The 115,343-nt window shown below is 58.8% G+C and carries 104 protein-coding genes, 1 pseudogene and 1 riboswitch (1 of these 106 running past the window's edge); of the genes and pseudogenes, 51 read left to right on the forward strand and 54 right to left on the reverse strand.

Annotated elements, in window-relative coordinates; translation table 11 throughout:
- Positions 1-302 precede the first annotated feature (302 nt).
- From rlmC to ybjM, 10 genes are all read right to left on the reverse strand, one after another.
- The gene (gene rlmC / locus AACV31_RS20950; protein ID WP_165153477.1) at positions 303-1,430 is read right to left on the reverse strand and encodes a 23S rRNA (uracil(747)-C(5))-methyltransferase RlmC; all 1,128 of its coding nucleotides are present in this window, start codon (positions 1,428-1,430) and stop codon (positions 303-305) included.
- 52 nt (positions 1,431-1,482) lie between these two features.
- Positions 1,483-1,917 carry a YbjO family protein gene (locus AACV31_RS20955; protein WP_049787142.1) on the reverse strand — a complete coding sequence of 145 codons (435 nt, stop codon included), beginning with the start codon at positions 1,915-1,917 and terminating at the stop codon, positions 1,483-1,485.
- A gap of 113 nt (positions 1,918-2,030) precedes the next feature.
- Entirely contained in the window at positions 2,031-2,876 is an 846-nt protein-coding gene (gene potI / locus AACV31_RS20960) for a putrescine ABC transporter permease PotI (protein WP_007768676.1), read from the reverse strand.
- A complete protein-coding gene (potH, locus tag AACV31_RS20965; protein ID WP_165153475.1) occupies positions 2,873-3,832 on the reverse strand; it encodes a putrescine ABC transporter permease PotH in 960 nt (319 codons plus the stop codon). The genes potI and potH overlap by 4 nt, the downstream gene beginning before the upstream one ends.
- Before the next feature lie 10 nt (positions 3,833-3,842).
- A complete protein-coding gene (gene potG, locus AACV31_RS20970; protein ID WP_105581804.1) occupies positions 3,843-4,976 on the reverse strand; it encodes a putrescine ABC transporter ATP-binding subunit PotG in 1,134 nt (377 codons plus the stop codon).
- A gap of 139 nt (positions 4,977-5,115) precedes the next feature.
- Complete coding sequence (gene potF / locus AACV31_RS20975; protein ID WP_041923378.1) at positions 5,116-6,228, reverse strand: spermidine/putrescine ABC transporter substrate-binding protein PotF; 1,113 nt, start codon at positions 6,226-6,228, stop codon at positions 5,116-5,118.
- A 358-nt stretch (positions 6,229-6,586) separates the two neighbouring features.
- Complete coding sequence (locus tag AACV31_RS20980) at positions 6,587-7,066, reverse strand: YbjN domain-containing protein (protein WP_075198756.1); 480 nt, start codon at positions 7,064-7,066, stop codon at positions 6,587-6,589.
- 82 nt (positions 7,067-7,148) lie between these two features.
- Entirely contained in the window at positions 7,149-8,051 is a 903-nt protein-coding gene (gene rimK / locus AACV31_RS20985; RefSeq protein ID WP_015740669.1) for a 30S ribosomal protein S6--L-glutamate ligase, read from the reverse strand.
- 79 nt (positions 8,052-8,130) lie between these two features.
- Positions 8,131-8,853 (reverse strand): oxygen-insensitive NADPH nitroreductase, encoded by a 723-nt coding sequence (nfsA, locus tag AACV31_RS20990; protein WP_007768667.1) that lies wholly within the window; start codon positions 8,851-8,853, stop codon positions 8,131-8,133.
- Between the two features lie 131 nt (positions 8,854-8,984).
- Positions 8,985-9,362, reverse strand: coding sequence for an inner membrane protein YbjM (ybjM, locus tag AACV31_RS20995; protein ID WP_015740668.1), 378 nt, complete (start codon positions 9,360-9,362; stop codon positions 8,985-8,987).
- Positions 9,363-9,654: 292 nt separating this feature from the next.
- Here ybjM and AACV31_RS21000 point away from each other — a divergent pair, with 292 nt between their 5' ends.
- Positions 9,655-11,337, forward strand: a complete 1,683-nt coding sequence (locus AACV31_RS21000; RefSeq protein ID WP_165153473.1) for an aspartate:alanine antiporter — start codon at positions 9,655-9,657, stop codon at positions 11,335-11,337.
- 272 nt (positions 11,338-11,609) lie between these two features.
- Here AACV31_RS21000 and AACV31_RS21005 read toward each other — a convergent pair.
- Positions 11,610-11,728: pseudogene (locus tag AACV31_RS21005) on the reverse strand (ogr/Delta-like zinc finger family protein); the annotation flags it as partial.
- A 389-nt stretch (positions 11,729-12,117) separates the two neighbouring features.
- Here AACV31_RS21005 and AACV31_RS23240 point away from each other — a divergent pair.
- Positions 12,118-12,273 (forward strand): hypothetical protein, encoded by a 156-nt coding sequence (locus tag AACV31_RS23240; protein ID WP_370459579.1) that lies wholly within the window; start codon positions 12,118-12,120, stop codon positions 12,271-12,273.
- 12 nt (positions 12,274-12,285) lie between these two features.
- Positions 12,286-13,506, forward strand: a complete 1,221-nt coding sequence (locus AACV31_RS21010; protein WP_165153471.1) for a Swt1 family HEPN domain-containing protein — start codon at positions 12,286-12,288, stop codon at positions 13,504-13,506.
- Between the two features lie 158 nt (positions 13,507-13,664).
- On the opposite strand, the gene AACV31_RS21015 is transcribed toward AACV31_RS21010, so the two are convergent.
- Positions 13,665-13,994, reverse strand: a complete 330-nt coding sequence (locus AACV31_RS21015) for a DUF1493 family protein (RefSeq protein ID WP_165153469.1) — start codon at positions 13,992-13,994, stop codon at positions 13,665-13,667.
- Positions 13,995-14,139: 145 nt separating this feature from the next.
- Positions 14,140-14,685 carry a TetR/AcrR family transcriptional regulator gene (locus AACV31_RS21020; protein WP_165153467.1) on the reverse strand — a complete coding sequence of 182 codons (546 nt, stop codon included), beginning with the start codon at positions 14,683-14,685 and terminating at the stop codon, positions 14,140-14,142.
- 104 nt (positions 14,686-14,789) lie between these two features.
- On the opposite strand from AACV31_RS21020, the gene AACV31_RS21025 reads away from it, so the two are divergent.
- Positions 14,790-16,016 (forward strand): MFS transporter, encoded by a 1,227-nt coding sequence (locus AACV31_RS21025; protein ID WP_007768659.1) that lies wholly within the window; start codon positions 14,790-14,792, stop codon positions 16,014-16,016.
- Here AACV31_RS21025 and AACV31_RS21030 read toward each other — a convergent pair.
- Positions 16,009-17,460, reverse strand: coding sequence for a flagellin N-terminal helical domain-containing protein (locus AACV31_RS21030; protein ID WP_007768658.1), 1,452 nt, complete (start codon positions 17,458-17,460; stop codon positions 16,009-16,011). The two genes, AACV31_RS21025 and AACV31_RS21030, sit on opposite strands and share 8 nt — an antisense overlap.
- 180 nt (positions 17,461-17,640) lie before the next feature.
- Between AACV31_RS21030 and AACV31_RS21035 the strand changes: the two genes are divergently transcribed.
- The gene (locus AACV31_RS21035) at positions 17,641-18,453 is read left to right on the forward strand and encodes a Cof-type HAD-IIB family hydrolase (protein WP_165153465.1); all 813 of its coding nucleotides are present in this window, start codon (positions 17,641-17,643) and stop codon (positions 18,451-18,453) included.
- Positions 18,454-18,486: 33 nt separating this feature from the next.
- On the opposite strand, the gene AACV31_RS21040 is transcribed toward AACV31_RS21035, so the two are convergent.
- On the reverse strand, positions 18,487-19,719 hold the full coding sequence (locus AACV31_RS21040; protein ID WP_165153463.1) for an MFS transporter: 1,233 nt from the start codon (positions 19,717-19,719) through the stop codon (positions 18,487-18,489).
- Between the two features lie 167 nt (positions 19,720-19,886).
- On the opposite strand from AACV31_RS21040, the gene AACV31_RS21045 reads away from it, so the two are divergent.
- From AACV31_RS21045 to deoR, 3 genes are all read left to right on the forward strand, one after another.
- Entirely contained in the window at positions 19,887-20,627 is a 741-nt protein-coding gene (locus AACV31_RS21045; protein ID WP_165153461.1) for a phosphatase PAP2 family protein, read from the forward strand.
- On the forward strand, positions 20,624-21,217 hold the full coding sequence (ybjG, locus tag AACV31_RS21050) for an undecaprenyl-diphosphate phosphatase (protein ID WP_007768656.1): 594 nt from the start codon (positions 20,624-20,626) through the stop codon (positions 21,215-21,217). The genes AACV31_RS21045 and ybjG overlap by 4 nt, the downstream gene beginning before the upstream one ends.
- A 79-nt stretch (positions 21,218-21,296) precedes the next feature.
- Positions 21,297-22,061, forward strand: a complete 765-nt coding sequence (gene deoR / locus AACV31_RS21055; protein ID WP_165153459.1) for a DNA-binding transcriptional repressor DeoR — start codon at positions 21,297-21,299, stop codon at positions 22,059-22,061.
- 27 nt (positions 22,062-22,088) lie between these two features.
- On the opposite strand, the gene dacC is transcribed toward deoR, so the two are convergent.
- A complete protein-coding gene (dacC, locus tag AACV31_RS21060) occupies positions 22,089-23,300 on the reverse strand; it encodes a serine-type D-Ala-D-Ala carboxypeptidase (protein ID WP_165153457.1) in 1,212 nt (403 codons plus the stop codon).
- A 249-nt stretch (positions 23,301-23,549) separates the two neighbouring features.
- Here dacC and AACV31_RS21065 point away from each other — a divergent pair, with 249 nt between their 5' ends.
- Positions 23,550-24,176, forward strand: coding sequence for a glutathione S-transferase family protein (locus tag AACV31_RS21065; RefSeq protein ID WP_161589074.1), 627 nt, complete (start codon positions 23,550-23,552; stop codon positions 24,174-24,176).
- Here AACV31_RS21065 and AACV31_RS21070 read toward each other — a convergent pair whose 3' ends face one another.
- The gene (locus AACV31_RS21070) at positions 24,177-25,289 is read right to left on the reverse strand and encodes a PQQ-dependent sugar dehydrogenase (protein ID WP_165153455.1); all 1,113 of its coding nucleotides are present in this window, start codon (positions 25,287-25,289) and stop codon (positions 24,177-24,179) included.
- Between the two features lie 172 nt (positions 25,290-25,461).
- Between AACV31_RS21070 and rimO the strand changes: the two genes are divergently transcribed.
- On the forward strand, positions 25,462-26,787 hold the full coding sequence (rimO, locus tag AACV31_RS21075) for a 30S ribosomal protein S12 methylthiotransferase RimO (protein WP_015740651.1): 1,326 nt from the start codon (positions 25,462-25,464) through the stop codon (positions 26,785-26,787).
- 228 nt (positions 26,788-27,015) lie between these two features.
- On the opposite strand, the gene gsiD is transcribed toward rimO, so the two are convergent.
- The 4 genes from gsiD to gsiA all read right to left on the reverse strand — a co-directional run bounded on the left by gsiD (position 27,016) and on the right by gsiA (position 32,552).
- Positions 27,016-27,927: a glutathione ABC transporter permease GsiD gene (gene gsiD, locus AACV31_RS21080; protein ID WP_007768643.1), complete on the reverse strand. Its 912-nt coding sequence runs from the start codon at positions 27,925-27,927 to the stop codon at positions 27,016-27,018.
- Between the two features lie 2 nt (positions 27,928-27,929).
- Positions 27,930-28,850: a glutathione ABC transporter permease GsiC gene (gsiC, locus tag AACV31_RS21085; RefSeq protein WP_007768642.1), complete on the reverse strand. Its 921-nt coding sequence runs from the start codon at positions 28,848-28,850 to the stop codon at positions 27,930-27,932.
- 258 nt (positions 28,851-29,108) lie between these two features.
- On the reverse strand, positions 29,109-30,647 hold the full coding sequence (gene gsiB / locus AACV31_RS21090; RefSeq protein ID WP_165153453.1) for a glutathione ABC transporter substrate-binding protein GsiB: 1,539 nt from the start codon (positions 30,645-30,647) through the stop codon (positions 29,109-29,111).
- Between the two features lie 30 nt (positions 30,648-30,677).
- Positions 30,678-32,552 carry a glutathione ABC transporter ATP-binding protein GsiA gene (gene gsiA / locus AACV31_RS21095; protein WP_105537848.1) on the reverse strand — a complete coding sequence of 625 codons (1,875 nt, stop codon included), beginning with the start codon at positions 32,550-32,552 and terminating at the stop codon, positions 30,678-30,680.
- A 235-nt stretch (positions 32,553-32,787) separates the two neighbouring features.
- Here gsiA and moeA point away from each other — a divergent pair, with 235 nt between their 5' ends.
- The gene (gene moeA, locus AACV31_RS21100) at positions 32,788-34,017 is read left to right on the forward strand and encodes a molybdopterin molybdotransferase MoeA (protein ID WP_165153451.1); all 1,230 of its coding nucleotides are present in this window, start codon (positions 32,788-32,790) and stop codon (positions 34,015-34,017) included.
- Position 34,018: 1 nt separating this feature from the next.
- A complete protein-coding gene (gene moeB / locus AACV31_RS21105) occupies positions 34,019-34,777 on the forward strand; it encodes a molybdopterin-synthase adenylyltransferase MoeB (RefSeq protein ID WP_165153450.1) in 759 nt (252 codons plus the stop codon).
- Here moeB and AACV31_RS21110 read toward each other — a convergent pair.
- A complete protein-coding gene (locus AACV31_RS21110) occupies positions 34,774-35,844 on the reverse strand; it encodes a LacI family DNA-binding transcriptional regulator (RefSeq protein WP_165153449.1) in 1,071 nt (356 codons plus the stop codon). The genes moeB and AACV31_RS21110 overlap by 4 nt on opposite strands.
- 306 nt (positions 35,845-36,150) lie before the next feature.
- Between AACV31_RS21110 and AACV31_RS21115 the strand changes: the two genes are divergently transcribed.
- From AACV31_RS21115 to AACV31_RS21125, 3 genes are all read left to right on the forward strand, one after another.
- Positions 36,151-37,461 (forward strand): MFS transporter, encoded by a 1,311-nt coding sequence (locus AACV31_RS21115; RefSeq protein ID WP_165153448.1) that lies wholly within the window; start codon positions 36,151-36,153, stop codon positions 37,459-37,461.
- A gap of 10 nt (positions 37,462-37,471) precedes the next feature.
- Entirely contained in the window at positions 37,472-39,835 is a 2,364-nt protein-coding gene (locus tag AACV31_RS21120; protein WP_165153447.1) for a glycoside hydrolase family 31 protein, read from the forward strand.
- Between the two features lie 727 nt (positions 39,836-40,562).
- Positions 40,563-42,707, forward strand: coding sequence for a filamentous hemagglutinin N-terminal domain-containing protein (locus AACV31_RS21125; RefSeq protein ID WP_165153446.1), 2,145 nt, complete (start codon positions 40,563-40,565; stop codon positions 42,705-42,707).
- A gap of 82 nt (positions 42,708-42,789) precedes the next feature.
- Here AACV31_RS21125 and AACV31_RS21130 read toward each other — a convergent pair whose 3' ends face one another.
- Positions 42,790-44,382, reverse strand: a complete 1,593-nt coding sequence (locus tag AACV31_RS21130) for an ABC-F family ATPase (RefSeq protein WP_041923371.1) — start codon at positions 44,380-44,382, stop codon at positions 42,790-42,792.
- Positions 44,383-44,601: 219 nt separating this feature from the next.
- On the opposite strand from AACV31_RS21130, the gene ldtB reads away from it, so the two are divergent.
- Positions 44,602-45,522: a L,D-transpeptidase gene (gene ldtB / locus AACV31_RS21135; RefSeq protein ID WP_075199554.1), complete on the forward strand. Its 921-nt coding sequence runs from the start codon at positions 44,602-44,604 to the stop codon at positions 45,520-45,522.
- Between the two features lie 71 nt (positions 45,523-45,593).
- Here the strand turns inward: ldtB and AACV31_RS21140 are convergent, their stop codons facing one another.
- The 8 genes from AACV31_RS21140 to mntR form a co-directional block, all read right to left on the reverse strand.
- Positions 45,594-46,310, reverse strand: coding sequence for a GntR family transcriptional regulator (locus AACV31_RS21140; RefSeq protein ID WP_146377038.1), 717 nt, complete (start codon positions 46,308-46,310; stop codon positions 45,594-45,596).
- 12 nt (positions 46,311-46,322) lie between these two features.
- Entirely contained in the window at positions 46,323-47,660 is a 1,338-nt protein-coding gene (locus AACV31_RS21145; RefSeq protein ID WP_165153603.1) for a PTS sugar transporter subunit IIC, read from the reverse strand.
- Between the two features lie 35 nt (positions 47,661-47,695).
- Entirely contained in the window at positions 47,696-49,072 is a 1,377-nt protein-coding gene (locus AACV31_RS21150; RefSeq protein ID WP_165153601.1) for a glycoside hydrolase family 1 protein, read from the reverse strand.
- Between the two features lie 226 nt (positions 49,073-49,298).
- Positions 49,299-50,840, reverse strand: coding sequence for an efflux transporter outer membrane subunit (locus AACV31_RS21155; RefSeq protein ID WP_165153445.1), 1,542 nt, complete (start codon positions 50,838-50,840; stop codon positions 49,299-49,301).
- A gap of 1 nt (position 50,841) precedes the next feature.
- Positions 50,842-52,413, reverse strand: coding sequence for a DHA2 family efflux MFS transporter permease subunit (locus tag AACV31_RS21160; RefSeq protein ID WP_165153444.1), 1,572 nt, complete (start codon positions 52,411-52,413; stop codon positions 50,842-50,844).
- On the reverse strand, positions 52,410-53,567 hold the full coding sequence (locus tag AACV31_RS21165; protein ID WP_165153443.1) for an HlyD family secretion protein: 1,158 nt from the start codon (positions 53,565-53,567) through the stop codon (positions 52,410-52,412). The genes AACV31_RS21160 and AACV31_RS21165 overlap by 4 nt, the downstream gene beginning before the upstream one ends.
- A 100-nt stretch (positions 53,568-53,667) precedes the next feature.
- Complete coding sequence (locus AACV31_RS21170; protein WP_165153442.1) at positions 53,668-54,786, reverse strand: anion transporter; 1,119 nt, start codon at positions 54,784-54,786, stop codon at positions 53,668-53,670.
- A 2-nt stretch (positions 54,787-54,788) separates the two neighbouring features.
- Complete coding sequence (gene mntR, locus AACV31_RS21175; RefSeq protein ID WP_004388452.1) at positions 54,789-55,256, reverse strand: manganese-binding transcriptional regulator MntR; 468 nt, start codon at positions 55,254-55,256, stop codon at positions 54,789-54,791.
- A 182-nt stretch (positions 55,257-55,438) separates the two neighbouring features.
- Between mntR and mntS the strand changes: the two genes are divergently transcribed.
- A complete protein-coding gene (mntS, locus tag AACV31_RS21180) occupies positions 55,439-55,573 on the forward strand; it encodes a manganase accumulation protein MntS (protein ID WP_165153441.1) in 135 nt (44 codons plus the stop codon).
- Positions 55,574-55,865: 292 nt separating this feature from the next.
- Positions 55,866-57,449, forward strand: coding sequence for a phosphoethanolamine transferase (locus AACV31_RS21185; protein WP_165153439.1), 1,584 nt, complete (start codon positions 55,866-55,868; stop codon positions 57,447-57,449).
- A gap of 68 nt (positions 57,450-57,517) precedes the next feature.
- On the opposite strand, the gene ompX is transcribed toward AACV31_RS21185, so the two are convergent.
- Positions 57,518-58,030, reverse strand: a complete 513-nt coding sequence (gene ompX / locus AACV31_RS21190; RefSeq protein ID WP_007707096.1) for an outer membrane protein OmpX — start codon at positions 58,028-58,030, stop codon at positions 57,518-57,520.
- 351 nt (positions 58,031-58,381) lie between these two features.
- Between ompX and rhtA the strand changes: the two genes are divergently transcribed.
- The 6 genes from rhtA (at position 58,382) to ybiO (ending at position 65,513) form a co-directional block, all read left to right on the forward strand.
- A complete protein-coding gene (gene rhtA, locus AACV31_RS21195; protein WP_165153437.1) occupies positions 58,382-59,269 on the forward strand; it encodes a threonine/homoserine exporter RhtA in 888 nt (295 codons plus the stop codon).
- 317 nt (positions 59,270-59,586) lie between these two features.
- Positions 59,587-60,090 carry a DNA starvation/stationary phase protection protein Dps gene (dps, locus tag AACV31_RS21200; RefSeq protein WP_007768605.1) on the forward strand — a complete coding sequence of 168 codons (504 nt, stop codon included), beginning with the start codon at positions 59,587-59,589 and terminating at the stop codon, positions 60,088-60,090.
- Between the two features lie 375 nt (positions 60,091-60,465).
- A complete protein-coding gene (gene glnH, locus AACV31_RS21205) occupies positions 60,466-61,209 on the forward strand; it encodes a glutamine ABC transporter substrate-binding protein GlnH (protein WP_032804426.1) in 744 nt (247 codons plus the stop codon).
- 86 nt (positions 61,210-61,295) lie between these two features.
- A complete protein-coding gene (gene glnP, locus AACV31_RS21210; RefSeq protein WP_007707081.1) occupies positions 61,296-61,955 on the forward strand; it encodes a glutamine ABC transporter permease GlnP in 660 nt (219 codons plus the stop codon).
- Positions 61,952-62,674 (forward strand): glutamine ABC transporter ATP-binding protein GlnQ, encoded by a 723-nt coding sequence (gene glnQ / locus AACV31_RS21215; protein ID WP_075199545.1) that lies wholly within the window; start codon positions 61,952-61,954, stop codon positions 62,672-62,674. Before glnP ends, glnQ begins: the two co-directional genes overlap by 4 nt.
- A 580-nt stretch (positions 62,675-63,254) precedes the next feature.
- Positions 63,255-65,513 carry a mechanosensitive channel protein gene (ybiO, locus tag AACV31_RS21220; protein ID WP_165153435.1) on the forward strand — a complete coding sequence of 753 codons (2,259 nt, stop codon included), beginning with the start codon at positions 63,255-63,257 and terminating at the stop codon, positions 65,511-65,513.
- On the opposite strand, the gene rlmF is transcribed toward ybiO, so the two are convergent.
- Positions 65,514-66,443 (reverse strand): 23S rRNA (adenine(1618)-N(6))-methyltransferase RlmF, encoded by a 930-nt coding sequence (rlmF, locus tag AACV31_RS21225; RefSeq protein ID WP_165153433.1) that lies wholly within the window; start codon positions 66,441-66,443, stop codon positions 65,514-65,516.
- Between the two features lie 111 nt (positions 66,444-66,554).
- On the opposite strand from rlmF, the gene AACV31_RS21230 reads away from it, so the two are divergent.
- The 3 genes from AACV31_RS21230 to ybiJ all read left to right on the forward strand — a co-directional run bounded on the left by AACV31_RS21230 (position 66,555) and on the right by ybiJ (position 68,051).
- On the forward strand, positions 66,555-67,172 hold the full coding sequence (locus tag AACV31_RS21230) for a flavin reductase family protein (protein WP_165153431.1): 618 nt from the start codon (positions 66,555-66,557) through the stop codon (positions 67,170-67,172).
- A gap of 92 nt (positions 67,173-67,264) precedes the next feature.
- A complete protein-coding gene (locus AACV31_RS21235; protein WP_015740623.1) occupies positions 67,265-67,531 on the forward strand; it encodes a DksA/TraR family C4-type zinc finger protein in 267 nt (88 codons plus the stop codon).
- 259 nt (positions 67,532-67,790) lie between these two features.
- Complete coding sequence (gene ybiJ, locus AACV31_RS21240; RefSeq protein ID WP_007768578.1) at positions 67,791-68,051, forward strand: DUF1471 family protein YbiJ; 261 nt, start codon at positions 67,791-67,793, stop codon at positions 68,049-68,051.
- Between the two features lie 91 nt (positions 68,052-68,142).
- Here ybiJ and ybiB read toward each other — a convergent pair whose 3' ends face one another.
- Together ybiB and dinG are read right to left on the reverse strand one after the other, a co-directional pair.
- A complete protein-coding gene (ybiB, locus tag AACV31_RS21245; protein WP_165153429.1) occupies positions 68,143-69,111 on the reverse strand; it encodes a DNA-binding protein YbiB in 969 nt (322 codons plus the stop codon).
- 206 nt (positions 69,112-69,317) lie between these two features.
- Positions 69,318-71,498, reverse strand: coding sequence for an ATP-dependent DNA helicase DinG (dinG, locus tag AACV31_RS21250; RefSeq protein WP_165153427.1), 2,181 nt, complete (start codon positions 71,496-71,498; stop codon positions 69,318-69,320).
- A 292-nt stretch (positions 71,499-71,790) separates the two neighbouring features.
- Between dinG and licT the strand changes: the two genes are divergently transcribed.
- The 4 genes from licT (at position 71,791) to AACV31_RS21270 (ending at position 77,485) form a co-directional block, all read left to right on the forward strand.
- On the forward strand, positions 71,791-72,636 hold the full coding sequence (gene licT, locus AACV31_RS21255) for a BglG family transcription antiterminator LicT (RefSeq protein WP_165153425.1): 846 nt from the start codon (positions 71,791-71,793) through the stop codon (positions 72,634-72,636).
- Positions 72,637-72,743: 107 nt separating this feature from the next.
- Positions 72,744-74,600 (forward strand): beta-glucoside-specific PTS transporter subunit IIABC, encoded by a 1,857-nt coding sequence (locus AACV31_RS21260; RefSeq protein WP_165153423.1) that lies wholly within the window; start codon positions 72,744-72,746, stop codon positions 74,598-74,600.
- An 11-nt stretch (positions 74,601-74,611) separates the two neighbouring features.
- Positions 74,612-76,084, forward strand: a complete 1,473-nt coding sequence (locus AACV31_RS21265) for a glycoside hydrolase family 1 protein (RefSeq protein ID WP_165153421.1) — start codon at positions 74,612-74,614, stop codon at positions 76,082-76,084.
- A gap of 9 nt (positions 76,085-76,093) precedes the next feature.
- A complete protein-coding gene (locus tag AACV31_RS21270) occupies positions 76,094-77,485 on the forward strand; it encodes a glycoside hydrolase family 1 protein (protein WP_105539177.1) in 1,392 nt (463 codons plus the stop codon).
- A gap of 474 nt (positions 77,486-77,959) precedes the next feature.
- Here the strand turns inward: AACV31_RS21270 and rhlE are convergent, their stop codons facing one another.
- Positions 77,960-79,429, reverse strand: a complete 1,470-nt coding sequence (gene rhlE / locus AACV31_RS21275) for an ATP-dependent RNA helicase RhlE (protein ID WP_165153419.1) — start codon at positions 79,427-79,429, stop codon at positions 77,960-77,962.
- A gap of 225 nt (positions 79,430-79,654) precedes the next feature.
- On the opposite strand from rhlE, the gene cecR reads away from it, so the two are divergent.
- The 5 genes from cecR to AACV31_RS21300 are packed head-to-tail and all read left to right on the forward strand — an operon-like array spanning position 79,655 to position 85,298.
- Complete coding sequence (gene cecR / locus AACV31_RS21280) at positions 79,655-80,353, forward strand: transcriptional regulator CecR (protein ID WP_165153417.1); 699 nt, start codon at positions 79,655-79,657, stop codon at positions 80,351-80,353.
- On the forward strand, positions 80,346-81,347 hold the full coding sequence (gene hlyD / locus AACV31_RS21285; RefSeq protein WP_165153411.1) for a secretion protein HlyD: 1,002 nt from the start codon (positions 80,346-80,348) through the stop codon (positions 81,345-81,347). The genes cecR and hlyD overlap by 8 nt, the downstream gene beginning before the upstream one ends.
- Positions 81,334-83,064, forward strand: a complete 1,731-nt coding sequence (locus tag AACV31_RS21290; protein WP_165153409.1) for an ATP-binding cassette domain-containing protein — start codon at positions 81,334-81,336, stop codon at positions 83,062-83,064. Before hlyD ends, AACV31_RS21290 begins: the two co-directional genes overlap by 14 nt.
- Entirely contained in the window at positions 83,061-84,182 is a 1,122-nt protein-coding gene (locus AACV31_RS21295; RefSeq protein WP_038857659.1) for an ABC transporter permease, read from the forward strand. Before AACV31_RS21290 ends, AACV31_RS21295 begins: the two co-directional genes overlap by 4 nt.
- Before the next feature lie 9 nt (positions 84,183-84,191).
- Positions 84,192-85,298 (forward strand): ABC transporter permease, encoded by a 1,107-nt coding sequence (locus AACV31_RS21300; protein ID WP_165153407.1) that lies wholly within the window; start codon positions 84,192-84,194, stop codon positions 85,296-85,298.
- Here the strand turns inward: AACV31_RS21300 and AACV31_RS21305 are convergent.
- Positions 85,260-85,676 carry a YbhQ family protein gene (locus AACV31_RS21305; RefSeq protein ID WP_075199529.1) on the reverse strand — a complete coding sequence of 139 codons (417 nt, stop codon included), beginning with the start codon at positions 85,674-85,676 and terminating at the stop codon, positions 85,260-85,262. The genes AACV31_RS21300 and AACV31_RS21305 overlap by 39 nt on opposite strands.
- A gap of 135 nt (positions 85,677-85,811) precedes the next feature.
- Between AACV31_RS21305 and AACV31_RS21310 the strand changes: the two genes are divergently transcribed.
- From AACV31_RS21310 to AACV31_RS21320, 3 genes are read left to right on the forward strand one after another with little or no spacing between them, the layout of a single operon-like run.
- Positions 85,812-86,573, forward strand: coding sequence for an endonuclease/exonuclease/phosphatase family protein (locus tag AACV31_RS21310; RefSeq protein WP_007768518.1), 762 nt, complete (start codon positions 85,812-85,814; stop codon positions 86,571-86,573).
- Complete coding sequence (clsB, locus tag AACV31_RS21315; protein WP_165153405.1) at positions 86,570-87,811, forward strand: cardiolipin synthase ClsB; 1,242 nt, start codon at positions 86,570-86,572, stop codon at positions 87,809-87,811. The genes AACV31_RS21310 and clsB overlap by 4 nt, the downstream gene beginning before the upstream one ends.
- Positions 87,811-88,839 (forward strand): lysylphosphatidylglycerol synthase transmembrane domain-containing protein, encoded by a 1,029-nt coding sequence (locus AACV31_RS21320; RefSeq protein ID WP_165153599.1) that lies wholly within the window; start codon positions 87,811-87,813, stop codon positions 88,837-88,839. Before clsB ends, AACV31_RS21320 begins: the two co-directional genes overlap by 1 nt.
- A 280-nt stretch (positions 88,840-89,119) precedes the next feature.
- On the opposite strand, the gene AACV31_RS21325 is transcribed toward AACV31_RS21320, so the two are convergent.
- The 7 genes from AACV31_RS21325 to AACV31_RS21355 form a co-directional block, all read right to left on the reverse strand.
- Entirely contained in the window at positions 89,120-89,827 is a 708-nt protein-coding gene (locus AACV31_RS21325; protein ID WP_032806298.1) for a Bax inhibitor-1/YccA family protein, read from the reverse strand.
- 95 nt (positions 89,828-89,922) lie between these two features.
- Entirely contained in the window at positions 89,923-90,375 is a 453-nt protein-coding gene (gene moaE, locus AACV31_RS21330; RefSeq protein ID WP_075199526.1) for a molybdopterin synthase catalytic subunit MoaE, read from the reverse strand.
- Between the two features lies 1 nt (position 90,376).
- Positions 90,377-90,622 (reverse strand): molybdopterin synthase sulfur carrier subunit, encoded by a 246-nt coding sequence (gene moaD / locus AACV31_RS21335; RefSeq protein ID WP_075199525.1) that lies wholly within the window; start codon positions 90,620-90,622, stop codon positions 90,377-90,379.
- Positions 90,615-91,100: a cyclic pyranopterin monophosphate synthase MoaC gene (moaC, locus tag AACV31_RS21340; protein ID WP_007768498.1), complete on the reverse strand. Its 486-nt coding sequence runs from the start codon at positions 91,098-91,100 to the stop codon at positions 90,615-90,617. The genes moaD and moaC overlap by 8 nt, the downstream gene beginning before the upstream one ends.
- Before the next feature lie 3 nt (positions 91,101-91,103).
- Complete coding sequence (moaB, locus tag AACV31_RS21345; protein WP_165153403.1) at positions 91,104-91,616, reverse strand: molybdenum cofactor biosynthesis protein B; 513 nt, start codon at positions 91,614-91,616, stop codon at positions 91,104-91,106.
- A 21-nt stretch (positions 91,617-91,637) separates the two neighbouring features.
- On the reverse strand, positions 91,638-92,627 hold the full coding sequence (moaA, locus tag AACV31_RS21350) for a GTP 3',8-cyclase MoaA (protein ID WP_041923355.1): 990 nt from the start codon (positions 92,625-92,627) through the stop codon (positions 91,638-91,640).
- Positions 92,615-92,750, reverse strand: a riboswitch (molybdenum cofactor riboswitch). Its footprint overlaps the gene before it by 13 nt.
- Positions 92,745-92,897, reverse strand: coding sequence for a hypothetical protein (locus AACV31_RS21355; RefSeq protein WP_165153401.1), 153 nt, complete (start codon positions 92,895-92,897; stop codon positions 92,745-92,747). It overlaps the preceding riboswitch by 6 nt.
- A gap of 74 nt (positions 92,898-92,971) precedes the next feature.
- Here AACV31_RS21355 and yvcK point away from each other — a divergent pair, with 74 nt between their 5' ends.
- Positions 92,972-93,880 (forward strand): uridine diphosphate-N-acetylglucosamine-binding protein YvcK, encoded by a 909-nt coding sequence (gene yvcK, locus AACV31_RS21360; protein ID WP_007768493.1) that lies wholly within the window; start codon positions 92,972-92,974, stop codon positions 93,878-93,880.
- Between the two features lie 236 nt (positions 93,881-94,116).
- On the opposite strand, the gene uvrB is transcribed toward yvcK, so the two are convergent.
- Positions 94,117-96,138: an excinuclease ABC subunit UvrB gene (gene uvrB, locus AACV31_RS21365; protein WP_007768491.1), complete on the reverse strand. Its 2,022-nt coding sequence runs from the start codon at positions 96,136-96,138 to the stop codon at positions 94,117-94,119.
- An 891-nt stretch (positions 96,139-97,029) separates the two neighbouring features.
- On the opposite strand from uvrB, the gene AACV31_RS21370 reads away from it, so the two are divergent.
- On the forward strand, positions 97,030-97,737 hold the full coding sequence (locus AACV31_RS21370) for an ABC transporter ATP-binding protein (RefSeq protein ID WP_075199521.1): 708 nt from the start codon (positions 97,030-97,032) through the stop codon (positions 97,735-97,737).
- Here AACV31_RS21370 and bioD read toward each other — a convergent pair.
- Genes bioD through bioB form a run of 4 tightly spaced genes read right to left on the reverse strand, consistent with a single transcriptional unit; the run spans position 97,734 to position 101,340 of the window.
- A complete protein-coding gene (gene bioD, locus AACV31_RS21375) occupies positions 97,734-98,417 on the reverse strand; it encodes a dethiobiotin synthase (protein WP_007768482.1) in 684 nt (227 codons plus the stop codon). The genes AACV31_RS21370 and bioD overlap by 4 nt on opposite strands.
- Entirely contained in the window at positions 98,410-99,168 is a 759-nt protein-coding gene (gene bioC, locus AACV31_RS21380; RefSeq protein WP_165153399.1) for a malonyl-ACP O-methyltransferase BioC, read from the reverse strand. The genes bioD and bioC overlap by 8 nt, the downstream gene beginning before the upstream one ends.
- Positions 99,152-100,303, reverse strand: a complete 1,152-nt coding sequence (gene bioF, locus AACV31_RS21385; protein ID WP_165153397.1) for an 8-amino-7-oxononanoate synthase — start codon at positions 100,301-100,303, stop codon at positions 99,152-99,154. The genes bioC and bioF overlap by 17 nt, the downstream gene beginning before the upstream one ends.
- Entirely contained in the window at positions 100,300-101,340 is a 1,041-nt protein-coding gene (gene bioB / locus AACV31_RS21390) for a biotin synthase BioB (RefSeq protein WP_007768479.1), read from the reverse strand. Before bioB ends, bioF begins: the two co-directional genes overlap by 4 nt.
- An 81-nt stretch (positions 101,341-101,421) precedes the next feature.
- Between bioB and bioA the strand changes: the two genes are divergently transcribed.
- From bioA to AACV31_RS21410, 4 genes are all read left to right on the forward strand, one after another.
- The gene (bioA, locus tag AACV31_RS21395) at positions 101,422-102,714 is read left to right on the forward strand and encodes an adenosylmethionine--8-amino-7-oxononanoate transaminase (RefSeq protein ID WP_165153395.1); all 1,293 of its coding nucleotides are present in this window, start codon (positions 101,422-101,424) and stop codon (positions 102,712-102,714) included.
- Between the two features lie 68 nt (positions 102,715-102,782).
- The gene (locus AACV31_RS21400) at positions 102,783-103,463 is read left to right on the forward strand and encodes a type 1 glutamine amidotransferase domain-containing protein (protein WP_165153393.1); all 681 of its coding nucleotides are present in this window, start codon (positions 102,783-102,785) and stop codon (positions 103,461-103,463) included.
- A gap of 13 nt (positions 103,464-103,476) precedes the next feature.
- On the forward strand, positions 103,477-103,953 hold the full coding sequence (locus tag AACV31_RS21405; RefSeq protein WP_165153391.1) for a kinase inhibitor: 477 nt from the start codon (positions 103,477-103,479) through the stop codon (positions 103,951-103,953).
- 111 nt (positions 103,954-104,064) lie between these two features.
- Positions 104,065-105,375 carry a putative acyl-CoA thioester hydrolase gene (locus AACV31_RS21410; protein WP_075199514.1) on the forward strand — a complete coding sequence of 437 codons (1,311 nt, stop codon included), beginning with the start codon at positions 104,065-104,067 and terminating at the stop codon, positions 105,373-105,375.
- Between the two features lie 183 nt (positions 105,376-105,558).
- Here AACV31_RS21410 and pgl read toward each other — a convergent pair whose 3' ends face one another.
- Positions 105,559-106,560, reverse strand: a complete 1,002-nt coding sequence (gene pgl, locus AACV31_RS21415; protein ID WP_165153389.1) for a 6-phosphogluconolactonase — start codon at positions 106,558-106,560, stop codon at positions 105,559-105,561.
- Positions 106,561-106,711: 151 nt separating this feature from the next.
- Between pgl and AACV31_RS21420 the strand changes: the two genes are divergently transcribed.
- A complete protein-coding gene (locus AACV31_RS21420) occupies positions 106,712-107,530 on the forward strand; it encodes a pyridoxal phosphatase (protein WP_165153387.1) in 819 nt (272 codons plus the stop codon).
- Here the strand turns inward: AACV31_RS21420 and modC are convergent.
- The 4 genes from modC to AACV31_RS21440 form a co-directional block, all read right to left on the reverse strand.
- Entirely contained in the window at positions 107,527-108,585 is a 1,059-nt protein-coding gene (gene modC, locus AACV31_RS21425) for a molybdenum ABC transporter ATP-binding protein ModC (protein ID WP_041923350.1), read from the reverse strand. The genes AACV31_RS21420 and modC overlap by 4 nt on opposite strands.
- Positions 108,585-109,277: a molybdate ABC transporter permease subunit gene (gene modB, locus AACV31_RS21430; RefSeq protein ID WP_165153385.1), complete on the reverse strand. Its 693-nt coding sequence runs from the start codon at positions 109,275-109,277 to the stop codon at positions 108,585-108,587. The genes modC and modB overlap by 1 nt, the downstream gene beginning before the upstream one ends.
- Positions 109,274-110,050: a molybdate ABC transporter substrate-binding protein gene (gene modA / locus AACV31_RS21435; RefSeq protein ID WP_165153383.1), complete on the reverse strand. Its 777-nt coding sequence runs from the start codon at positions 110,048-110,050 to the stop codon at positions 109,274-109,276. Before modA ends, modB begins: the two co-directional genes overlap by 4 nt.
- A 143-nt stretch (positions 110,051-110,193) precedes the next feature.
- Positions 110,194-110,343 carry an AcrZ family multidrug efflux pump-associated protein gene (locus tag AACV31_RS21440; RefSeq protein ID WP_004386739.1) on the reverse strand — a complete coding sequence of 50 codons (150 nt, stop codon included), beginning with the start codon at positions 110,341-110,343 and terminating at the stop codon, positions 110,194-110,196.
- 128 nt (positions 110,344-110,471) lie between these two features.
- On the opposite strand from AACV31_RS21440, the gene modE reads away from it, so the two are divergent.
- The 5 genes from modE to galK form a co-directional block, all read left to right on the forward strand.
- Entirely contained in the window at positions 110,472-111,263 is a 792-nt protein-coding gene (gene modE / locus AACV31_RS21445; protein ID WP_165153381.1) for a molybdenum-dependent transcriptional regulator, read from the forward strand.
- 72 nt (positions 111,264-111,335) lie between these two features.
- Entirely contained in the window at positions 111,336-112,808 is a 1,473-nt protein-coding gene (gene modF / locus AACV31_RS21450) for a molybdate ABC transporter ATP-binding protein ModF (protein ID WP_165153379.1), read from the forward strand.
- A 230-nt stretch (positions 112,809-113,038) separates the two neighbouring features.
- Positions 113,039-114,055: a UDP-glucose 4-epimerase GalE gene (galE, locus tag AACV31_RS21455; RefSeq protein WP_165153377.1), complete on the forward strand. Its 1,017-nt coding sequence runs from the start codon at positions 113,039-113,041 to the stop codon at positions 114,053-114,055.
- A 10-nt stretch (positions 114,056-114,065) separates the two neighbouring features.
- Positions 114,066-115,112 carry a galactose-1-phosphate uridylyltransferase gene (gene galT / locus AACV31_RS21460; RefSeq protein ID WP_105538223.1) on the forward strand — a complete coding sequence of 349 codons (1,047 nt, stop codon included), beginning with the start codon at positions 114,066-114,068 and terminating at the stop codon, positions 115,110-115,112.
- 2 nt (positions 115,113-115,114) lie between these two features.
- Positions 115,115-115,343 carry the beginning of a galactokinase gene (gene galK, locus AACV31_RS21465; protein ID WP_105538224.1) on the forward strand. Its footprint extends 920 nt past the window's final position, so 229 of the gene's 1,149 nt are visible here — the first part of the coding sequence; its start codon is at positions 115,115-115,117; the stop codon falls past the right edge of the window.

The following is a 115,343-nucleotide window of genomic DNA, read 5'->3' on the forward strand; positions in this document are numbered from 1 at the left end:
TAGGGTGGGTAAGCGTCAGCGCACCCACCTTTGCGTTCTGGCGGGTGCGCTCTGCTTACCCGCCCTACGGCCCCGAATGGGCCTGATCGTCTTATGTAGGGTGGGTAAGCGCCAGCGCATCCGCCCTACGGCTCGGAATGGGCCTGATCGTCTTGTGTAGGGTGGGTAAGCGCCAGCGCACCCACCTTTGCGTTCTGGCGGGTGCGCTCTGCTTACCCGCCCTACGCCCCCGAATGGGCCTGATCATCTTATGTAGGGTGGGTAAGCGCCAGCGCACCCACCCTGGCCAAAATGCCCGGAATTTACTCCCGCACCAGCAGAGTCAGCACCTCGTAATGCGCCGTATGCGGGAACATATCGAACAGCTGCACGCGGGCGATGCGATAGCCGGGCAACTGTTTAATATCTTTCGCCATCGTCTGCGCGTTACAGCTCGAATAGACAATATAACGCGGCGCCATACGGCTCAGATACTCGCACAGAGCTTCGCCGATGCCCCGTCGCGGCGGGTTAACGAGAACCAGATCCGGCACGGCCTGCTGGCCGGTCGCGAAATCGGTCGAATCCAGCGCCTGAAAATGCACGTTGCGCAGCCCCAGCGCCTGCGCCGACGCGCGTGCGCTGGCAATCGCTTCCGGCGCGATTTCAATGCCGGTCAGCGTCATCTCAGGTGTGGCGCAGTGCAGCCCAAAGCCCCCGACGCCGCAAAACAGATCCCACATATGATTCACCGGCAGCGCGCGCACCCAGTCGCGCGCCGTGGCGTACAGGGCGCTCGCGACCGTCGGGTTGGTCTGGAAAAAGCTCTGCGGACGGATCCACAGCGGCACGCCGTTGAAATTTTCCGCGAGCGCTTGCTGCTGCGTCAGCCAGATCTCCTCGTCGCCTTCCATAATCGCCATATGCACCGGCTGAATATTGGCGGTCACTACTTTAAGCTGCGGCAGTTGCGCCAGCAGCGCAGGCAAGGCGGCGCGCAGTTGATCAAGTTTCTCCTTCGAGCGCAGCACAAAACGCAGCATTAGCCCGCCGTCGAGCGTGCTCTGCGTCAGCAGCAGGTATTTCAGCTCGCCGCGTTTACGGGCGACGTTGTATGGCGTCAGGCCCGCGCGGGCGATAAACGGTTTTATGGCGGCGAACACGGTATAAAACGACGCCGGATAGAGCGGGCATTCGGTCAGATCCACCGGCGTGCCGTCGCGATGCAGCATGCCGAGCAGCGGTTTTTCCACGCTCCCGCTCACCACCATTTTCGCTTTATTGCGAAACGCCTGCTCCGGCCCGCTCACCGGCGCGCCCCACTCGCCCACCGGCAGGTCAGCCAGAAGCGTTCGCAGGTCGGTCATTTTGGCGGCAAGTTGGGTGTCGAGGGGCTGTTCAATCCACTGACAGGAGCGGCAGCGCCCGGCGTCATAGAGTGCGCAGTGCATAGCTAAAAACCTTAAGGAAAACGCGGACCGGCGATTCTATCACGCCGCAGGATTACTGTAGTCGGAAAAAACGTCGGCTACGGGCGGGAATAAACAGCAGCGCCAGCACCAGCAGATCCGGCAGCTTTTGCATCACCAGCGAATGGAAAATTTCACGGCGCGAGCCGCCCGCGATACTGAACAGCTCAGGATATCCCCAGCCAAGCGAGGCCGCCCACAGATAACCGGTGGCGATAATCTGGGTAAGCAAAAAGCCCCAGCGGCCCCAGCCGCGGCCTTGCAGGATAACGAACGCGCAGCGGAATTCGATGCACAGTAAGACGAGGCTTGCGAAGAAAATCAGCGTCAGGCTCCAGGTCTGTACGCTGCGGTGGATAAAATCCATCACGCCGCGCACGCCCAGCAGGTTGAAAATCATCAGCAGATCCAGGCAGCGCGTAGAAATAATGCCTATCGCCGCCACCTGTACCAGCGTAGGAGCGTTCATTCGGGCGTGTGACTGTCGCGCTTTGCTGAAAATGTCCAAATCTCGCCTTCCCTGTGAAACAGCGCCGCGTCATACGCGGCGCCGGGTGCACATGATTGCAGATTTTAGGCGGTTCAGCTATGCCTTGCACGCTGGACATCGCGCAGTCGCTGCTTTTCTGCCCGCGCCATAAAAAACCAGGCGATCAGACCGATAACGCCGACCACGCCGAGGATAATCGACGCCAGCGCGTTGATCTCCGGATTGACGCCCATACGGACGCTGGAGAAGACCAGCATCGGCAGCGTCGTGGCGCCAGGGCCCGACACAAAGCTTGCGATAACGAGGTCATCGAGCGAGAGCGTAAAGGCGAGCAGCCAGCCGGAGACCACCGCCGGCATGATCATCGGCAGCGTTATCACAAAGAACACTTTCAGCGGCGCGGCGCCGAGATCCATCGCCGCCTCTTCTATCGAGCGGTCCAGCTCACGCAGGCGCGAACTGATCACCACCGACACATACGCGGTACAGAACGTGACGTGCGCCAGCCAGATGGTGAGCATGCCGCGATCGGACGGCCAGCCAATCGCATGACCGAGCGCCACAAAGAGCAGCAGCAGCGACAGCCCGGTTATCACATCCGGCATCACCAGCGGCGCGGTCAGCATAAACGCAAAGCCGTTCGAGCCGCGAAAACGCCCGAAACGCACCATCACCACCGCCGCAATGGTGCCCAGCACCACCGCCATCGTCGCCGCGCAGGCGGCAATCGTCAGGCTCAGCCCCACGGCGTTGATCATCGCCGAATCGCGGAACAGCTCGCCGTACCAGCGGGTCGACCAGCCCGCCCACACCGTGACCAGTTTTGAGCTGTTAAACGAGTAGATAACCAACATCAGCATCGGCGCGTAGAGGAACGCAAAACCGATAATCAAAATCAGAATGCGCCACGGGGAGCGCACCACAGGCAGATTATTCATGCATGGTCTCCCATCGTTTTGTTCTGGTATTTGTGGAACCACATGATGGGTACTATCAGCACCACCAGCATGGTGATCGCCACCGCCGAGGCCACCGGCCAGTCGCGGTTGTTAAAGAACTCCTGCCAGAGCACGCGGCCAATCATGATGCTGTCCGGCCCGCCGAGCAGTTCCGGGATAACGAACTCCCCCACCGCCGGGATAAATACCAGCATTGAGCCCGCGATAATCCCGCCTTTGGTGAGCGGCACAATAATGCTGAAGAACGTTTTCACCGGGCGCGCGCCCAGGTCGAGCGACGCTTCGACCAGCGAGTAGTCGATGCGCGTCAGCGCGGTGTAAATCGGCAGCACCATAAACGGCAGATAGGCATACACAATCCCGATATAGACCGCGAGATTGGTGTGCAGGATAGCGAGCGGCTGGTCGATAACGCCGAGCCACAGCAGCACATTATTCAGCACGCCGTTCTCTTTCAGGATGCCCATCCAGGCGTAAACGCGGATAAGAAACGACGTCCACGACGGCAGGATCACCAGCAGCAGCAGGATGTTGCGCGTCGACGGCTTGCTGTGCGCCACCGCCCAGGCGAGCGGATAACCGAGCAGCAGACAGAACAGCGTCGAAATCGCCGCCACCTGCAACGACTGCAAATACGCTTCGAAATAGAGCGGATCGTCGGTCAGTTGCAGGAAGTTGCCGATATTCAGCGTCACCGATAGCTGATCGTCCGCCCAGCTCATCAGATCGGTATACGGCGGGATCGCGCGCGCCATCTCCGCCAGGCTTATCTTGAAGACGATTAAAAATGGCAGCATAAACAGCAGGATCAGCCACAGGTATGGCAGCGCGACCACAAGCTTACGGCCATGCGCCATTTGCAGGCGCGCGAGCCAGCGCCGGAAACCGCCGGGCGCGGCGGACGGCGGCTCGCTTTGACGTTCAATAGTGCTCATCTGTCGCTCCTTACACCGTCAGCACAACGCAGCTGTCCGCGTCCCAGCACAGGCGAACTTCATCGCCCCAGGTGGGCGCGCCTTTGCGGTAGCGGTGCGCGTTCTGCAACTGCGCGCTGATCATCTGCCCGCTGTGCAGCCGCACATGATAGATGGAGAGATCGCCGAGATAGGCGATATGCACCACTTCACCCACGCCGAAGTTGAAGCCATCGGCAGGCGGCTCGTCGCAGAGCATGACTTTTTCCGGGCGCAGCGCCACGTGGACCGGCACGCCGTCCACCACGGAGGCGTCCGGGTCCACTTTCAGCGGATGCACCAGCCCCGGCGCGTCGATGATTAACCCGTCGTCGCGACGCTCGCGGAGCAGCCCGTCGAAGACGTTCACCGAGCCGATAAACTCCGCGCTGTAACGGGTGGTCGGGTGTTCGTAAATCTCTTCCGGCTCGCCTATCTGCACAAACTTGCCGCGGTTCATGATGGCGATGCGGCCCGCCATCGTCATGGCTTCTTCCTGATCGTGAGTCACCATCACGCAGGTCGCGCCGACGCGCTCAAGAATATCCACCACTTCGAGCTGCATACGGTCGCGCAGCTTTTTATCGAGCGCGCCCATCGGCTCGTCGAGCAGCAGCAGTTTCGGGCGTTTGGCGAGGCTGCGGGCCAGCGCCACGCGCTGACGCTGGCCGCCGGAAAGCTGGTGCGGCTTACGCTTCGCGAACTCCTGCATATGCACCAGGCCCAGCATCTCTTCGACGCGGTTGGCTATCTCCGCCTTCGGCAGTTTGTCCTGCTTCAGGCCGAAGGCGATATTCTGCTCAACCGTCATGTGCGGAAAGAGCGCGTAGGACTGGAACATCATATTGATGGGACGCTGGTAGGGCGGCACGTGGGAGAGATCCACGCCGTCCAGAACAATCTGCCCGGCGGTAGGAATTTCAAAGCCCGCGAGCATGCGCAGAAGCGTCGATTTTCCGCACCCGGAGGCGCCGAGCAGCGCGAAAATTTCGCCTTTATAGATGGTCAGGCTGACGTCATCGACGGCGTGCTGGCCGTCGAACGATTTGGTCAGGTTACGGATTTCCAGCAGCGGGGTCAGCGCCTTGCGGGGTTTCGCCTGTGGGCGGGGAATAGCGTCGTTCACTACATTGCTCTCCGGCAAAAAGCAAAAGTACCTGTGCGGCCCGGTTGCCGCACAAATGGCAGAACAGAGGCGCGTGTCCTCTGTTCTGTTGTGGGGCAGTTGCACCGCCCCGATGCATACCGTTTACGGTAAAACGGCCTTATTTACCGCTTTTCACTTTGGTCCAGGCGCGGGTTCTGACGCGATCCAGCTTCGGCTCCTGCACTTTAAGCGTAAAGAGTTTGGCCATCACGTCCGGCGGCGGATAGATGCCCGGGTTGTCACGCACTTCTTTGCTCACCAGCGGCGTGGACGCTTTATTGCCGCTCGCGTAGTAGACGTGATCGCTGATATGCGCCATGACGTCCGGACGCATCAGGTAGTTGAGGAACTGATACGCTTCGTCTTTGTTTTTGGCGTCCGCAGGCATCGCGAAGACGTCAAAGAACGCCAGCGCGCCCTCTTTCGGAATGGTGTAGGAGATGTTGACGCCGTTCTTCGCTTCTTTCGCGCGGTTCGCCGCCTGCCACACGTCGCCCGCCCAGCCGATCGCCACGCAAATGTCGCCGTTCGCCAGATCGTTAATGTACTGCGAGGAGTGGAAGTAACGGATATTCGGACGCAGCTTCAGCAGCAGATCGGTCGCCGCGCCGCTGTAGTCGTCCGCTTTGCTGCTGTTCGGATCTTTGCCGAGGTAGTTAAGCACGGTCGCGAAAATTTCTTCCGGGGCATCCAGGAAAGAGACGCCGCAGCTTTTCAGTTTTTCGAGGTTTTCCGGTTTCAGCACCAGATCCCAGCTGTTCAGCGGCACATCGGTACCAAGCGCGGCTTTCACTTTGTCCACGTTATAACCGATGCCGGTGGTCGCCCACAGGTAAGGCATCGCGTATTTGTTATCGGGATCGTGCTTCGCCACCAGCTTGAGGATTTCCGGGTCGAGGTTTTTCCAGTTCGGCAGCTTGCTCTTATCCAGCGGCTGGAACACGCCCGCGGTGAGCTGGCGCTCAAGGAAGCTTGCAGACGGCACGACGAGGTCAAAACCGGTGCTGCCCGCCATCAGTTTGCCTTCCAGCACTTCGTTGGAATCAAACACGTCATAGACGACTTTAATGCCGGTCTCTTTGGTGAAGTTGGCAATCGTGTCCGGGGCGATATAGTCGGACCAGTTATACACGTGCAGCGTTTTCTGTTCAGCCGCCAGGGTCGTCGCGCTAACGGCCATCAACGCACCGGCAACCACACCCGATAACCATTTTTTACTCTGGGTGGACATATCTGTTTTCCTTCTGAATAAAGGGTAAAAGTCCGCATCGGCGCGAACTAAATTTACGCAATTAAACATATGCAAGATTCATGCATAGATGGTCATTCTGCGCAGAAAAAAGAGCGCGGCTCTCCGGCAGACGTTGCACGCTGTATGCAGCTTCGCAAGGATAACTGTAGCCTGACCCCGAGGCTATAGCCCGGAATAAAAAACGCCTTTTAACAATTTTTTAGTCAGATTTGGTCTACGTGATAAGCCAAAATGGCAATGTGAGCGGTGATTTATGCTATCGCAACAGTTTATATACAGAATAATAAATGGAAATACGCAGTCGCCCTGGTGGCGACTGCGCTAAAAGCAGGCGGGATCAGTGAAGAAAATGGTTATTCACTTCGGGTTCCCCTTTTTCGTCCTCTTCAGGGGAATAAATCAGCTGGTGCGCGCGGGCTTCCATAATCACCATCGAGGTCTGCTGTTCGCTCTGGCGGTAAAAGGCTTCGAATTGCTCAACCGTCACGCCCACTTCCACGAGCAGCGTCTGACAGACCACCAGCTTCGGCAGGTTATCATCCTGAATATCGAGAAAGGCTTTTAAGGTCAACGAGCCGGCATTGATGGCCGAGAGATCGGCGGCGACCGTCAGCAGCGCCGAGGGCTTGATTTCCGCCATCGCGGAAAACATCACCACGTTATCCACCAGGTCTATCTTGGCGTCGAACACGCCTTCGAAATTCTGCATATGGGGGAGATGGAGCGCCTGGCAGGTATCACACTCGAAAAAGCTCACGCCGAGGTTATCGAGCCAGCGGCGCAGGGTGTCCAGCGTTGGGACGACGAGTGAATCCATAAAACCTGTAGCCTCTTGTAGTCAACAAACATGTCAATCGGATAGCTTACGCAAAAAACGGACGTTATACCATGACGCCGGATCAGCCGCCGGTTTTGAGGCAGTAGTCGGGCCGCGCGTGGCGCTCTATCCAGCTAATCATTTGCCCGGCGATATCCAGCCCGGTCGTTTTCTCGATGCCTTCCAGGCCCGGCGACGCGTTTACTTCCATCACCAGCGGGCCGCGGTCGGCGCGCAGAATGTCGACGCCCGCGACGTCAAGCCCGAGCGTTGCGGCGGCTTTGATGGCGATGTCGCGCTCGCGCTCGCTTATCTCCGCGATACGCGCCACGCCGCCGCGGTGCAGATTCGAGCGGAAATCGCCTTCTTTCGCCTGGCGCTCAATAGCCGCGACCACGCGGTCGCCCACCACCAGGCAGCGGATATCGCGCCCTCGGGCTTCTTTTATATACTCTTGCACGAGGATATGCGCGTTAAGCCCGCGAAAGGCGTCAATCACGCTTTCGGCCGCCTGACGGGTCTCCGCCAGCACCACGCCGATGCCCTGCGTACCTTCCACCAGCTTCACCACCAGCGGCGCGCCGCCCACCATATCGATAAGATCGCTGGTGTCGTCCGGCGAATGGGCGATGCCGGTGACCGGCAGATCGATGCCCTGACGCGCCAGCAGTTGCAGCGAGCGCAGCTTATCGCGCGCGCGGGTGATGGCGACCGATTCATTCAGCGGATAACTGCCGAGCATTTCAAACTGGCGCAGCGCGGCGGTGCCGTAAAAGGTAATGGCGGAGCCAATGCGCGGGATCACCGCATCGAAATGCGGCAGCTGACGGCCTTTGTAATGCACGCAGGACGCCGCGGGGTTGATGGTCATATAGCAGGAAAGCGGATCGAGAATTTCCACCTGATGGCCGCGTCGCGTCGCGGCTTCGCGCAGGCGTTTACAAGAATAGAGCGTACCGTCCCGGGACAAAATGGCGATTTTCACCCTGCACCTCTCTGAACACGTCTTGTGAAAACCGGCCTATCATACACTCCCCCGCGCGGGCGGGGGAATGCAAAAAGGCTTAGCGCGTCGCCCAGCCTTGCTTATGCAGATAGTCGAGAATAAACGGACGATTCTCTTTGATGATGGTGCGGCGGATCTGATCGCTCCAGGTATCGCGGCGGGCGTTGCTGTCGCGATGCATATAGTAGCTGGCAATCTCTTCGTCGTACTCGGCGAGCAGCTCGCGGTCGACCGGCTGATAGCGGTTTTCATGCACCATCAGGCCCGCCGGCATACGCGGTTTCACCTGCGGGTCGTCCGCCGGCCAGCCAAGACACAGGCCAAACAGCGGCAGGACATGTTTCGGCAGGCCCAGCAATTCCGTCACCGCTTCAATGCTGTTACGAATACCGCCGATGTAAACCCCGCCGAGACCGAGCGATTCGGCCGCGACCAGCGCGTTTTGTCCGAGCATCGCGGTATCCACCACGCCGAGCAGCAGCTGTTCGGCCAGCCCAAGCTGCGCGTCCGGGCAGATTTGCAGATGGCGGTTGAAATCCGCGCAGAAGACCCAGAACTCGGCCGCTTTCGCGACGTGCGGCTGGCCGCCGGTCAGCGTCACCAGCTGCTCGCGCATCGCGCGGTCGGTCACGCGGATAATGGAGCTGCACTGAAGGAAACTGGAACTGGAGGCGGACTGCGCCGCGTGGATAATCGCTTCACGCTGGGCGTCGCTGATGGGCTCATCGGTATAATGGCGAATGGAACGGTGCGAGCAAAGCAGCTCAATCGTTGGCGTCATCACGTTTTCCTTATTCCTGGTGTGTTGAAAAGCAAGCCACGGGCTCGCTCCAAAACTCATCAGTATAATCGTAATGCGCCAGATGGCGGTTAACGGAACGTTGCGTTTAGAAAGGAAAGTGAAACCGGCCGTTACAGCCGGCGTCTGCCGCTCCTGCGATGGCGTAGCGTGAGCACGAACAGCCAGCAGAGCGACCCGATAGAACACCAGAACAGCGCGCTGAAAATCCACGCCAGCTCCTGCCAGATGGAGCGCCCTTCTCCACTCCACAGATGCAGAATGACCAGACAGATCGGCGCGGCAAGCAGCGCGCCCAGCAGCGGCTTAAGCTCGCGGCCCCGTCGGGCGCAGAGACCCGCCACTGCGCCTGGCAGCATGAAATATAAAATGCCTAAATCCATCGATCCGCAGACCGGCGGCAACGTGCCTGGCACCATTTTTTGCGCCAGAAAAACGGCCAGGAACAGAATAAAACAGCAGACAGTCGCGGTCCGGCTATGACGTCGCATCAACAGATATCCCCCTGATAGTGCCTGTATCAACCTGATCTCCTCTCCGCCCGTGCGGATGTTTAGTCAGATAAAGCATGGCGGCAGTCCGTGCCTCATAATTAACTGCGGGTAATAGAATATTCTTGCTGGCCGATACTATACATAACGATTAAACTAGCGGCGGCTAAAAGCTTATGCAGACGAAATAACGGCGCCGGAAAAAGCGCACTTCCGGCAAAACATAAGCAAAATCCTAGCCCAGAAGCCTCTCCTTTTCAACAACTTACTGGTAAACAAGAAGTTAGCCTCCGTGAATATAAACGTCGCAGATTTGTTAAACGGGAATTACATCCTGTTATTATTTGTGGTGCTGGCGCTCGGCCTGTGTCTTGGTAAATTACGCCTGGGTTCTGTGCAACTGGGTAATTCCATTGGCGTTTTAGTGGTTTCATTATTATTAGGCCAGCAGCATTTTTCGATTAACACCGACGCGCTTAACCTCGGCTTTATGCTGTTTATTTTTTGCGTCGGCGTTGAAGCCGGTCCCAACTTTTTTTCTATTTTCTTTCGCGACGGTAAGAATTATCTAATGCTGGCGCTGGTGATGGTCGGCAGCGCCCTGCTTATCGCGCTCGGTCTTGGCCGCGCGTTCGGTTGGGATATCGGCCTGACCGCCGGGATGCTGGCAGGCTCGATGACCTCCACCCCCGTGCTGGTGGGCGCAGGCGATACATTGCGCCACGCGGGAATGGAAGGCACGCAACTCGCCCAGGCGCTGGATCACCTGAGCCTCGGCTATGCGCTGACATACCTTATCGGTCTGGTGAGTCTGATCTTCGGCGCGCGCTATCTGCCGAAGCTGCAGCACCAGGATCTGCAAACCAGCGCCCAGCAAATTGCGCGCGAGCGCGGTCTCGACACCGACGCCAACCGCAAAGTCTATCTGCCGGTTATCCGCGCCTATCGCGTGGGGCCGGAACTGGTCGCCTGGGCCGACGGCAAAAACCTGCGCGAGCTTGGCATTTATCGCCAGACCGGCTGTTACATTGAGCGCATCCGCCGCAACGGCATTCTCGCGAATCCGGACGGCGACGCGGTATTGCAGATGGGCGATGAGATTGCGCTGGTAGGCTACCCGGACGCGCACGCGCGTCTCGACCCGAGCTTTCGCAACGGCAAAGAAGTGTTCGACCGCGATCTGCTCGACATGCGCATCGTCACCGAAGAGATCGTGGTCAAAAACCACAATGTGGTGGGCCGCCGTCTTGGTCAGCTTAAGCTCACCGACCACGGCTGCTTCTTAAACCGCGTCATCCGCAGCCAGATTGAGATGCCGATTGACGATAACATCGTCCTTAACAAAGGCGACGTCTTACAGGTGAGCGGCGACGCCCGGCGCGTGAAAACCATCGCCGACCGCATCGGGTTTATCTCCATTCACAGCCAGGTGACGGATCTTCTCGCCTTCTGCGCTTTCTTTATTGTCGGCCTGATGATCGGGATGATCACCTTCCAGTTCAGCTCGTTCAGCTTCGGCATCGGTAACGCCGCCGGTCTGCTGTTCGCCGGGATCATGCTCGGCTTCCTGCGCGCCAACCACCCGACGTTCGGCTATATCCCGCAGGGCGCGCTGATGATGGTGAAAGAGTTTGGCCTGATGGTGTTTATGGCGGGCGTGGGCCTGAGCGCGGGCAGCGGCATCGGCCACGGCCTCGGCGCTGTAGGCGGCCAGATGCTCTGTGCGGGCTTAATCGTCAGCCTGCTGCCGGTGGTGATTTGCTTCCTGTTCGGCGCGTATGTGCTGCGCATGAACCGCGCGCTGCTGTTCGGCGCGATGATGGGCGCCCGCACCTGCGCACCGGCCATGGAGATTATCAGCGATACCGCGCGCAGCAATATCCCGGCGCTCGGCTATGCAGGCACCTATGCGATAGCCAACGTTCTGCTGACGCTCGCCGGTACGCTTATCGTCATCATCTGGCCCGGCACATAAAAAAACGAGAAATTTTGCAGATGGCGCGAACTTTTCGAAAAAGCGCCAGTCTCAATTAGTGCCACTGCTTTTCTTTGATGTCCCCATTTTGTGGAGCCCATCAACCCCGCCATCTTGGTTCAAGGTTGATGGGTTTTTTGTTGCCTGAAATTTAAAACCCATTAAATCAATCGCTTATATCCACCCTTTCCTATGCATGGCGACAAAGTGGCGACAGCGCTTTTGCTATGGCGACAGCAATCAATAAAAAACCCGCCAGCGGCGGGTCAATATCAGTAAGCTAATGGTTCCTGCATTCCTTTCGGATGTGGCGGTGCAGCGCTAATTTTTTCGGACAGCTGACAGATCGAACAAAAGTCTCATGTGTCACGAACATATGCCCACACTCAAGCTGTTTCATCCGATGGAATGAAGCCGTCAGTTATCCATAATGGCGCAGCATCGGGTCGTACAACGTATGTGTGAGGTCTAACCAGTTCTTATTTTTTGCGGTATTTAAATGACGACTCAAACAGCATCTCCGTTGTAGTGTTTGCCTTTCAGCTAAGCGTTGGTTATGTTACGTAAATGGAAGCAAGTTCGAGCATCAACCATATGCATAAATTGTAATTGATAAGAAGGTGATTACCGGATGACAGCTTAAAAATGACGGTGACATCTCTTTTGATCTGCTTTTGATTGATAGCAATCCAAAGAACTTTTTTCTCACATAATGTCAATAAAGACTATATTTTTGATAGAGGATTCAGTTTAATCAATGATGATACTTGACTTATAGCTATTGACGGAAACCATACAGTTAGAGAACTAACTAAACTACCAAACAATCGTTTGATTGTTCATGGCAGTTCTTCGTTTTTTGCATGTGCCGAAATCGAGATAAAGATCATTGCAAAAGCAACAAAATGTATCACAAATGGCTTGAGGTTCAATTGAAAGGTTCGTAATATGAATAAATGCACAGTGGAAATCCTTGACGTTATCAACAAGTCTTCTCTTGTTGGTAATTCAGCGACGTCATTTATTAAAATACTTGAGGCTTCAGAAGATATTATAATAAATGATAACAGGCTTATATTTCAAGAAACTGAATTTCAATTTCAAGCATCTGATTATGGAGTTAATTCAGAAGCTTTATATATAAAAATTGAGCTAGATGTTATTGACGAAGAAAAAATCCATTCATTTTCGAAGCTCATTAGAACATTGAGAAAAATAATAACGGAAAGTAATATTGGGAAAATGCAAATAATATGGGACGATATTAGTAAATATTATTGCATACAAGCATACCCTAAGATTTACGAAATTGAAAACATGATGAGAAAACTCATTACAAAATTCATGCTTATTAATGTGGGTGAGCTTTGGGTTAAGCACACTTTACCGGAAGATTTTTCATTCGGCAAAGGGAATGATAAAACCAAGAAAAAAGCAGATTACGATATAATGTATCAAACAGATTTTATACAACTATCTGATTTCTTATTTGATGCTTATAGAGAAATGGATGTTGCAGAATTAATAAGAAAACTAACACCTTTAGAATATGATAAGATGAATGCAGAGCAACTTCGCGATATAAAGAAAATAATTCCAAAATCGAATTGGGAAAAATATTTCACAACACATATACAGTCCGATCCTTTAATAATAAAAGAAAATTGGAAAGAACTGTATGATTTGCGCTGCAAAGTTGCACACAATAGAGATTTTTCTAAAACTGATCTTGACAGGGTTTTAAGTATCATTGACTTATTGAAACCTATTATATTGAATGCAATTACTAAAACTGAAACAATAGAAGTAGATAGAAATGATAAGAGCGAGCTAGCAACACAGTTTGAAGATAAATTAAATAATGAGTTGACGTCTGAACAAAAGAAATTTATTCATGCAATTATGAGTATGTACCATTCATTAAGAGAATCATATAAGAAATGTATAGGTAAAGAAGAATATGATATGAGCATCCAAGTATCAGAACTCGTTGGTACCGTAGTCGATTCGGGCGCATTTGGGAACATAACCAAAAATGAAATTATGGATATTCTAATTAATAGCGCAGATAAAGAAAAAGTCCGACTACTAACTACATTAGAAATGAATGATATCTCTACCAAAGCCAATGTTATAGAATTCATGGCAAACACTTTTATAAATCAATAAGCAACTAATTGTGTTATTTTTAACAAAACAGACATCAATCGCTGTTCAAATATACAGTCAAGTTTAGCCCTTAGACGTGAGGGCTTTTTTTATGGCAGTACGAAAACTCGGTACAGGAAAATGGATTTGCGAAAGGTGGTTTAAAATTTCATTCCCCGTCACGCCTGATTCCCATATAACCACCGTCCCGCCTTCACCGACTCCAAGAACATCCTTATTGTCAAAAGCGGTTTATCCTGTATCACGGGCTTGCATGAAAACCATCCCGAGGTTTTCCATGGATAGTAGGCGGCCAGATCGAAGCAGCTATGCTCTGTCCCGAAGTGGCTAAAAAGCGCCTGCGCCATCTCGGCGATATCCTCGGCTTCAAATGTTTCCTGCAAAGGGCTGTCAATATCATGCTGTTGTGTTTTAAGTGTAAAAGACGTCACCCGCGGCAATTCTTTTAAGATCATTGCCTCAATCTCTTTATCAGATACTGTCCTCATTCGCTCCCGTCCTTTTTGCGCACAAGTGTATTAAAGCGATATTCCGTTGAAGGGATTTTGCATCGTTTTAATTAGCCCCGGTTGATCAGAAGTCTCTTTCTCTGCTTCGTGCATTCGTCTCCCTGATAAATCGACATTAACTCCCTCACCCCTCCCCCACAATTCTCCCGATCATACTGCGGATAGTCTCGCGGTTTAGCGGCTCGCGGTCGACGACGTAGTGCAGCGTCATCCCCTCGACAAACGCATCGAGCGCGCGGGCGGTCGCCGGGTCGAACCAGGTTTCGAGCGTCTGCTGACTGCGGCGCATCCAGTCCTGCATGATGATTTTGAGCTGCGGCTGGCGGCTCGCATAGGCGTAGAGCTGGTACATCAGCTCCATATTTTCAGGCGTCGTCACCTGCGCGCCGCAAATCAACGCCGTTAGCGCCTCGCAGGCCTCTTCCCGGCTCTGCGCCTGCGCCATCAGCGCCTGATACTGGCACGACATGCTCTCGGCGAAACGCGTAAACGCCTCGGCCAGCAGCGCCTCCAGCGTCGTAAAATAGTAGGTGACCGAGCCCAGCGGCACGCCGGCCTCCAGGGCGATTTTGCGGTGCGTAATATGGTGAAAACCATGCGCCGCGATACAGGCCAGCGTCGCTTCCAGAATACGCTCGCGGCGTTGCGGGTCGTTTTGTCGTGTCGCCATAGGGTGTCGAATTCTCAGCCGGAAAGCATTTTCTGTATGTGTACAAATGTACACAACCTTGCTACGTTTTAAAGGTTCTTTTTCACTCTCCAGGCGAATGGGCTATGTCATCCGACGTGAATCACTCTTCCGCGCTGCGTCACCGGACGTGGGCGCTGTTTCTGTTTTTCTTTCTGCCGGGCCTGCTGATGGCCTCCTGGGCGACCCGCACGCCGTCCATCCGTGACGTGCTGGCGGTTTCCACCGCCGGAATGGGCATCGTGCTGTTCGGGCTTTCGGTCGGCTCCATGAGCGGCATTCTCTGCTCCGGCTGGCTGGTGAAGCGCCTCGGCACGCATACGGTTATCCGCAACGGCATGGCGCTTGGGGTTATCGGGATGTTACTGATGGCGCTCGCGCTGTGGTTCGCCTCGCCGCTGCTGTTTGCCAGCGGGCTGGCGGTGCTTGGCGCGGGCATGGGCTCCGCCGAAGTGGCGCTCAATGTCGAAGGCGCGACCGTCGAGCAGTTACAGAACAAGACCGTGCTGCCCATGATGCACGGCTTTTACAGCCTCGGCACGCTGATTGGCGCGGGCATCGGCCTGAGCCTGACGGCGTTTCATTTCCGCGCCGATCTGCATCTCGCGATTGCCACGCTGATCACCGTTATTCCGATTATCATCGGGCTGCGGGCTATCCCGAAAGGCGTCGGCATAGAGACGAAAGAAGCGCGCCAGCAGCGTCCTGCCGGCCATATCCCGTTCTGGAGAGACACCCAGTTGCTGCTGATTGGCCTGATTGTGCTGGCGATGGCGTTTGCCGAAGGCTCCGCCAACGACTGGCTGCCGCTCCTTATGGTGGACGGTCACGGCTTCAGCCCCACTTCCGGCTCGCTGATTTACGCCGGTTTCACGCTCGGCATGACGCTCGGCCGCTTCTTTGGCGGCTGGTTTATCGACCGCTACAGTCGCGTTAACGTGGTGCGCGCCAGCGCTATTATGGGCGCGCTCGGCATCGGGCTGATTATCTTTGTCGATAACCCGATTATCGCGAGCGTGTCGGTGCTGCTGTGGGGTCTGGGCGCGTCGCTCGGCTTCCCGCTGACGATTTCGGCGGCGAGTGATACCGGGCCGGATGCGCCAGTGCGCGTCAGCGTGGTGGCGACGGCAGGCTATATCGCCTTCCTGGTGGGCCCGCCGTTGCTCGGCTTCCTGGGGGAACATTACGGATTGCGCAGCGCAATGCTGGTGGTGTTGTCGCTGGTGGTGCTGGCGGCCGTAGTGGCTCGCGCGGTGGCGAAACCCGCTACGCCTGTGGAGTCAGCGTCCGGGCAGGCGCGTGACGTTATTTAAGCAGCGAGAGCACGCTCTCCGCCTGCTGGTTCGCCTGCGCCAGCACGGCGTTCCCGGCCTGTTGCAGGATCTGCGACCGGCTGAGGTTGCTGGCTTCCTGCGCGAAATCCGCATCCTCGATGCGGCTGCGCGCGGCGGTGGTGGCGACGGTCTTCTGCGCCAGCCCCGCCTTCGCCGAATCGAACGTATTCACGAGGCTCCCGTAGGTGCCGCGGTACGCGCTCACGGTATCCAGCGCGTGATCGATGGCGTCTATGGCCTGCGACGCGCTCTGCTGGTTATCGAGCCGCGTAACGTCAAGGCCGAGCGTTTTGGTGTCCGAGGGCGTGCCGGGGATCGTTTTATACTCCACCGCCTCGCCGTAGTCCGCGCTCATGACGATATCGGTATCGGTGCTGACCGGCCCGTTATCCGGCGGATCGGTGGGCTTCGGCAGTTTGCTCCAGGTCATATCGCCATAAAACGAGCCGTTGCCGACCACCATGATGATCACATCTTCCGTCACCTTGTCGATCGAGAGCCGTTCCAGATAGTTTCCCGGCGACACCGTCCCGTTGTTGGCCCAGCCCGTCGCGGGGGTCTCATAGCGATCGCCGTCACCGCTGTAGGTGATGGTCATGCCGTTGTACTGCTTCACCGCGCCGCCGCTCACATTGTACGTGGCGGGCCCCTGCGTCAGGTTCGCGTCGCTGTAGCTGGCCCCCGGCAGAAAGCCATTATCGGTAGAAATGATTTTGGTGTTCGCCGTCGCGGTGCTGTTCACCCCGTTATTGGTCCAGGTGAAATCGCGGGTGGGGCCGTTCACCGGCGTGCCGACAAGATGGCTGCCATCACGGCTGAACAGCTGGATATCGTCATCCATCCAGCCCGAGTTAATCGTGAGCGTAATGTTGGTCGCGCCTGCCGGAATGTAAGCCAGCGGCACCAGTCCGGACGAAAAGGTGTATTGCTGGCCAGGCACCGGAAAGCGCTGGTTGATAGACGGAATATTGCCGAGCTGCGGCGCGGGCGGCGGCGGGGATGCCGCGGGCGCCAACGGATATTTGCCGAAAATCGTCGTCCCTGTGGAAATGGCGTCAATCTGCTCTCTTATCTCGCTGTATTCGGCGGAAATCGCCGCACGATCGCTCGAATCCAGTGTGCCGGTCGCCGCCTGAACAGCCAGTTCTTTTGCGCGCGTCAGCAGATCGGTCACTTCGGAAAGCGCGCCTTCCGCCGTCTGCGAGAGACTGATCCCGTCGTTCATGCTGCGCGAGGCCACGTCATTCGCCCTGAGCGTGGCGGACATACGGTTGGCAATTGCCTGCCCGGCAGCATCATCCTTCGCGCCGTTAATGCGCATGCCGGAGGAGAGCCGCTCGATGGACTGGCTTAAGCTAGCGGCCGTTTTTTTCTGCTGCGTCAGGACATTGCCGGACATCAGGTTGTTGAAGATAGTCGCCATAGGGTTGCCGTTTCGCACGTCGGAGAGTCGTTAACAAGGCTACTATCGGCCCCGGGGCAATTTAGCTTTAGGTCTAAATTTGAATTAAGTGAAAATCCTTTTAATAACCACAGCTTATGTTAACAGGCCATTATCCGCACTTTTACCGTGTCAGGCCTGGTAAATCCTTAAGGAGCGTTTATGACAGTTAAGTTAATCGCCGTGGATATGGACGGCACGTTTTTACGCGATGACAAGACCTATCACCGCGAGCGTTTTCTTAAGCAGTACGCCGCCCTGAAAGCGCGCGGCATCCGTTTTGTCGTGGCGAGCGGCAACCAGTACTACCAGCTGACGTCGTTCTTTCCGGAGATAGCCGATGAGATAGCCTTCGTGGCGGAAAACGGCGCGTGGGTGGTGTGCGAAGGCGAAGATGTGTTTAACGGCGAGTTGAGCGATGAAGAGTATCGTCACGTCATCGACCACCTGATGACGCTCGACGATTTAGAAATTATCGCCTGCGGGAAAAACAGCGGCTATACGCTTAATCGCTACGACGAACGCTTCAAAAAGATGGCGTCGCGCTACTACCACCGGCTGGCGTTTGTCGACGACTTGCACGGTATCAACGACATTTTCTTTAAGTTCGCGCTCAACCTGCCGGATATCCAGTTGCTGAAACGAATGGACGAGCTGACCGAGGCGTTTAAAGGCATCGTGGTGCCGGTCTCCAGCGGCCACGGCTCTATCGATCTCATCATCCCTGGCCTTCACAAGGCGAACGGCATTCAGATGCTGCAACAGCGCTGGGGCATTGCGGACAGCGAGGTCGTGGCGTTTGGCGACGGCGGCAATGACGTCGAAATGCTGCGTCATGCCGGGTTTGGGTTTGCGATGGACAACGCGCCGGAGGCGATCCACAAGGTGGCGCCTTACCGGGCGCCCGCCAACAATCGGGACGGCGTGCTGGAGATTATCGACAAGGTGCTGAACGGCGACGCGCCATTCGCCTGAGGCGACGGCCCGGACGGGCCGTCGCGTAACGCGTTAGCCTTCCGGGCGGGTGCCGACGGTTTTGTCCTTCAGGAAAATCACCATCAGGCCCAGCCACAGCAGCCCGCTCGCGAAGTTAAACAGGTTAAACAGCGCGTTGCCGCCGCCAATCCAGGCGTGCTTGCTGACCTCGATGCCCACCGTGAAGATGGTCATCTGCAACATGCCCATCGCCGCGGAGACGGTGCCTTTGCTGATATCGCTGGCAAAGAGCGTCAGGCGCACCAGGCCCGCGTTGGCAATGCCGATGCCGAAGGCGTAAATACTTAAGCCCGCCGTCATCCAGAGATAGCTATGGGATGAGATAACCGTCGCGAGCGCCGCCAGCGCCAGCCCGGCCACAATCGGCCAGCCGCCCATCACAATCAGCGAACGCACGGCGCGCCGCGCGGTGAGTTTCGCCAGCACCAGGTTGCCGAGAATCAGCGCGCCGAAAATCGGCACCTGCAACAGGCCATACTCATAGGTGCTCATCTGCTCGCCGCTGATGATAATGACTGGCGACTGCGCAATCCATGCCAGTAGCGGCAGGCTGACGAAACCTATCGCCAGCGCCCCGGAGACAAACCGCAGGTTCTTCAGCACCGCTTTATAGTCGCGGCCCAGCTCGCGCAGAGACAGCTTCTCGCCAAGCCGCGTGGCCGTCTCCGGCATGGCGCGCCACAGGCCAAAGAAAGAGATAGCCGCCAGCGCCGCGAACAGCACAAACATCATCTCCCAGGGCGCGGCGTGCACCCAGGCGGCGCCCACCAGCGGCCCGAGCAGCGGCGCTATCAGCGCCACGTTCGCCATCAGCGCGGTGATTTTGATGCACACCGCCTCTTCAAACGACTCCTGAATCGCGGCATACCCTACCGCGCCGATAAAGCACAGGCTGATACCCTGCAAAAAGCGCAGCACGGTGAACTGTTCAATGGTCTGGGCCAGCAGCGTGGCGAGGCAGGTGACGATAAACCACACCACGCCCGCCAGCATCACGGGGCGTCTGCCGATACGGTCAGACAGCGGGCCGAGCAGCCACTGTAAAAACATGCCGCCCGCGAGATAAGCGGTCATGGAGGTGGGCACCCATTCGACGCCCGCCTGATACTGTTCGACGACCGCGAGCATGCCCGGCTGGATCATGTCGTTGCCGATATAAGTCGAGAATTCGTAGAGCACCAGGCAGAGCGGGAACAGCAGCGCCTGGCGTCCGAGACGTCCGGTTCGGTTTGCGTGAGTTTGCATGAGTCATCCATCTATAAAATCGCGCAAAGTGTAATGAATTGCCGCGCCGCGCGATAGTGAATTGTGTACGACAACCGGGGCGTGGCGCGCCTTTCGCCCGGTTGTTTAAGGTTTTCTTAAGTTAGCCTCTTTATGCTGGCGGTTTTCCTCTTCCCGATGGCGCCGCTATGCGTACTGTATCTCCGCTTTTCTGGCCCGCCAGGCCCCGGATAAATAAGACAATCTCCCTTTATTCCCTGCCTCTGCGCTTTTATGTTGGTCAGCTCGCGCTGTTAACGGCGCTGGGCGTGCTGTTCACCTGGCTTTCACGCACGGAAACGCTGGACCGCTGGCTGACGCAGATGTGGTTTGACGCTGCCGCAGGGGATTTTCCCTGGCAGGACAACCACTGGCTTGATCTGCTCAACCACCGGCTCGCCAAATATTGCGCGATCGCGGTCGCCGTCGGGAGCCTGCTGTATGGCGTGATTCGTCGCCATCCGCGCTGGGTTATGGTGGCGGTGCTGATGGGCCTCGGGGCCGCCGTGGTCGGCATCCTGAAGGCCATCAGCCATCACAGCTGTCCGTGGGATCTCGTAGAGTATGGCGGAAAGGCGCTCTCTTATCCGCTCTTTGGCGCGGTGCCCGACGGCAGCGGCCCTGGCCGCTGTTTCCCCGGCGGCCATGCGTCCAGCGGTTTTATGGTGATGGGCCTCTGGTTCGGCCTTAAACGCGAACATCCGGGATACGCCCGGCTGGCGCTGGCGGCGGGCATTGTACTAGGGCTCGCGATGGGCTTCGGCCAGGTGATGCGCGGCGCGCATTTCTTCACCCATAACCTGTGGGCAGGCTGGTGGGTGTGGCTCACGCAGGTGGTGACGTGGGGCGTGACCACCACATTGATGAATAAGGAACCCGCAACCCTATGATGGAAGCGTTGAATCAATTTCTGTTTTTGCACATTAACGCGACGCCCGCGTCGCCGGGCTGGCTTATCGCGCTGGCGACGTTTATCGCCCGCGATCTTATCTCGATTGTGCCGCTGCTGCCGGCGGTGCTCTGGCTCTGGCGGCCCGGCGAGCGCAGGCTGGTCGTGAAGTTCGCGCTGGCGCTGCTCATTAGTCTTGCCGTCTCCTGGCTTGCGGGCCATCTGTTTCCGCATCCGCGTCCGTTTGTGGTGGGCCTCGGCCATCAGTTCCTGCCGCACGCGCCGGACGACTCCTACCCAAGCGATCACGGCACCGTGATTTTCACCTTCGCGCTGGCGTTTCTCTTCTGGCATCGCCTCTGGTCGGGCGCGCTGTTAATGGCGGTGGCCTGCGCGATCGCCTGGTCGCGCGTCTATCTGGGCGTCCACTGGCCGCTGGATATGGCGGGCGGCTTGCTGGTGGCGATGCTTGCCTGCCTGAGCGCGCAGATCCTCTGGACGCCGCTCGGCGAGCCGCTCTACCGTACGCTGCGCCAGCTCTATCGTTTCTGTTTTGCGCTGCCCATCCGTAAAGGCTGGGTGCGTGACTAACCGCAGGCCGACAGGTAAGATTGCACGACTTTTCAGGCGCCGCGCGACGGGCGTGGCGCCGGGTTGAGCAAGAGGGATTATGGAAACGCGGCGTGACGAGCGGCTGGCGCAACTGCTACAGGCGCTAAAGCGACAGGATAAAATGCATCTTAAAGAGGCGGCGGCGCTGCTGGGCGTCTCTGAGATGACCATTCGCCGCGATCTTCAGGGCAATGACGCGCCGGTCACACTGCTTGGCGGTTACATTGTGCTGGAGCCGCGCGGGGTGGCGGTGAGCCGCTATCTGCTGAGCGACGAGCAAACCCGGCTGGTGGAAGAGAAGCGCCACGCGGCCGCGCTCGCGGCGTCGCTTGTTCGCCCGCACCAGACGCTGTTTTTTGACTGCGGTACCACCACGCCATGGATCATCGACGCACTGGACGACGCCCTGCCCTTTACCGGCATCTGCTACTCGCTCAACACCTTTCTGGCGCTCCAGGAGAAACCGCACTGCCGCGTTATTCTTTGCGGCGGCGAATTCCACGCCAGCAACGCCATTTTCAAACCGCTCAACTTCCAGGAGACGCTGCGCAATCTCTGCCCCGACATCGCGTTTTTTTCGGCGGCGGGCGTGCATCCGCAGTATGGCGCGACCTGTTTTAATCTCGACGAATTGCCGGTGAAACACTGGGCGCTGGAGATGGCCCAGCGTCACGTGATCGTGGCCGATCACAGTAAGTTTGGTCAGGTACGGCCCGCCTGCATGGGGCCGCTTGAGGCGTTTGATACCCTCGCGACCGACCGCATGCCCGATGAGGCGTTTATCGCCTGGGCGCAGGCGGCAAACGTCAGCGTCATGTGGTAAACGCTCCCGCAAACCGGGAGCGCACGGTTACGAGAACCAGCTCCCGAACCACTGATGGAATTTCATCAGCACGAAATCCCACATCCGGCTAAAGAAGCCGCCTTCATTTACCGCCTCCATCACCACCAGCGGACGCTGCTCGATATTCTTGCCGTTCAGCTGGAAATCAATGGTGCCGACCACCTGCCCCTGCTTCAGCGGCGCGGTAAGCTGCGGCGACGTGAGCGTATACGTGGCTTTCAGGTTTTTCAGCTGGCCTTTCGGGATCGTCACCGAGCCCGCCTCGCCCGCGCCGAGTTTCACTTCGCTGCGGTCGCCGAACCACACACGCTGGTTAACGAACGCGGCATCCGGTTTGATCGGCGTGACGGTTTCAAAGAAGCGGAAGCCCCAGGTCAGCAACTTTTCCGATTCGCGAAAGCGGATGCCGTCGGTTTTCGCGCCCAGCACGACGGAGATCAGGCGCATATCGCCCTGCGTCGCCGAGGCGACCAGGTTATAACCTGCGCCCGCCGTGGTGCCAGTTTTCATTCCGTCGACGTTCATGCTGCTGCTCCACAACAGCCGGTTGCGGTTCGGCTGGCGGATTTTATTGAACGTAAACTCTTTCTCTTTATGAATGGCGTACTCATCCGGCACGTCGTGGATCAGCGCCTTGCCGAGCAGCGCCATATCGCGCGCGGTGCTGAACTGCCCAGGCGCATCGAGGCCGTGGACGGTTTTAAAGGTCGTGTTAGTCAGGCCGAGGCGTTTGGCGTAGCCGTTCATCAGGCCGACAAACGCGTCCTGGCTGCCCGCCACATAATCGGCAATGGCGATGCTGGCGTCATTGCCGGACTGAATAATCACGCCTTTGTTGAGATCGGCCACCGACACCTGATCGCCGGGTTTTAAAAACATCAGCGACGAGCCGCGCAGCGCCGGGTTGCCGGTCGCCCAGGCGTCTTTGCCGACGGTCACTTTATCATCAAGATGAATTTTACCCGCTTTAAGCGCCTGGCCGACCACATAGCTGGTCATCAGTTTGGTGAGGCTCGCCGGATCGAGTTTTTCATCCGCGTTGCCTTCCGCCAGCACTTTGCCGCTGTGATAGTCCATCAGGATCCAGGCGCGGGCATCGACGTCCGGCGCGGCGGGCGCCATCGGGTCGGCCGCGTGCGCGGTGGAGAGAGACATTAAAAGAAACGCGCCTGAGAGAGCCAGCACGCGACGAGCGCCGGAGCGTGAGAATGAGGTCATAAGAGCCACCTGAATATCCATTCCAGAAACTACTACAAATCAACCGTATCGGTGAAAAGGTGAGTAATAACGCACAAACGCCCTCAATGAAACAGCACGGGGGTAAAGTTTTTAAAGTTTCACTTTCCGGTCACAAACCGTGGCGGCATTTTCAGGCAGTTGCGAAAGCGCGGGGTTTATTCCACCATGGCGATTATTCGTGGCGCGCAGTCGTCGCCGCGGCATCGTTCATCTGCAAAGGAGCAAGTCATGATAACCGTATGGGGTCGAGAGAATTCCACTAACGTGAAGAAGGTGCTGTGGTGTCTGGAAGAGCTGGAGCTGCCGTATAACCGCATTCCGGCGGGCGGTAAATATGGCGTCAACCATGATGCCGATTACCTGGCGATGAACCCGAACGGCCTGGTGCCGTGCCTGCGCGACGATGAAACCGGGCTGGTGCTGTGGGAATCGAACACCATCGTGCGTTATCTGGCGGCGCAGTATGGCCAGGGCCGCCTGTGGCAGGAAAGCCCGGTTGAGCGCGCACGCGGTGAAAAGTGGATGGACTGGGCTATCAGCACGCTGCCCGCCCCGCACCGCGGCGTGGTCTTCAGCCTGGTGCGCACGCCGCCCGAGCAGCGCGACCCGGTGCTGATTGAAGAGAGCAAAAAGCAGTGCGACGCGCTGTTCGGCATTCTTGATGCCGAACTGGCGAAAACGCCGTGGCTCTCCGGCAACACGTTCGGCATCGCCGATATGGCGCCTGCCCCGCACATCTATAATCTCTTTAACGTCGGCATCGAGTGGACGCCGCGTCCGCACCTGGCGCGCTGGTATCAGCAGCTCACCGAGCGCCCGGCGTTTCGCAATATCGTTATGATTCCGGTGAGCTAATCACGACGCCGGGCTGACTTTCAGCAGCTGACCGTCGGATTCGTCGGTCAGCACATACAGGAAGCCATCCGGCCCGACGCGCACATCGCGAATGCGCTTGTGCTCTTTCTCCAGCAGTCGGCCATCTTCCGTCACCTTATTGCCGTTCACCGACAGCTGGATCAGGTTCTGCTCCTTGAGCGCGCCGATAAACAGCTTGTTTTTCCATTGCGGAAATTTGTCGGCGTTATAGAACGCCATGCCGCTCACCGCGGGCGAGACTTTCCAGTAGAACAGCGGCTGTTCGGTGCCCGGCGCTTCACCGCCTTTTGCCTCCGGGATGGGCTCGCCGCTGTAATTGATGCCCCAGGTGGCAAGCGGCCAGCCGTAGTTTTTGCCCGCTTCGGGAATATTAATTTCATCGCCGCCTTTCGGGCCGTGCTCGTTAAGCCATATCGTCTGGCTCCACGGGTTGAGCGCCAGCCCCTGCGGGTTGCGAATGCCGTAAGACCAGATCTCCGGGCGCACGCCCTGTTTGCCGAAAAACGGATTATCCTTCGGCACGTCGCCGTTCTCCGTCAGGCGCACCACCTTGCCCTGGAGCTTATCCAGATCCTGCGCCGTCGGGCGCTGATTGTTCTCGCCAAGCGCGATAAACAGATGTCCTTTGCCGTCAAACGCCATACGTCCGCCGAAATGGTTGCCGACCGAGAGCTTCGGCTGCTGGCGGAACACGACCTTAAAATTCTCCAGCCGCTGCATATCGTCGCTAAGCCGCCCGTAGCCCACCGCGGTGCCAGCTTTACCATCGCTGCCGGCTTCGGCATAGCTCAGCCAGACGCGGCGGCTCTCGTTAAAATCGGGCGCCAGCGCCACGTCCAGCAGACCGCCCTGCCCCTGATGCCAGACCATCGGCACGCCGGAAATGGCCGCGGAAAGCCCTTTTTCCGGCTGCCAGCGTTTCAGCTCGCCGCCGCGAAGCGTTATCAGCATGCCCTGGTTATCGGGCAAAAACGCCAGCGACCACGGGTTTTCGAGATTATCGGCAAGCACATCTACCTTCGCAGGCAGCGCGGCGGCGGAAGCGCTCACAACGAGCAGCAGAGCGAGTAAATGGGGCGAGCGTAGCGGCATGGCGGTTCTCCTTATGGCAGTCCCGATTAAGGGTAGCCAGCCGCCAGAGTGCCGGACTGACTTTTACAAAATCTTTAACAAGGCGGGGAGCGTAAGATAGCAGTACAAATTTCCCACCAACCTCTGTAAAATCCCCGCCCTGATAACTCCATAAATGATGAATTTTTGACCTATGAGCAATGTAATGCAGCAGCCAAAGATCGGCTTCGTTTCGCTGGGCTGCCCAAAAAACCTGGTGGACTCTGAGCGCATCCTGACAGAGCTTCGCACCGAGGGTTATGACGTGGTGCCACGCTATGACGACGCCGATATGGTTATCGTCAACACCTGCGGGTTTATCGACAGCGCGGTGCAGGAGTCGCTGGAGGCGATCGGCGAGGCGCTGAATGAAAACGGCAAGGTGATTGTCACTGGCTGTCTCGGCGCGAAAGAAGATCAGATCCGCGAAGTGCACCCGAAAGTACTGGAGATAACCGGGCCGCACAGTTACGAGCAGGTGCTGCAACATGTTCATCATTATGTGCCGAAGCCGAAGCATAACCCGTTCCTGAGCCTGGTGCCGGAACAGGGCGTGAAGCTGACGCCGCGCCACTACGCCTACCTGAAAATTTCCGAAGGCTGCAACCATCGTTGCACCTTCTGCATTATCCCGTCGATGCGCGGCGATCTCGACAGCCGCCCGATTGGCGACGTGCTGGCCGAGGCCAAACGTCTGGTGGAAGCGGGCGTCAAAGAGCTGCTGGTGATTTCGCAGGACACTTCCGCTTACGGCGTGGATGTGAAACACCGCACCGGTTTCTGGAACGGTTCCCCGGTCAAAACCAGCATGGTAAGCCTGTGCGAACAGCTCGCGAAGCTGGGCGTCTGGGTGCGTCTGCATTACGTCTACCCGTACCCGCACGTGGACGATGTGATCCCGCTGATGGCCGAAGGCAAAATCCTGCCGTATCTGGATATTCCGTTGCAGCACGCCAGCCCGCGTATCCTGAAGCTGATGAAGCGTCCGGGTTCGGTAGACCGCCAGCTGGCGCGCATTAAGCAGTGGCGCGAGATCTGCCCCGAGCTGACCCTGCGCTCGACGTTTATCGTCGGCTTCCCTGGCGAAACCGAAGAAGATTTCCAGATGCTGCTGGATTTCCTGAAAGAGGCGCGTCTGGATCGCGTGGGCTGCTTTAAGTACAGCCCGGTCGAAGGCGCGACCGCCAACGATCTGGCGGATCAGGTGCCGGAAGAGGTGAAAGAAGAGCGCTGGAACCGCTTTATGGCGTTGCAGCAGCAGATTTCCGCCGAGCGTTTGCAGGAAAAAGTGGGCCGCGAGATCCTGGTCATCATTGATGAAGTGGACGACGAAGGCGCGATTGGCCGCAGCATGGCGGACGCCCCGGAAATCGACGGCGCGGTATACCTGAACGGGGAAACCACACTGAAGCCGGGCGACGTGGTACGCGTGAAGGTGGAAAACGCCGACGAATATGACCTGTGGGGAAGCCTGGTATAAGGTTTCTGCGCTGCGTGAAAAGGCTGCCGATGGCAGCCTTTTTTATTGCGGGTGCCGGACGGCGGTGTGTTGCAACGGCGGGTGCGCTGCGCTTACCCGCCCTACATACCACCACTCTTCCCGTAGGGCGGGTAAGCGTGCGCACCCGCCATTCACCACCAACCTATCCCATAGGGTGGGTAAGCGAAGCGCACCCACCATCCCGATGCGCACCCGCCACTTCCCGCCCTACCCTTTAATCTTCGGATCCAGCGCGTCGCGCAACCCGTCGCCCAACAGGTTAAACGCTAATACCGTCAGGAAAATCGCAAGGCTCGGGAAAATCGCCACGTGCGGGGCCATCACCATATCCGCGCGGGCCTCGTTTAACATCGCGCCCCACTCTGGCGTCGGCGGCTGCGCGCCCAGGCCGAGAAACGACAGGCTGGCGGCGGAGATAATCGACGTGCCGATACGCATGGTGAAATAGACCACAATCGACGACACCGTCCCCGGCAGGATATGGCGAAACAGAATGGTCGCATCCGACGCGCCTATGCTGCGCGCCGATTCAATAAACGTCTGATGCTTCAGCACCAGCGTATTGCCGCGCACCAGGCGGGCGAAGGCCGGGATACTGAAGATCGCCACGGCGATAATGACATTCGCCATGCCGCTGCCCATCACCGCCACCACGGCAATGGCGAGCAAGATACCCGGAAAGGCGAACAGCACGTCGCAGATGCGCATAATCACCCGGTCCCACCAGCCTTCGTAAAAGCCCGCCAGCAGGCCCAGCACGGTGCCGATCAGCGCCCCCGTCAAGACCGCAAACACCCCGGCGGCGAGCGAAATCCGCGCGCCGACAATCACCCGGCTGAAAATATCGCGCCCCAGCGAATCGACGCCAAACCAGTGCACCATCGACGGCCCTTCATTGAGGCGGTCGTAATCGAAATAGTTTTCCGCGTCGAACGGCGCGATCCACGGCGCGAACAGCGCCAGCGCTATCAGCAGCAGCACGAAGCCGCCCGCTACCAGCGCCACCGGCTGGCGTTTGAGGCGATGCCAGAATTCATGCCACGGCGTGCGCGTCGTCGATGGCCGGACGGTGGGCATGCCGTTGATAAGCGCCTGTCGGCGCCAGTTGAAAAGTCGCATCCTTACTTGTACCTGATAGCCGGGTTAATGGCGGCGTAGAGCACATCCACCACTAAGTTGATAAGAATAAATTCCAGCGAGAACAGCAGTACTTCGGCCTGAATAACCGGGTAGTCGCGCATCTCCACTGAATCCACCAGCAGACGCCCCAGCCCCGGCCAGTTAAAGACTTTTTCCACCACGATAGAGCCGCCCAGCAGAAAGCCGAACTGTAGTCCCATCATGGTGACGACCGGGATCATGGCGTTGCGCAGGCCATGTTTCAGGATAACCCACTTTTCGCTCACGCCTTTGGCGCGGGCGGTGCGCATGTAATCTTCGCTCAGCACATCGACGAACGAGGCGCGGGTAAAGCGCGCCATAACGGCCGCCACGGCGGCGCCCAGCGTCAGCGACGGCAGAATATAGTGCCGCCAGCTGTCGGCGCCCACGGTAGGCAACCAGCCGAGCTGCACCGAGAAGATATGCATCAGCAGCATACCGAGGGCGAACGCCGGGAATGAAATGCCGGAGACTGCGAGCGTCATGCTCAGGCGGTCTGGCCAGCGGTTGCGCCACACCGCCGCGACAATCCCGGCGGCGAGCCCGAAGATCATCGCCCAGCTCATGCTGGCAAGCGTCAGCCAGAAGGTCGGCATAAAGCGGCTGGCTATCTCTTCCGAGACCGGACGACGCGACACCAGCGAGGTGCCGAAATCGCCCCGCACCACGTTGCTGATGTAGTGCCAGAACTGTTGCCAGAGCGGCTGATCGAGCCCGAGCTGATGGCGCACTAGTTCAATGACCTGCGAATCCGCCTCCGGCCCGGCGACCAGGCGCGCCGGATCGCCCGGCAGCAGATGAACAAACAAAAACACCAGTACCGCCACGATGAGCAGCGTCGGGATGAGCCCCAGCAGGCGTTTTATGATGTAGCTAAACATGCGAAACCCTGTATTCCTTCATGATCTCTTCTTCTGTTATGAGTACGTGCTGGTCTGCCACTGGCGGGTGCGCTTCGCTTACCCGCCCTACGGTTTCCATCGCCAACCCTGGCTCGGCGGGTGCGCTTCGCTTACCCGCCCTACGGTTTCCATTGCCAACTCTGGCTCGGCGGGTGCGCTTCGCTTACCCGCCCTACAGCGGTTGGGTGCATAAATGTAGGGTGGGTAAGCGTAAGCGCACCCACCTTCCTGCAACGCTTACTTGATATCCGCATCCTCAAAACTAAAGCCTGTATCCGGCATCATGTAAAACCCGGTCAGCGATTTGCTGTGCGCCGACACCAGCTTCTCTACCACCAGCGGCACCCAGGGCGACTCTTTCCATAGCGTATCCTGCGCGGCTTTATACAGCGCGGCTTTACGGGCCTTATCGGTGGTTTTCAGCGCATCGGCGAGATCTTTATCCACCGACGGGTTGCTGTAAAAGGCCGTGTTAAACAGCGTCGGCGGCCAGTTTTGCGAGGCGAAAAGCGGCGAAAGCGCCCAGTCGGCCTCGCCGGTTGAGGCGGACCAGCCGGTGTAGAACATCCGCACGCCGCTCTCTTTCTGCCCTTTGCCTTCCACTTCCGAGGCGCGCTGGCCCGCGTCCATCGCCGTCACTTTCGCTTTAATCCCCACCTGCGCCAGCTGCTGCTGCGTAAACTGCAACACCTTCTGGGCGGTACTGTGGTTATGCGACGACCAGAGCGTGGTGCTAAAGCCGTTCGGGTAGCCCGCCTCTTTTAACAACTCGCGGGCTTTGGCCGGGTTGTATGGCCACGGCTGATACTGCTGCGCGAACTCAATCGTCGGCGGCACCACGCCGGTGGCGGGCGTCGCATAGCCCGCAAATGCCACCTTCACCAGCGCCTGACGGTTAATGGCGTAGTTAATCGCCTCGCGCACTTTCGGGTTATCGAACGGCTTCTGGGTCACGTTCATGCTGATATAACGCTGCATGATTGAAGGCGTAGCCACCAGATCCAGCTTGCTGTTTTTCTCAAGCAGCGCCGCCTGCTCGTAAGGGATCGGGAACGCGAACTGCGCTTCGCCGGTTTGCAGCATCGAGGCGCGCGTATTGTTATCCACCACCGGACGCCAGGTGATGGCGTCAAGCTTCGGCAGCCCCGGCTGCCAGTAGTGGGCGTTTTTCTTCACCTTCACAAAATCGGTCGGGTTCCACGTCACCAGTTCATACGGCCCGGTGCCGACCGGATGGAAGCCTATCTCATTGCCATATTTCTCCAGCGCCGCCGGGGAAATCATCGCCGTCGCCGGGTGGGCCAGAATATTAATAAACGCCGAGAATGGCTGTTTGAGGGTAATTTTGACCGTCGTCGGATCCACCGCCTCGGTGCTGGCGATGTTCTTATACAGGTTATAACGCTTCAGGTGGTTGTCCGGGTTGCTGGCGCGATCGAGGTTCACCTTTACCGCCGCGGCGTTAAAATCGGTGCCGTCCTGGAACTTCACGCCGCTGCGCAGCTTAATCGTGTAGACCAGCCCGTCGTCCGACACGCTGTAGCTTTCCGCCAGCACGTTCTGCACTTTCATCGATTTATCGAGGCCAAACAGCCCCTGATAGAACGATTTGGCGACCTGCTGGGAGAGCGTGTCGTTGGCGTCGTAAGGATCGAGCGTGGTGAAACTTGAGCCCACGGCCACGACAATCTCTTTCTGCGCAAAGGCGGGCGCGGCGGCCAGCGCAGAAGCCAGCCCTGCCGCGACCAGCCAGCGGCGTGCGATGTGTTGTGTCATAGTCTTCTCCTGAAAGCCGTACCTGAAAAATTAAAAATGGTGGTCCGTCGCCCCTACGGGGTGGCGCGCCACATAATGTCCCTGCCCCACCTGCACCAGCGGCGCGACAAACGGCGCGTCGCCTTTCGGGCGCGTGGCGCTCGGGATCTCATCGGAAAGCAGCACGGGCTGACGGCGCGGATGACCAGGATCGGCCACCGGCACCGCCGCCATCAGCTTGCGGGTGTAGGGGTGTTGTGGGTTTTCAAACACCGCGCGGCGCGGACCTATCTCAACAATCTGCCCGAGATACATCACCGCCACGCGGTGGCTGATACGCTCCACCACCGCCATATCGTGTGAAATAAACAGAAACGAAATGCCAAAATCGCGCTGCAAATCAAGCAGCAGGTTAATGATTTGCGCGCGGATAGAGACATCAAGCGCGGAGACCGACTCATCGGCGATCACCACTTTCGGGTTGAGCGCCAGCGCGCGCGCAATACAGATACGCTGGCGCTGGCCGCCGGAAAACTCATGCGGGTAACGCCAGGCGTGCTCGGGCTTCAGCCCCACGCGTTCCAGCAGCCACGCCACGCGCTTGCGCGCCGCCTCGCCGTCGAGCAACCGGTGCACCAGCAGCGGCTCCATAATGGAATAACCGACCGTCAGGCGCGGATCGAGCGAGGCGTAAGGGTCCTGAAAGATAAACTGCATATCGCGGCGCACCGCCTGCATCGCGCTGTCGGAGAGCGTATCAATGCGTTTGCCGCCAAAGGTAATCGAGCCGCCCTGCGTCTCCACAAGGCGCAGCAGCGAGCGCCCGGTGGTCGACTTACCGCAACCCGATTCGCCCACCAGCGACAGCGTCTCGCCGGGCCACAGATCAAAACTCACTTTCTCAACCGCGTGGACTTCGCGCTTCACGCGGTTAAAGATGCCGCTGCGCACCGGAAAGCGCGTCACGAGATCGCGCACCTGGAGAATAGGCTCGCTGTCCGGCACCACCGTATCCTGCTCGGCATCGGGCGGGTCCATATCAAAACGCGGCGCGTGGTTAAGCGGGAATTTACGCGGCAGATCGGTGCCGTTCATCGCGCCTAAGCGCGGCACGGCGGCCAGCAGGGAGCGGGTATAGGGGTGCGCCGGGCGGCGGAAAATCTCCTCGACGCTGCCGGTTTCCACCGCCTCGCCCTGATACATCACCAGCACCCGGTCGGCCATATTGGCAACCACGCCCATGTCGTGGGTGATAAAAATCACGCCCATCGACATCTCCTGCTGCAATACGCGAATAAGTTGCAGGATCTGCGCCTGAATGGTGACGTCCAGCGCCGTGGTCGGCTCGTCGGCGATCAGCACCGCCGGGCGGCACGAGAGCGCCATCGCAATCATCACGCGCTGGCGCATCCCGCCGGAAAGCTGATGAGGAAAGCGCGCCAGCATCGCTTCGGACTCGGGGATGCGCACTAAATCGAGCATCCGTTTGGCCTCGCGCATGGCTTTTTCGCGCCCGAAGCCCTGATGCAGACGAATCGACTCGGCTATCTGCTCGCCTACCGGAAAGACCGGGTTCAGCGAGGTCATCGGCTCCTGAAAAATCATCGCCATGTCGGCGCCGCGTACGTCGCGCATCTGTTTCTGGCTGAACGCGCGCAGATCAATCACCTGCTCGTTGCGGCGGCGCAGCAGCAGCGGGCCGCTCTCCATCTCGCCGCCCGCCTGTTCAATCAGGCGCATCAGCGACAGCGCCGTGACCGATTTCCCCGAGCCGGATTCCCCGACAATCGCCAGCGTTTCGCCGCGTTTCAGGTTAAATGAGAGCTGGCGCACCGCGTCGGTGGGGTCGCCTTCATTTTTAAAACGTACGCTCAGGCCGGAAACCGACAACACCTGTTCTTCAGGCAACACTTCAACTTTAGGCACTGCGGTTCCTCGCTGGTGATGGTTCGGCGCATAAGCATTTAGCAAAATTATTCCTGGGCGGCTGCGTTTTTTCTATAAATATCATTATTGTTGCCGCGCTTTCAGACGAATTTTGAATATAGAAAGAGGTAAATGTGATGTAAAGCCCGCCGGGCGCGGCTGAGGGCGAAACATGCATCCCTGCCGCCCTTTCTGTCATAATAGGCGTTTTGTGATTGTCGCGCTGGAGTGAAACATGGAACCGACCGCCGGACTGATGTCCCTGGAAACCGCCCTTGAGGAGATGCTTTCCCGCATCGTTCCCCTGAGTGAGACGCAAACGCTGCCGCTGCTGAAAAGCCTGGGCCGGGTGACCGCACGCGCAGTCACCTCGCCGCTGGATGTGCCGGGCTTTGATAACGCCGCGATGGATGGCTACGCCGTGCGCCTGGCTGACGTCGCGTCCGGCGAGTGGCTGCCGGTGGCGGGTAAAGCGTTCGCGGGCCAGCCGTTTAGCGGCGAATGGCCAGCGGGCACGGTTATCCGCATCATGACCGGCGCCCCGGTGCCGCCGGGCTCAGAGGCCGTCATCATGCAGGAAGAGGCGCAGACCAGCGACGCGGGCGTGCGCTTTACCGCCGACGCGCGCGCGGGCCAGCACATCCGCCGTCGCGGCGAAGATATTCGTCAGGGCGCGGTGGTGATGGAAGCAGGCCAGAAACTGAGCGCCGCCGAACTGCCGCTGCTCGCCTCGCTCGGCATTCCCGAAGTCGAGGTAGTGCGCAAGCCGCGCGTCGCGATTTTCTCCACCGGCGATGAACTCCAGCTCCCCGGCCAGCCGCTGGCGGAAGGCCAGATATATGACACCAACCGTCTCGCGGTGCACCTGATGCTTGAAGCGCTCGGCTGCGATGTGGTTAACCTCGGCATTATCCGCGACGACCCGAACGCCCTGCGTGCCGCGTTCCAGGAGGCCGATCGCGAGGCCGATCTGGTGCTGAGCTCCGGCGGCGTTTCCGTCGGCGAAGCGGACTACACCAAAACGCTACTGGAGGAGCTTGGCGAAATCGGCTTCTGGAAACTCGCTATCAAGCCTGGCAAACCGTTCGCCTTTGGCCGCCTCGCCAACAGCTGGTTCTGCGGGCTGCCGGGCAACCCGGTTTCCGCGGCCGTCACGTTCTATCAGCTGGTGCGCCCGCTGATTGCGAGGCTGAGCGGCCAGCAGGATGTCGCCACGCCGCGCCTGCGCGTACGGGCGGCGACGCGGCTGAAAAAATCGCCCGGACGGCTCGATTTCCAGCGCGGCGTGCTGCGCACCGGCGCGGACGGCCTGCCGGAAGTGGTGAGCACCGGCCATCAGGGCTCGCATATTTTCAGCTCCTTTAGCCAGGGCAACTGCTTTATCGTGCTGGAGCGCGAACGCGGCAACATCGAGCCGGGCGAATGGGTTGAGATCGAGCTGTTTAACCACCTGTTCGGAGGCTGAAATGACCGAGGCGTTAAGCGATGCCGAGATGCTGCGCTATAACCGGCAAATCATCCTGCGGGATTTCGATTTTGACGGCCAGGAGCGGCTGAAAGCCGCGCGCGTGCTGGTGGTGGGCCTCGGCGGTCTTGGCTGCGCGGCCGCGCCTTATTTAGCGGCGGCGGGCACCGGCAGGCTGACGCTGCTCGATTTCGACACGGTGGCCCTCTCCAATCTCCAGCGCCAGGTGCTGCATCGCGACGCCACCATCGGCCAGCCGAAGGTGGAATCCGCGCGTGAGGCGCTCAGCGCCATCAATCCGCACTGCGTTATCGACACCGTCAACGCGCAGCTGGATGACGCGGCGCTCGCAGCGCTCATCGCCCGCCACGATCTGGTGCTCGACTGCACCGATAACGTGGCGACGCGCAATCAGCTCAACGCGCTCTGTTTTCGTCATAAAGTGCCGCTGGTCTCCGGCGCGGCTATCCGCATGGAAGGCCAGATCAGCGTCTTTACGTGGCAGCCCGGCGAGCCGTGCTACCGCTGCCTGAGCCGCCTGTTTGGCGACAACGCGCTGACCTGCGTGGAAGCGGGCGTGATGGCGCCGCTGGTGGGCGTTATTGGATCGTTGCAGGCGATGGAAGCCATCAAAGTGCTGGCGCGCTACGGTGAGCCGTGCGCCGGAAAGCTGGTTGTCTATGACGCGCTGCGCACGCAGTTTCGCGAAATGAAACTGGCGCGCAACCCGCACTGCGAGGTCTGCGGCGACGGGCGTTAATCGTACAGCCCGTCGCGCTGTACGCTAGCGCTCCCCCGCCCCGGCCTGACGCGGCGCACCGATTCGCGCACGTCCAGCGTGCCGTTCAAAAGCAGCGTGCCGACCGCAGCCTGCGGGCGAATGAGCCGCTGTTGCAGCATAAACACCGCCTCTTCGCCCAGCGCGTCGCGCGGCACATGCACCGCCGTCAGCGGCACATCTTCAATCGCCGCCAGGTTAAAGGCGTCGATGCTCATTACGGATATATCCTGCGGCACCCGCAGTCCTGCGTTCTGTAATGCTTTCACCGCGCCCGCCGCCATAAAGTCGCCGCCCACCAGCAGCGCGCCGGGCAGTCGCGCCGCGGGCGTTTCCTCCAGAAACCGCGTGACCAGCGCCTCGCTGCCCCTGGCGCTGAAATCCGGTGCCGTCAGCAAGTGTCGTTTCTCGTCAAACGCCAGGTTTTGCGCCTCCCAGGCGTCGCGGATGCCCGCCAGACGCAGCTCCATCGTATAGCGTCGCAGACACAGCACGTTCAGCACCTCGCGGTGGCCCATCTCAAAGAGATAGCGCGCCGCGTTCTCGCCAATCGCCCGGTGATCCGGCGCGACCGCCGGCAGACGCATTTTGCGATCGCGGCAGTTGATGAGCACGCACGGCTTACCCACATCACATGCCAGATCGTGAATGTGCGGATCGTCGATACCGAGCAGGAGCGCCGCCTCGGTCTGGGGATCGTTCATACGGGCAAGAAACAGGTTGGCGTCGGCGTCGTTCTCCTCCAGCGCGCAGTAGCGCAGCCGCACTTCATGGGGCTCCAGCGCTTTGTTAATACTCTGGATCACGCGGTAGTAAAAGATGTCGGACCGCTCATCAAACGCGCGGCGCGGCGCGAACACGACCAGACTGTTGAGCAGCAGCCTGCCTGCCGCCATATCCTCCAGCACGCCCAGCGCTTTCGCGCACTCCCGCACTTTGCGGCGCGCCTTTTCACTGGTATTGGCTTTGCCCGCCAGCACGCGGGAAACGGTGCTGAGTGACAGCCCCGTTTGTTCGGCGATCCGGGCGACCTGGAGCTTTTTACTCATTTTGTGATCCATCTCCGGTTGTGAAATGAAAAATTTTTCACGTATCTTTTTTACGATATATCCCTTCCTGTAAGGCTTCTTTTAACACAGTTATGGTCTTTGATGAAAATCCTTGCATAAAAGGGGCTACTACCATTCCAGTTGCTGCTCTACTCTCAGGTTGTCGTACAGCTTTTATCTAAAACGCGTATGGCGATCCCTACAAAAATTATGTTAATTCAAATAAATAGCGGTCTCTGCTGTGGTTTCCGGCGCGTCCGGAATGCGAGTTGTTATACCCGTCAGGCTAACCGTGGAGAAGAATAAATGAGTCAGAGCATTAATCAGGATGTCGGCGCGGTGAAAACCCGTACCCGCCGCGCCATCCGTCATCTGCGCTGGTGGGTGCTGGTGCTGTTTTTGATGGGCGTGACCGTCAACTACATCACCCGTAACTCTCTGGGCATTCTTGCGCCCGAGCTGAAAGAGAGCCTGGGCATCACCACCGAACAGTACTCCTACATCGTGGGCGCGTTTCAGCTCGCCTATACCCTGTTTCAGCCGCTGTGCGGCTGGCTGATTGATGTTATTGGTTTAAAAATCGGCTTTCTGATTTGCGCCTCGCTGTGGGCGCTGATGTGTATTCTCCATGCCGGGGCCGGCAGCTGGATGCATCTGGCGATCCTGCGCTTCTTTATGGGCGCGGCGGAAGCGGCGGCGACGCCTGCCAACGCCAAAACGCTTGGCGAATGGTTCCCGAAAAAAGAGCGTCCGGTCGCCGCAGGCTGGGCGGGCGTCGGGTTCTCCATCGGCGCGATGCTGGCGCCGCCGATTATTTACTTCGCGCATATCTCCTTCGGCTGGCAAGGCGCGTTTCTGTTTACCGGCGTGCTGGCGCTGATCTGGGTCGTGCTGTGGTGGCTCTTTTACCACAACCCGGAAAACCACCCGCGCCTGAGCGAGGAAGAACTTGCGTTTATTCGCCAGGATAACGAGCCGCCGCCGGTACGCCTGCCCTTCTTTACCGCGCTGAAAACCGTTTCAAAGAACAAACGTTTTTACGGCATCGCCATTCCGGCCTTTATGGCCGAGCCCGCCTGGGCGGTGATGAGCTTCTGGGTGCCGCTGTACCTCGCCAAAGAGCACGGCATGGATCTGAAGCAGATAGCCATGTTCGCCTGGCTGCCGTTCCTGGCCGCCGATTTAGGCTCGGTGGCGAGCGGCTATCTCACGAAGCTTTATGTACGCGTGTTCGGCTGCACGCAGATCAACTCGGTGGTGGCAAGCTCCGTGACCGGCGCGTTTCTCATGGTGTCGCTGGCGATTGTCACCCTGACGCGCGACCCGTACATCACCATCATTCTTATCTCCATCGGCGGCTTCGGGCATCAGATTATCTCCTGCATGCTGAGCGCGCTGGTGGTGGAATCGTTCGATCGCGGCCAGATGGCCACCGTTAACGGAATGCGCGGCTCCTGCGCCTGGATTGCCAGCTTCCTGTTCTCACTGATTATCGGGGTAACTGCCGACAAAATCGGCTTTAACCCGCTGTTTGTCGCCATGGGGTTCTTTGACCTGATTGGCGCTGTGTTCCTGGTTGCCTTTATTGCCGAGCGCCGCAACAACCGCGCTTTATAGGGAGATGCGAATGAAAACCCTCAAACACTGGAGATTCACCCACGCCGACGACCATCGTGTCGAGCTGACCGTCGATGACGCCCATACGCTTTGCCTGTGGGTGCTGGAGCCGGGCCTGTTCCGCGTGGCGGTGAAACGCCGCGGCGCGTATGCGCTCAACCGCACGTGGAGCATCGCGCCAGGCGACGACACGCCGTGGGAAGGCCGCTCGCGCGACAGTCTCGACGGCTTCAGCCTGCCGGGCTTTACGCTCGACGAAACGCCGGAGCGCCTGGTCATCAGCAGTGAACGCCTGCGCGTGACGGTGCATCAGCCGCTGTGGCTGGAGTGGCATTACCGCGACGATGACGGCCACTGGCAGTTTCTCACGAGCGACCGCCCCACCAGCGCCTACCTGATGAACGCGCATGGCGACGGCGTGGCGCACTATCAGCGTCGCCAGAAAGACGACCGGTATTACGGGCTGGGCGAAAAAGCGGGCGACCTGGAGCGCACTGGCCGCCGCTTCGAGATGCGTAACCTTGACGCGATGGGCTATAACGCCGCCAGCACCGATCCGCTGTATAAACATATCCCGTTTACCATTACCCGCCGCGAGCAGGTCAGCTTCGGACTGTTTTACGACAACCTGAGCAGCTGCTGGCTCGATCTCGGTAATGAAATCGACAACTATCACCTGCCCTACCGCCGCTGGCAGGCCGAAGCGGGCGATATCGATTACTACCTGTTCGTCGGCCCGCGCGTGCTGGATGTCACCAAAGCGTTTGTCCGCCTGACCGGGAAAACCCTGTTCGGCCCGAAATGGAGCCTCGGCTACAGCGGTTCAACGATGCATTACACCGACGCGCCGGATGCGCAGAATCAGCTGATGCACTTTATTCGCCTGTGCGAGGAAGAGGCTATCCCGTGCGACTCCTTCCAGCTCTCGTCGGGTTACACCTCCATCAATAATAAGCGCTACGTCTTTAACTGGAACTACGACAAAGTGCCGCAGCCGAAAGCGATGAGCGCGGCGTTTCATAACGCCGGGCTGAAGCTCGCCGCGAATATCAAGCCCTGCCTGTTGCAGGATCACCCGCGCTATACGGAAGTGGCGCAGCAGGGGCTGTTTATCCGCGATTCCGAAAACGACGCGCCGGAGCGCTCCAGCTTCTGGGATGACGAAGGCTCGCACCTCGATTTCACCAACCCGGCGACCATCGCCTGGTGGCAGAACGGCGTCACCACGCAGCTGCTGGAGATGGGCATCGATTCCACCTGGAACGACAATAACGAATATGAGGTCTGGGACGGCGAAGCGCGCTGCAACGGCTTCGGCGAGCCGGTGGCGATTAAACATATCCGCCCGGTGATGCCGCTCCTGATGATGCGCGCCTCGATGGAGGCCCAGCAGACCTTCGCGCCAGAGAAACGCCCGTACCTGATTTCGCGCTCCGGCTGCGCGGGAATGCAGCGCTACGTTCAGACCTGGAGCGGCGATAACCGCACCAGCTGGCAGACGCTGCGCTACAACATTCGCATGGGGCTGGGTATGAGCCTGTCGGGGCTGTATAACGTCGGTCACGACGTCGGCGGTTTCTCCGGCGACAAACCAGACGCAGAGCTGTTCGTGCGCTGGGTACAGAACGGCGTCATGCACCCGCGCTTTACCATCCACTCGTGGAATGACGATCGGACCGTTAACGAGCCGTGGATGTACCCGGCAGTGACGCCCGCCATTCGCAGCGCCATCGAACTGCGCTACCGTCTGCTGCCTTACCTTTATACGCTGCTGTGGCAGGCGCATGACGATGACGAGCCGATGCTGCGCCCGACGTTCCTCGACCACGAACATGACGCGCAGACTTTCCAGGAGTGCGACGAGTTTATGCTGGGCCGCGATCTGCTGGTGGCAAGCGTGGTGGAGCCCGGCGCGCGTAACCGCACGCTCTGGCTGCCCGCGAATGACCACGGCTGGTACGATTTCCACACGGGACGCTGGTACGCGGGCGGTCAGCAGGTGACGTTGGATGCGCCGCTTGAGCGTCTGCCGCTGCTGGTGCGCGCAGGCGCTGGCCTGCCGCTCAGCGCGCGACTGCGTCATGTCGATGCGCAGCGCGACGACACGCGCGAGCTGAGGCTTTTCCCGGTGCCGGGCAACGGCGATACCGCAGGCCTGCTGTTTGAAGATGACGGTGAAACCTGGGGATACCGTGAGGGTAACGCCCTGTGGGTGAACTGGCAGATGCAATGCACCGCCGACGCCATTCATCTGACGTTCTCTGTGACCGGCGATTACCGTCCGGCATGGGATGCCATTGACGTTACGCTCCCTGCCGATGAGCACCGCACGCTGTATATTAACGGCAAACCGGGGCAGCGCTGGGAGCGTTAACGCCGAAACAAAACGCTGTAATCACTACGCCGCCGCCATCCTGCCGCGGCGTTTTTTTATCTGAATAATTCCATGATTACCCGGCGAATAATAAATCTATTTTTGCGGCATAATTATTCGGAAAAATAATGACGGAGAAAAAGTGTGTTATTACGTCACATTTTATTTTTATCATTAGTAACAGTGATTATTGAGCATTATATATCATCCGGAATCGTACTTTCTTGCCGGGTTCGCGTTAGTATTACACCTCTTATTATTTGTTTTTAAATCAACGCATTAACCATATAAAAGCCAGCGCAAATAATTCACACCAAAAATATTATATTGCTTCGCATTGATTGATAAGTGAAAACACTTAACCATCGCTAATCCATCGTTATTAACCATCTGACTTGATAAAACCGGTTTGTTACCGTCGCTGCCAGTGTTTTTTTAGTGCTTTTTCTGGAACATACGGCCGTTTATCGCTACCACGACCCGCATGGTTTCAATGGGAAGATAATCCGCATTCCTTAAATTATTCCTTACAGGGATGCGTAATTACCACACAAGGAGCGTGGCGCGATGCCCACCTGTAACGTTCATATTTCGCCAGCGAGTTGCGCCAGATAAATAACGCGCCGTATCGCTATTGCCCTCAGGATTTCTCTTGATGAGAAAAAACCGGTCTGCCTGCAATAAAGGCGGCAGGCTATTTTATTTTCTGCTAAATGAAGGATTATTTATGAAAATGTCAGTGTCGTCGCCGCGCTATCGTATCAGCGCCCTTTGCCTGAGTACCTGGATTGCGCTTGGGCTGGTATCGCAGGCTCACGCCGCGATTGTTGTCGATCAGCAAAAATCCCCCACCACCACGGTTAATGTGACGGGCAACGGCGCGACGGTGGTTGACGTCAGCGCGCCGTCAGATGGCGGCGTTTCGCATAATTACTACAAACAGTTCGACGTTAATAGCGCAGGCGTGGTGCTGAATAATGGCGCAGGCAGCAGTAACACCACGCTTGCCGGCAATGTCGACGGCAACGCGAATATGTCAGGCGGCAGCGCCAGCGTGATTTTAAACGAAGTGGCCTCTTCCAACCCGAGCCAGTTAAACGGCATGGTGGAAGTGGCGGGCCAGCAGGCTGCGGTTATCATCGCCAACCCTTCGGGCATTACCTGCGACGGCTGTGGTTTCATCAATACCAGCCGCTCGACGCTGGTCACCGGCAGCGTTGACATGACAGGCGGTAAAGTCAGCGGCTTTAACGTCACGGACGGCAAAATCGTGATTACCGGCAAAGGCATGGACGACCATGCGACGGACTATACCGATATTATCTCCCGCTCCGTGGTCGTGAATGCCCAGCTTACGGCGCGTGATTTGCGGATCGTCACCGGCAGCAACAAAGTGAATTATAAAACGCTGGACGCCCAGGAAATTAAACCGGAAATATTCAGCCCTCAGCCTTCTCTGGCGCTGGATGTTTCCAGTCTCGGCGGAATGTATGCGAATAAGATTGAGCTTATTGGTACAGAAGATGGCGTCGGCGTGCGCAATAACGGCATTATTTCTACGGCTGCGGAAAGCATTTCTATCACTTTGGATGGTGAGCTGGAAAACAATAATATTATTTCCGCGAATAAAGACTTGCTTATCGATACCAATCAGCACGCTGTCGATAACGATCATGGCACCCTGCAGGCCGAGCGCGATTTAGCCATCGCCAGCGGCCAGCTTGATAACAACAATAATGGGTTAATCACGGCGGAAAGAATCAACATTAATACCCATGGCGAGACGCTGGATAATAACGGTCAGGGAATTATTGCCCGCGAAGATATCAGCGTGAGCGCAGGCGATATCGATAACGGCAGTCGCCTGACCGGCGGCGGCATGATGACGATCAGCGCCGATGAACTCAGCAACCGGGGCGAAATCAGCGCCGATACGCTGTCTGTCGCCGCGCATAAGATCAATAACCAGAATGAAATACAGGCGCAAAACACGCTGACGATAACCAGCGACACGCTGGAGAATGAAAAAGACGGGCTTATCAGCAGTGCGGGCGATATGGCGCTGCAAACCCACGATATTCGCAACCGGGGCAAAATTTATGCGCAAGGCGCGCTGGACGCCTATGCCTCCCACAGTCTCGATAACGAACAAGGCGTGCTGGGGGCTGTCGGCAATGTGACGGTCGATACCAAAACCTTAACCAATACGGCAGGCGCGATTTTCAGCGCCAGGCAGCTGGATATTGTCGCCGACACCATCGATAACAGTGCGGACATGTGTGATAGCGGTGGCACCATCGCCGGTAATACTGTCAGTATGAGCAGCGGTTATTTTAATAATGATAAGGGAACGCTGAAAGGCAACACGGTTTATTTACAAGGCGATACGTTTGATGTGGGCAACGGTACGATTTTAGCGACCGGGAATATCACCGTTAACGCCGATGACGATTTCTATGTGAATAACCACGGCTCCGTAGAATCGAGAGGGGGCGATATTACCATCAACGCCGCCGACAATTTCTCCAATGACGGCACCATCAAAGGCACCGGCGCGATTACGCTTAACAGCAGCACCTTCTCCAATAAAGGCAGCATCTCGACCAGCGATGACATCGCGATTTACGCGGCGAAATCATTCGTCAATGAAAACGGGGGTTATATTAATGGCCGCGACGGTCTGTCAATCGAGGCGGTGAATACGCTGGATAACGATGGCTCGCTCTATTCTTACGATACGATAACGCTACGTTCGCATCAGGTGACCAACCATAAAGGCGCTAAAATCTCCAGCGACGATAATGAGATTTTCACCGATCGCTTTGTGAACCATGGTCGTATCGAAGGGTATTACGATCTACACGATTATTAATCGCCCCAGGCGGTTTAACGCCAGGCCATAAAAAAACGGGGAGTCAGATGACTCCCCGTTTTTATTTTCGCAAGGCGAGGAATTATTCGATGCCTTTGCTGCGCAGATAATCTTCGTAACCGCCGGAGAAATCCACCACGCGCTCCGGAGTGATTTCAATCACGCGGGTCGCGAGAGAACTGACGAACTCACGGTCGTGGGAGACGAAAATCAGCGTGCCCTGGTACATCTCCAGCGCGGCGTTCAGCGATTCGATCGATTCCATATCCAGGTGGTTGGTAGGTTCGTCCATCACCAGAACGTTCGGTTTTTCCATCATCAGCTTGCCGAACAGCATGCGGCCCTTTTCACCACCGGACAGCACTTTGGCAGGCTTTTTAATATCGTCCTGGCTGAACAGCAGACGTCCGAGAATGCTGCGAACCGCCTGCTCGTCGTCGCCTTCCTGTTTCCACTGGCTCATCCATTCGAACACGGTCAGATCGTTGGCGAATTCATATTCGTGATCCTGCGCGTAGTAGCCAATCTGCGCATTCTCAGACCATTTCACGGTGCCGTGGTCCGGTTGCAGTTCGCCGACCAGCGTTTTCAGCATGGTGGATTTACCCACGCCGTTGGCGCCCAGAATCGCCAGCTTCTCGCCCACTTCCAGCAACAGGCTGACGTTTTTAAACAGCGGGCCGTTATCGAAGCCTTTTGTCATTGCCTCCACTTCCAGCGCGTTGCGGAACAGCTTTTTATCCTGCTCGAAGCGGATAAATGGGTTCTGACGGCTGGAGGCTTTCACCTCTTCCAGTTTAATTTTATCGATCTGGCGGGCGCGGGAGGTCGCCTGACGGGATTTCGAGGCGTTGGCGCTAAAGCGGCTGACGAAGGATTGCAGGTCGGCAATCTGGGCCTTTTTCTTGGCGTTGTCCGCCAGCAGACGTTCGCGCGCCTGGGTGGCGGCGGTCATGTACTCGTCGTAGTTGCCCGGATAGACGCGCAGCTCGCCGTAGTCGAGATCGGCCATGTGGGTGCAGACCATGTTCAGGAAGTGACGGTCATGCGAGATGATGATCATGGTGCTGTCGCGATCGTTGAGCGTCTGTTCCAGCCAGCGAATGGTATCGATGTCCAGGTTGTTCGTCGGTTCATCGAGCAGCAGGATGTCCGGGTTCGAGAACAGCGCCTGCGCCAGCAGGACACGCAGCTTCCAGCCAGGAGCGACTTCGCTCATCGGGCCGTAGTGCTGCTCCAGCGGAATGCCGACGCCCAGCAGCAGCTCACCGGCGCGGGACTCTGCGCTGTAGCCGTCCATTTCGCCATATTTCACTTCGAGATCGGCCACTTTATAGCCGTCTTCTTCGCTCATCTCCGGCAGCGCGTAGATACGATCGCGTTCCTGCTTCACTTCCCACAGCTCGCCGTGGCCCATGATCACGGTGTCCAGCACGGTGTATTGTTCAAACGCGAACTGATCCTGGCGCAGCTTACCGATGCGTTCGTTAGGGTCGAGCGAGACGTTGCCCGCGCTCGGCTGTAAATCGCCGCCGAGGATCTTCATGAAAGTGGACTTGCCGCTCCCGTTGGCGCCAATCAGACCGTAACGGTTGCCGCCGCCAAACTTGACGGAAATGTTTTCAAACAGCGGCTTACTGCCGAACTGCATGGTGACGTTGCTGGTAACTAACACGCGTAATTCCTGGGTAAGATGTGTGATAAACAACGCATTATGCCATAACTCCGAATTTATTTCCCCCGTCAATGGGCTGACTACACTGACTCAGGAATGGGAAAAAAATGTGAATAAGCACACATCTCAATTCCCTGCCACGGAGAATGCACATATAATGCGCTCCCTGTATTCTTTCGTTCACTCTAACGGCCGGTCCGGCAACGATATTTGCATAACATGAAGATGAAATTACGCACGCTTTTAGTGGCAGCCTTCGCAGTCGTCGGGTTTTGTAACTCCGCCTCTGCGGTGACTTATCCTCTGCCGACCGACGGTAGCCGTCTGGTGGGTGAAAACCAGGTGGTGACGATCCCTGACGGCAATAATCTGCCGCTGGAAGATTTCGCCGCACAGTATCAAATGGGGCTTTCCAACATGCTGGAAGCCAACCCGGGCGTCGACCCGTATCTGCCGAAAGGCGGCACCATTCTGAACATTCCTCAGCAGTTGATCCTGCCGGATACGCCGCATGAAGGCATTGTGATTAACAGCGCCGAAATGCGTCTGTATTACTACCCGCAAGGCACCAACACGGTTATCGTGCTGCCGATCGGTATCGGCCAGCTCGGTAAAGACACCCCGATCAACTGGGTGACGAAAGTCGAGCGCAAGCGCGCGAACCCGACCTGGACGCCGACCGCCAAGATGCACGCGGAATACGCGGCCGCAGGCGAACCGCTGCCGCCGGTCGTACCGGCTGGCCCGGATAACCCGATGGGCCTCTACGCGCTCTATATCGGCCGCCTGTACGCTATTCACGGCACCAACGCCAACTTCGGTATCGGCCTGCGCGTCAGCCACGGCTGCGTGCGTCTGCGTAACGAAGACATTAAATTCCTGTTCGAGAACGTGCCGGTCGGTACCCGCGTGCAGTTTGTCAACGAGCCGGTGAAAGCGACCACCGAGCCGGATGGCAGCCGCTACATCGAGGTGCATAACCCGCTCTCCACCAGCGAAGATCAGATCAACAACAACGAACTGGTGCCGATTACGCTCACCAAAGCGGTGACTACTGTCACCAGCCAGAGCGATGTCGATCAGAACGTCGTTGAGCAGGCGGTGCAGAACCGTTCCGGTATGCCGGTCCGTCTGAATTAATCTGCCGCAAGGCGATAAAAAAACCCCGCAGGCAGCGATGTCCGCGGGGTTTTTTATGCGCGCTGCCGCGCCTAGCCGTGATTCACCATGATGATGCCGCCGTGATCGTAGCGGTAATGGCAGCGGGCGTATTCGAGCGGCGTACCGTCATCCAGGTAAACCACCTGCTCCACTTCCAGCACCGGGTCGGTGATGTCGCACTGTAAATAACGCTTATCCTCCTCCCCAGGCTTAAGCGCGCGCACCACGCGCCAGGAGCCCATCAGTTTCAACCCCAGCGTCTCCTGCACGTAGCCGAATACCGAGCTTTCGAGATGCGATTTGTTAAGCCCCGGCACCAGATTTACCGGCATCAGCGTGAACTCCAGCGACACCGGCTCGTTATTAACCAGACGCAGGCGCACGAAGTCATACACCGGCGCGCTGGCGTCAATGAGCAGCGACGCCTGCTCTTTTTCATCGGGGAAACGCAGCTCGAATTTAATGATTTCGCTGGTGACCGTACCCAGCCCCTGCCACGTGCGGGTGGCGCCGAAATAGTCGCTGCCGGGGCGATCCCAGCGGGATATCTGCTGGAAATTTTTCCGCACGAAGGTGCCAAGCCCTTTGCGGGTATACACCAGCCCCTCGACAATCAGCTGGCGCATCGCCTGCTGGATGGTCATCCGGCTGGTATTGAACTCTTCCGCGAGCGCAAACTGATCCGGCAGCGGCTCGCTCGCAGGATATTGCTGGCTGACGATCCGTTTTTTGATTTCCCGCGCAATTGCGATGTACTTCGCCGCCATCTGCCGCTTCCGTTATGAGTGGGGGGAGGAGTCTGCTATCTCGTTGTTTTTCATGGCTACCCGCTCAGCTATCCTGAGAAAAGGCAGGTAGAAGAATACACCAAAGACAATGATGATCAACTGAACCACCACCGCACGCCAGTCGCCTGCGGTGGCAAGCCAGGCGCTCAGCACCGGCGGCGTCGTCCAGGGGATCATCACCACGCAGCGCGACATCAGCCCCAGCGACGTACAACACCAGGCGAAAAAAATACCGATGGCAGGCAGCAACACGAACGGGATCATCAGCGGCAGGTTAAATACAATCGGCAGGCCGAAAATCACCGGCTCATTGATGTTAAACAGCCCTGGCGAAATCGCGAGCCGGGCGACCTGTTTCGACGATTTTTGCCGCGCGAAGATGAAAATCGCGATAAGCAGCGACAGCGTACTGCCGGTGCCGCCAATCATGCCGAAGGTGGGCACGAAAATATTATTGATGATATGCGGGATAGGCTGCCCGTTGGCGAACGCCAGCATATTCTCATTGGTGTTGATCAGTAAAAACGGCTCCAGCACCACGCTGTTGACCACCGACTGATGAATGCCGAGCGTGAACAGGAAATTCCCGAAGCTGTAGATAAAAAGCGTGCCCGGCAGGCTGGTATTAATAAGCCGCAGCGGCTGCTGGATCAGCGTGGTGATGAGATGAATCAAATCAGTATGCAGCACGCCCGACAGCAGCGCGGCGACAATGGCGAAACCAGAGAGCGTGAGAATCGTTGGAATCAAGGCGGAAAACGACTGGCCTACCGCAGGCGGCACATTCTCGCCAAGCGAAATATCCAGCGCGCGGATGGACGAGATGCGGATAAACACCTCGGTGGCGATAAGCCCGATCAACACGCCCGCGAAAATCCCGGTCGAGCCGATATTGGCGAAGGCCAACAGCTGCGTCACGCTGACCGCATGTTGCTCGCCTTCCGGCACCACGTTAAGGCGCAGCGGCATCATGATGATAAAACTGCACAGCGCGATAACCACGGCGGAAACCGGATTGCCAAAGTTGCGGTTGCGCGCCAGCGCCCAGGCGATCATCGGGGCAATCAACAGCGCGGCGATGTTCAGCGTACCGTTAATAATGGCCTCCCCCCAGATCTTAAAGCGCGCCAGCGTCTCGCCCTCCAGCACCCAAGGAAACACCACGTTATTGATGAGTACCGCCAGCCCGGCCAGGATAAAGACCGGCATCACCATCGCGAACGCGTCGCGAAGCGAGCGCAGATGCACCTGCCCCGCCAGACGCGCGGAGTAATCGACAAATTTCTCAACAAATGCCTGCATTTTCGGCGTTATGGTTGTTTGCGTCATCATTCAGCCTCTTCTCGTCGCCCGCCCCGCTCGCGCTACAGCGTTTCGCCGTTGCTGGCGATCGCCTGCTTCAGCCAGCCGTAGCTCTTTTTGGGAACACGTTTAAGATCTTTCAGGTCATGGTTTTCACGATTGACGTAAACCACGCCGTAGCGCTTACGCATATCGCCCTGCGAACTGAGAATGTCGATAAGCCCCCAGCCGAGATAGCCCATCACCTGCGCGCCGTCCTCCGTTATCGCCGCTTTCATCGCGTTGATATGATCCCGGTGATACGCGATGCGGTAGTCGTCCTCGATTGGGTGAACGCCATCCCACTGCTCAATGACGCCGATGCCGTTTTCAATGGGAAAGACCGGCAGCCGCCAGTCGTTGTAATAGCGGGTAATCAGGGTGCGAAAACCGAGTGGATCGATCTGCCAGTTCCATTCGGTGGCCTTCAGCCACGGGTTGGGTTTATCGCCATACCGCAGCCAGTCGTTCAACGGCGCGTCATCAGGAATGGCGTCGCTGTCGAGCGTTTTGCTGGCATAGTAGCTAAAGGCCATAAAGTCGTTTTTCATCTGTGCGAGTTGCGCCAGATCGCCTGCCCGGAAGATATCGTCGAACCCTTCGCGCGCCACTACCGCCATTACCGACGGGCTGTAGCCCTGGCCTGCGAAAGCGCGCAGCAGATTCTGGTTCAGGAATTCGTCATACTGCTGAGCGCAAAAAATATCGCGCGGCTTGCAGGTGGCAGGATAGATAAGCTGATGCGCCAGCATGCCGCCCATCAGCGCGCCGGGGCATTGCTGATGCAGGTAGTGCGTCAACTTACAATGCGCCATCATCACGTGATGCTGGATTTGATACAGCTCGCGCAGCGTTTTATCGCCCTTTAGATAGCCGCTCACCCGGAACGCTTCCGGCATGTGATAGATGTTTTGCTCGTTAAACGTCAGCCAGTATTTCACCCGATCGCCAAAACAGTCGATCATCTTCTGCCCGTAGCGTACAAAGGCGTCCATCACGCGCCGGTCCGTAAAGCCGTTATATTTCTGCGCCAGCGCCAGCGGCATATCGAAGTGATACAGACAAATCATCGGCGCGATGCCGCGCGCGAGAAGGCCGTCGATAAAACGTTCATAAAAGGCGATCCCTTGCGGGTTAAACTCCCCGTCGCCCTCCGGGCAGACGCGGCTCCAGGCTATCTGGAAGCGGTAGCAGTTCATGCCCAGATCGGCCATCAGGTCGAAATCTTCTTCATAACGGTGATAGCTGTCAGTCGCCACTTTCCAGTCAGAGGCAAATTCGCTCGCCTCGCGTATGTCATACACCGACGGGCCTTTGCCGTCTTCATTCCAGGCGCCTTCCGTCTGCATGCTGGAAACCGAATTGCCCCACAGAAAACCGTCCGGCAGCGTGTGAGTCATCATTTTTCTCCTGTCGCTTTCATGTAAAGTCATAGTTTGAATATGACTAGTCATATAGCTAACCGCCGTTCGGTGCCAACGCGCAGGTGATTAATTTGCGAACAATCTCGTAAAAAAAAGCCATCGGGAAAGGCGATGAAAAAAAATGTGCGTCAGCGCACGGCAGAAAAAAGCGGTGAGTTTTCACTCACCGCTTTGCGCAGGAGAAACAGGGAAAATCGCATGTTCAGCCGCGCGGCGCGGGGCCGAAGACGTCGTAATCAGGCAGGCGAACGTTCTGATACGGCTCCCAGCCGCCGCCGAGCGCTTTGTAGAGCGCGACGAGATCCAGGCTGCTCTGCACCCGCGCCTGCGCGCGCTGCTGCTCAGCCTGCGCCAGCTGGCGCTGGGCGTCGAGGACCTCAATGAACGTGGCGATACCTTTGCGATAGCTGTCGCTCGCCAGATCGAACGAGGTTTGCAGCGCGTCCAGCGTTTTCTCAAGCCCCGCCTCGCGCTGCTGGTCGGTGCGGTAGCTGACCAGCGCATTTTCCACGTCGCTTAACGCCGTCAGCACCGTCTGGCGATACTGTAAGGCCGCTGCCCCCTGTTCCGCGCGGGTCAGTTTCACGCTGGAGACCAGCCGCCCGCCCTGGAAAATGGGAATCGACACTTGCGGGCCGAAGCTGTAAAAGTGGCTGCTCCAGTCGGTCAGGTAGTTGGTTTCACTGTTACGCATCCCAAACTGGCCGGAGAGCGACAGGCTCGGAAAGAGCTGCGCCACCGACACGCCGATTTGGGCGGTCGCGGCATGGAGCCGCGCCTCGGCTTCACGCACATCCGGGCGACGGCGCGCCAGCGTCGACGGAATGCCTACCGGCACGATTTCCGGCAACGCCGGCAGTGGTTGCGCGGCCTGCAATTCGGCGTCGAGCGCGCCCGGCGGCTTGCCAAGCAGCACCGCCAGCCCGTTCATCGCCTGACGCTCCTGGGCCTGATACTGCGGCAGCTGCGCCTGGAGCGTGCCGAGCTGGGCGCGGGCGTTTTCCACATCCAGCTGCGGCGACAACCCGCTTTGCTGGCGGCTTTCGGTCAGCTCCAGCGTCTGCTGCGCCGAGGCAATCTGCTGATTCATGGTGGCGAGAATGCTCTGCGCGCCGCGCAGTTGCAGCCAGGCGCGCGCCACTTCGGCTTCAAGCGAGACCAGCGCATCGTTGCGCTGCTCAATCGCCGCCTTCTGCTGCGCGTCTGCGGCCTCTACCTGGCGGCGCACTTTGCCCCACAGGTCAATCTCCCACTGCGCGTCAAAGCTGCCCTGGTACAGATTAATGGGCTGCGTCAGCGGCCCGAGCGCCGAACTGATTTGCGGATCGACATCATTAAGCTGCCCATAGACATCATGCGATTTCAGCTCGCCTTCCAGCCCAAGCTGCTGGCGCGTAGCGCGCAGGTTGCCGTTGACCGCCGGGAAAAACGCGCCGCCCGCCTGGTTTATCTGCTCGCGGGCGCCCGCGATACGCAGCACGGTTTGCTGCAGCGATAAGTTACCGGCGATGGCGCGTTCAATCAGGCTGTCGAGCTGCGGCGATTTAAAGGTGCGCCACCAGCGCGGCTCCGGCGCGGTGCTGCGCGCCTTAGATGCCACATCCGGCGCGTTCTGCCGGGCCGTTTCGCCAAAGGCGCCCGGCGTGACGGGCGAAGGCGGCTGATAATCGGGGCCGACCGCGCAGCCGGCCAGCAGCAGCGCGAGCGCCGTCAGTGAAAAGGGGAAGGTCACTCTCCCGGACATATTAATGTGCTCCTGCGGAGCCTTCGCTCTTAATGGGCGAAAGCAATAAACAAAACGGAATCAACAGGATCGCCACCACGCTCAGCATCGTGAACACGTCGACATACGCGAGGATGCGCGACTGGGCAATCATGGTTTTATAAAGCTGCCCGGTGGCGATGCTGGTCGGGTCGCCAAGCTGCGCGGTGAAATTGCGCACCGCCTCGGCGCCACTGCGTATCGCCTGCTGGAACTGTTCGTCGAAGGGCGTCATGTGCGTACTCAGATGGGCGCTCTGCACCTGCGCGCGCTCGGTAATCGCGGCGGTGGAGAGCGAAATCCCTATCGAGCCCGCAACGTTGCGGAACATCGTAAACAGCGCCGCCGCATCGGCGTTCAGCCGCTGCGGAATGGTGATAAACGCAATCGTGGTAAGCGGCACAAATAAGAAGCCAAGCCCGACAGACTGCGCGCTGCGCATCAGCACCAGCGTTTCGAAATCGACGTTCGGCACCAGATTGCGCGACCAGAAAAACGACACGCCAAGGCACAGGAAGCCGAACGCGATTATCCAGCGGGTCTGCACCAGCGGCATCAGTTTCAGCACAATCGGAATGGTAAAGACGATGAGCACCGCGCCGGGCGAGAGTATCAGCCCCGACCAGGTGGCGGTATAACCGAGATCCTGCTGCGCGAGCTGAGGGATAACCACCGAGCTGCCGTAGAGGATCAATGCCATGCCCGCCATCAGCACGCTGGAAACGGCGAAGTTTTTATCCCGCACGCAGTGCAGATCCACCACCGGACGGCGGGTATAGATGAGCCAGTAAATCGCGCCGACAATCCCGATGAGCGTCAGCACCGCGAAGGTACGGATAAAATCGGACGCAAACCAGTCTTCGTCTTCACCGCGATCGAGCATCACCTGAAGGCAACCGAGACCCAGCGCAATCAGCCCGATGCCCGTCCAGTCCACCGGAATTTTCTCTTCGGACTTTTTCTCCCACGGCGGATCTTCCAGCAGCTGATACACCGCCAGCACGCAGACGATGCCGACAGGAATATTGATAAAAAAGACCCAGCGCCAGGAGTAGTTATCGGTTATCCAGCCGCCGAGCGTCGGGCCAAGCACCGGGGCGACGATAATCGCAATCGAGGAGAGCCCAAACGCCTTGCCGCGATCTTCCGGCTTAAAGTAATCCAGCAGCACCGACTGCTGGGTCGGCTGGAGGCCGCCGCCGAAAAAGCCCTGCAAAATACGAAACAGAATAATTTGCCAGAGCTCGGTGGCGATGCCGCACAGGAACGAGCAGACGGTAAACATCACGATGCAAATCAGGAAAAACTGTTTGCGCCCGAACAGTCGGCTGAAGAACGCCGACAGCGGCAGCACGATGCCGTTCGCCACCAGATACGAGGTCAGGACCCACGTGGATTCGGAATAGCTCGATGACAGCGACCCGGCGATGTGGGGCAGCGCCACGTTGACGATGGTGGTGTCGAGGATCTCCATGAACACCGCGATCGTCACCACTATCGCGACGGACCAGGGGTTGCTGGCCGGGCGCCAGCCGCTGTGGGCCTGCTCGCTCATTCCACCGTCACCTCAGGCTCGACGGACAGCCCCAGCGGCAGCGGCTGATTCCAGTGCTCAAGCCCTTTGTCGATAACGATTTTCACCGGCACGCGCTGGACAATCTTCACAAAGTTGCCGGTGGCGTTTTCCGCCGGGAACGCCGAGAAGCGGGAGCCGCTGCCCTGCTGAATGCTCTCAACATGACCCTGGAGTTCGAGATCGGGAAACGCGTCCACCGAGATTTCAACTTTATCGCCAGGGCGCATCCGCTCAAGCTGCGACTCTTTAAAGTTCGCCACCACCCAGATCTCAGGCGATACGATCGAAAAGAGCGCGCTGCCTGCCTGCACCAGCGTACCGTTCTGCACGTTACGCTTAGTGACGTAGCCATCGAACGGCGCGCGCACTTCGGTATAAGAGAGATTCAGCTCGGCCGTTTGCAGCTGCGCGCGGGCCTGCGCCACCTGGCTCTGGCGGGCTTCCACGTTGGTTTCCTGCTGACGGATTTGCAGTTGCACCTGTTCGGCGACGTCCAGTTGCGCCTGCGCGTTGGCAAGCCCCGCTTCGGCGCTGCGCAATTGCGCGCTGGCGGCGTCAATGTTTTGTTTTGAGGTGGCGCGAGGGTCAACGCCGCGCTGGCGCTGATATTCGGCGCGGGCGTTGGCAAGCTCCGCCTGCGCGCGCAGCACCTGCGCTTTGGCCTGATCACGCTGGGCCGGATACTGCACTTTGGCGAGCGCCAGTTGCGCCTGCGCCTGGTGCAGTTGCGACTCGGCAAGCGACAGCTGCGCCTGGGCCTGATCGCGCTGCGCGGTGGCGTCGCGCGGGTCGATGACGACCAGCAGATCGCCTTTTTTCACCCGCTGGTTATCTTTGACGCGCAGCTCAGTGACATAACCCGCCACTTTCGGGGCGACGGTCACGGCGTCGCCATCGATAAAGGCGTCGTCGGTGGTTTCAAGGTTGCGGGTCATAAACCACCAGATGATGGCCCCGATACCCATAATGATGACAACAATGCCGAGGATAATCAGCGGCTTTTTGCCGGGGCGTTTGCGGGTTTCTCCCTCGCCTTTCCCGCTGCCCTTGCCGTTATCCTCGTTTTTGCTGTTATCGTCTTGTGGGTCCTGACGTTTCTCTTCGTCAGCGTTGTTATTGTGATTTTCCGCCATAGTTCAGCAACAGTCCTGTAAGTTAACACCATCACAAAATACCGTTTACTAAACTTAGGAGCAGTCTATACATTTGCTAGGAAAAACTGACAAATTAGCATTATCTGAGAAAGAGCCCCCAGAGCAGCGCATAACCCACCAGCGCCGACCAGACGAGCAGCGGCAGCGAGTAGAGATGAAAGCGCCACCAGATGCGGCGGTCGGCCGCCATACGCAGCGCAATCAGGTTCGCCAGCGAGCCGGGCAGCAGCCCAAACCCGCCGATATTGACCGCCCAGGCGAGCAGCGTCGTCGGCGGCACATAATTGAGCAGCAAAATGGTGGACGGCACGTTGCTGATAAATTGCGACAGGCCGATGCCCAGCGCGTACAGCCCCACAGGTGGCAGCTGCGAAACATGATGCAGGCTGGCGGTTAGCGCAGGCAGCTTAGTCAGCAGATGCACATCGATAAACATCGCCACGAAGACCAGCAGCAGGCTCCAGTCAATGCTGATAAGCACCCGGCGCGCCACCAGCAGGAACCCGGCCGCCACCAGCGCCAGCCCCCACAGCGCGACATTCAGCTCCAGCGCGGTTAAGAACACGACATAGAACGCAAGGCAGCTCCAGACCAGACGCGGCTGCCAGTCGTGCTGTTTATCGTGCGACTGATAATGCAGCGCCTTCGCCGGGAAGCAAAACCAGCAGAGCAGCAGCAGGCTTAGCATCAGCGCCAGCGCGAGCGGCGCCATATGCAGAATAAACGTCCCGAACGCGAGGCCGGAGCGGCCCCACAGCAGAATATTTTGCGGGTTGCCGATGGGCGTCAGCAGCGAACCGGCATTCACCGCCAGCGCTTCAAAAATAATGAGGCGATTAACCGGGATGGCGCACAGTTTTTTCAGCGTCAGCGTCAGCGGCACCACGATAAACAGCGCCACGTCGTTGGTTAAAAAGGTGGAAAGGAGCGCGGCCGCGCAGACCAGAAAGAGCGCCAGGCTGCGTTCCGTCGAAAAGCGCCGCACCAGACGGCGGCCCAGGACGTCAAAATAGCCGCTGAGCTCAACGCCTTTGGTCAACATCATCAGCCCGGCAAGGGTAATGATGGTGCGCCAGTCCACCGCGTGCGGCCACTCCCGCGGCGCGAAAGGCACAAAAAAGCACAGTATCGCGCCGGTTATCAGTAAAAGCTGGAAAAACCTGTCGTGCAGAAAAGGACGCGCGAGGCGACGTAACATGATTATTCGAATCCGTTTTGCTGACTGAAACGGCGAAAGACCTCAAGCGTCTCTTCGCTGACATGGTGTTCCATCCCTTCGGCGTCGCGGCGCGCGGTATCCGGATTCACGCCCAGCGCCAGCAGGAAATTTTCAACGATCTGATGCCGCTCGCGGCTCTGCTGCGCCAGCGTTTCGCCTTCCGGCGTCAGAAACACGCCGCGCCACGGGATCTGCTCAATCAGCCCCACCGACGCGAGACGCTTAAGCATTTTCGCAACGGTCGGCTGTGATACGCCAAGACGCGCCGCCATATCGACCTGTCGCGCTTCGCCCACCTCCCGAATGAGATCGGAAATCAGCTCGACGTAATCGTCGATAAGCTCGCGGCGGTGGGCTTCACGCACCTGGCGAAACCCCTCAACATGTTCCTCGACATTGACCAGCTGCGTCACTTTCATGCTGCTCTGCTTACCTGCCCGACGGCTCATTAATGCTTCCTCATTACAGTGGCGCGATACGGTTAACGCTGTTTGCGGGCCATTGTAAACCACAGCTGTGCCAGTACAAAAAATTAACGCGTTAGCCATAGCTATATAACATAGCCTGTGCTATATCTGTATGTAATGCGAACAGTCGAGAGGTTTTCAGGCTGTGAGACGCGGAGGTGTTTATGAACGAATTTGTGAGGTGTCTGGCCGTGTTTACTCACTCCCCTTTTCAGGTGCGGCTGCGGCTGCTGAATATGCTGTGCGATATGTTTAATCCGAAACCCCAGCCGGAGCAGGACGATAACGGGCAAAAATAAGTTGCCTCTTCCCCCCGGCGTTTGCCATTTTTTCTTCATCTTTCTGCGTTATCCTGAGCCCTGGCGCTCCTCACGTTGGCTTTAATCTCCTCTTTTGGCGAAATTTGCAGCCTTTCTCGCAAACTAGTTGGTTTCACCCCGTTGCTATTCTTGCCGTGCGGCTCTATCTTCTTGCAGCCCTGCTCTTACGACGATACCGAATGCGGATCTCCCTCCCTTCTGGTCCAGCACTCTGGCGGGCGAATACCTTTGACGCCAGGGTTTGCGCATGGCGTTTCGTTGAATCCGTACTATGAATCTAACGCTAAAAAATACTCTTGCTGCACGCGGCATCGCTCTCGATCCGTGGATTGGCTTCTATTTTCTGCAATCGTTATTAATTAATTTCGCTCTGGGTTATGAATTCAGCCTGCTGTACGCCGTCGCGTTTTGCTGCGTCCTGCTGCTGCTGTGGAAAACCGCGCCGCGCGCGCAAAAAGGCCTTTTAGCCATCTGCTCTCTGGTGGCCGGGCTCTATTTCCCTTTCGGGCAGACCTACGGTGCGCCGAATTTCAACACGCTGCTGGCCATGCACGCCACCAATATGGAAGAGTCGACAGAGCTGCTGACGATTTTCCCGTGGTACAGCTATGTGGTGTCGCTGTTTATTTTTACGCTCGGCATTATCGCGGTGCGCCGCACGCCGCAGGGCTCCTCCCGCTGGCAGCCGTTTGACAGCCTCTGTCTTGCGGTCAGCGTGGTGAGTTTTTTCGTCACGCCGGTGCAAAACCAGCTTTATGGCGGCGTGTTCGCGCTGAAAGACAGCGGTTATCCGGTGTTTCGCTTCGTTAAAGATGTGGTGGTGAATAACCACGAAGTGCTGGAAGAGCAGCAACGCATGGAGGCGCTCTCTAAAATCAAAGACTCCTGGAACGTGCTGGCGGTCGCGCCGAAATATCACACCTATGTGGTGGTCATCGGCGAGAGCGTACGTCGCGACGCGGTAGGCGCGTTTGGCGGCCAGTGGGATAACAGCCCGTTTGCGAGCCGCGTTAACGGTTATCTGTTTACCGATTACATCGCCGCCAGCGGGTCGACGCAGAAATCCCTGGGGCTGACGCTCAACCGCGTCGTCGATAATAAACCGCAGTATCAGGATAATTTCGTCACGCTCGCCAACCGCGCGGGGTTCCAGACCTGGTGGTTCTCGAATCAGGGACAGATAGGCGAATATGACACCGCCATCGCCAGCATCGCGAAGCGCGCCGATGAAGTGCAGTTTTTAAAAAGCGGCGATTTCGAGGCGGATAAAAACACGCGCGATGAAGCGCTGCTGAAGATGACGGCTCAGGTGCTGGCGACCCAGCGCCCGCAGCCGCAGCTTATCGTGCTGCATCTGATGGGCTCGCACCCGCAGGCCTGCGACCGTACCCAGGGCAAATATGCGGAGTTTGTGCAGTCGAAAGAGACCTCCTGCTATCTCTACAGCATTCGCCAGACCGACGACCTCTTAAGCCAGCTTTACCAGCAGTTGCAAAACAGCGGGCAGAGTTTCTCGATGGTCTATTTTTCTGACCACGGCCTTGCCTTTAAAGAACGCGGCAAAGCGGTGCAGTACCTGGCGCATGACGATAAATTTCAGCAAAATTTTCAGGTGCCGTTTATGGTGCTCTCAAGCGACGATAAAGCGCACCGGATTATCAAAGCAAGGCGCTCGGCCAATGATTTCCTGAGCTTTTTTGCGCAGTGGACGGGAATCAAAGTGAAAGAGATAGCGCCGAAATATAAATTTATTTCCGGGCAAAAGGCGGGGCCGGTCTTTGTGACTAACTTTAAACTCAACAAGGTGAGCTATGATCACCTCGGCACGGATCTGTTTGACGCGCGCGCTCGTTAACGTACCCTGACGCGATGTGCAGATAAAAAAAATCCGCCCGTGGGCGGATTTTTTCATCACCGAAGTGATTAGAAGCGGTAACCTACGCCTGCGATCCAGGTGCCGATGTCGGTGTTACGCACACGGCTCTGCTCGTAGGAGAAGTCCAGAGCGACGTCCTGAACCGGGTTGAACTGCAGGCCTGCGCCGTAGGAGAAGCCGTAGTCGCTGGTGTCTGCTTTATCAACGCCGTTGGTAGCCTGTGCTTTATCGTAACCCACACCCACTACGCCGTAGATGCTCGCCCAGTCGTTCAGACGGTAAGCCGGACCAGCAGTGATGCCGTAGTATTGGTTTTTGCCATATACGCCATCTTCAGTGCGATCTTTTTCGGTGTAGGTGAAGGAACCGATCACGCCCAGCGGGTTGGTGTCGTCGAACTCATAACGGTATTTCAGGTTGAAACCGTTCATTTTGTTCATCACGCCCTGCGCGTCGCTCTGCGCGTAGCCACCGGTAACGGTAGCGGTGCCAGCAACAGCAGAACCTGCGGAAACGGCCAGAACACAAGCCAGTGCTGAAAGACATGCAATTTTTTTCATAACCACCTCAAATGTGCTTCAAGTAAGTCCTAAGATTTAAATATATCAAAACCCAGCAGGAAACTCTTTGTTGTTCGCGTTGTCTAATGCGCTCTTTCCTGTAACAGAACGTTTCCGCCCGCGTCTATCCTGCTAAAAACACTGGATTTTACCAGGCGGCAATCATTATCGTCTCAGGCCAGGTCATACCGCATCCGGATTATTCCTAAACGCGATTGCGCATTTTTTGCGCTAACGCGAGTATGATAACGGTTAATCCCGGCGCGTTTATCAATGATTGCTCAACCACAATGCAGTTAAATACAGTAAGCTATCGCGTTTACTTATCTTTAACTTTTGCAGGTGCGCAGGATGCCGACGTTACCCCGTAAAACCCCCATCTGGCTGCCCGTTGTGGTGCTCATCGTTGCGATGGCGTCGATTCAAAGCGGCGCTTCGCTTGCCAAATCCTTGTTCCCGGTGGTGGGCGCGCCCGGCGTCACCGCGCTGCGTCTGGCGCTCGGCACGCTGATTCTGGCCGTGGTGTTTAAACCCTGGCGGCTGCGCTTTACCCGCCGTCAGCGGATGCCGCTGCTGGTATATGGCCTGGCGCTGGGCGCCATGAATTACCTTTTTTATCTGTCGATCCGCACCGTCCCGCTGGGTATCGCCGTCGCGCTGGAGTTTACCGGCCCGCTGGCGGTGGCGCTGTTCGGCTCGCGCCGTCCGGTGGATTTTCTCTGGGTCGCGCTGGCGGTGCTTGGTCTGTGGTTTTTGCTGCCGCTGGGCCAGGACGTGACGCACGTCGATCCGCTCGGGGCCGCCTGCGCGTTAGGCGCGGGCGTTTGCTGGGCGATTTACATTATTGCCGGGCAAAAGGCCGGCGCGGAGCATGGCCCGGCGACCGTCGCCATCGGGTCGCTGATTGCGGCGGTGGTGTTTGTGCCCATTGGCGCGGTGGCGGCAGGCGAAGCGCTCTGGCACTGGTCGGTGCTGCCCGTCGGGCTTGGGATCGCCATCCTTTCAACGGCCCTGCCCTACTCGCTGGAGATGACCGCGCTGACGCGTCTGCCCACGCGTACATTCGGTACGCTAATGAGTATGGAGCCTGCGCTGGCGGCGTTTACCGGCATGATCTTTCTTGGCGAGACGCTGACGCTGGTGCAATGGCTGGCGCTGCTGTCGATAATTATCGCCTCGGTCGGCTCGACCCTGACGCTCAGACGTGAAACGCAGATAAAAAGCCTCGACATTGATTAAAAAGAATAACTATTTTCCGGCACGGTTTATGCTGTGTCGGAATATCCTTTTTGTGACAGTTTTAAGATATTTCCGCGTTGCGACTCATTCTCTTTTAAAATATTAACGCGCACGCTTTGCTTTTAATCCCCTGCTGCTATTACCACTATAAAAATACTTACAAAATTACCCAACACATTGTTCTTAAAGAAAAATTTATAGCAAGCACCCCCTCACTATTTATCTGATAGGTACAGCCTCGCCTGCAAACTCAAAACACAGTGCTATACTTAATTCCGTAATTTCCTGGGACACAATCATCAAGAGGATATGAAATTATGGGTACCGCTAAACTGGTTAAAACAAAGGCTTCCGACCTGCTCTACACACGTAATGATGTAGCAGACAGCGACAAAAAGGCCACCATCGAGCTGCTGAACCGCCAGGTGGTTAATTTCATTGACTTGTCGCTGATTACCAAACAGGCGCACTGGAATATGCGCGGCGCGAACTTCATTGGCGTGCATGAAATGCTGGACGGCTTCCGTACCGCACTAACCGGCCATATGGATACCATTGCTGAACGTGCTGTACAGCTGGGCGGCGTGGCGCTGGGCACCACGCAGGTGATCAACAGCAAAACCCCGCTGAAAAGCTATCCGCTGGACATCCACAGCGTTCAGGATCACCTGAAAGAGCTGGCCGATCGTTACGCAATCGTCGCGAATGACGTCCGTAAAGCCATCAGCGAAGCACAGGACGAAGACACTGCGGATATCTTTACCGCCGCGTCCCGCGATCTGGATAAATTCCTGTGGTTTATCGAATCGAACATCGAATAAAACACTCACGCTTCAGACGCTTTACTTATCAGGCCCTCTCCCCCGCGGAGGGGGCTTTGCACTAAAAGAGGGCATTAACTGCCCGACTCCCGCCGCAAACGTTATCTATTTGTAATAATCCTCTCACACAATCGTTAATGAAAGATTGTTTTATCACCGCTTTTCAGGCTAAAAAGGCGACTGGCCCGACTGTCCGCCGCAACGCACTATTTTGGTGCGCCATCGTGGTGCAAAGCAGCGAGAAAAGCGCGCAAATCGTGCAAACGGACTTTTGTCTTGCCTTTCAAAACAGCGGGTTGTAAAACTGGCATGATTTTTTCATGCAGCGCTACGTTCTTATCGGGGATCGCCCCGCGGATAAATAAAGGAAATGCTATGAAGTCTGTTTTTAAAGTTTCCCTGGCAGCCCTGACTCTGGCCTTTGCGGTATCTTCTCAGGCGGCGGATAAGCTGGTTGTAGCAACCGACACCGCGTTTGTTCCCTTCGAATTTAAACAAGGCGATAAATATGTCGGCTTCGACGTCGACCTGTGGGCCGCTATCGCTAAAGAGCTGAAGCTCGATTACACCTTAAAACCGATGGATTTCAGCGGCATTATTCCTGCGCTGCAAACCAAAAACGTCGATGTGGCGCTGGCCGGCATCACCATCACGGATGAACGTAAAAAAGCGATCGACTTCTCCGACGGCTACTACACAAGCGGCCTGCTGGTGATGGTGAAAGCAAATAACAACGACGTGAAAAGCGTGAAAGACCTCGACGGTAAAGTGTTGGCAGTTAAGAGCGGCACCGGTTCCGTGGACTACGCGAAGGCGAACATCAAAACCAAAGATCTGCGCCAGTTCCCGAACATCGACAACGCGTACATGGAGCTTGGCACTAACCGTGCTGACGCCGTGCTGCACGACACGCCAAACATCCTCTACTTCATCAAAACCGCTGGCAACGGCCAGTTCAAAGCGGTAGGCGAGTCTCTGGCGGGCCAGCAGTATGGCATCGCGTTCCCGAAAGGCAGCGACGAGCTGCGCACCAAAGTCAACGGCGCGCTGAAAAACCTGAAAGAGAACGGCACTTACAACGAAATCTACAAAAAATGGTTCGGTACTGAGCCTAAATAATTATTTTTATTGCGTCTCACCCTTCTCAGGGGCGACCTTTCGCCCCTGTTATTTTTGAACCACGGTAACAGTAACAGGAACACATTATGGAGTTTGACTGGAGCGTCATCTGGCCCGCTATTCCCATTCTGCTGGACGGCGCCAAAATGACTCTGTGGATTTCGATCCTCGGCCTGGCGGGCGGTATCGTCATCGGTCTGCTGGCAGGCCTCGCCCGTAGCTACGGCGGCTGGATCTCAAACCACATCGCCCTTGTTTTCATCGAAGTCATCCGCGGAACGCCGATTGTCGTTCAGGTGATGTATATCTACTTCGCCCTGCCGATGGCCTTCCCGGATATCCGCATCGACACCTTCACCGCCGCCGTGATCACTATCATGATCAACTCAGGGGCGTATATTGCGGAAATCACCCGCGGGTCGGTGCTGTCAATCCATAAAGGCTTTAGCGAAGCGGGGCTGGCGCTCGGCCTGTCGCGCCGTGAAACGATTCGCCACGTGATCATGCCGCTGGCGCTGCGTCGCATGCTGCCGGCGCTCGGTAACCAGCTAATCATCAGTATCAAGGATACCTCGCTGTTCATCGTCATCGGCGCCGCCGAGCTGACGCGCAGCGGCCAGGAAATCATCGCCGGCAACTTCCGCGCGCTGGAAATCTGGACCGCCGTCGGGGTTATCTATCTGATAATCACCCAGGTTCTGAACATCGTGCTCCGTATTCTTGAAAGAAGGATGAAAATCCTGTGATCGAATTTAAAAACGTCTCCAAGCATTTTGGCCCGACCCAGGTGCTGCATAACATTGACCTGAACGTGAAGCAGGGTGAAGTCGTGGTGATTATCGGGCCGTCCGGCTCCGGGAAATCCACCCTGCTGCGCTGCATCAATAAGCTGGAAGAGATTACCAGCGGCGATCTGATCGTCGACGGGCTGAAGGTCAACGACCCGAAAGTGGACGAGCGCCTGATCCGTCAGGAAGCTGGCATGGTGTTCCAGCAGTTCTATCTGTTCCCGCACCTGACGGCGCTGGAAAACGTGATGTTCGGCCCGACCCGCGTGCGCGGCGCCAGCAAGGAAGAAGCAGAAACGCTGGCGAAATCACTGCTGGCGAAAGTGGGGCTCGCCGAGCGCGCGCACCACTATCCGTCCGAGCTCTCCGGCGGCCAGCAGCAGCGCGTGGCAATTGCCCGCGCGCTGGCGGTGAAACCGAAAATGATGCTGTTCGATGAGCCTACCTCCGCGCTCGACCCGGAGCTGCGCCACGAAGTGCTGAAAGTCATGCAGGATCTAGCTGAAGAAGGCATGACGATGGTGATCGTGACCCACGAAATCGGCTTTGCCGAGAAAGTGGCGTCGCGCCTGATCTTTATTGATAAAGGCCGCATCGCCGAAGACGGGAATCCGCAGGATCTGATCAAGAACCCGCCAAGCCCGCGCTTGCAGGAGTTTCTGCAGCACGTGTCGTAAGGTTTCCGCCTTCATGAACCCTCTCCCCGGAGAGGGTTTTTTTATGGGCGTCGCGGCAGGTATGCCGCCGTTAAGGCGGGTGCGCTGCGCTTGCCAACCCTACGATCCCTCAAGGCTGACTGGTCTGTTGTAGGGTGATAAAGGTAAGCATAAGCGCACCCACCTTCATCGCCCTGCGGGTGCGCTGCGCTTACCCGCCCTACGATCCTTCAAGGCTGACTGGTCTGTTGTAGGGTGTGTAAGCGTAAGCGCACCCACCTTCATCACCCGGCGGGTGCGCTGCGCTTACCCGCCCGACGATCCCTCAAGGCTGACTGGTCTGTTGTAGGGTGATAAAGGTAAGCATAAGCGCACCCACCTTCATCACCCGGCGGGTGCGCTGTGCTTACCCGCCCTACGATCCCTCAAGGCTGACTGGTCTGTTGTAGGGTGGGTAAGCATAAGCGCACCCACCTTTATCGCCCGGCTCTGTATCCAACCGTTACATTAAACCCACTGCGGAATACTCCTCTTTTCCGGGCTTCGCTTATCCCGGCACTATACTTACCTCTTTGTGTCACTTTCTCAGCCGGAGGAGAGCGTGCCGTGGATTTTGCTGCTGCTTGTCAGCCTGTTTAGCGTCTCAGCCAATGCCGTAAGCCTGCCCGCCGCGGCCGTGGCGGCGTCAACCACGCAGAAAAGCGAGACGCCGTCCGCTGAGCCCGACGCGGATAAAAAGAAAGCCGCTTACGCGGCGCTGGCGGACGTGCTCGAAAACGACGCCTCCCGCAAAGCGCTGATTGAGCAGTTGCGCCAGGCGGCGGCCACGCCCGCCGACCAGCCAACGCCGGTCATTAAACCGCCGGTTAGTGATGAAGAAGATAAAACGGTGCTGGAGAACGTCACCGAAGTTACCCGCCACTACGGCGGCGAGCTTGCCGGACGCTTCGCGCAGCTGCACCGCAATATCACCAACGCGCCGCACAAGGTGTTCAACGAGAAAACCTTCTTCAACGCGCTCACCCATTTCAGCCTGCTCGCGGTCTCGGTCTTTCTTTTTTACTTCGCCGTGCGCGCCTGCGCTATTCCGCTGTACCGCAAAATGGGCCAGTGGGGGCGGCGCCAAAACATCAACCGGGCGAGCTGGGTTCAGCTGCCGCTGATGATTATCCTCGCGTTTATCATCGATCTCGCGCTGCTGGCGCTGACGCTGTTCGTAGGCCAGCTCGCCATTGAGATGATGAACGCGGGCAGCCGCACCATCGCCCGCCAGCAGGGATTGTTTCTCAACGCTTTCGCGCTGATTGAATTCTTTAAGGCAATCCTGCGCCTTATTTTCTGCCCGCGCTTTCCGTCGCTGCGCCCGTTTGTTATCAGCGATGCGAGCGCACGTTACTGGCACCTGCGCTTAAGCGGGCTTAGCAGCCTGATTGGCTACGGCCTGCTGGTGGCGGTGCCGATTATCTCGGCCCAGGTCAACGTGCAAATCGGCGCGCTGGCGAATGTCATTATCATGCTGACCATGACCGCCTGGGCGCTCTATCTTATCTTTCACAATAAGCGCGCCATCACCGCCGGACTGACGCGCGTTGCAGACCGTTCGCTTGCCTTCTTCAGCCTGTTTATCCGCGCGTTCGCACTGGTCTGGCACTGGCTGGCGAGCGCCTATTTCATCGTGCTCTTTTTCTTTTCGCTCTTCGATCCGGGCAACAGCCTGAAAACGATGATGGGCGCCTCGCTGAAAACGCTGGTCATTGTCAGCGTCGCGGCGTTTATCTGCGGCGTGTTCACCCGCTGGCTCAGCAAAACCATCACGCTCTCGCCGCCGGTGCAGCGCAACTACCCGGAGCTGCAAAAACGCCTCAACGGCTGGCTGTCGGTCTCGCTGAAGCTCGCGCGCTTTTTCACCGTCTGCGTGGCGGTGATGCTGCTGCTCAACGCCTGGGGACTGTTTGACTTCTGGACGTGGCTTACCGTGGGCGCCGGCGAGAAAGCCGTCGATATCTTAATCCGCATCTCGCTGATTGTGTTTTTCTCCGCTGTCGGCTGGACGCTGCTGGCGAGCCTCATTGAGAGCCGCCTCGCCTCTGATATTCACGGCCGCCCGATGCCCAGCGCGCGCACCCGCACGCTGCTGACGCTGTTTCGCAACGCGCTGGCGGTGGTCATCAGCACCATTACCATCATGATTGTGCTCTCGGAGATTGGCGTGAACATCGCGCCGCTGCTGGCTGGCGCGGGCGCGCTGGGCCTGGCGGTGTCGTTCGGCTCCCAGACGCTGGTGAAAGATATTATTACCGGCATCTTTATTCAGTTTGAAAATGGCATGAATACCGGCGATCTGGTCACGATTGGGCCGTTAACAGGCACGGTGGAGCGCATGTCGATCCGCTCGGTGGGCGTGCGTCAGGATACCGGCGCGTACCACATCATTCCGTGGTCATCGATCACCACCTTCGCGAACTTCGTACGCGGCATCGGCTCGTTTGTCGCGAACTATGATGTCGACAGGTTTGAAGATACCGATAAGGCCAATCGCGCCCTGCGTGCCGCAGTGGACGAACTGATGGAGCAGGAAGATATCCGCATGCTGGTGATAGGCGAGCCGAATGTGGTGGGCATCGTGGGGCTGACCAACACCGCGTTTACGATCCGCGTGACCTTCACCACCCAGCCGCTCAAGCAGTGGACGGTGCGTTTCGCACTCGACGGGATGGTGAAAAAGCACTTTGATCTGGCAGGCATTCGCCCGCCAGTGCAGACGGTACAGGTGATGCAGCCGATGCCGGATGCCGCGGCGGCGGCCGAAGCACAAGCCGCGGCAGGCGGCGCGCTGCCACCTGCCAACCCGACGGTATGATTACCGCAGGCGGTTCTGAGCCCAGCGTTCGCGCTGGGCCGTATCGAGAAAACTCCAGGCGATAAAGCGGCTCTGCTTCTGCCCCTGGGCCATCTCTTTTTTAACGACCTTCACCGCGCCCGCCTGCTCCAGCGCGCGGTAGAGCAGCGGCAGGTTATCGCCTTTCGAGACCAGCGTGGTAAACCACAGCACCTGGCGGGCGAACGGCTTGCTCTCGGCAATCATCTGCGTGATAAACCCGACCTCGCCGCCTTCGCACCACAGCTCCTGCTGCTGGCCGCCGAAATTAAGCCCGCTATCGGCCGCAAGCCCCAGATTGCGGCGCTTGCGCGCGTTCCCCGCCTCTGCCGCGTCGGCGGAGTCATGGAACGGTGGATTGCACAGCGTGGCATCGTAGCTCTCATTCTTGTGAATGATGCCGTTGAAAATCGCGCCGGGGGTTTTCTGGCGGCGCAGACGGATCGCGCGGTTAAGCCCCGGATTAGCGTCAACGATGGCGCTCGCGCTGCGGATCGCCTCGTCGCTGGTGTCGGTGCCGGTAAAACGCCAGCCATACTCATGCTGGCCTATCAGCGGATAAATGCAGTTGGCGCCGACGCCGATATCCAGCACGCTCGCCTGCGCGGCCAGCGCGCCGCCGTTGCTTTCGGCAAGCAGATCGGCGAGATGGTGAATATAATCCGCACGCCCCGGTACCGGCGGGCAGAGAAAACCGTCAGGAATGTTCCACTCCCGCACGCCGTAAAAGTGCGCCAGCAGCGCCTGGTTAAGGGTTTTCACCGCCTGCGGATCGGCGAAATCGACGGTCGGCTCGCCCGTGGGCGACGGGCGTACAAAAGCGCCAAGCGCCGGACAACTTTGTGTCAGCGCATCGAAATCATAGCGGCTGTGGTGGCGGTTACGTGGGTGCAGGCCCGGTTTGCGGTTCATCGGCTTCCTCCTGTGTGGGCGCGTACAATACCCGCTGACCCGCCCCTGGTAAATAAGCGCGGCAAAATTTAGCGGGGCGGCTATGATAGTTTTTTTGCCCAGGGAAATGCTATGAGCTATTACTACGAACCGGCACGCGGCCACGGTTTGCCGCACGATCCGCTGAACGCCATCATCGGCCCGCGCCCGATTGGCTGGATAGCCTCGCAGGACGCCGCAGGCCATCGCAATCTCGCGCCCTACAGTTTTTTTAACTGCTTTAACTATCGCCCGCCGATTATTGGCTTCTCCAGCAACGGCTGGAAAGACAGCGTGAAAAATATTGTCGATACCAAAGAGTTCGTCTGGAATCTGGCGACGCGCTCGCTGGCGGTGGCGATGAACGAGACGTCCGCTTCTCTGCCCCACGGCGAAGATGAGTTTGTGCGTGCCGGCCTGACCGCCGCGCCTTCGCGACGGGTGAGCGCGCCGCGCGTCGCCGAAAGTCCGGTGAATTTCGAGTGCCGCCTGAGCCAGTGTATTCAGCTCACCTCCGCGACCGGCGAGCCCATCGACACCTGGCTGGTGCTGGGCGAAGTAGTGGCGGTGCACATCGCCGACACGCTGCTCGAAGATGGCATCTACCAGACGTCAAAAGCGCAGCCGATCCTGCGCGCAGGCGGGCCGAGCGCTTACTACGGCATTGATGATGCCCAGCGCTTCGATCTCGTGCGCCCCGACGCCCGCTAACGCTTTACGCTGCCCGCTACGGCGGGCCCTTCCCGGCAGAGCGCCCCCTTTTTGCTATAATAAGTACTGTGTTTAACCACAGAGGAGGTCTTATGGCTTCAGGTTGGGCAAATGATGGCGCGGTGCAGGATCAAATCGACAGCACCGTTGAAGACGCCGTGGCGCGCGCGCGACGCGACCTGCCGACAGGCGAAAGCCTGGCGTTTTGCGAGATGTGCGATGAGCCGATCCCCGAGGCGCGGCGCAAGGCGATCCCTGGCGTGCATTTGTGCGTCAATTGCCAGCAAAAACAGGACGAACACCGTCAGCGTTACGCTCTCTATAACCGCCGCGGCTCGAAAGACAGCCAGCTCCGTTAAGCCCTCTCGGCGCTCCACTACACGCTTTTACCGTTTCGATGTGTCCATTTGTGCCCTTAAACACCGGGACGGTAAGGGCCTGTAAAGAAGCGTGGGCGTAGCGGGTTATTGATAATAAATTCAGCTGGTTATATTACGTTCAAATTTTTAGAATAAGGCTGTCAATTCTCTTCGGTTTTATATTCTGCTCGTGAATGTGACAATCATCACATCAACGGAACACACCGTGTTTAACAGAACAAACTGCGAGAGAACCCCTATGAAAGCCATCAAATATGCTGTAGCCGCACTGACCCTTTCCGCCTTTACCTTTGCTGCCGGTGCCGCAGAGCAGGTAAGCCCGGCGCAGGCGCAGAACCTGAACAAAATCGGCGTCGTTTCTGCTCAGGGCGCACGCACCCTTGACGAACTGAACGACACCCTGGCGGCGAAAGCGCAAGCAGCCGGCGCGAAGGCTTACAGCATTACGTCTGCCCGCACTAACGATCTGGCGAGCGGCACCGCCGTTATCTATAACTGATTGCCACGCGCCGACTGACAGATACCTTCATTACCCTTAATTGACCTTTGTTACTTTTTTGCCCGCGGCAGATGCTGCGGGCTTTTTTTTGTCAAAACGTCTGTGCGATACGGGCCAGCGCCGACGGAATATCGTGCGCCTCGCCGCTTGCCACCAGCACGCACGCCATCTGGGTTTTGAGCGATTCCGGCACCGGCTCCAGACCGGATAAGCAGCGCTCGGTCCAGCGGGCGGTCACCTCCGGATCTTTCGCCTCCGGCAGCGCCACGGCGCTTACGAGCGCCTCGCTCTGGCGCTCCACCAGAATGCGCATGTTCCGATCTTCAATAAGCGCGATTTGCGGACAGCGCTGCGGGTTAGCGTAGACCTCGCCTTCGGTGCCGTGCATCAGCAAACCGCGTCCGCCGATATCGATAAAGAACTGCCCCACCCGGCTCACATATTCCGGGTGCGAGACGCTGGACAGACGCAGCGCGTCAGATTCGCCAAACGGCGTGGCGAGCTTTGCCAGCGTATGGGCGCTGTTGCGCACCCCAAGCCGCCAGCGCATACCCAGCTGCTTTTCGAGCGGCGGGCAGAGCGCGCCGACCGGGATATAAACCGGGTCGCGCCCGTCCAGTTTCGCCTGCGCCTGGCCTGCGTGCAGCGTCGGCGCGATGCCCATTAGCGTGAAGATAGTTTCGGTCAGCACGCGCGTGGGATCGTCGCTTACGCCATGCACCAGCACCGGAAAGCCGAGACGGCTCAGCAGCAGCGCCAGCAGCGGCGTCAGGTTGGCCTGTTTACGCGCGCCGTTATAGCTTGGTATGACGACAGGCATCGGCCTTGCCACCGGCGGCGTCAGGCGCAGGGTATGCTGCTGCATCGCGTCGTAAAAACCGCGCATCTCCGGCTCGCCCTCGCCTTTAATACGCAGCGCGATCAGAATAGCGCCCATCTCCAGATCCGGTACATCGCCATCCAGCATGTGAGTATAGAGAGACCGTGCGGTATCCCGGTCCAGATCACGCGCATGGTTTTTTCCCCGGCCTACTTCTTTAACGATCGCACGATAATCCATGTTTTCCTCCTTGCAGATACCCTTAATCATAGCCCCGATGCATCATTCTCTGCGATGCGTTACCGCTTTCCCGCCGCAGACGACGCCCCGCCTCTACGCACAATACAAGTTAAGCGTCTGATATGACAAGCGTCTGCGGGCAGAGAGCACCTGTGAGTGCCTCTGCGCAGAGAAAAGACGTGGTGAAAGCAAAAAGAGAAGCGGGATTACCGGTAAGTGTTGCGTCGTCGCGCGGGCGCGCCCTTGCGGCCTGTTGCAGCGCGCTTCGCGGGCGCCGGTTTGATTAACGCCTCCGGCGCCTCGGGCTGTTCAATCGCAAACACCGGCAGCGCGTCCAGCAGCCGTTTGCCATAGGATTTGGTGAGCAGGCGGCGGTCATAAATGACGATTTCGCCCCAGCAGCTGTGGCTGCGGATAAGTCGCCCCACCTGCTGAATGAGATTGAACGAGGCCGCGGGCAGGCTTTGCACTTCAAACGGATAACGCTTGAGGCTTTTCAGCCACTCGCCCTCGGTCACCACCACCGGGCTGTCCACCGGCGGGAAGGCGATTTTATGAATATGCACCTGGCTCAACAGCTCGCCTTTGAGATCAAGCCCCTCGGCAAACGACTGCAGCCCCACCAGCACGCTCGCCTCGCCCTGCTCCACTTTTTTACGGTGCAGCTCCACCAGCCGGTAGCGCGGCTGATCGCCCTGCACCAGCAGGCCGAGCCGCAGATCGGGCACAAAGGATAAAAAAGTCTGCATCGCGCGGTTACTGGCGAACAGCACCAGCATCCCTTTATGCTCGCCCTTTTTATATTCCGCGCGGAAATAGGCCGCCATCTCGGCGAGGTGCGCCTCTTCATGCTCCATCATCGGCTCATGGCGCAGGCGCGGGATCACGAGTTTGCCCTGCTCGAAATGATTAAACGGCGAATCGAGCGTCACGAAGCGGTCGCCTGCTTTATCGCGCAGGCCGCTCATCTCCTGAAGCCGCGCAAAGCTGTTAAGCGAGCGCAGCGTGGCGGAGGTCACCACCACGTGCGGCACCTGCCGCCAGATGAGTTTTTCCAGCTGATCGCTGACGCGAATGCCCACGCAGTGGAAGAAAATATGCGGCTGCCTCTCGCGGGTCTCGCGCGTCACCCATTTGGAAACCGGCGCGCCGGAGGCGTGCGCCAGCGAGGCGAGCCGCCAGAGCTTGCTCTGCGCTTCAAAGTGGCCGAGCGCGCGGTTCATCTGCAACAGCACCCGGTGCAGGCGCACGATGTCGTGGCTGCCGGTTTTTTCGCTGAGATCGTTTAAGAACAGCTCCGCCAGCCCGCGCAGGTTTTCAGTGAGCTTCGCCAGCCGCTCGCAGATTTCCATCACCTCCTGCGGCAGTTCGCCCATCGGGAAGCGAAACTCGCTCTCATCACCCGGCGGCAGCAACAGCCCGACGATTCGGTTCATGGTGGCGACAAGCTCATACACTTCTTCGCAATGATTATTGAGACGCTCAGGCGTGGAAAGCGGCGGCACGGTTTTTGGCCGGAACTGCTCAAGGCAGGTGGCGACCAGTTTGCTGAAGAGGTCGAGCTGCAGTCGCGTCCAGGGCGCGCTGATATCGGCGCTCATCTCCAGCGCGTCGCGGGCGACGTCCGGCAGATGGTGGCCTTCATCAAGCACCAGCAGCAGATGCTTCGGCTCCGGCAGGACCGATTCGCTCTCCAGCGCCGCCATCACCAGCGCATGGTTGGCGACCACCACTTCCGCCTCCTGAATTTCACGGCGCGCCACGAAGAACGGGCATTCCCGGTAATAGTGGCAGTTGCGATTCAGGCAGCTCGCTTTATCGGTGCTGAGCCGCGACCAGAGGCTATCTTCAATCGCCTGGTCGGTGTGATCGCGAAGGCCGTCCCACTTGTAGCTGTCGAGATCCGCTTTGAGTTTCGCGCAGCGCTGCTGCTCCTCTTTGCTGTTCGGCGTCAGCTCGTCGTCAAGAAACGCCAGCAAATCGCCCTGCGAGGCGCTGTCGGTGGAGAGCGCCGCGAGGTTGCGCGGGCAGACGTAACGCCCGCGACCGAAGGCGGCGGTAAAGCGCAGTTCAGGGATGATTTTACGCAGCAACGGGAGATCTTTGCTGAAGATCTGATCCTGCAACGCCACGTTGGCGGTGCTCACCACCAGCGTTTTTTGCTCTTCGCGGGCGATGGCGATACCGGGGATCAGGTAAGAGAGGGTTTTGCCGACGCCGGTCGGCGCCTCGATAGCCAGATGCCGCCCTTCATCGCCGCCGAGGGTTTTCGCCACTTCCGCAATCATCTGCCGCTGCGGGGCGCGGGGAATGAAGTCCGGTATCTGCTGCTGAAGCGCCTTATACCAGGCGGCGATTTGCGATTTCTGCGCGGCGGTTAATGCCATCTGAAGCCCTGAAATACTGTATAAACAGCCACTATTGTGGCACTTTTCCACCGCCAGCTGAACCTTTTTTTACCCGCGCGGCGCGGGCCGATTCGCAAGGCGGATCACAATTTGTCGTCACGCTAATCATAAATCACGGGTCATTCATTGACCGAATACCAGGCGGGTGTTAGGTTTTTTAACATTGCATTGTGCTTGTTACCGTTCGGCGGGCAAAACCTGAATGCAGCCCCGGGGAATTCCCTGGCGCCTGTATTTATGTTTTGCCCGTTTTTGCTTTCAGGAGTCGGCGATGATCATTAAGCAAATCCTTAATAATAATGTCGTCAGCGCCGTCGACGAACGCGGCCAGGAAGTGATTGTCACCGGCCGGGGGCTCGGTTTTAACGCACGCGTGGGCGAAACGGTAAATAGCCGTCACATCGAGAAAACGTTTCGTCTGCATGACGATACGGTTTCGGCGCGCTTTAAAATTTTGCTGGATGAAATACCGGTGGAGATAGTACAGCTCACCGACGATATTGTGGCGCTTGCGCGCCAGACGCCGGGCATAAAATTAAGCGAAGGCATTTATGTGACACTTGCCGATCATCTTTTTTATGCCATTGAGCGCCGCCAGAAAGGCGTGGAAATCGCCAATCCGTTGCAGTGGGAAGTGCGCCATTTTTATCAGGATGAATACGCCATCGGACGTCAGGCGCTGGCGCTGATTGCCGCGCGTACCGGCGTGCTGATGCCCGATAGCGAGGCGTGCAGCATCGCGCTGCATATTGTGAACGCCGGGCTTAACGATCCGAAAGGCAAAATTAACGACATTACCCGGCTGATTTATCAGATCCAGAATATTGTGAAGTACTGGTTCGCCGTCGGCCCCGATGAACAGTCGCTCAATTACCAGCGTTTTATTACCCACGTAAAATTTTTCGCCCAGCGGGTAATAGAGGGCCAGCGGCTTGAAAACGACGACAGCGAATTATTCGCGATGGTGCAGCAGCGGTATAAAAATACCGTGGCGTGCGTGGAAGCCATTAGCGATTTTGTGGAAAAGAATTATCGCCACGCGATGACGCATTCGGAAAAACTCTATTTAACGGTGCATATCGATAACGTCGTTCACCGTTTAGTGCATTCCCTTTAGGCTTGTTACTGTTCATTCAGGCAAACCCCAGAGGCAGCAACGCGCCGGTAATCATCCCGGCGACTGTTTAATGAAACCGCAGGGTTTCATTCTGGAGAGGAATAGCCATGAACCACCCGCAAACCGCCCGCCAGATAATCACCCATCTTGGCGGCGAGGCGAATATTCTTTCGCTCTACCACTGCATTACCCGGCTGCGATTCACGCTGGTCTCGCTCGATAAGGTCGACCGCGCGGCGCTTGAAAATCTCGACGGCGTCATGGGCGTTAATCTGTCGGGCGATCAGTTCCAGGTCATCATCGGCAGCGAGGTCGCGCCGCTCTGCCAGGCTGTCCTCGCGCAACTGCCAGGGCTTGATGCCCGCAAAATGGCCGCGCCAACGAAGCGCCGCAACCCGGTCTCCGTAGTGCTGGAGGGGCTGGCCGGGATCTTCTCGCCGATTATTCCGGCTATCGCCGGCGCGGGTATTCTTAAGGGCGTGCTGTCGCTCTGTCTCGCGCTGGGCTGGGTGCAGGCCAGCAACCAGACGTATCAGATCCTGATGGCGATAAGCGACGGCGTCTTTTTCTTTATGCCGCTGGTGCTCGCCTTCAGCGCCGGGAACAAATTCGGCGCGAACCCCTATGTGGCGGTAGCGCTCGCTGCGACGCTGTTTCACCCCACGCTCACCACGCTTCTGAAATCCGGCGCGCCGGTGGCGTTTCTGGGTATACCGGTATCCAGCGTCTCTTACGCCTCGTCGGTCATTCCCATTCTGCTGGCGGTGCTGCTGCTCAGTTACGTCGAGCGGTTTATCGACCGTCTGATGCCCGCCGTACTGAAAACCATGTTTGTGCCGCTGTTAAGTCTGGTGATTGTCGCGCCGGTTACGCTTATCGCCATTGGTCCGGCCGGGATCCTGCTTGGCAACGCGCTCTCCGGCGGCATCCTCTGGCTGGTGGCGAACATGGGCTGGCTGGCGGGTGTGATTGTCGGCGGCACGCTGTCGCTGATGATCATTACCGGTATGCACTACGTGCTGGTGCCGATTGTTATCAATAACATCAGCAAGCTCGGCTACGACCCGTTCAAAATTCTTTTTTACGTCGCCAATATGGGCCAGGCGGGCGCGGCGTTCGGCGTGTTCCTGCGCGCCCGTAATAAGAAAATCAAGACGCTGGCGCTCTCCACCAGCTTCAGCGCCGCGATGGGCATTACCGAGCCCGCGATGTACGGCATTAACATCCGCTTTAAACGCCCTTTCGCCGCGGCGCTCATCGGCGGCGCCTGCGGCGGCGCGTTCGCGATGGCGCTCGGCGTGAAAACGTACGCCTTCGCCTTAAGCGGCATTCCTGGCATCCCGGCGCTGGTCGGCCCCACTTTCCTGTGGGCGCTGGCGAGCCTGGCTATCGCGTTCTGCTCGGCGGCGCTCATCACCGTCCTGCTGGGCTTTGAGGAGCCCGCCGAAGCCCCGGCAGAGCCGGAGGTCGTGGCAGGCTTAAGCCCCGTGGCGCAGGCCCGCGAGGAGCAACTTTTCGCACCGGTCAGTGGCCGCCTGACCCCGCTCTCCGCCCTCAGCGACCCGGTTTTCGCCGATGAAATCTTCGGCAAAGGCATCGCCATCATGCCCGAGAGCGGCGAGCTGCTCTCGCCGGTAAACGGGCGCATCGAAGCGGTTTTCGACAGCAACCATGCGCTCACGCTCAGGAGCGACTGCGGCGCTGAAGTCTTGATTCACATTGGCATCGACACCGTGAAGCTTGGCGGCCAGCACTTTACCCGCCACGTGGAGAACGGTCAGTTCGTCGAGGCCGGACAGCCGCTGATTAGCTTTGATCTTGCGGCGCTCAACGCGCTCAACATCGACCCGAGCGTCATTGTCATTGTCACCAATACCGACTGCTACGGTGAAATTCGCCCGCTGAAACAGGGCGACGTGGCACCCCGTGAAGCCTTTCTGAAACTGACCGCCGCGGCGGCTTAAGGGAGAACAGCATGGCCTTTTCCAGAGCATTTCCTGAGGATTTTTTATGGGGCGGCGCAACCGCCGCCAACCAGCTTGAAGGCGCGTGGAACGTCGACGGCAAGGGGCTGTCGGTCTCTGATGTCTACACCTTTGACGTCAGCACGCCCAAAGAACGCTGGCTCGATCAGTGGCTCGGCATGACCCACCGCCAGGTGGCGGAAGCGCAGGATCCTGAGAGCACGAAGTATTACCCCAAGCGCAAGGGCAACGATTTCTATCACCGCTATGAAGAAGACATCGCGCTGTTTGCCGAAATGGGCTTCAGATGCTTTCGCATGTCGATCGCCTGGACGCGCATCTTCCCACGCGGCGACGAAACAGCGCCGAACGAGGCGGGCCTCGCCTTTTACGATCGCGTCTTCGACACGCTGTTAAAACATAATATTGAGCCGATTGTCTCGCTCTCACATTACGAGATGCCGCTTGCGCTGGTGACCGATTACGGCGGCTGGCCTAACCGCCAGCTGGTAGATTTTTACGTGCGCTTCGCCACCACCGTCTTCACCCGCTACCGCAAAAAGGTCAAATACTGGATGACCTTTAATGAGATCAATTGCGTGAAGCACCACCCGTACGTCAGCGTTGGGGTAATTGAAGAGGATCACCCGCATCTGGAGCAGGCGAAGTATCAGGGCGCGCACCACCAGTTTGTGGCCAGCGCCCTCGCGACCAAAGCGTGTCACGAGATAATCCCCGGCTCGCAGGTGGGCTGCATGATTAGCTACCAGATGCTCTACCCGCACACCTGCCACCCGGACGATTTGCAGGCGTGCGAAGAGGAGCAGCGCGTCTCGCTGTTCTTCAGCGATGTCCAGGCGCGCGGCTACTACCCGGCCTGGACCGAGCGAATGTTCGCTGAGAAAAACGTCCGGCTTGAAAAAGCGACAGGCGACGACGAGATCCTGCGCCTTTACCCGGTCGATTACGTCTCGTTCAGCTATTACATGTCGAGCACCGTCAGCGCGCACCCGGCGCAGCTCGAAGGCGTGACCGGCAATCTCATCACCGGCGGCATTCGCAATCCGTATCTGCCGCAGAGCGACTGGGGCTGGCAGATAGACCCGCAAGGGCTGCGCCTGGCGCTGAACCAGCTTTATGACCGCTACCAGAAGCCGCTGTTTATCGCCGAAAACGGTCTCGGCGCCGTAGATAAGCCCGCCCCCGACGGCACCATTAACGATGACTACCGCATTGAGTATCTGCGCCAGCATATCGGCCAGATGCAGGAGGCGATTGCCGACGGCGTGAAGCTCTTTGGTTACACCTGGTGGGGGCCGATTGACGTGGTGAGCGCCGGTACCGCGCAGATCTCTAAACGCTACGGTTTTATCTATGTCGATCAGGATGACATGGGCAACGGCAGCCAGGCGCGCTCGCGCAAGAAAAGCTTCCACTGGTACAAAAAAGTCATCGCCTCGAACGGCGCGGATCTCAGCGATTAAGGAGCAGACATGGCGATTTTCCCGGATAACTTTTTATGGGGCGGCGCGATTGCCGCCAATCAGGCCGAAGGCGCGTGGAATGAGGACGGCAAAGGGCCTTGCATCGCCGACGTGGTACGCGGCGGCATCGCCTCAGGCAAACATGACGCGACGATTGACCCGGCCCTTTATTACGCGAGCCACGAGGCCATCGATTTTTATCATCACTACAAAGAGGATGTGGCGCTGTTCGCCGAAATGGGTTTTAAATGTTTTCGCACGTCGATTGCCTGGTCGCGCATTTTCCCGCGCGGCGACGAGTCGACGCCGAACGAAGCGGGCCTCGCCTTTTACGACGCGCTGTTTGACGAGTTGCTGAAATATGGCATTGAGCCGGTGATTACGCTTTCCCACTACGAAACGCCGCTGGCGCTGTTTGAGGAATACGGCGGCTGGCAGAACCGGCAGTTGATCGATTTCTTTACGCGTTACTGCGAGACGGTGTTCCGCCGCTATCAGCATAAGGTCAAATACTGGATGACCTTTAACGAGCTGAACAACATGAACCGGATGCCGTTCGCCACCGGCGCGGTGGAAGCAGGCGCGACGCCGCAGGCGATTTACCAGGCCAATCATCATCAGTTTGTCGCCAACGCGCTCGCCAATAAGCTGTGCCACGAGATTATCCCACAGGCGAAAATCGGCTGTATGTTGTCGTTAAGCACCGTCTACCCGGCCACCTGCAACCCGGATGATGTGTTCGCCACCTACCAGCTGCGCCGCCGCTCGCTGTTTTACGCCGACGTGATGATGCGCGGCCACTATCCGGCGTACGCGCAGCGGCTGTTTCGCGATAACGACATTCATCTGGATATTCACCCCGGCGATACCGCGCTGCTGGCGCAATACCCTTCAGATTATCTCGGCTTTAGTTATTATCGCAGCGTGCTGCATAAAGCGGGCGCGCAGTTACGTGTGGACACCGGCGGTGCGATGGGCGAGGACAATCCGTACCTTGAGAAAACCGCCTGGGGCTGGCCGATTGATCCGGTCGGGCTGCGGCTGGTGTGTAATGAGCTGGCCGACCGCTACGAGAAACCGCTGTTTATCGTGGAGAACGGCTACGGCGGCGAGGATATCGCCGATGAAAACGGCGAGTTTAATGACGAGGCGCGCATTCAGTATGGCCGCCAGCATATTCAGGAGATGGCCGAAGCCGTGGCGGACGGCTGCGACATCATGGGATATACGTGGTGGGGGCCGATTGACATCGTGAGCGCCGGCACCGGCGAGATGAAAAAGCGCTACGGGTTTATTTATGTCGATAAAGACAACGAGGGCAACGGCACCCTGGCGCGGCGCAGGAAGCGCAGTTTCAGGTGGTATCAGCAGGTGATAGCAAGCAACGGCGAGCGGATTTAGGACGTTGTGCAGGGTTTCGTAGTTTTGTAGGGCGGGTAAGCGCAGCGCACCCGCCGTCAGCATCGCCGTCAAATGAAATCCATTACCTGTTCAACACTGGCGAACCGCTGAACCCACGGATATGCACGCCCGGCTACCTGTTCCGTTCGCTACGACGCTCATTCTCTCTGTCACGTTTTTTCACGCGAACGTGTTAAGGGGGCTCGCCGCCGCCCCCTTAACAATCCCGGCTCGCGGCCAAAGGGCAGCCGCAAGGGAAAACATCCGGCATCGGCGTTGGTTTTGTGGTTTCGTAGGGCGGGTAAGCGTAAGCGCACCCGCCGTTAAATTAAAGGGTGGGTGCGCTTCGCTTACCCACCCTACCTGTGAGATTAACCGCCTGGTTCCACCGCTTACCCATAAAAAAGGCGGGTACGCTTTCGCATACCCGCCTTTTCACCGGCCTTATCAGGCGCCGCTTACCACATCCGTGGATTATTCCCCGGACGCTTTACGCGGCGCGCGACGGGCGCGCGGTTTGGCGCTCGCCGGACGGTTGCCTTCACCTGCCGGACGACGCGAACGCTCGCCTGACGGACGGTTGCCCTCGCCTGCCGGACGACGCGAACGCTCGCCTGACGGACGATTGCCTTCGCCATCCTGACGACGTGAACGCTCACCCGACGGACGATTGCGTTCACCGGAGGAACGGCTACCTTCGCCGTCCTGACGACGCGGCTGGCCCTGACCACGACCGCCGCCGCCCTGACCACCGCGTCCGCCGCGGCCCTGGCGACCGTTAACGATAGGCTCCGCCGGGATAGACGGATCCGGCTCGTAGCCCGCAATCGCCATGCGCGGGATCTCGCGCTTGAGCACGCGTTCGATATCGCGCAGCAGTTTATGTTCATCGACGCACACCAGCGACAGCGCTTCGCCGGTCGCGGCGGCGCGCCCGGTGCGGCCGATACGGTGAACGTAATCTTCCGGCACGTTCGGCAGCTCGTAGTTCACCACGTGCGGCAGCTCTTCGATATCCAGACCGCGCGCGGCGATATCGGTCGCCACCAGCACGCGAATGCCGCCGGTTTTGAAGTCTGCCAGCGCGCGGGTACGGGCGCCCTGGCTCTTGTTACCGTGGATAGCCGCAGCGGTGATACCGTCTTTATTCAGCTGCTCCGCCAGGTGGTTGGCGCCGTGTTTGGTACGGGTAAACACCAGCACCTGCTGCCAGTTGCCGTCGCCAATGAGGTAAGAAAGCAGTTCCCGCTTGCGCTTTTTATCCACGAAATGCACATGCTGCGTGACCTGCTCGGAGGCCGTGTTGCGGCGCGCCACTTCCACTTCTTCCGGGTTACGCAGCAGTTTTTCCGCCAGCGTTTTGATGTCGTCGGAGAAGGTGGCGGAGAACAGCAGGTTCTGACGCTTCGGCGGCAGTTTCGCCAGCACGCGGCGGATGTCGTGAATAAAGCCCATGTCCAGCATACGGTCGGCTTCGTCCAGCACCAGCACTTCCACCTGGTCGAGCTTCACCGCGTTCTGGTGTTCCAGATCGAGCAGACGGCCAGGAGTTGCGATCAGCACGTCCACGCCGCTGCGCAGTTTCATCATCTGCGGGTTAATGCTCACGCCGCCGAAGACCACCAGCGAGCGGATATCAAGATATTTGCTGTACTCGCGCACGTTCTCGCCCACCTGGGCCGCCAGTTCGCGCGTCGGGGTCAGGATCAGCGCGCGCACCGGGCGACGGCCTTGCGCGTGCGGCGCTTTCGCCGTCAGACGCTGTAACAGCGGCAGCGTGAAGCCTGCGGTTTTGCCGGTGCCGGTCTGGGCGCTGGCCATCAAATCTTTACCTGAAAGCACCACCGGAATGGCCTGGCGCTGGATCGGAGTCGGTTCGTTGTAACCCTGCTCGGCAATGGCGCGCAGGATCTCAGGGCTTAAGCCCAGTGAATCAAAAGACATAGTTATTCCTGACTCGTCCCGACCGCAAAGGGTGTAGTTTCAGGGAGTCTAATGGCCGTCTGGCCGGAGAAGGGACATAAACCACAATGTCGCAGAGGAGCGGAGTGTAACAGTTTTTGTGAGCTACCGCATAAATTCTCGCGCCTGTTTGTGATCCGCTGCTTTTTTCATCTCGACAAGGGCGTTTTTTAGTCATAAAGTTAATCAATCGATTGATTAACTTTTATGGACCGCATCGATATGTCGCTCTCCATTACGCCGCCTACCTCTCGCGGCGAGCAGGCCAAAGAGAAGCTCATTAGCGCCGCCATTAACCAGTTCGGCGAATATGGCCTGCACGCCACCACGCGGGATATCGCCGCCGCGGCCGGGCAGAATATTGCCGCCATTCCTTACTACTTTGGCTCGAAAGAAGATCTTTATATGGCGTCGGCGCAGTGGATAGCCGATTTTATCCGCGTTCATTTTCAGCCCCACGCCGACGCCGCCGAAGCGCTGCTCAGCCAGCCGGCGCCAGGCCAGGCTGCGATGCGCGCGCTGATTGACGACGCCTGCCGCCAGATGATCCAGTTGATGACCGCCGACGAGACGCTGAGCGTGAGCAAATTCATCTCCCGCGAGCAGCTCTCCCCGTCGCCGGCGTATCAACTGATTCACGATCAGGTCATCGCGCCGCTGCACCATCATTTTACCCGGCTCATCGCACGCCTGACCGGCGCCGATCCGGACGCCACCGAAACGGTGCTGCATACCCACGCGCTGATTGGCGAAATCCTCGCGTTTCGTCTCGGACGCGAAACCATTCTGCTGCGCGCCGGCTGGCGGCAGTTTGACGACGACAAAGCCGCGCAGATCCACCGGGTGGTGACGCTGCATATCGACTGGATCCTCGCGGGTCTTTCAGGGAGCCTTCGTGATGAATAAAAAACGCGTCGCGCTGCTGGCGCTGGTGGTAGTCATTATCGTCGCGGCGATTGCCGGGTGGCGCTGGTATGCCGCGCGCCACACGCCGCTGACGCTCTACGGCAACGTTGATATTCGCACCGTGAATTTAAGCTTTCGCGTCAGCGGCCGTCTGGCGTCGCTTGCCGTCGATGAAGGCGACGCGGTACGCGCCGGACAGCCGCTCGGCGATCTCGACCCGGCGCCGCAGCAAAACGCGCTGCGCCAGGCGCAAGCGAACGTCGCCGCCGCGCGGGCGAAATACGATCTCACCGTCGCGGGCTTTCGTGATGAAGAGATAGCCCAGGCCGCCGCCGCGGTGCACCAGGCGCAGGCCGCCTATGATTACGCGCAGAATTTTTATCAGCGTCAGCAGGGCCTGTGGCGCACCAAAGTTATCTCCGCCAACGATCTGGAAAACGCCCGTTCGGCGCGGGATCAGGCGCAGGCGCAGCTGAAAGCCGCGCAGGATAAACTCAGCCAGTATCGCGCCGGCAACCGCCCGCAGGAGATCGCGCAGGCACAGGCGAATCTCGAACAGGCGCAGGCGGAGCTCGCCCAGGCGCAGCTTAACGCGGAAGACACGCGCCTGGTTTCCCCGTCTGACGGCACCATACTGACGCGCGCCGTAGAGCCCGGCTCGATACTGAACGCGGGCAGTACGGTATTCACGCTTTCGCTGACCCGCCCGGTCTGGATACGCGCTTACATTGATGAGGGGAATCTGGGCCGCGCCGTACCAGGGAGCAAGATCCTGATTTACACCGATGGCCGCCCCGACAAGCCGTACCATGGTCAAATCGGGTTCGTCTCGCCAACCGCGGAGTTCACGCCGAAAACGGTCGAAACCGAAGATCTGCGCACCGATCTGGTCTACCGCCTGCGCATTGTCGTCAACGACGCCGACGATGCGCTGCGCCAGGGGATGCCGGTCACGCTGCGTTTCCAGGATGAGGCGGCGGATGGAAACCGCTAACGACAGCATCGTGCTCGACGGGCTGGTCAAACGCTTTCCGGGCCTTGATAAACCCGCCGTCGCGCCGCTCAGCGTGACGATCCGCGCGGGCAGCGTCACGGGGCTGGTGGGGCCGGACGGCGCGGGCAAAACCACACTGATGCGCATCCTGGCGGGGCTGATGCGCCAGGACGAAGGCCGCGTGCAGGTGCTCGGGCTTGACCCCATCGCCCAGGAGAACGCGCTGCATGCGGTGCTCGGGTATATGCCGCAGAAATTCGGCCTGTATGAAGATCTCACCGTGCAGGAGAACCTCAATCTCTACGCGGATCTGCGCAGCGTCACTGGCGCGGCGCGTCAGGAGACGTTCGCCCGGCTGCTGGAATTTACCGCGCTTGGCCCGTTCACCGGGCGGCTCGCGGGCAAACTCTCCGGCGGGATGAAGCAAAAGCTGGGGCTTGCCTGCACGCTGGTAGGCCAGCCGAAGGTGCTGCTGCTCGATGAGCCGGGCGTCGGGGTTGACCCTATTTCCCGCCGCGAGCTCTGGGAGATGGTGCATGCGCTGGCGGGCGACGGGATGTTAATTCTCTGGAGCACCTCGTATCTCGACGAAGCCGAGCAGTGCCGCGACGTGCTATTGATGAACGAAGGCGAGCTGCTGTATCAGGGCGCGCCGCAGGCGCTGACCGAGAAAATGGCGGGCCGCAGTCTGCTGCTGCGCCCCGATAATGGCGACAACCGCGCGCTGCTGCGCGAGGTGATGCAACGTCCGGACGTCGGCGACGCCACCATTCAGGGCGCGGCGGTGCGGGTGATTTTAAAAGAGGGCTCCGACGCAGACGCCCTGCGCGCCCTGCCCGGCGCCACGCTTCGGGAGACCGCGCCGCGCTTTGAAGACGCCTTTATCGATCTGGCGGGCGGCGCCGCGCTTCGCGAATCGCCGCTCGGCGCCATTCTGCATGACATTCCTGGCAGCCGCGACGATGTGGTCATCGAGGCGCGCGAACTGACCAAAACCTTCGGCGATTTTACGGCGACCGATCATGTGAATTTCACCGTACAGCGCGGGGAGATTTTCGGCCTGCTCGGGCCTAACGGCGCGGGCAAATCCACCACGTTCAAAATGATGTGCGGCCTGCTGAAGCCGAGCGACGGCCAGGCGCTGGTGCTGGGCCTCGATTTAAAAACCGACTCCGGCAAGGCGCGCCAGCGGCTCGGCTATATGGCGCAGAAATTCTCGCTGTACGGCAACCTGACCGTCGAGCAGAACTTACGGTTTTTCTCCGGCGTCTATGGCCTGCGCGGCCGGGCGCAGCAGGAGAAAATGGCGCGCATGAGCGAGGCGTTCGGGCTGAAAAGCATCGCCAGTCAGCCGACGGACGCGCTGCCGCTCGGTTTTAAGCAGCGCCTGGCGCTGGCCTGCGCGCTAATGCACGAGCCGGATATTCTGTTTCTCGACGAGCCGACGTCCGGCGTCGACCCGCTGACCCGCCGCGAATTCTGGCGGCACATCAACAGCATGCCGGAGAAAGGCGTGACGGTAATGGTGACGACTCACTTTATGGACGAGGCGGAATATTGCGACCGCATCGGGCTGGTTTACCACGGCAAGCTTATCGCCAGCGGCACGCCGGATGATTTAAAGCGTCAGGCGGCGCGCGATGCTGAAGACGAGCCGACGATGGAAGAAGCCTTCATCCGCCTTATCAAGGCCTGGGATAAGGAGCACAGCCAATGATGAAGCTACGGCGCGTGCGCGCGTTGTGCGTAAAAGAGACGCGACAGATCCTGCGCGACCCAAGCAGCTGGCTTATCGCGGTCGCCATTCCCCTGCTGTTACTGTTTATCTTCGGTTACGGCATTAACCTCGACTCCAGCCGCCTGCACGTCGGCGTGCTGCTGGAGCAGCGCAGCGAAGAGGCGCTCGACTTCACCCATACCATTACCGCCTCGCCGTTTATCGCGCCGACCATCAGCGACAATCGCCAGCATCTGATTTCGCTGATGCAGGCCGGGAAAATCCGCGGGCTGGTAGTCATTCCGGTGGATTTCGCCGCACGGATGGCGCGCCCTGGCGACAGCGCGCCGATTCAGGTGATCACCGACGGCAGCGAGCCGAACACCGCCAATTTCGTGCGCGGCTATATGGAAGGCATCTGGCAGCTCTGGCAGGCCGAGCGCGCGGAGGATCGCGGCGAGACGTTCGAGCCGCTGATTGATGTCCAGCTCCGCTACTGGTTTAACCCGGCGGCGATAAGCCAGCACTTTATTATTCCCGGCGCCGTGACGATCATCATGACGGTTATCGGCGCGATACTGACCTCGCTGGTGGTGGCCCGCGAGTGGGAACGCGGCACCATGGAGGCGCTGCTCTCAACCGAAGTAACGCGCGGCGAGCTGCTGCTGTGCAAGCTTATCCCCTACTATTTTCTCGGCATGCTGGCGATGCTGCTCTGTATGCTGGTATCGGTGTTTATTCTCGGCGTGCCGTATCGCGGCTCGCTGCTGGCGCTGTTTTTCATCTCCAGCCTGTTTTTACTGAGCACGCTCGGCATGGGGCTGCTTATCTCAACGCTCACTCGCAACCAGTTTAACGCCGCCCAGGTGGCGCTGAATGCGGCGTTCCTGCCTTCGGTCATGCTCTCGGGGTTTATTTTCCAGATAGACAGTATGCCCGCCGTGATTCGCGCGGTGACGTATATCATCCCGGCGCGCTATTTCGTCAGTACGCTGCAAAGCCTGTTCCTCGCGGGCACGCTGCCGGGCGTACTGCTGGTCAACGTGCTGTTTCTGCTGGCTTCCGCCGTGATGTTTATCGGGCTTACCTGGGTGAACACCCGACGCCGCCTCGATTAAGGAGACGCTATGTGGCACCGTTTATGGACGCTTATCCGCAAAGAGTTGCAGTCGCTGCTGCGCGAGCCGCAGACCCGCGCCATTCTGATCCTGCCTGTAGTGTTGCAGGTGCTGCTGTTCCCGTTCGCGGCGACGCTTGAGGTGACTAACGCCACCATCGCCATCTATAACCAGGATAACGGCGCGCACGCGGTGGAACTGACCCAGCGTTTCGCCCGCGCCAGCGCGTTCAGCCACGTGACGCTACTCAATAGCGAGCAGGCGATCCGCCCGACGATCGATGCCCAGAAGGCGCTGCTGGCCATTCACTTTCCGGCGGATTTTTCCCGCAAGCTGGTGCGCGGCGAACCCGCCCCCCTGCAAATCCTGCTCGACGGACGCAACTCCAACAGCGCGCAGATTGCCGCCAATTACCTTCAGCAGATCGTCAAAGATTATCAGCAGGAGCTGCTGGCAGGCCGCGCGAAGCCTAACAACAGCGAGCTGATTGTGCGTAACTGGTATAACCCGAACCTCGACTACAAATGGTTTGTGGTGCCGTCGCTGATAGCGATGATTACCACCATCGGGGTGATGATTGTGACGTCGCTGTCGGTGGCGCGCGAGCGCGAACAGGGCACGCTTGATCAGCTATTAGTATCGCCGCTCGCCACCTGGCAGATTTTCATCGGTAAAGCGGTGCCGGCGCTGATTGTCGCCACCTTTCAGGCCACGATTGTGCTGGGCATCGGCATATGGGGGTATCAGATTCCCTTTGCCGGATCGCTTACGCTGTTTTATTTCACGATGGTGATTTTCGGGCTGTCGCTGGTGGGGTTCGGGCTTTTGATTTCGGCGCTCTGCTCTACCCAGCAGCAGGCGTTTATCGGGGTGTTTGTCTTTATGATGCCCGCGATTTTGCTCTCGGGGTATGTCTCGCCGGTGGAGAATATGCCGGTCTGGCTGCAAAACCTGACGTGGATTAACCCGATCCGGCACTTTACCGATATTACGAAAGCGATTTATCTCAAAGACGCCAGTCTCGACATCATCTGGCGTAGCGTGTGGCCGCTGCTGGTGATTGCGGCCACGACAGGGTTAGCGGCGTATGCCATGTTTCGACGCAAAATTGGCTGAATCGCGCTTGCGCTCTTTTACCAGCAGTGAAAGCAACGCAGGCCCTGCCAGAATCACCACGCCCGCCAGCGCCAGCAGCAGGTTATTGTGTAAAACGCGGGAGAGCAGCCAGAGCGCAATCAGCGCCGTGCCAAAATACCAGGTGGTGGTCAGCTCTTCCAGAAAGTCGCCGACCTCGCGCCAGAGGCCGTCGTGGTGGCGCTGGAACGCCAGCATCAGCACAACCGTCAGCGCGTAAAGCGCGCATAATACGAGGCCGACCTTCACCAGCGACCCGCTCATCCAGCCCGCCACCAGCATAACCACGACCGCCAGATGCAGCATAATCTGCCAGCAGCTGAGGCCCGTCGCCACGCGAATATATTGTTGCCACTTCATGGCCGCACTCCTGTGGGATTTTTCACTCATTCTTCAGAGTACCGCAGTTTACGGAAAATTCCGTATCCCCGCCGCTTTTTGTGACTGGGACTACACTTTAACGACATCAGGAGAATAAGAAGTGGCTGGGGAAACATGGCAGATACTACACAGCGATTTTCATTGAACGTTTTAACAATTAATACCCATAAAGGTTTCACCGCGTTTAACCGACGCTTTATTTTACCGGAACTGCGCGATGCGGTTCGCACGGTGTCGGCGGATATTGTCTGTCTCCAGGAAGTCATGGGCGCGCACGAAGTGCATCCTTTGCATGTCGAGAACTGGCCGGACACGACCCATTACGAATTTCTGGCCGACACCATGTGGAGCGATTACGCCTACGGGCGCAACGCCGTGTACCCGGAAGGCCATCACGGCAACGCCGTACTGTCGCGCTATCCGATTGAGCATTATGAAAACCGCGACGTCTCGGTGCCCGGCACCGAAAAGCGCGGCGTGCTGCACTGCCGTATTACCCCGCCCGGCTTTCCAAAAGCGATTCATGTGATTTGCGTTCATCTGGGGCTAAAAGAGGCGCACCGCCAGGCGCAGCTTATGATGCTGGCCGAGCTGGTCAACAGCCTGCCGGAAGGCGAGCCGGTGGTGGTCGCGGGCGATTTTAACGACTGGCGCCAGCAGGCGAACCGGATTCTGCGTAAAGAGGCCGGGCTTGATGAAGTCTTTACCCGCGCCCACGGACGCCCGGCGCGCACGTTTCCGGTGAGTTTTCCGCTGCTGCGTCTTGACCGGATCTATGTGAAAAACGCCTCGGCGAGCGCGCCGACCGCGCTGCCGCTGCGTAACTGGCGCCATCTTTCCGACCATGCCCCGCTGGCTGTGGAGATCCATCTATGAAAACGACCTGGCGTGACGGCAACCATATTGAGCTGTTAGAGAACGGCGACCAGTTTTATCCCGCCGTGTTTGACGCCATCGACAAGGCGCGCAGTAAAGTCATTCTCGAAACCTTTATCTGGTTCGACGATAACGTCGGCCGCCAGCTGCATGAGGTTATCCTGAACGCCGCGCAGCGCGGCGTCAGCGTCGAAGTCCTGCTGGACGGCTACGGCTCACCGGATCTCAGCGACGAGTTTGTCGGCACGCTCACCTCGGCGGGCGTGATGTTCCGCTATTACGATCCGCGCCCGCGCACGATGGGCATGCGCACCAACGTGTTCCGCCGTATGCACCGCAAAATCGTGGTGATTGACGGCGAGGTGGCGTTTGTCGGCGGCATTAACTACTCCGCCGAGCATATGAGCGATTACGGCCCGGAGGCGAAACAGGATTACGCGGTGCGCGTCGAAGGGCCGGTGGTGCAGGATATCTACCATTTTGTGCTCAGCAATCTCGGCGAAGAGCGCGTCAGCCGCTGGTGGCAGCGCCACTATCAGCAGGCGGTGGAGAACACCGCGCCGGGCGAGGCGCAGGCGCTGTTTGTCTGGCGCGACAATAACGACCATCGCGACGATATCGAACGTCATTATCTCAAGATGCTGGCGAACGCCAAAAAAGAGGTGATCATCGCCAACGCCTATTTCTTCCCCGGTTACCGCCTGCTGCATGCGATGCGCAACGCCGCCCGCCGCGGCGTGAAAGTGAAGCTGATTGTGCAGGGTGAGCCGGATATGCCTATCGTTAAGGTAGGCGCGCGCCTGCTTTATAACTATCTGGTGAAAGGCGGCGTCGAAGTCTATGAATATCTGCGCCGCCCGCTGCATGGCAAAGTGGCGCTGATGGACGATCACTGGGCGACGGTGGGCTCCAGCAACCTCGACCCGCTGAGCCTGTCGCTTAACCTTGAGGCGAATCTGATCATTCACGATACGCAGTTTAACCAGACCCTGCGCGACAACCTGACGCGGCTGATTCGTGAAGACTGTAAACAGGTGGATGAGAGCATGATGCCGAAACGCACCTGGTGGAATCTCGGCAAGAGCGTCATCGTGTTCCACTTCCTGCGCCACTTCCCGGCGATGGTGGGCTGGCTGCCCGCGCATACCCCGAAGCTCGCGCAGGTACCGCCCCCGGTACAACCTGAAATCGAAACCCAGGACCGGGTGGAGACTGAAAATCCTGGAGTGAAACCGTGATGGCGAAATCGCATCCGAAGTGGCGTCTGACAAAGAAAATCCTGACGTGGCTGTTTTTTATCGCCGTCGTCGTGCTGATTGTGATGTATGCGCAAAAAGTCGACTGGGAAGAGGTGTGGAAGGTCATTAAGAACTATGACCGCTCCGCCCTGCTTATCTCGGTCGCGCTGGTTATCGTGAGTTATCTGCTGTATGGCTGTTACGATCTGCTGGGCCGCGCCTACTGCGGCCACAAGCTCGCCAAACGCCAGGTAATGCTGGTCTCTTTCGTGTGCTACGCCTTTAACCTGACGCTCAGTACGTGGGTGGGCGGCGTCGGGATGCGCTACCGGCTTTACTCCCGCCTGGGACTGCCGGGGAGCACCATCACGCGCATTTTCTCGCTAAGTATCACGACTAACTGGCTCGGTTATATCCTGCTCGGCGGCGTCATTTTCACCTTTGGTGTGGTGAAGCTGCCGGCGCACTGGTATATCGACGAGATGACGCTGCGCATTATCGGTATTGTGCTGCTCGCGGTGATCGCGGTGTATATGTGGTTCTGCGCGTTCGCTAAACGCCGCCATATGACGATTAAGGGCCAGAAGCTGGTGCTGCCGTCGTGGAAATTCGCGATAGCGCAGATGGTGATTTCCAGCGCGAACTGGATGGCGATGGGCGCGATTATCTGGCTGCTGTTGGGCCAGGAGATTAACTATTTCTTCGTGCTGGGCGTCTTGCTGGTGAGCAGTATCGCCGGGGTGATTATCCATATCCCGGCGGGTATCGGGGTGCTGGAGGCGGTGTTTATCGCGCTCCTCGGCGGCGAGCACGTGAGCCACGGCGCGATTATCGCGGCGCTGCTTGCCTACCGTATGCTCTATTTCTTCGCCCCGCTGCTGCTGGCTATCGTTATCTATCTGGTGCTTGAGAGCCGCGCGAAGAAACTGCGCGCCAAAAACGAGCAGAAGCTCGCTAAGGCGCAGGGCTCTGAGAGCGTGCGCGAGGAGAACGATGAGCCGTCGCTGAGCCTCGCGAAGGAGAAGTGATGGGTTTATGGGTGACTGGTGGGTGCGCTGCGCTTACCCACCCTACAAAACCAACCTCAACGTTATCTTTGTGTCCGCTGGTGGGTGCGCTGCGCTTACCCACCCTACAAAAACCACTCTCAACGTTATCTTTGTGTTCGCTGGTGGGTGCGCTGCGCTTACCCACCCTACAACATACACATCGCGTCATCGTCATCTTGTAGGGCGGGCAAGCGCAGCGCACCCGCCGCCCCGCCCATAAAAAAACCCTCCGCAGAGGGTTTTGTCTATTCTCAGCCGGTTAACGACGGTTGCCGAAAATCCGCAACAGCATCAGGAACAGGTTGATGAAATCGAGGTACAGCGTCAGCGCGCCGAGAATCGAATATTTGCGCAGATTCCCATGGTCGTTCACGTCAATCTGCTCGCCCAGACTCTTCAGCTTCTGGGTGTCATAGGCCGTTAGCCCCACAAACACGATAACGCCGATATAGGTCACCGCCCACATCAGCGCCGGACTCTTCAGCCAGAAGTTCACGAGCGAGGCGATGATCAGCCCAATCAGCGCCATAAACAGGATATTGCCCCAGCCGCTGAGATCGCGTTTGGTCGTATAGCCATAAAGGCTCATCACGCCAAACATCCCCGCCGTCACCACAAACGTGCTGGCGATAGACGCATAGGTATAGACCAGAAATATAGACGAGAGCGTAAGCCCCGTGAGCGCCGAATAGAGCATAAACAGCGCGGTGGCGACCGCCGGGCTGAGCTTATGCACCAGTCCGGAGAGAACAAACACCAGGGCAAGCTGGGCGATGATAAGCCCGAAGAATACAAACCGGCTGGAGAAGATATACATCATCAGGTTTTCGTTGTTGGCCGAATACCAGGCGACAAAGGCGGTCAGTAACAGACCGCAGGTCATCCAGCCATACACCTGAGCCATAAACGTTTGCAGCCCGGCACGCGGCTGCACAATACTTTCATTTGAGCGTGGGAATCGATCCATGACGCTGCCTCATTCATTCAGTTAACTCGTGTCGAGACGCGCGCAACGCGCGCCTCCCCACCGTTAAGACTAGAACAAATGGCCGGTCACGCCATTCACCAGCGCTTCGCTGCCGCCTGATCGCTGTCGCGCGCCTCTACCCAGCGATCGCCTTCCGGCGTGGCTTCACGCTTCCAGAACGGCGCGCGCGTTTTAAGGTAATCCATAATAAACTGCGCCGCTTCAAACGCCTGGCTGCGGTGCGCGCCGGTCACGCCGACAAAAACGATTTCATCACCCGGCCACAGCTCGCCCACGCGGTGGATAACCGATACGCGCTGTAATGGCCAGCGCTCACGCGCCTCGGTGACGATCTCCGCCAGCGCTTTCTCGGTCATGCCTGGGTAATGCTCAAGCGTCAGCGCGCTTACGCTGTCGCCGAGATTGTGGTTGCGCACTTTGCCGGTAAAGGTCACGACCGCGCCGTCTTCATCGCACTGCGCCAGCCACTGGTATTCCTCGCCGACGCTGAAATTCTCATGGCCGACGCGGATGCGGGTGTCGTTCATCTCAGCCTCCGGTCACTGGCGGGAAAAAGGCCACTTCATCGCCATCGGCGAGCGGATGGTCAAACGGCACCAGCGTCTGGTTGACCGCCGCCAGCAGCTTGCCAGGCTCCAGCGCCAGCGCGAAACGCCCGCCGCGCGCCGCGAGATGTTCGCGCAGCGCTTCAACGGTCGCGAATTCCGCCGTCACGCGCTCGGCATCCACGCCGGTAAGCTCGCGCACCTGCGCGAAGAAAAGCACGTTAATCATGAGCATCTACCTGAAAATCGCCCGATTTGCCGCCGCTTTTCGCCAGCAGCCGCACCGGGCCAATCACCATATCTTTCTGCACCGCTTTGCACATGTCGTAAATTGTGAGCGCCGCCACCGACGCGGCGGTGAGCGCTTCCATCTCGACGCCGGTTTTGCCAGTCAGACGGCAGAGCGATTCAATACGCACGCGGCTGTGCGCTTCGTCGGCGAAAAGCTGTACCTCGACTTTGCTCAGCAGCAGCGGATGACAGAGCGGGATCAGCTCCCAGGTCCGTTTGGCAGCCTGAATACCGGCGATGCGCGCCGTGGCGAACACGTCGCCTTTGTGATGGCTGCCATTGACGATCATCGACAGCGTCTCCGGGCGCATTTCAACAAACGCTTCGGCGCGCGCTTCACGCACCGTTTCCGCTTTGCCGGAGACATCCACCATATGGGCTTCGCCCGCAGCGTTGATGTGGGTTAGTTGCGACATAACTTACTTCTTCAGATGAGGGTGAAAATTACAGGGGCGCGTACGGGCATCGAGCTGCGGCGCGATGATATTTTCCCAGGCAGTGCGACAGGCGCGCGTCGAGCCCGGCATCGCAAAAATCAGGGTATCGTTGGCGATGCCCGCCACCGCGCGCGACTGCATCATCGCGGTGCCAATTTCTTCAAACGAGAGCATACGGAACATTTCGCCGAAACCCACGATTTCGCGATCGAACAGCGGCTGCAGCGCCTCCGGCGCCTGATCGCCTGCGGTAAAGCCCGTGCCGCCGTTAATCAACACGACCTGAACATCGTCGCTGGCAATCCAGCGGGAGACTTCAGCGCGAATGGCGTACCGGTTCTCTTTGACGATGGCTTTATCCACCACCTGATGGCCCGCCTCGTGAGCGGCCTCCTGCAAAAAATGGCCGGAGGTGTCGTCCTCTTCGCCGCGGCGGCTGGAAACCGTAAGAATGGCGACGCGCGCCGGCACAAACTCTGCGCTAACCTGACTCATAGTGACTCCTTGTACGCGGCGTCAGCCGCCGATATAGGACAGATTCTGGGTGATGCCGGTGTCGCCCTGATGCAGGAAGTGGGTCTGCTTTTTGCCGAGCAACGCCGTTTCAATGCGCGCCATCAACGCCGCCTGCTGCCCCTCTTCGGCCAGCAGATCGCGCAGCTCCACGCCGCCGTCGCCGAACAGGCACAGGTGCAGCTTGCCGACCGACGACACGCGCAGGCGGTTGCAGCTGGCGCAGAAATCTTTCTCATACGGCATGATAAGGCCGATCTCGCCCTGATAGTCCGGGTGGCAGAAGACCTGCGCCGGGCCGTCGGCGCGGCTGCGCAACTGATGGATCCAGCCGCGCTTAAGCAGTTCGTCGCGGATCGTCGCGCCAGAAATATGGTGCTTGCGGAAGAGATCGCTCCCCTCGCCGGTTTCCATCAGCTCAATAAAGCGTAGCTGGATGGGGCGGGATTTGATCCAGTTGAGGAAGGTGTCGAGCTGGTGGTGGTTGACGTCGCGCATCAGCACGGTGTTGACCTTCACCTTTTCAAAGCCTGCGTCGAAGGCGGCATCAATACCGGCCATCACCTGACGGAATTTATCCTGGCCGGTGATGGCGTGAAACTGACGGGCATCAAGGCTGTCGACGCTGACATTCACCGCCGTCAGCCCGGCCTCGCGCCACTGTGCGACGTCGCGCGCCAGACGATAGCCGTTGGTCGTCACCGCAATCTGGCGAATGGAGGGGTTTTCACGCACGGCAGCGATGATGTCGCAAAAATCGCGGCGCAGCGACGGTTCGCCGCCGGTCAGACGCACTTTTTCAGTGCCGAGATTCGCGAACGCGCGCGTCACGCGACGAATTTCGTCGAGCGAGAGGAAGCCTTTGTTGGTGACGCCTGCGGGCTTGTAGCCATCCGGCAGACAGTAGGTGCAACGAAAGTTGCAAACGTCAGTCACAGACAGGCGTAAGTAATAGAACTTACGCGCAAACGCATCGGTAAGTTGAGAAATCATGTACACCTTTCCAAATCGGGAGATGCAGTCATTTCTTCCTGCACCCTGGTGGCGTTTCGCCACGGCCAGAGCGCCATATTTTTTAAAAACGTAGGCGCAAAGGCTTGAGTGTCTTTTTCAGGTTTTTAAACCTGCCAGCGGCGATAGTAGCGTGTTATCGCGGGTTTCGCCACGCGCGATTTCGCTATATAAATTGATATATAACGGCATTATTGGCGTAACGTGCACCAGAATACGTAAAAACCACGGTTTCACTTTGATGTGTGTCATTTTCAGCGCCAGCAGATCGTTTTTCTCGCGCTTTTCAGCTAACGTAGGCGAGTTTTGAATAATAAGGATTAGGTATGCGCAATCGCACGTTTGCGGATCTCGACCGGGTGGTGGCGCTCGGCGGCGGTCACGGTTTAGGACGCGTTATGTCCTCGCTCTCTTCTCTGGGCTCGCGCCTCACAGGCATTGTCACGACGACGGATAACGGCGGCTCGACGGGCCGCATTCGCCGCTCGGAAGGCGGGATCGCCTGGGGCGATATGCGCAACTGTCTCAACCAGTTAATTACCGAACCGAGCGTCGCGTCGGCGATGTTTGAGTACCGTTTTGGAGGTAATGGGGAACTTTCGGGGCATAACCTCGGAAATCTCATGTTAAAGGCGCTCGATCACCTGAGCGTGCGGCCTCTTGAGGCGATCAATCTTATCCGCAACCTGCTTAAAGTGGACGCGTTCCTGATCCCGATGTCTGAGCAACCGGTCGATCTGATGGCAATCGATCGTGAAGACAACGAAGTGTACGGCGAAGTAAATATCGACTTGCTGAGCCACCCGCCGAAGGAGTTGATGCTCTATCCAAATGTGCAGGCGACGCGCGAGGCCGTTGAGGCGATTGCCGAAGCCGATTTGATTATTATTGGTCCTGGCAGTTTTTACACCAGCCTGATACCGCTGCTGCTGCTTGACGATCTCGCCAAAGCGCTGCGCCGCACGCCTGCGCCGATGGTGTATATCGGCAATTTAGGCCGTGAGTTAAGCCCGGCCGCCGCTGCGCTCAGGCTCGAAGAGAAGCTGGCGCTGATGGAGACGTATGTCGGGAAACGCGTGGTGGATGCCGTGGTGGTCGGCCCGAAGGTGGATGTGAGCGGCGCGCAGGACAGGATTGTTATTCAGGAGCCGCTGGAAGCCAGCGATATCCCTTACCGCCACGACCGCCACCTGCTGCGGGTGGCGCTGGAAAAAGCGATTCAGGCGCTGGGGTAAGCTTTTCGGGCCGTGGTTATGGCGGGTGCGCTACGCTTACCCGCCCTACGATTCGGGCGCTGGGCGGTGGAAAGGTATACGGCGGGTGCGCTTCGCTTACCCGCCGTACGGAACGACGAAGCGGGCATTGATTCCAGGTAGGGTGGGTAAGCGAAGCGCACCCACCACATCACATCACATCACACCACAGACAATCACACCCACCACACAAACCATCCATTCGCGGCAAGAAGCGCTTACGACGCGGCGATAAACAGCTCGCGCAACTGATGAAGCTTATCGCGGATCTGCGCGGCCTCTTCAAACTCCAGGTTCTGCGCATGCTGCACCATCTGCGCTTCAAGCTGATGGATTTTCTGCTGCAACGCTTTCGGCGTCAGCGCCAGTTCAGCGGCTTCGGCATCCGCCACCGTGCGCCCTTTGCCGCGGCCTTTCGCCTTGGTTTTCGCGATATTCTCGCCAAGCGCCAGAATATCGACCACTTTCTTGTTGAGACCCTGCGGCACAATGCCATGTTCTTCGTTGTACGCCTGCTGCTTCTCACGACGGCGTTCGGTTTCGTTAATCGCTCTCGCCATCGACGGCGTAATTTTATCGCCGTAGAGAATCGCTTTGCCGTTCACGTTACGCGCCGCGCGGCCAATGGTCTGGATAAGCGAACGCTCGGAGCGCAGGAAGCCCTCTTTGTCGGCGTCGAGAATAGCCACCAGCGACACCTCCGGCATATCCAGCCCTTCTCGCAGCAGGTTGATACCCACCAGCACGTCAAACTCGCCAAGACGCAGATCGCGGATAATCTCCATACGCTCCACGGTGTCGATATCGGAGTGCAGATAGCGCACTTTCTCGCCGTGTTCTTCGAGATATTCGGTTAAATCTTCCGCCATGCGCTTGGTCAGCGTCGTCACCAGCACGCGCTCGTTGATGGCGACGCGTTTGCGGATTTCCGACAGCAGGTCGTCCACCTGCGTCCCTACCGGGCGCACTTCGATAATCGGATCGAGCAGACCGGTCGGGCGCACCACCTGGTCGATAATCTCGCCGCCCGATTTTTCCAGTTCATAGTTGCCGGGCGTCGCCGACACATAAACCGTCTGCGGCGCCAGCGCCTCGAACTCTTCAAACTTCAGCGGACGGTTATCGAGCGCTGACGGCAGACGGAAGCCGTACTCCACCAGCGTCTCTTTACGCGCGCGGTCGCCACGGAACATCCCGCCAATCTGCGGAATGGTGACGTGCGATTCATCGATAACCAGCAGGCCGTCCGCCGGCAGATAGTCAAACAGCGTCGGCGGCGCTTCGCCCGGACCGCGACCGGAGAGATAGCGCGAGTAGTTTTCAATGCCGGAGCAGTACCCCAGCTCGTTCATCATTTCCAGATCGAACTGGGTACGCTGCGTCAGACGCTGCTCTTCGAGCAGTTTGTTATTCTCAAGCAGCACCTTACGGCGCTCGGCCAGCTCCACTTTGATCTCTTCCATCGCCTGTACAATGCGCTCGCGCGGGGTCACATAGTGCGTTTTCGGGTAGACGGTAAAACGCTGAATGATGGAATCCACGGTGCCGGTCAGCGGGTCGAACAGCGACAGCCGCTCCACCTCTTCGTCGAACAGCTCGACGCGCAGCGCCAGCTCGTCCGATTCCGCCGGGAAAATATCAATCACCTCGCCGCGCACGCGGAAGGTGCCGCGCTGGAACGCCTGATCGTTGCGGGTATATTGCAGCTCCGTCAGGCGGCGCAAAATAGCGCGCTGGTCGATGATCATCCCTTTAGTGAGATGCAGCATCATCTTCAGGTAGAGATCCGGGTCGCCAAGGCCATAGATGGCGGAAACGGATGCCACGACCACCACGTCGCGCCGCTCCAGCAGCGCTTTAGTGGCCGACAGACGCATCTGTTCGATATGCTCGTTCACCGACGCGTCCTTTTCGATAAAGGTGTCGGAGCTCGGCACATAGGCTTCGGGCTGGTAGTAGTCATAGTACGAGACGAAATATTCCACGGCGTTGTCCGGGAAAAACTCTTTCATCTCGCCGTAGAGCTGCGCCGCCAGCGTTTTGTTAGGCGCCAGCACCATCGTCGGGCGCTGCAAATCGGCGATGACGTTCGCCATGGTGAACGTTTTCCCCGAGCCCGTCACACCCAGCAGCGTCTGGTGCGCCAGCCCGTCCTCCAGCCCTTCCTTGATGCGGCGGATAGCCTCTGGCTGGTCGCCGGAAGGTTTGAAAGCGGAATTGAGTTTGAACGGTTTGCTCATGAAGAAACACCTGATGAAGATTTGCGCGGGACAGAGCGTTAATTTTACTCGCCACAGCGATTTTTGCCAGCGATAAATACTGGATATAAAATCAGTAGCAGGTTAGCGGATTTTGCTCACACCGCATTTTTACCACCTGGTATGAAGTAAATTTGCCCCTGCGCCGGATAAAACACTATATGAGGCCGTTTATCCCCAAAACTTTTTATCCTTTAACATTTGTCAAGCGAGGCTGTGATACTTTTGTTGCAGCAGATGACACTTTTCCTTCAACGCTTGCTTTTCATTAACCTTTTAATTTTAAATGAATTTCCTGAAAAGACGGCTTTCGCGCCAGATCGGGTGCAAGCCGCATCGGCTCTCGCTTACGGCGCGTTTTCTAACTCTAATACACAAGGTTATCCACAGGAATAGTGGATAACTGCCTCCAGCCCTGAAAGCGCGCCGCGTCGCCGATGAGCCCTGGCCGCTCGCGTCTGGCTCAGAAAAAAATTTTCCCGGCGGGTTTCGACAAATTTCGCTTGCTTTCCACGCCGCGCCTTGCGTGATCCTTTTCACCTTTTTTTGCTTTGCTTTTGCGCAACGCTGCACCAAAACCACGCCGCGCTCAGCACTCAAAAAGGGCACGCCGCCCGGCTTTTTCCAGGATAACGCGCTACCCGTTCGCCGCGCTTTCAGGTTTAGTCTCAATTTCTGGCGCGACAGGAGGGCTTTTCACTGGCTGGCAAGGGAATTGCAATAACCCGGTTACCGGAACTACACCCTCTTCCCGTCGTTGGCGGGAAGCGACAGCAGGATGCGCGGGCAGGCCGGGGAAGTCACTGCGTAGGCAGCCGTTAGAACGCCTGCGCCAATGCTGTTTTCCGATTACCTGTCTGAAGGAGAAGCGCCATGTTAAGTCTGCACGCGGTTAACCACTTTTACGGCACGCAGCACACCCTGTGGGACGTCAGCCTTGATCTCCTGCCCGGCGAGTGCACCTGCGTTATCGGCGCGCCTGGCATGGGGAAAACCACGCTGCTGAACTGTGTGGCGGGGTATCTGCCGGTAAAGAGCGGCAGCATGCTCTGGCGCGAGGCCGGACAAGCGCCGCAGGAGCTGATGCGCGTCGGCGCGGATGCCCGCGCGGCGCTGGGTATCCGCTATGTGCCGCAGGCGCGTCGCTATTTTTCACAGTTAACGGTGGAGGAGAATCTGCATATCGCGCTGCGGGCGCAGCCTGAGCGCGCGACCAGCCCGGAGCCGGTGTTTGATCTGTTCCCGACGCTCTGGACGCGCCGTCACGCGCAGGCTTCAGGCCTGACGCCGGAGCTGGCGCTCCAGCTGACACTGGCGCAGGCGCTGGTGACGCGCCCGCGGTTGCTGATTCTGGATGAGCCGACGCGCGGCCTCGGCCAGACGTTTATTCCAAAGCTTGCGGATCTGCTCACGCGGCTTAACCGCGAGTGGGGAATGAGCCTGTTGCTGGTGGAGCAACATTTGTCGTTTATCCGCCGGGTGGCGGATCGTTTCTGTCTGCTGCACCGCGGGCGCGCCGTGGCCCGCGGGAGCGCCGCGCAGTTAACCGATGCGCGACTTACGCACTGGATAACGCCTTAGCGCGCCAGTGTGTTGAGATCGATCCATTGCGCGGCAGGCGTCACGTCCGGCTCGGCACCCAGCCATGGGATTTCGCCAAGCATCGGGGCGGGCAGCAAACGCTTAAGCGTGGCGAGATATTCCTCATGGCGGCGGCCAGGCGGCTGCACGTCATTCGCCACCCAGCCTGCGAGACGCAGGCCCGCGGCCTGGACCGCCTGCGCGGTCAGCAGCGCATGGTTGATGCAGCCAAGCTTAACGCCGACCACTAAAATCACTGGCAGGCGCTCCTGCTGCGCCCAGTCGGCGAACGTCGCCTCGTCAGAGAGCGGCGTAAACCAGCCGCCCGCGCCTTCCACCAGCACCCAGTCGGCCAGCGGCTCAAGCGCGCGCAGGCCTGCGGACATCACGGTGAAATCAATCGGCAGCCCCTCTTCCCGGCTTGCGATATGCGGCGAGGTGGGCTCTTCAAACGTCAGCGGGTTCACCTGTTCGTAGCGCAGCGCCACGCTGCTGTGGCGCTGGAGCGCCAGCGCGTCGCTGTTGCGAAGCCCTTGCGGCGTGATATCGCTGCCGGAGGCGACCGGCTTGTAGCCCGCGGTGCTAAAGCCTGCGGCTTTCGCGGCCTCCAGCAGCGCGCAGCTCGCGATGGTTTTGCCCACTTCGGTGTCGGTTCCGGTAATAAACCAGCGTTCAGTCACGTTCAATCACTCCAGAAATCAGTTGGTAAGTCAGCGGGAAACGCCCGTCCTGACGCGGCCAGGCGTCTTCGAGCACGCGAAGCTCACGGCGCGTAAGCGTGCGGCTGTCGCGCCCGGCGTGCAGATGCGTCGCGCCAATGCCCTTCAGCGACTGCATAGCGCTGAGCGCATCGCCGAACAGCAGCGTCACGGGATGCTGGCGCAGCGTCATGCGCGCCGCCGGGGCGGCCGCAAAAACCGCGTCAGGGCTCGCGAAATGGTTAGCGTGCGGACGATCGTCCACGGCCGCCCACGCCTGATGCAACTCGCCAAGCGAGCCGTGGGCCAGCGTGCTGAACGCCACGCGTCCGCCGGGGCGCGCGACGCGCAGCATCCCGGCCAGCGCCCCTGACAGGCTCTGGCACCACTGCACCGCCAGATTGCTCCACACGAGATCAAAACTGCCTTCGGCAAACGGCAGCGCCTCGATATCGCCCTGTACGTAGCGATGCGCCGCGTGTCGCTCACGCGCGCGCGCCAGCATCGCCGGGCTTAAATCGAACGCCGTCACGTCGCAGCCGCGCGCGCGCCAGTCGAGGCCGCCCGCGCCGGTGCCGCAGCCGGCGTCCAGTACCGTCGTGACGCCCTGCGTCCCGCAGTGTTCCGCAAGCCGTTGCGCGCTCTGGCGCTGAAGCGCCGCGAAATCGTCATAGCTGTGGGCCGCGCGGCCAAACGCCGCGGCCACGGCGCGTTTATCAACGGCAACCGTCATATAACGCCTCCAGCAGCGCATCGATGTCGTCATCCTGGTGGGCGGCGCTGAGCGTCAGACGCAGCCGGGCGGTGCCCGCAGGGACGGTCGGGGGGCGAATGGCCGTCGCCCAGCAGCCGCGCTCGCGCAGCTTTTCCGCAAGCGTCAGCGCGGCGCCGTTTTCACCGACGATCAGCGGCTGAATGGCGGTCTGCGAATCGGCAAGCGTCAGCGGTAGCTGCGACGCGCCCGCGCGAAACCGCGCAATGTTGCGCGCAAGCCGCGCGCGTAAGTCGTCGCCCTCGCGGATAACCGTTAAGGCGGCGTCCAGCGCGCAGGCCTGAGCCGCAGGCATCGCCGTGCTGTAGATGAGATGGCGCGCGGTTTGTAGCAGATAGTCCGCCATCGACTCGCTGCACAAGAGCGCCGCGCCGCTCAGCCCGAAAGCTTTGCCAAACGTCACCAGCAGCAGATCGGGCCTGACGCCTGCGACATCGCAACTGCCCCGCCCCTCGCGCCCCAGCACGCCGATGCCGTGGGCGTCATCCACCATCAGCAGCGTCTGCTCGCCCTGAGCAAGACCGGCGATATCCGCAAGCGGCGCGCAATCGCCATCCATGCTGAACACCCCTTCGGTAAAGACGAGCGTCAGCCCGTCGCAGGGTTTGCCGAGCAGCGCGGCGAGCGCCCCCGGCGCGTTATGCGCAAAGCGGCGCAGCGTCGCCGGGCTGTGGCTTGCGGCCTCCAGCAGCGAGGCATGGCTTAAACGGTCGGCGAGAATGCGGTCAGGCTGCTGCATCAGCGCGGCGACTACCGCCTGATTGGCGGCGAAGCCGGAGATAAACAGCAGCGCGCGGTCGAAACCGAGCCACTGCGCCAGCGCGTTTTCCAGCGACTGATGCGCGCCGCTGTAGCCGCTGACGTGGCCGGACGCGCCGCTCCCCACGCCGAACGTCTGCGCGCCCTGTCGCCAGGCCGCGATAAGCGTCGGATGCTGGCTTAAGCCCAGATAGTCGTTTCCGGAAAAATTACGGTAGCGTACGCCCTGATGTACCAGCGCGCCGCCGGGCGCCGGCGTGCAAACGACGCGGCGGCGCAGGCTGTGGCTGGCTTCACGCGCGCGCAGCGCCGTATCGATTCTCGCCTGCCAGGTCATACCGCCGCCGCGTTGTAGTATTGCTGGTTATCCGCGTCGCGCAGCGCGTGCTCAAGGCGCGCCTGCTGTTCGTTATCACCTGCCAGCACCGCTGTCTGCTGCGGGTTGATGCCGAGCTTGCGGAACAGCTGCAAATCTTTGTCCTCTTCCGGGTTCGGCGTGGTCAGCAGTTTGCAACCGTAGAAAATGGAGTTGGCGCCCGCCATAAAGCACATCGCCTGGGTCTGCTCGTTCATCTGCTCGCGGCCCGCGGAGAGGCGCACGTAAGACGTCGGCATCATGATGCGCGCCACCGCGATAGTGCGGATGAAATCAAACGCGTCGACATCGTCGTTATCGGCAAGCGGCGTACCCTTAACCTTCACCAGCATGTTGATTGGCACGCTTTCCGGCGGCGTCGGCAGGTTGGCGAGTTGCAGCAGCAGCCCGGCGCGATCGGTGACGGTCTCGCCAAGCCCCACGATGCCGCCGGAGCAGACCTTAATGCCCGCCTCGCGCACTTTCTCCAGCGTATCGAGACGCTCCTGATAGGTGCGCGTGGTGATGATATTGCCGTAGAACTCCGGGGAGGTGTCGAGGTTGTGGTTGTAGTAATCGAGACCCGCTTCGCCGAGGCGCTGCGCCTGATCGTCGCTCAGCGTGCCGAGCGTCATGCAGGTTTCGAGGCCCAGCGCTTTGACGCCCTGCACCATCTGCTCCAGATACGGCATATCGCGATCGTTGGGGTTTTTCCAGGCGGCACCCATGCAGAAGCGCGTGGAGCCCGCCGCTTTGGCCTTGCGGGCGGAATCGAGCACCTGATCCACTTCCATCAGGCGCTCGGCCTCAAGGCCGGTTTTGTAGCGCGCGCTCTGCGGGCAGTATTTGCAGTCTTCCGGGCAGGCGCCGGTTTTGATCGACAGCAATGTGCTGACCTGCACCTGGCGCGGATCGAAGTGCTGGCGATGCACCTGTTGCGCTTCAAACAGCAGGTCCAGCAGCGGTTTCTCAAAGAGTTCAGTGACTTGCGACAAAGTCCAGCGTGAAAGGTGAGCCATCGGGCGTCTCCAAAGGGTTTTATTTATCTGGGTTATGGATATACTCGTAAACCTAAATCTTTTTAAAATGGTTTACAAGTCATGTTAACACCCGCCGATCTCGCCTTCGATCGTGACCATATCTGGCACCCTTACACCTCCATGAGCGCGCCGCTGCCGGTCTACCCGGTGACGCACGCCGCTGGCTGCGAACTGCATCTGGCGAGCGGCGAGCGGCTGGTGGATGGTATGTCGTCGTGGTGGGCCGCCATTCACGGCTATAATCATCCGCGCCTCAACGCGGCCATGAAAAACCAGATTGACGCGATGTCGCACGTGATGTTCGGCGGCATCACCCATCCCGCCGCGATAGCCCTGTGCCGCAAGCTGGTGGCGATGACCCCGGAGCGCCTGGAGTGCGTGTTTCTTGCCGACTCCGGTTCGGTGGCGGTGGAAGTGGCGATGAAGATGGCGTTGCAGTACTGGCACGCCCGCGGCGAGCCGCGCCAGCGCTTTCTGACCTTCCGCCACGGCTACCACGGCGACACCTTCGGGGCGATGTCGGTGTGCGATCCGGATAACTCGATGCACAGTCTCTGGAAGGGGTATCTGCCGGAAAACCTGTTCGCGCCCGCGCCGCAGAGCCGTTTTGACGGCGAGTGGGATGAGCGCGATCTCGCGCCGTTCGCCCGCCTGCTGGCCGCGCACCGCCAGGAGATAGCCGCCGTCATTCTCGAACCCGTTGTGCAGGGCGCGGGCGGCATGCGGATGTATCACCCGGAGTGGCTTAAGCGCATTCGCCGCATGTGCGACCGCGAAGGAATTTTGCTTATCGCCGATGAGATAGCGACCGGCTTTGGCCGTACCGGAAAGCTGTTCGCCTGCGAACACGCCGGGATAACCCCGGATATTCTCTGCCTCGGCAAGGCATTGACCGGCGGCACGATGACGCTTTCCGCCACCCTCACCACGCGGCATGTCGCCGACACCATCAGTAACGGCGAGGCGGGCTGCTTTATGCATGGCCCGACGTTTATGGGCAATCCGCTCGCCTGCGCGGTGGCTACCGAGAGTCTGGCGCTGCTGGAAACCGGCGAGTGGCGCTCACAGGTGGCGGCTATTGAGCGGCAGCTGCGTGACGAACTGGCCCCGTGTCGCGAACTGCCGCTGGTCGCCGATGTGCGCGTGCTGGGCGCTATCGGCGTCGTGGAAACCACCGCGCCGGTCGAGATGGCCGCGCTTCAGCGCTTTTTCGTGGAACAGGGCGTCTGGGTGCGTCCGTTTGGCCGCCTGATTTATCTGATGCCGCCCTATATCATCACGCCTGAACAGCTCACGCGTCTCACCCGCGCGGTGTGTGACGCCGTGAAAAACCCGTCGTTTTTCAGACGCTGAGCGCCCGGCAAGCCGTGAGGGATGCACTACACTTTCAGGATTTGCGATAAAACAACCAGGAGAACGCGATGAAGATTCTGATGGTACTGACCTCCCACGACAAACTGGGCGATACCGGGAAAAAAACTGGCTTCTGGCTGGAAGAGTTTGCGGCCCCTTACTTTGTGTTTCGCGATGCGGGTATCGACGTGACGCTCGCCACGCCGCAGGGCGGCCAGCCGCCGCTCGATCCGAAAAGCGACGAGCCGGACGCGCAGACCGCCGACACCCGGCGTTTTCGCGACGATCCTGAGGCCCAGGAGGCGCTGGCGAATACCGCGCGGCTTGATGAAATTAACGCCGACGAGTACGACGCGCTGTTTTATCCGGGCGGCCACGGCCCGCTATGGGATCTGGCCGATCACCCGGTTTCCATCGCGCTTATCGAACACTACTGGGGCAGCGGCAAGCCGGTCGCGACAGTGTGTCACGCGCCGGGCGTGCTGCGTCATGTGAAAAAGCCTGACGGCAGCCCGCTGGTGGAAGGCAAACGCGTCACCGGCTTTACCAACAGCGAAGAAGACGCGGTCGGGCTGACCAACGTCGTGCCGTTCCTGGTGGAAGATGCGCTGAGAGAGGCTGGCGGCCAGTTTGAACGTACCGATGACTGGGGCGTGCACGTGGTTGTCGACGGGCATCTGGTGACCGGCCAGAACCCGGCGTCTTCCGCCGCCACCGCCGAAGCGCTGTTAAAATTGCTCCATCTGTAAGCGGGGAGGCGGCATGAAGTTAATCAGTGTGAATTTTAACGACGGGGACAAGCTCCCCGCGCGTCACGTGTTTAACGGCATGGGCTATGAGGGCGATAATATTTCGCCCCATCTCACCTGGGATGAGGTGCCGCCGGGCACCAAAAGCTTTGTCGTGACCTGTTACGATCCAGACGCCCCGACCGGCTCCGGCTGGTGGCACTGGATAGTGGCGAATCTGCCCGCGGATACCCGCGTACTGCCGCAGGGCGCGGGCTCCGGCCAGGCTGACCTGCCGGACGGCGCGATTCAGACGCGCACCGATTTCGGCACCGCCGGTTATGGCGGCGCGGCGCCGCCAAAAGGCGAAACGCACCGTTATATATTCACGGTGCATGCGCTGGATGTGGATCATATTGACGTTGATGAAAACGCCAGCGGCGCGCTGGTCGGTTTCAATGTTCACTTTCACCGGCTCGCCAGCGCCTCGCTGACCGCGCATTACATCTGAATCATTTTGAAGCCGGTTATCACAATCGGCTTCCCGTTTCGCTCAACTTAGTATAAAAAAGCAGGCTCTGTGCGTTCCCCCATTTTAAACAGGCTTAGCAAGGAGCAACCCTTGAACAAATTTTCGGTTTCCCGTCTGGCGCTGGCGTTCGCTTTTGGCGTGACACTGACTGCATGCAGCTCAACGCCACCGGACCAACGTCCTTCTGAACAACGCGCGCCGGGTACGTCGGCTCGCCCGGTGCTGTCTGCGGATGAAGCGAAAAATTTCGTCCCGGCCCGCTATTTCGCCAATACCGATCCGAATGCCGCGCCGTGGTCGCCCTCCCCGATTCGCCTGCCTGAAAAAGCGGACTTTGTGGTCGGCCAGGCGGGCGAACAGGGCGTGACCCATACCAGCATTCAGGCGGCGGTTGACGCAGCCATTGCCCGTCACGCCTCAGCGCGCCAGTACATCGCGATCCTTCCGGGCACCTACGAAGGCACCGTTTACGTGCCTGCGGCGCCGGGCAGCGTCACGCTTTACGGCACCGGCGAAAAACCGCTTGATGTGAAAATCAGCGCCGCGCTGGACAGCGAAATGGATGCCAACACCTGGCGTCGTACCGTGAACCCGTCCGGTAAATATATGCCCGGCAAACCGGCCTGGTATATGTTCGACAACTGCCAGAACCACCGCAACGGCAGCGTCGGCCTGATGTGCTCCGCCGTGTTCTGGTCGCAGAATAATGGTCTGCAACTGCAGAACCTGACCATCGAAAACAGCCTTGGCGACGCCGCGGGCGAAGGCCAGCATCAGGCTGTCGCGCTGCGCACCGATGGCGACCGCGTGCAGATCAACAAAGTGAATATCCTGGGCCGCCAGAATCCGTTCCTGGTGACCAACAGCGATATCCGCAACCGCTTCACGCCGGATCGCCTGACCCGCACGCAGGTGACGAACAGCTATGTGGAAGGCGATGTGGATCTGGTCGCGGGCCGCGGCGCGGTGGTGTTTGATAACACCGACTTCCGCGTGGTGAATACCCGTACGCAGAAAGAAGGCTATGTCTTCGCACCGGCGACCATGCCGAATTTCTATTTCGGCTTCCTCGCCGTGAACAGCCGCTTTGTGGCCGCCGGTGAAGGCGTGGCGCAACTGGGCCGCGCATGGGATATGGACGCGAGCGCCAACGGCTATACGCCAGGCCAGACGCCAAACGGCCAGGTCGTTATCCGCGACAGCGTGATTGACGCCGGTTTCAACACCGCGCAGCCGTGGGGCCCGGCGCTGGGCTCACAGCGTCCGTTCACCGGTAACACCGGCGCGCAGGACGACAAAGGCAATATCCAGCGCGATCTGAACGATGCGAACGCCAACCGTCTGTGGGAATACAACAACCGCGGGCTGGGCAGCAAAGTGGTTGCCGAACCGAAAAAGTAATCGCACCGCATCTGTTGGGCGTCAGAAAAAAGGGGGAGAAATCCCCCTTTTTCTATGCTTTTTTGATGCAGAGTAACGTCTCACTGCACTCAATGCGTCCTATGACGCCGTTGAGAACAACAGACGTGCAACGCGGTTAACCACCCGCTATAAAAAACCCCGCCGCGGCGGGGTTTTTTACTATTACGCCTCGAAGGCGTTAATCACGACCCACATCGGCCCCTGGCCTACCGCGTAACGGCCTTTTTCCGCCAGCAGCCCCTGCACGCCTTCAATGCCGTAAACCGCAATGTGATGCGATTTCTGGCCCGCGGCAATCAGATACTGACCGTTGTTGTCGATGTTGAAGCCGCGCGGCTGGGTTTCGGTGGGCTGGTGCCCCTGCACGGCCAGGACGCTGCCATCTTCGGAGACGGTAAAGACCGTTAGCACGCTGGCGGTACGATCGCACGCGTAGAGATGACGGCCATCCGGCGTAATGTGGATATCCGCCGCCCAGCGGGTATCGGAGAAATCGGCAGGCATCATATCCAGCGTCTGCACGCATTCGATGTTGCCGTGAGCATCGCTCAGCGCCCAGACATCCACCGAGCTGTTCAGCTCATTCACGCAGTAAGCGAACGGCTTGCTGGGGTGGAAGACCATATGGCGCGGCCCGGCGCCCGCGACGGTCGTCACTTCCGCTGGCGTTTGCGGCTCAAGCTTGCCGTCGTCGGTTAAAGTAAACAGGCAGATGCGATCCTGCTTCAGCGCTGGCACCCACAGCGTGCGGTTATCCGGAGAGATATTCGCGGAGTGGCAGCCTTCCAGCCCTTCCACCACGGTGACGGTCTCGCCCGGCAGGCCGTCGTTCAGACGCACCACGCTTACGCTGCCCGCATTGTAGGAGCCGCTGAACAGGAAACGGCCGGTATGATCGGTCGAAATGTGCGTCGGACTGCCCGGCAGCGGCGCTTCGCCCGCTTCGCTGAGCGTGCCGTCATGCGCGGCGATGCGATACGCGATAACGCGGAATTCCGGACGCACGCCGACGTACAGGAAACGCTTGTCAGGGCTGATGACCATCGGCTGGACCTGCCCTGGCGCATCCACCACCTGCAACAGCGTCAGCGTGCCCTGCGGCTCCAGACGCCAGACGTGGATCTGCTGGCTCTCCGGGCTTGCGGTATAAACGGTTTGTTTCATGAATACTCCTTGCTTCACTGAGCTTGAAAGACTGTTTCAAGGGTAGCGTGTTTTATCTTCCTGTGCCGACGCAAGCCTTGCGGGTTTCGCGCGGCGCCTGTCGCGGTGTACCATCAACCGGATATTCTGACTGACGACTCTGGAAACCCGCATGACTTTTCGCGTAATCGCTCTCGACTTAGACGGCACGCTGTTAACCGCTCAAAAAACCATCCTCCCGGCATCCCTCGACGCGCTGGCGCGGGCGAAAGCGGCCGGGCTGAAACCGGTGATCGTCACCGGGCGCCACCATAATGCCATCCATCCTTTTTATCAGGCACTGGCGCTCGATACACCTGCCATTTGTTGTAATGGCACCTATTTGTATGATTATCAAGCGGAAAAGGTGATTACCGCCGATCCGATGAGCCCGCAACAGGCTGAAGGACTGCTGGAATTATTGAGCGACGCCGGTATTCCGGCCCTGATGTATATGGATGACGCGATGCTGTATGAACAGACCTGCGGCCATATCGAGCGCACCCGGAACTGGGCGCTGCGCCTGCCCGAAGCCCAGCGCCCGGTTTTTCGTCAGGTCGATTCGCTGCGCGAGGCGGCACGCTCGGTGGATAATATCTGGAAATTCGCGCTGACCGGGGAAGACATTCCGCGTCTGCAAAGCCTCGCGCTGACCATTGAGCGCGAGCTGGGCCTCGCCTGCGAATGGTCATGGCACGATCAGGTCGATGTGGCAGCACCTGGCAACAGCAAGGGCAAACGACTCGCGCAGTGGGTGGAATCGCAGGGATTATCGATGGAGCAGGTCGTGGCGTTTGGGGATAACCATAACGACATCTCCATGCTGGAGCGCGCCGGGCTTGGCATCGCCATGGGCAACGCTGATGATGTCGTGAAATCGCACGCCGACAAAGTGATAGGCCCCAATACCGAGGCCAGCATTGCCGACGCGCTGCGTCAGTGGGTGCTTTAAGTCGTTATCGACACGCTTTTTATCTGGGCATAGAGCCACAGACCGGGCTTGATGGCCAGCTCGTCGCGCGCCCACGGGCTGATGCGCGCCCAGAGGGTGCGCGAGCCCACCTCCAGTTGCACTTCCACCTGCCCGTTGTCGTCGTAACACTGCGCGACGCGGGCGCGCAGAATGTTACGGATGCTGCTTTGCAGCGGCGGCTGTAGCACCAGCGACACGTCAGACGCCTGAATGCGAATGCGCAGCGCCGTCTGAAGCGGCTTTTCGATACGGTTGACCCACAGGTGTTGATCGCCGAGCGCCAGCGCCGTCATCGCGTAATGCGGATGATGCTCCAGCACCGTGACTTTCAGCACGCTGCTCTGCTGCTCGGGCGGCAGCCACGGGTGCATCACGCTACTGCCCCAGATATCTTCCAGGCTGCCGAACGCTTTCACCTCGCCCTGCTCCAGCACTAACACTTTATCGGCCAGATGCAGGATCTCCTCCAGCGAATGGCTGACGTAAAGCATCGGGATATTGATTTCGCGCGCCAGCCGTTGCAGGTACGGCAGCAGTTCGCGCTTGCGCGGCACGTCGAGCGAGGCGAGCGGCTCGTCGAGCAGCAGCAGCTCCGGCGCCGTCAGCAGCGCGCGACCAATCGCCACGCGCTGTTTTTCACCGCCCGACAGCGTGCCCGGCAAACGGTCCAGCAGCGGCTCGATGCCGAGCAGCGTCACCAGTTTATCAAACTGCGCCGCCATCTCTTTGGCCATGCCATATTTCAGGTTGCCGCGCACTTTGTAGTGAGGAAAGAGGCGCGCATCCTGGAAGACATAGCCGATGCGGCGCTTTTCCGGCGGCAGGAAGGTGTCGGTTTCGGTGTCGCTCAGCACGCGATCGTTTAACGCAATGCGCCCGTGCTGCGGGCGGGTCAGCCCGCTAATGGCGTTAATCAGCGAGGTTTTGCCCGCGCCCGACACGCCAAACACGGCGGTGATGCCGCTCCCCGGCAGAGTTTCGTTGACCGTCAGGCGATGCTTGCCGAGTACCTGGGTGAAATTCAGCTCCAGCATCAGGACGCTCCCAGACGGCGGCGGCTCTGGCGCGCCAGCCATTCAGAAAACATCAGCGAGCAGAGCGCCAGCACAATGGCGATAACGCACAGGCGCGCAGCGGCGCTCTCGCCGTCCGGCGTCTGGATAAGCGTATACATCGCCGACGGCAGCGTGCGGGTTTCGCCCGGAATATTGGAGACAAACGTGATGGTGGCGCCGAACTCGCCAAGCGAGCGGGCAAAGGCCAGCACGGTGCCGACGATAATGCCCGGCAGCGTCAGCGGCAGCGTGATAGTGAAAAAGACGCGCCAGCGGCTGGCGCCGAGCGTCCGGGCCGCCGCCTCAAGACGAATATCAACCGCCTCCAGCGCCAGGCGAATGGCGCGCACCATCAACGGAAACGCCATTACCGCCGAGGCGAGCACCGCCCCGCGCCAGCTAAAAGCGAGCGTGATGCCAAAGAGATCGTAGAGCCATTCGCCTATCAGCCCCCGGCGGCCAAATACCACCAGCAGCAGATAACCGACCACCACGGGCGGCAGCACCAGCGGCAGATGAATCAAGCCGTCCAGCAGCATTTTGCCCGGGAAGGTGCAGCGCACCAGCACCCAGGCGAGAAGGACCCCGAAGGGCAAACTGATAAGTACCGCAAGTGTAGAGACTTTAAGGCTAAGCAGTACCGCTTGCCATTCGGGTTCCGTCAACATCATTGGCTGGTTGTAAATCCGTATCGTTTAAACACTGCGGCAGCTTCCGGGCCCTGCAGATAGCGGTAAAACGCGCTGACCGTCGGGTTGTTATGCCCGTCGATGATCGCCAGCGGATATTCCACTTTCTGATGGGAATCCTCCGGGAAGGTGCCAACCACTTTTACGCCATGGCTCGCCACGGCGTCAGAACCATAAACGATGCCCAGCGGGGCTTCGTCGCGCTCTACCAGCGCCAGCGCGCCGCGGACATCTTCCGCCGGTGCGAGCTGTGAGGAGAGCGTCTCCCACGCGCCGAGTTTTTGCAATGCCCCTTTCGCGTAAATCCCCGCAGGCACATGGGCCGGGTCGCCCACCGCCAGACGGCCGCCTTTCAGCAGGCTTTTCCAGTCGGTGCTGCGGTTAATGACAATATCGCCCTGCGCGCTTTTGGCAGGCGCCACCACCACCAGGCTGTTGCCGAGCAGCGTTTTCCGGCTTGACGCATCGATCGCCTTTTTATCGGCGGCGTAATCCATCCACTTCTGGTCGGCGGAGATAAAAATATCCGCCGGCGCCCCGGCTTCAATCTGCCGCGCCAGCGTCGAAGAGGACGCGAACGACGACACCACTTTCACCGTATTTCCTTTGGCATAATCTTTGGCGATATCCTGCATCGCGTTAGTCAGCGACGCGGCGGCAAACACCGTCACCGTATTGTCCTGCGCAAGCGCGGCACCGACAGCGCCCGCGCTCAAAGTGACGCCCAGCGCCAGTTTTACCCATAATGTTGCCATGACAGACTCCTTACCGTTTCGTTATATATAAGACAATATAACGCTGCGGGCAGGGTTTTCCCAGCAATTCTCTATCGGCAAAAAAAGCGGCGGCTTGAGGGTACATAAAGGAAAACGCCCGGCAAAGCCGGGCGCGGGGGGAATTAACGGTGCTGTTTAGACTGGTCTTTATGACCGATGCCGGAGAAGATATTGAAGACCTCGCCGAGGCCCCAGATTAACCCCAGGATCACGGCCATTACTACCGGCACCATAATCACGGCAAATGCCAGACTTTTCAACAACTCGAACATGGTTGCCTCCTGAAAACAGTAAACCGCTATTCTAGCGGCATCCGCACGAAACATCCTGCCCTTTTGTGCCATTTGCGCCAACCCGCCGCTTTCCTTCACAATAGCCTTTTGCTCCGCAGGAGGCCACCATGCAGGCCGATATTCTCCTTACGCTTAAACTGCACGACAAAATTTTTGCCGACCCGCGGCGCATCAACCTGCTAAAACAGGTAGCGCTGACTGGCTCGATCAGCCAGGGCGCGAAACTCGCGGGCATCAGCTATAAAAGCGCGTGGGACGCCATTAACGAAATGAACCAGCTCGGCGATAAACTGCTGGTAGAACGCGCCACCGGCGGCAAAGGCGGCGGCGGCGCGCAGGTGACGCCGTACGGCGAGCGGCTTATCGCGCTCTATGATCTGCTGGGACAAATCCAGCAAAAGGCGTTTGACGCGCTCTCGGACGACGCGCTGCCGCTCGACAGCCTGCTGGCCGCCATCGCCCGCTTCTCGCTGCAAACCAGCGCCCGCAATCAGTGGTTCGGCGAAGTCGTCAGCCGCGACGCCTGTCCGGTACAGGAGACTATCGAAATCGCGCTTGCCGGGAGCGGCACGCGAATCAACGCGGCGGTCACCAACCAGAGCGCCGAACGGCTGGCGCTTTCGCCGGGCAAAGAGGTGCTGGCGCTCGTCAAAGCGCCGTGGGTGCATCTGACCCGCGATCCGCAGGAAGCCGCTCACGCCGATAATCAGCTCGCCGGCACCATTAGTTATATCGCCCGGACCCCGCAGCATTGCGAAATTCTCCTCACGCTGCATGACGGCCAGACGCTTTGCGCCACGCTGACGCCGGAGGCGGCGCAGGCATTAAACCCACAAGAAGGCCTGGCGGTGACCGCCTGGTTTAACGCCGACAGCGTGATCCTGGCGACGCTCTGTTAACGCGTGGTCGTTGACATCGCGCCGTGAAAAACGTATCCCTGTGGTTTTGTGCTGCAGAAAATGGGATACGAGATGACAACGTTGCAAATTATGCAAGGCACGTTTCGCATTGGCGATACGCGCGCGCTTCATATTGAGAACCTGGCTGTCCGTGCGGGCGAGAGCTGGGCGTTTGTCGGCGCTAACGGCAGCGGCAAATCGTCCCTCGCCCGGGCGCTGGCGGGCGAGCTACCCCCAGAGAAAGGCGAGCGCGCCAGTCAGTTCTCCCGCATCGCTCTGCTCTCGTTTGAACAGTTGCAAAAGCTGGTCAGCGCCGAGTGGCAGCGCAATAACACCGATATGCTGAGCCCGGACGAAGATGATACCGGGCGCACCACCGCGCAGATTATTCAGGATGAGGTGCACGATCCGGCGCGTTGCGCGGCGCTGGCGGCGCAATTCGGCATCGATGCGCTGCTGGAGCGGCGCTTTAAATATCTCTCCACCGGCGAAACCCGCAAAACGCTGCTCTGCCAGGCGCTGATGTCACAGCCCGATTTACTGATCCTCGACGAGCCGTTTGACGGCCTCGACGTCGCCTCGCGCGAGCAACTCGCGCGGCTGCTTGGCGAGCTGAGCGCGCAGGGCCTGACGCTGGTCTTGATCCTGAACCGCTTTGATGAAATCCCTGATTTTGTGCAGCACGCGGGCGTGGTCGCCGACTGCGCGCTGGTCGAGACGGGCGATAAAGCCACGCTCCTGAACCAGGCGCTGGTGGCGCAACTGGCCCACAGCGAGAAACTGTCGGGCGTGCGGCTGCCGGAGGCGGACGAGCCCGCGGCGCGCCATACGCTCAGTGCCACCGAGCCGCGCATCGTGCTGCGCAACGGGGTGGTCTCGTATAACGATCGCCCCATCCTGAACGATCTGAGCTGGACGGTACGCCCCGGCGAGCACTGGCAAATCGTCGGCCCCAACGGCGCGGGGAAATCGACGCTGTTAAGCCTGGTGACGGGCGATCATCCCCAGGGCTACAGCAATGACCTGACGCTTTTCGGGCGTCGTCGCGGCAGCGGCGAAACCATCTGGGATATCAAAAAACATATCGGTTACGTGAGCAGCAGTTTGCATCTTGATTACCGCGTCAGCGCCTCGGTGCGCAGCGTGATTCTTTCCGGTTATTTCGATTCCATCGGGATTTATCAGGCGGTGTCGGACCGCCAGCAGCAGTTGACGCGCGAGTGGCTCGATATTCTCGGCATGGACGACGCCACCGCCGACGCGCCGTTTCAGAGCCTTTCCTGGGGCCAGCAGCGACTGGCGCTGATTGTGCGGGCGCTGGTGAAACACCCGACGCTGCTGATCCTTGATGAGCCGTTGCAGGGGCTCGACCCGCTGAACCGCCAGCTGGTGCGCCGCTTTGTGGATGTGTTGATTAGCGAAGGCGAAACGCAACTGCTGTTTGTCTCGCACCACGCTGAAGACGCGCCGCAGTGCATGACCCACCGTTTAACCTTCATACCTGACGGCGACAGCTACCGATATCAGTTCGATACGCTGCGTTAACACGCAGCGCAGCGCAGCGACGCGGGCCGGGCGCTTCCCTGCCCGCCCCCTTTTCACTTTCAGATTAGCTGCAAATGCGCGCGTCGCGTTTTGTTTTACAATGGCTTAGCGTTGTCAGCCAGGTGAGTGAAAATCAGTGTAAACGATTCCACTAATTTATCCCATGTCACACTTTTGGGCTCTCTGTTATGCTATGGTTAATACATACCATAAGCGTAATGGAGCCAAATATGCGAGTTCTGGTAACGGGTGGTAGCGGTTACATCGGAAGTCATACCTGTGTACAGCTGCTGCAAAATAATCATGATGTGGTCATCCTTGATAATCTGTGCAACAGCAAGCGCAGCGTGCTGCCGGTGATTGAGCGTCTGGGCGGTAAAGCCGCGACGTTTATCGATGGCGACATCCGCGATGAAGCGCTGCTGCGCGAGATCTTCCACGACTATTCCATTGACACGGTAATCCATTTCGCCGGTCTGAAAGCGGTCGGCGAATCCGTCGCGAAACCGCTGGAATATTACGACAATAACGTGAACGGTACGCTGCGCCTGATCTCCGCCATGCGCGCCGCGGGCGTCACCAACTTTATCTTCAGCTCCTCCGCCACCGTCTATGGCGACCAGCCGAAAATCCCTTATGTCGAAAGCTTCCCGACCGGCACGCCGCAAAGCCCGTATGGCAAAAGCAAGCTGATGGTCGAACAGATCCTGACCGACCTGCAAAAGGCCTGTCCGGAGTGGAGCATCGCGCTGCTGCGTTATTTCAACCCGGTTGGCGCGCATCCGTCGGGCGATATGGGCGAAGATCCGCAGGGCATCCCGAACAACCTGATGCCGTATATCGCGCAGGTGGCGGTGGGCCGTCGCGAATCGCTGGCGGTCTTCGGCAATGATTACCCGACCAAAGACGGCACCGGCGTGCGTGACTATATCCACGTAATGGACCTCGCCGACGGTCATGTGGCCGCGATGCAACAGCTGGCCGAGAAGCCGGGCGTGCATATCTATAACCTCGGCGCGGGCGTCGGCAGCAGCGTGCTGGATGTCGTGAACGCCTTCAGCCAGGCCTGCGGCAAACCTATCAATTATCACTTTGCGCCGCGCCGTGATGGCGACCTGCCCGCATACTGGGCGGACGCCACCAAAGCAGACCAGGATTTGAACTGGCGCGTGACGCGTTCATTACAGGAAATGGCGGACGACACCTGGCGCTGGCAGTCACGTCATCCCCAAGGTTATCCCGATTAAAGGAAGTCAGATGGAACAGTTTAACCCCGTGGATCATCCGCACCGTCGTTATAACCCGCTGACCGGACAATGGATTTTGGTTTCGCCGCATCGCGCCAAGCGCCCCTGGCAGGGGGCGCAGGAAACGCCTGCGAAACAGACGCTGCCGCAGCACGATCCCGATTGTTTTCTCTGCCCCGGCAACACCCGTGTGACCGGGGATAAAAACCCGCAGTACACCGGCACCTATGTTTTCACCAACGATTTCGCCGCGCTGATGACTGACACGCCGGACGCGCCGCAAAGCGCCGATCCGCTGATGCGCCTTGAGAGCGCCCGCGGCACCAGCCGCGTGATTTGCTTCTCGCCGGATCACAGCAAAACGCTGCCGGAGCTGACGCTGCCCGCGCTGGAAGAGGTGGTGACGACATGGCAGACGCAAACGGCTGAGCTTGGGAAAACCTACCCGTGGGTGCAGGTGTTTGAAAATAAAGGCGCGGCGATGGGCTGCTCCAATCCGCATCCGCATGGCCAGATTTGGGCCAACAGCTTCCTGCCGAATGAAGCCGAACGTGAAGACAGGCTTCAGCGTGAGTATTTCGACCAGCAGGGCTCGCCGATGCTGGTGGATTACGTCCAGCGTGAGCTGGCCGACGGCAGCCGCACGGTGGTGGAAACCGAGCACTGGCTGGCGGTGGTGCCGTACTGGGCGGCGTGGCCGTTTGAAACGCTGCTGCTGCCGAAGACGCACATTTTGCGCATGACCGATCTGACTGACGCGCAGCGCAGCTGCCTTGCGCTGGCGCTGAAAAAACTCACCAGCCGTTACGACAACCTGTTCCAGACCTCGTTCCCCTACTCGATGGGCTGGCACGGCGCGCCGTTCAATGGCGAAGAGAACACGCACTGGCAGTTACATGCCCACTTCTACCCGCCGCTGCTGCGCAGCGCCACGGTACGTAAATTTATGGTGGGGTATGAAATGCTGGCGGAAACCCAGCGTGATTTAACCGCCGAACAGGCGGCAGAGCGCCTGCGCGCCGTCAGCGACGTCCATTTTCGCGAATCCGGAGAATAACAATGAGCCTGAAAGAAAAGACACATGCCCTGTTTGCCGAAAAGTTCGGCTACCCTGCCACCACCCATATTCAGGCGCCGGGCCGCGTTAACCTTATTGGCGAGCACACCGACTATAACGACGGTTTCGTGCTGCCGTGCGCTATCGATTACCAGACGGTGATTAGCTGCGCGAAGCGCGACGACCGCCGCGTACGCGTGATTGCCGCCGATTACGATAACGAAACCGATG

Origin of the sequence: Cronobacter sp. EKM101R (assembly GCF_963888145.1) — a bacterium.
Taxonomy (GTDB): Bacteria; Pseudomonadota; Gammaproteobacteria; order Enterobacterales; family Enterobacteriaceae; genus Cronobacter; species Cronobacter turicensis.

Coding starts and splice junctions, on each gene's coding strand:
- rlmC (WP_165153477.1), bottom strand. CDS start 1,430: ATGCACTGCGCACTCTATGACGCCGGGCGCTGCCGCTCCTGTCAGTGG.
- AACV31_RS20955 (WP_049787142.1), bottom strand. CDS start 1,917: ATGAACGCTCCTACGCTGGTACAGGTGGCGGCGATAGGCATTATTTCT.
- potI (WP_007768676.1), bottom strand. CDS start 2,876: ATGAATAATCTGCCTGTGGTGCGCTCCCCGTGGCGCATTCTGATTTTG.
- potH (WP_165153475.1), bottom strand. CDS start 3,832: ATGAGCACTATTGAACGTCAAAGCGAGCCGCCGTCCGCCGCGCCCGGC.
- potF (WP_041923378.1), bottom strand. CDS start 6,228: ATGTCCACCCAGAGTAAAAAATGGTTATCGGGTGTGGTTGCCGGTGCG.
- AACV31_RS20980 (WP_075198756.1), bottom strand. CDS start 7,066: ATGGATTCACTCGTCGTCCCAACGCTGGACACCCTGCGCCGCTGGCTC.
- nfsA (WP_007768667.1), bottom strand. CDS start 8,853: ATGACGCCAACGATTGAGCTGCTTTGCTCGCACCGTTCCATTCGCCAT.
- ybjM (WP_015740668.1), bottom strand. CDS start 9,362: ATGCGACGTCATAGCCGGACCGCGACTGTCTGCTGTTTTATTCTGTTC.
- AACV31_RS21010 (WP_165153471.1), top strand. CDS start 12,286: ATGAATAAATGCACAGTGGAAATCCTTGACGTTATCAACAAGTCTTCT.
- AACV31_RS21015 (WP_165153469.1), bottom strand. CDS start 13,994: ATGAGGACAGTATCTGATAAAGAGATTGAGGCAATGATCTTAAAAGAA.
- AACV31_RS21020 (WP_165153467.1), bottom strand. CDS start 14,685: ATGGCGACACGACAAAACGACCCGCAACGCCGCGAGCGTATTCTGGAA.
- AACV31_RS21025 (WP_007768659.1), top strand. CDS start 14,790: ATGTCATCCGACGTGAATCACTCTTCCGCGCTGCGTCACCGGACGTGG.
- AACV31_RS21030 (WP_007768658.1), bottom strand. CDS start 17,460: ATGGCGACTATCTTCAACAACCTGATGTCCGGCAATGTCCTGACGCAG.
- AACV31_RS21035 (WP_165153465.1), top strand. CDS start 17,641: ATGACAGTTAAGTTAATCGCCGTGGATATGGACGGCACGTTTTTACGC.
- AACV31_RS21040 (WP_165153463.1), bottom strand. CDS start 19,719: ATGCAAACTCACGCAAACCGAACCGGACGTCTCGGACGCCAGGCGCTG.
- AACV31_RS21045 (WP_165153461.1), top strand. CDS start 19,887: ATGCGTACTGTATCTCCGCTTTTCTGGCCCGCCAGGCCCCGGATAAAT.
- ybjG (WP_007768656.1), top strand. CDS start 20,624: ATGATGGAAGCGTTGAATCAATTTCTGTTTTTGCACATTAACGCGACG.
- deoR (WP_165153459.1), top strand. CDS start 21,297: ATGGAAACGCGGCGTGACGAGCGGCTGGCGCAACTGCTACAGGCGCTA.
- dacC (WP_165153457.1), bottom strand. CDS start 23,300: ATGACCTCATTCTCACGCTCCGGCGCTCGTCGCGTGCTGGCTCTCTCA.
- AACV31_RS21065 (WP_161589074.1), top strand. CDS start 23,550: ATGATAACCGTATGGGGTCGAGAGAATTCCACTAACGTGAAGAAGGTG.
- AACV31_RS21070 (WP_165153455.1), bottom strand. CDS start 25,289: ATGCCGCTACGCTCGCCCCATTTACTCGCTCTGCTGCTCGTTGTGAGC.
- rimO (WP_015740651.1), top strand. CDS start 25,462: ATGAGCAATGTAATGCAGCAGCCAAAGATCGGCTTCGTTTCGCTGGGC.
- gsiD (WP_007768643.1), bottom strand. CDS start 27,927: ATGCGACTTTTCAACTGGCGCCGACAGGCGCTTATCAACGGCATGCCC.
- gsiC (WP_007768642.1), bottom strand. CDS start 28,850: ATGTTTAGCTACATCATAAAACGCCTGCTGGGGCTCATCCCGACGCTG.
- gsiB (WP_165153453.1), bottom strand. CDS start 30,647: ATGACACAACACATCGCACGCCGCTGGCTGGTCGCGGCAGGGCTGGCT.
- moeA (WP_165153451.1), top strand. CDS start 32,788: ATGGAACCGACCGCCGGACTGATGTCCCTGGAAACCGCCCTTGAGGAG.
- moeB (WP_165153450.1), top strand. CDS start 34,019: ATGACCGAGGCGTTAAGCGATGCCGAGATGCTGCGCTATAACCGGCAA.
- AACV31_RS21110 (WP_165153449.1), bottom strand. CDS start 35,844: ATGAGTAAAAAGCTCCAGGTCGCCCGGATCGCCGAACAAACGGGGCTG.
- AACV31_RS21115 (WP_165153448.1), top strand. CDS start 36,151: ATGAGTCAGAGCATTAATCAGGATGTCGGCGCGGTGAAAACCCGTACC.
- AACV31_RS21120 (WP_165153447.1), top strand. CDS start 37,472: ATGAAAACCCTCAAACACTGGAGATTCACCCACGCCGACGACCATCGT.
- AACV31_RS21125 (WP_165153446.1), top strand. CDS start 40,563: ATGAAAATGTCAGTGTCGTCGCCGCGCTATCGTATCAGCGCCCTTTGC.
- ldtB (WP_075199554.1), top strand. CDS start 44,602: ATGAAGATGAAATTACGCACGCTTTTAGTGGCAGCCTTCGCAGTCGTC.
- AACV31_RS21140 (WP_146377038.1), bottom strand. CDS start 46,310: ATGGCGGCGAAGTACATCGCAATTGCGCGGGAAATCAAAAAACGGATC.
- AACV31_RS21145 (WP_165153603.1), bottom strand. CDS start 47,660: ATGACGCAAACAACCATAACGCCGAAAATGCAGGCATTTGTTGAGAAA.
- AACV31_RS21150 (WP_165153601.1), bottom strand. CDS start 49,072: ATGACTCACACGCTGCCGGACGGTTTTCTGTGGGGCAATTCGGTTTCC.
- AACV31_RS21155 (WP_165153445.1), bottom strand. CDS start 50,840: ATGTCCGGGAGAGTGACCTTCCCCTTTTCACTGACGGCGCTCGCGCTG.
- AACV31_RS21160 (WP_165153444.1), bottom strand. CDS start 52,413: ATGAGCGAGCAGGCCCACAGCGGCTGGCGCCCGGCCAGCAACCCCTGG.
- AACV31_RS21165 (WP_165153443.1), bottom strand. CDS start 53,567: ATGGCGGAAAATCACAATAACAACGCTGACGAAGAGAAACGTCAGGAC.
- AACV31_RS21170 (WP_165153442.1), bottom strand. CDS start 54,786: ATGTTACGTCGCCTCGCGCGTCCTTTTCTGCACGACAGGTTTTTCCAG.
- mntR (WP_004388452.1), bottom strand. CDS start 55,256: ATGAGCCGTCGGGCAGGTAAGCAGAGCAGCATGAAAGTGACGCAGCTG.
- mntS (WP_165153441.1), top strand. CDS start 55,439: ATGAACGAATTTGTGAGGTGTCTGGCCGTGTTTACTCACTCCCCTTTT.
- AACV31_RS21185 (WP_165153439.1), top strand. CDS start 55,866: ATGAATCTAACGCTAAAAAATACTCTTGCTGCACGCGGCATCGCTCTC.
- ompX (WP_007707096.1), bottom strand. CDS start 58,030: ATGAAAAAAATTGCATGTCTTTCAGCACTGGCTTGTGTTCTGGCCGTT.
- rhtA (WP_165153437.1), top strand. CDS start 58,382: ATGCCGACGTTACCCCGTAAAACCCCCATCTGGCTGCCCGTTGTGGTG.
- dps (WP_007768605.1), top strand. CDS start 59,587: ATGGGTACCGCTAAACTGGTTAAAACAAAGGCTTCCGACCTGCTCTAC.
- glnH (WP_032804426.1), top strand. CDS start 60,466: ATGAAGTCTGTTTTTAAAGTTTCCCTGGCAGCCCTGACTCTGGCCTTT.
- glnP (WP_007707081.1), top strand. CDS start 61,296: ATGGAGTTTGACTGGAGCGTCATCTGGCCCGCTATTCCCATTCTGCTG.
- rlmF (WP_165153433.1), bottom strand. CDS start 66,443: ATGAACCGCAAACCGGGCCTGCACCCACGTAACCGCCACCACAGCCGC.
- AACV31_RS21230 (WP_165153431.1), top strand. CDS start 66,555: ATGAGCTATTACTACGAACCGGCACGCGGCCACGGTTTGCCGCACGAT.
- AACV31_RS21235 (WP_015740623.1), top strand. CDS start 67,265: ATGGCTTCAGGTTGGGCAAATGATGGCGCGGTGCAGGATCAAATCGAC.
- ybiJ (WP_007768578.1), top strand. CDS start 67,791: ATGAAAGCCATCAAATATGCTGTAGCCGCACTGACCCTTTCCGCCTTT.
- ybiB (WP_165153429.1), bottom strand. CDS start 69,111: ATGGATTATCGTGCGATCGTTAAAGAAGTAGGCCGGGGAAAAAACCAT.
- dinG (WP_165153427.1), bottom strand. CDS start 71,498: ATGGCATTAACCGCCGCGCAGAAATCGCAAATCGCCGCCTGGTATAAG.
- licT (WP_165153425.1), top strand. CDS start 71,791: ATGATCATTAAGCAAATCCTTAATAATAATGTCGTCAGCGCCGTCGAC.
- AACV31_RS21260 (WP_165153423.1), top strand. CDS start 72,744: ATGAACCACCCGCAAACCGCCCGCCAGATAATCACCCATCTTGGCGGC.
- AACV31_RS21265 (WP_165153421.1), top strand. CDS start 74,612: ATGGCCTTTTCCAGAGCATTTCCTGAGGATTTTTTATGGGGCGGCGCA.
- AACV31_RS21270 (WP_105539177.1), top strand. CDS start 76,094: ATGGCGATTTTCCCGGATAACTTTTTATGGGGCGGCGCGATTGCCGCC.
- rhlE (WP_165153419.1), bottom strand. CDS start 79,429: ATGTCTTTTGATTCACTGGGCTTAAGCCCTGAGATCCTGCGCGCCATT.
- cecR (WP_165153417.1), top strand. CDS start 79,655: ATGGACCGCATCGATATGTCGCTCTCCATTACGCCGCCTACCTCTCGC.
- hlyD (WP_165153411.1), top strand. CDS start 80,346: ATGAATAAAAAACGCGTCGCGCTGCTGGCGCTGGTGGTAGTCATTATC.
- AACV31_RS21290 (WP_165153409.1), top strand. CDS start 81,334: ATGGAAACCGCTAACGACAGCATCGTGCTCGACGGGCTGGTCAAACGC.
- AACV31_RS21295 (WP_038857659.1), top strand. CDS start 83,061: ATGATGAAGCTACGGCGCGTGCGCGCGTTGTGCGTAAAAGAGACGCGA.
- AACV31_RS21300 (WP_165153407.1), top strand. CDS start 84,192: ATGTGGCACCGTTTATGGACGCTTATCCGCAAAGAGTTGCAGTCGCTG.
- AACV31_RS21305 (WP_075199529.1), bottom strand. CDS start 85,676: ATGAAGTGGCAACAATATATTCGCGTGGCGACGGGCCTCAGCTGCTGG.
- AACV31_RS21310 (WP_007768518.1), top strand. CDS start 85,812: ATGGCAGATACTACACAGCGATTTTCATTGAACGTTTTAACAATTAAT.
- clsB (WP_165153405.1), top strand. CDS start 86,570: ATGAAAACGACCTGGCGTGACGGCAACCATATTGAGCTGTTAGAGAAC.
- AACV31_RS21320 (WP_165153599.1), top strand. CDS start 87,811: ATGGCGAAATCGCATCCGAAGTGGCGTCTGACAAAGAAAATCCTGACG.
- AACV31_RS21325 (WP_032806298.1), bottom strand. CDS start 89,827: ATGGATCGATTCCCACGCTCAAATGAAAGTATTGTGCAGCCGCGTGCC.
- moaE (WP_075199526.1), bottom strand. CDS start 90,375: ATGAACGACACCCGCATCCGCGTCGGCCATGAGAATTTCAGCGTCGGC.
- moaD (WP_075199525.1), bottom strand. CDS start 90,622: ATGATTAACGTGCTTTTCTTCGCGCAGGTGCGCGAGCTTACCGGCGTG.
- moaC (WP_007768498.1), bottom strand. CDS start 91,100: ATGTCGCAACTAACCCACATCAACGCTGCGGGCGAAGCCCATATGGTG.
- moaB (WP_165153403.1), bottom strand. CDS start 91,616: ATGAGTCAGGTTAGCGCAGAGTTTGTGCCGGCGCGCGTCGCCATTCTT.
- moaA (WP_041923355.1), bottom strand. CDS start 92,627: ATGATTTCTCAACTTACCGATGCGTTTGCGCGTAAGTTCTATTACTTA.
- AACV31_RS21355 (WP_165153401.1), bottom strand. CDS start 92,897: ATGACACACATCAAAGTGAAACCGTGGTTTTTACGTATTCTGGTGCAC.
- yvcK (WP_007768493.1), top strand. CDS start 92,972: ATGCGCAATCGCACGTTTGCGGATCTCGACCGGGTGGTGGCGCTCGGC.
- uvrB (WP_007768491.1), bottom strand. CDS start 96,138: ATGAGCAAACCGTTCAAACTCAATTCCGCTTTCAAACCTTCCGGCGAC.
- AACV31_RS21370 (WP_075199521.1), top strand. CDS start 97,030: ATGTTAAGTCTGCACGCGGTTAACCACTTTTACGGCACGCAGCACACC.
- bioC (WP_165153399.1), bottom strand. CDS start 99,168: ATGACGGTTGCCGTTGATAAACGCGCCGTGGCCGCGGCGTTTGGCCGC.
- bioF (WP_165153397.1), bottom strand. CDS start 100,303: ATGACCTGGCAGGCGAGAATCGATACGGCGCTGCGCGCGCGTGAAGCC.
- bioB (WP_007768479.1), bottom strand. CDS start 101,340: ATGGCTCACCTTTCACGCTGGACTTTGTCGCAAGTCACTGAACTCTTT.
- bioA (WP_165153395.1), top strand. CDS start 101,422: ATGTTAACACCCGCCGATCTCGCCTTCGATCGTGACCATATCTGGCAC.
- AACV31_RS21400 (WP_165153393.1), top strand. CDS start 102,783: ATGAAGATTCTGATGGTACTGACCTCCCACGACAAACTGGGCGATACC.
- AACV31_RS21405 (WP_165153391.1), top strand. CDS start 103,477: ATGAAGTTAATCAGTGTGAATTTTAACGACGGGGACAAGCTCCCCGCG.
- pgl (WP_165153389.1), bottom strand. CDS start 106,560: ATGAAACAAACCGTTTATACCGCAAGCCCGGAGAGCCAGCAGATCCAC.
- AACV31_RS21420 (WP_165153387.1), top strand. CDS start 106,712: ATGACTTTTCGCGTAATCGCTCTCGACTTAGACGGCACGCTGTTAACC.
- modC (WP_041923350.1), bottom strand. CDS start 108,585: ATGCTGGAGCTGAATTTCACCCAGGTACTCGGCAAGCATCGCCTGACG.
- modB (WP_165153385.1), bottom strand. CDS start 109,277: ATGATGTTGACGGAACCCGAATGGCAAGCGGTACTGCTTAGCCTTAAA.
- modA (WP_165153383.1), bottom strand. CDS start 110,050: ATGGCAACATTATGGGTAAAACTGGCGCTGGGCGTCACTTTGAGCGCG.
- AACV31_RS21440 (WP_004386739.1), bottom strand. CDS start 110,343: ATGTTCGAGTTGTTGAAAAGTCTGGCATTTGCCGTGATTATGGTGCCG.
- modE (WP_165153381.1), top strand. CDS start 110,472: ATGCAGGCCGATATTCTCCTTACGCTTAAACTGCACGACAAAATTTTT.
- modF (WP_165153379.1), top strand. CDS start 111,336: ATGACAACGTTGCAAATTATGCAAGGCACGTTTCGCATTGGCGATACG.
- galE (WP_165153377.1), top strand. CDS start 113,039: ATGCGAGTTCTGGTAACGGGTGGTAGCGGTTACATCGGAAGTCATACC.
- galT (WP_105538223.1), top strand. CDS start 114,066: ATGGAACAGTTTAACCCCGTGGATCATCCGCACCGTCGTTATAACCCG.